Origin of the sequence: Maribacter orientalis (assembly GCF_900109345.1) — a bacterium.
Lineage (GTDB): Bacteria > Bacteroidota > Bacteroidia > Flavobacteriales > Flavobacteriaceae > Maribacter > Maribacter orientalis.
In genome coordinates, this window is the sequence record NZ_FNZN01000002.1 from 634,386 (window position 1) to 737,310 (window position 102,925).

Consider the following 102,925-nt stretch of genomic DNA (forward strand, 5'->3'; position numbering starts at 1 on the left):
CATAGTAAGCAAGAATTCGATTCTCCCCAGTTATCGGAACTATATCCGCCCCTATTGCAGTTGCCACTAAATCAAGATAATAGACTAAATCGTCGATAGTTTCCCCACGGTGAGAGCCTAAGGCCTGAATCAGCTTAAAACCTACGCCACAACCACATAATTCATCGTATGGATATGAACAATCTTCACGTTTAGGGTCTAAAATAGCTACAGCATTGGGTAATATTGTGCCAGGCCTATGGTGGTCACAAATAATAAAATCTATATCCTTCTCTTTTGCATAGGCAACTTTATCAATTGCCTTCACACCACAGTCTAAAGCAATGATTAAGGTAAATCCGTTATCCTCTGCAAAATCGATTCCTTTATACGATACTCCATACCCTTCTTCATACCGATCGGGAATATAGGTTGCCACATTAGGATAGTAACTCAGCAAATAGGAAGAAACCAAAGCAACAGCCGTTGTACCGTCTACATCATAATCACCAAAAACCAAAATATTTTCGCCCTTTCCTATGGCCTCCTCAATTCTGTTTACAGCGATGTCCATATCCTTCATCAAAAAAGGGTCATGAAGATCACTTAGCTGTGGCCTAAAGAATTTTTTCGCATCTTCAAACGTAGTAATTCCTCTTTGCAAAAGCAGCTGGGCTACCAAATCATCTACTTGAAGCGCATTGGCTAAAACGTCAATGTCTTCTTGTTTAGGTTTTGGTTTAATAGTCCAGCGCATGGTTTGTAATATTCAAGTGTCAAGAGGAAGTTCGCAGTTAGGAATTTTATCTCGTCATTGCTTCGTGACCCCCAATGACGTTTATTCATTATGAAATACAGTCTTTATCTCTAATTCAGCAAACTTTCTGAACATCTCCATAACTCCACAATATTTCTCTACAGATAAATCAACTGCTCTCTGAAGCTTTTTCTCATTTAGATTACTACCATGAAAATGATATTCTATGATTACTTTATCATAAAACTTTGGATGCTCATCTGTAAGATTTGCAATGGTTTCAATTTGAAAATCATCTACTTCAAGTTTCATTTTCTTAATCAAAGCGGCAACATCTAAGCCAGAACAACCTGCAAGCGCAGATAGCATTAGTGCCTTTGGTCTATAACCACTACCGTCACCACCATCTTCTTTAGCAATATCTATTTTTAGGGAATGCCCAGATGGATTATTACTTTCAAAGGCCATGTTGCCCAACCATTTTGTGGTAATATGATTTGTTGTGCTCATAATTTTTTGTTTCTTGTAAGGATACAAAAATACAACAATCTCGGCTGTCATTACTGGCAACGAAATGAACATCGCAACAAATAATTCGATTGATTACCGTATCCAAATCTTAAAAAAATAACAATGGCATTAGTAACACCGCTTGACTCAAATCATGATCTAGAAACGAAAGAACTGGCAGCATTCTTTAATGAAACTCTAGGTTTTTGTCCTAATTCAGTATTAACGATGCAGCACAGACCCGCTATTTCAAAAGCCTTTATTAATCTCAACAAAGCAGTCATGGCGAATGAAGGACGCGTAACATCTGCTTTAAAAAGAATGATTGCATGGGTGAGCAGTAATGCTACAGGATGTCGATACTGCCAAGCACATGCCATTCGTGCTGCAGAACGTTATGGTGCAGAACAAGCGCAATTGGATAATATTTGGGAATACAGAACCCACTCTGCATTTTCTGAAGCTGAACGTGCCGCATTAGATTTTTCTTTGCAAGCCTCTCAAGTACCTAACGGAGTTGATGCCGAAATTAAAAAACGTTTATATCAATATTGGAATGAAGGTGAAATTGTAGAAATGCTTGGTGTCATTTCTCTCTTTGGATACCTTAACCGCTGGAACGACTCTATGGGCACCTCTATTGAAACCGGTGCTGTCGAAAGCGCGGACCAATACTTAGGGAAACATGGTTGGAAAAAAGGTAAGCATGATGGGTCGCAGTATTAGTTAATGGCTGTTGACTGTTGACAAAATAATAAATATCGTCTTTTCCATCTCGCTAGCAATCGGGGTCGAAAAGACGTACCCTATTTTAAAGTTTGGGCTATTAGCTCTTGCAACTCCCCAACAACCTCGCCTTCAAACCACGGATTTTTTCTCCTCCAAAAATGATTTACAGGAGAAGGATGTGGTACTGGAAAATACTGTGGTAGAAAGTCTGTATAGTTCATAACATTCTCTGTTAAATTCTTTTTAGACATTTTCCCCAAATATTGGTCTTGTGAATATTTACCTATTAATAGAATCAGCCTTACGTTTTCAAATTGTTTCCATACTTTAGAATGCCATAAAGGTGCACACTCCTTTCTTGGTGGCAAATCACCTGTTTTTCCTTTTCCTGGGTAACAGAAACCCATGGGCAGGACCGCAAAATTATCTGGATTATAAAAAACTTCTTCATCGACTCCTAACCACTCCCTTAATTTTTTACCACTATGGTCGTCCCAAGCTCTATTTTCAACATGAGCCTTTCTACCCGGTGCCTGACTTACTAGGATTATTTTTGATTTTATTGAACCAGAAATTATAGGTCGTGGTTCTAATGGCAAATGAGCCTTGCACACTTTACAACCTCTTATTTCGGTTAATAACTTTTCCATTATGTTAGATTACAAAATTCTTCAGCAACCAAATCGTTAACATTCCCCAAAATGTTCCTGTCGCCATACTTAAAATAGCCAGCACAATAGCATGTGGCATCCATTTTAAATTATAGGCAGCAGTGACTGCTGGCGCCGTAGCTATGCCACCAACGTTTGCCATACTTGCAATTGGCACCCATGCCATATTTATATTTAAGAGTTTTGCAATAAGTATCATAAACAAAAAGTGGCCAACCAACCAAACTACCAAAAATCCAAGAAAAGGCATGTTAAAACCAAGCGTAGCGATTTGCAGTTTTAATCCTAAAATAGCCATAACCACTATAATTAAAATTCCACCTGCTTTTAAGGCGAACTTGTAATTCCATTGCTTTATAAAATTGCTTATTACCAATCCTAAAAAGGATAACAGCACTACTTTAGCAACAAAACTTTCTATTAAAAAATTACATAGAACTACTATTCCTAAAATGATAGCTATACTTACCATCGGATTTAATTTAACACCTGTCTCTACACGAATATCCTCGGGAATGGCAATGTCGGTAACCTTAAACCCTGCATTAAGTTTGTCGCTTTTTTTAATACTCTGAAACATTAGAATAGTCCAAATATTTACCAAAATATTATCCATCACCAAAACAGTAAGGAATATATTTTCTGGACATTCTACCAATTCTTTTAAGACCAATTGACTGGTACTGCCTCCAATCCAACTTCCTACTATAGGTGGTAAACCCAACCAATATCCCTCTTGTATCATGATTTCCGACACCAAGTCAGTCTCAGAAAAAAGTAATAAAAATACTATAGGGAATACTGCGATGAATAATGATCCCGATGCAAAAACCAACAAGGGCTTTAATCCAATAGCCTTAAGCTGAGTAAGCGACAAACTACTCATCACAGCTATTATCGCTAAGGGGATAAAATAATCTTTACTAAAATCATGAATAGTAGCCTGGGAATAATCAACATTTAGCACATAGGAAATAATAGCAGGAATGATGTATGCTAATAAGATTGCCGGTACCCAATCAAAAATAGATTTGATATGTCTATTTTCCCATCGGTCCAAAAAATATACAGCTATGACCGTGATTGTGGCTATGACCCATGGTACTATCATGGTAACAATTTAAGGCATTTTTACACCTATTTTGAAATTATTTTAAAGGCTCTCCATCAAAAGTCAAGCCTTCAAAACCAGATTTCATAAAATTCCTGATATTCTGATGACCATCACCTTCTGGTTCTTGTAACACCTCATCAAAATAATAAGCACCAAAACAAGCCAAGGTTTCTTCCTTTGTAAAGCCTTCCTTTTTTGCAAAGGCAAATACTTTACAAGATCCAGAATTTTGTCCTAACTCATTTGTTATAGTACCATTGGTGAATGCCGTTGGCGTAAAAGTGAAATTAGATTCAATTACCGACATGGTATCGGAAAAAGATATATCTGTTGGTTTTGTTGCTAATTTATTCTTGAACTCTTCTAATTTCATACTTTTTACTTTTTCCCTCCAACAACAATTACAATTTCTCCTTTAGGTGGTTTCTCTGTGAAATGTTTTAAGACTTCCTCAGCTGAACCACGAACGGTTTCTTCATAAAGCTTGGTCAATTCCCTAGAAACGGAAACAGGTCTGTCTGCTCCAAAATATTCAACAAAATTTGCAAGCGTCTTCAATAATTTATGTGGAGATTCATAAAAAATAATCGTCCGTGATTCTTCCGCCAAAAATTTTAGTCGAGTCTGTCTTCCTTTTTTAACCGGTAAAAATCCTTCAAACACAAACTTATCATTTGGCAAACCGCTATTGACCAATGCTGGCACAAATGCTGTAGCTCCTGGCAAACAATCTACTTCAATATCATGTTCTACACAGGCACGAGTCAATAAAAAGCCAGGATCCGATATAGCAGGTGTGCCAGCATCAGAAATTAATGCTATGTTCTCACCATTTTTTAATCGACCTACTAAATAATCGACCATATTATGCTCATTATGCATATGGTGACTTTTCATAGGCGTACCAATTTCAAAATGATGCAATAATTTACCACTAGTACGAGTATCCTCGGCTAGAATTAAATCGACCTCTTTAAGTATACGAATAGCCCTTATGGTCATATCCTCTAAATTGCCTATCGGAGTCGGAACTAAATAAAGTTTTCCCATGTGTTTCTAAAGTAAACAACCTCGGGGCAAGCCCAAGACATTCGTAACGAGACGACTTAAATATAGTGAGGCAAACCTCGGTTCATTTACATCTCGATTATCGAGTAAAAAACCCAACACCAGTGGTAGGGCGTGTAATTCAATTATTGTTTTTATTAAGCAAATCTACGGGCGACCAATTCAATAAATCGTTCTTCATATAGCTCTTTACCTACCCAATTATTATAGTCTGGTTTTACCATATTTTCAATAAAGGAAATAGAACGTTCCTCAGAATCAATTGTATTTAATTGAGACAATACTCGGTTATAATCTTCCATACTATTATTGAACAAATGCTTTACAAATGCCAAGCGATCATTAAGATCGACCTTCACGTTGCTTTTCGCTAAACGGTCATTTAAAGATTTAGGCGATGCTTCACTTTTCTTTAAATCCTCATTCGAAGGCATAAAAAGTTCCTTGTCATTTTTCATATAGTTAGGTTTAGACATAAACTCAGCCAAAACATCTTCTAACTCTTCATTATTCGGCATTTCAGAAACCATATCCTTTATCGTATCCATGCCAGGTATCATAATATCTTCATCGTGCGGATTATTCTCTGGCACTGATTTATTAGAATCTAATACCGCGTTCGCCAATTCTTCGAACTTAGCGGCAATAGCATTTTTAGAAACATCTACTTCCATGTCGTTAAGTTCAAGTTCAATAAACTTTAGTACAGCCAATTTTTCGTAAAGATTTTTAGACAATTCATATAGACCCGCTATATCATCTAGATTATCTGCAGTTAGAATTTCTGTGGACAACTTCCTCAACTCCTTTTTCAACTTATTTTTCATCTCACAATTTTTTATGTCAAGACCTAGAAGGCGTCTTTTTTTAATAACTTTATCATTCTAAAATAATAAACGAAAAACCCCTTATTTTCGTCTAAAATTACAAAATGTTTCTTGAAAACACAGTGAATCCGAAAGAACAATTCGGATGGATAGAAGTCATTGCCGGGTCTATGTTTTCTGGAAAGACAGAAGAATTGATCCGAAGACTAAAACGCGCCCAGTTTGCCAAATTAAAGGTTGAAATCTTTAAGCCTATGGTAGACACTCGTTATAATGATGAAATGGTAGTTTCACATGACGCCAATGAAATACGTTCTACGCCTGTACCTGCTGCTGCGAATATTCGAATACTTGCAGATACGTGTGATGTAATTGGCATAGATGAAGCCCAGTTCTTTGATGATGAAATAGTTACGGTATGTAATGATTTAGCCAATAAAGGTGTTCGGGTTATCGTTGCAGGCCTTGATATGGATTTTAAAGGAAAACCATTTGGCCCTATGCCAGCACTTATGGCAACGGCCGAATATGTAACTAAAGTACATGCCATTTGTACCCGTACAGGTAATTTGGCCAACTACAGCTTTAGAAAATCTAGCAATGATAAATTGGTTATGTTAGGTGAGGTAAATGAATATGAGCCCTTAAGCCGTGGAGCTTATTACAAGGCAATGCTTAAAGAAAAGGTGAAAATTATGGATGTAAAATCTGAAGAGATTGATGCTAACAAAAAGAATGAAAATGGCTAAGGCACAAGAGACCGTTTTAGAAATTGACCTAAAGGCACTTGGTCATAATTACAGTTTTTTACGCTCCAAAATAAAGCCCGAAACGAAATTTATGGCGGTGGTTAAGGCATATGCCTACGGCAGCGATTCTGTGGCAATTGCCCGACACCTTCAAGAATTGGGTGTAGATTATTTTGCCGTTGCCTATGCTAACGAAGGTATTCATTTAAGAGAAGCAGGCGTCACTGCACCTATTTTAGTACTTCACCCACAAAAGGCTCATTTTCAATCATTAATTGAGAATAACCTAGAGCCCAGCATTTACTCAAAATCTATCTTGTCAGATTTTATTTTAACGGCACAAAAACTAGGCGTTAAAGAATATCCTATACACTTAAAGTTTAATACCGGACTGAATAGATTAGGTTTTTCAATTGACGATCTACCAGAAATTTCAAAACTCATTGATAAACAAGATGCCGCTAAGGTAATTGCTGTTTTATCTCATTTAGCCGCTACTGAAGATAGTAACGAAACTGAATTTACAAACTTCCAACTAAAACGTTTTGAGGCTATTTGTAAGCAAGCAGGCGTTACTTTTAAAGACAAATTTTTAAAACACGTTCTCAATACATCTGGAATTATTAATTATCCTGAAGCACAATATGACATGGTACGAAGTGGCATTGGCCTGTATGGTTACGGAAACCACCCAGATGTAGATTCTCATTTAATACCGGTGGCAACTTTAAAAACCATCATTGCACAGAAACATAATATTCCTGTAGGGGAATCAGTAGGGTATAATCGCAAGTATTCATCGAATTCAGAAACCATTACAGCGACTTTGCCTTTGGGACATGCAGACGGAATAGGTCGAGAATATGGCCATGGAAAAACCTTTGTTAGTGTTCATGGCCAACTTGCCCCAATAATTGGAAATGTTTGTATGGACATGATAATGATTGACGTAACTGGTATTGAATGTTCTGAAGGTGATGAAGTAATTATATTCGGAAAAGAATTACCTGCTTCAGAATTTTCACAGACCGCTAATACTATTTCATATGAGTTAATTACAGGACTTTCGCAGCGCATAAAGCGGTTAATCATAAACTGAGTTTATTAACATTTCTTTAAGGTTTGAAAATTTTTATTAAATTGCCTTACTTTATTATTAACCATTAATAAAAATACTAGAACATGTTTAAAGAATTTAAAGATTTCATTATGACGGGTAACGTCATAGATTTAGCCGTAGCAGTATTACTCGCAGGTGCTATGGGATTAGTCGTTAGCGGATTTGTTGGCGATATTATGATGCCAATTGTTGGTCATTTCAGTGGAGGCGTAGATTTCGCTGATATGAAAGTTGTATTATCTGAGGCAATTATTGCGGCTGATGGTTCGATTACAAAACCAGAAAATGCCATTATGTATGGAAAATGGATTAATGCAATTATCAACTTAATCATTGTTGGTTTTGTATTATTCATTATTGTTAAAGCTTACAACAAAACAAAAACACCACCAGCTCCAGTTCAAGAGGCTCCAAAAGGACCAACTACTGAAGAACTTTTGATAGAAATTCGTGATGCTTTAAAAAAGTAATCAGAAAATAATTCCTTGGTTTTTTGAGGAACCGTTGCACTGCAACTTATATTCATTAAAACCGTCAACTTTGTCTCGCTAACATTGTTGGCGGTTCTTTTTTTGAATTCTATCCCGACCCCAAAGTTTATTCAGCGATATATCATTTGTTACAAATTAAACATTTTGTTATATTTTGATTATTCTTTGTTCTTTTGCTTGTGCAGATTGCAGTAATGGTTATTTTTGCCGCTTAATTATAATGAACTAACAAATGAAAGTAGCTGTTGTAGGTGCCACAGGCATGGTAGGCGAAGTACTATTGAAAGTATTGGCAGAACGTAATTTTCCGATAACGGAACTATTGTTGGTTGCCTCTGAACGTTCAGTTGGTAAAAAAATGCCCTTTAAAGGTAAAGAACATACCGTAATTGGCTTGGCAGATGCTGTAGCTGCAAAACCTAACATTGCAATCTTTTCTGCAGGTGGCGACACTTCATTAGAATGGGCTCCAAAATTTGCTGAAGTGGGTACAACCGTAGTAGATAATTCTTCTGCTTGGAGAATGGACCCAACCAAAAAATTAGTAGTTCCTGAAATAAATGCTCATGAGCTTACCGCTCAGGATAAAATTATCGCCAACCCAAATTGTTCTACAATACAGTTGGTAATGGCATTATACCCATTACATAAAAAATATAAAATGAAACGCGTTATCGTTTCAACCTATCAATCTGTTTCAGGTACTGGGGTGAAAGCCGTGAAACAACTCGAAAATGAAATTGCAGGCATACAAGGCGAAATGGCCTATCCTTATCCAATTGGTAGAAATGCATTGCCACACTGTGATGTTTTCTTGGAAAACGGATATACCAAAGAAGAGATGAAGCTAGCACGCGAGCCTCAAAAAATATTAGACGATCGTACCTTCTCAATTAGCGCTACTGCCGTTCGTATACCAACTGCCGGTGGACATTCAGAATCTGTAAACGTAGAATTTGAAAATGATTTTGAGCTTAACGAAGTTCGTAAACTATTAAATGAAATGCCTGGTGTAACAGTGCAAGATAATCCAGATACAAACACCTACCCGATGCCTATTTACGCACATGATAAAGATGAAGTTTTTGTAGGTCGTATACGTAGAGATGAAACTCAGCGTAATACCTTAAACATGTGGATCGTTGCCGATAACTTAAGAAAAGGAGCCGCAACGAATGCTGTTCAAATTTCAGAATACTTAGTCGAAAAAGGACTAGTATAAACCATATTTTAAGAACGTTAAAACCTTCAAAACAAGTCTATTTTGAAGGTTTTTTTATGGTATTTTAGTGGAAAAAACACTGCTAATGAAAAAATTACTTCCTGGCCTATTGGCCATTATCATAATCTCTTCATGTAAAAATGAATCTAAACCCGAACCTATTATCGTAAATTATCCTGTTACTTCAAAAGTTGATACCGTAAACACCTATTTTGAAACGGAAGTTAAAGACCCTTATCGTTGGTTAGAAGATGATAGAAGTCCAGAAACAGAAGCATGGGTAAAAGAACAAAACAAAACCACATTTGGTTATTTAGAGAAGATTCCCTTTAGAAATGACCTAAAAAATCGTCTAGAAAAACTTTGGAATTATGAAAAGCTAGGTTCACCTTTCAAAAAAGGCGAGTATACCTATTTCTATAAAAATGATGGTTTACAAAATCAATATGTAGTTTATAGAACGAAAGGCGATGAAAAGCCAGAGGTGTTTTTAGACCCAAATACTTTTTCTGAAGATGGCACTACCTCTTTGGCTGGCCTTAGTTTTACAAAAGATGGTTCATTAGCAGCTTATCTAATTTCTGAAGGTGGTAGTGATTGGCGAAAGGCAATTATTTTGAATGCCGAGACCAAAGAAATTATGGAAGACACTTTGATAGATATCAAATTCAGTGGAATCTCTTGGAAAGGCAAAGAAGGTTTCTATTACTCTAGTTATGACAAACCAGAAGGCAGTGAGCTATCTGCCAAAACTGACCAACATAAAGTTTTCTACCATAAATTAGGTATGGCACAAAAAAATGATGACCTTATATTTGGTGGTACTCCTATGGAAAAACATAGATATATTGGAGCAAATGTTACCGAGGATAATAAATATTTGGTAATAAGTGCCTCAATATCTACTTCGGGCAATAAGTTGTTTATTAGAGATTTGGAAGATCCTAATGGGTTATTAATTCCTATAGTTGAAGATACCGATTCTGATAATTATGTTATTGACAATGTAGGTTCTAAACTTTATATAGTCACGGACAGAAATGCACCTAACAAAAAGATAGTTACTGTTGATGCCAAAAATCCGGAGCCAGAGCATTGGGTAGATTTTATTCCAGAAACCGAAAACGTGCTTAGTCCAAATACAGGTGGAGGATATATTTTTACAGAATACATGGTAGATGCCATTTCAAAAGTTTTTCAATATGATTATGATGGCAAACTTATTCGCGAAGTAAAATTGCCCGGCATTGGATCTGCAAGTGGTTTTGGAGGAGAGAAAGAAGATATAGATTTTTATTTCTCATTTACGAACTACAATACACCAGGTTCTATATATAAATATGACCCAAAAAATGGTGAATATGAGTTACACTGGAAGCCAGAAATAGATTTTAATCCTGAAGATTACACTTCTGAACAGATATTTTACGACTCAAAAGACGGTACTAAAATACCAATGATTATCACCTATAAAAAAGGTGTTAAATTAAATGGCAAAAACCCTACTCTTTTATATGCTTATGGAGGGTTTAATGTTAGTCTTACCCCTTCTTTCAGTATTGCCAATGCGGTTTGGATGGAGCAAGGTGGTATTTATGCCGTACCAAATTTACGTGGTGGTGGCGAGTATGGTAAAAAATGGCATGATGCCGGTATCAAGACCAAAAAACAAAATGTATTCGATGACTTTATTGCAGCAGCAGAGTTTTTAATTGCAAACAAATACACTTCAAAAGAATATTTAGCTATTCGAGGAGGTTCTAATGGTGGACTATTAGTAGGCGCCACTATGACGCAAAGACCAGATTTAATGCAAGTAGCATTGCCTGCAGTTGGTGTCATGGATATGTTACGTTATCATACATTCACAGCCGGTGCCGGATGGGCATATGATTATGGAACTGCTGAAGATACTATTGAAATGTTCGAGTATCTAAAAGGATATTCACCTGTACATAATGTAAAAATGGGTACGGAATATCCGGCTACCTTAGTAACTACTGGAGACCATGATGATAGAGTAGTACCGGCACATAGCTTTAAGTTTGCGGCCGAACTTCAAGAAAAACAAGAAGGCACTAACCCAACTTTAATACGTATTGAAACAAATGCAGGCCATGGCGCTGGTACTCCAGTTAGTAAAACAATTGAACAATATGCGGATATTTTCGGATTTACCCTCTTCAATATGGGGTTTACCGAATTACCGAACAAAAGTGTCTTAAAAAATTTTAAAGAGTAAACTTCTTTTAAAATCAATAAATTATCGAAAAATCCGTTTCAAATAGGAACGGATTTTTCAATTTTGCATTTCAAAGAATACATACATGTTACGAGTAGAAAATCTTTCCTTTTCCTATGATAAACTTCAGGTTTTAGAATCTATCGATTTGCGGATTCAACGAGGAGAGCATGTTGCTATAATTGGAGAAAGTGGGTGCGGTAAAAGCACTTTACTCAAACTTCTTTATGGCTTGATGGACTTGAAACAAGGCGAAATTTTCTGGGAAGATGAGCAAATTCTAGGCCCTGCGTATAACTTGGTGCCGGGAGCTCCATTTATGAAATACCTTTCTCAAGATTTTGATTTAATGCCCTTTATTTCAGTAGCAGAAAATATCGGTCAATACCTTTCTGTTTTCTATCCTAAAGAACTTAAAGAAAGAACTCAAGAGCTTCTAGAAATGATTGAACTTACGGAGTTTGCTGACAAAAAGGTAAAAACACTAAGTGGTGGCCAACAGCAACGAGTTGCCCTTGCAAGGGTTTTAGCTCAAAAACCAGAAGTTTTACTTTTAGATGAACCTTTTGGGCATATCGACAATTTTCTTAAAAATAGCTTAAGACGTAATATTTTCAATTATTTAAAAGAAAATAGAATTACCACCATTGTTGCTACACATGATGTAAACGATGTGTTGCCATTTGCTGATCGCGCGGTTGTTTTAAGAGATAAAGAAATAATTGCAAGGGCCAGGCCGATGGAACTTTATAATAATCCGAAAAGTTTATATGTTGCATCCCTTTTTGGTGAAGCAAGTATGATTTCGATAGATGTTCTTAAAACCTATGCAAATACTAAACGAAAAATTATCGTGTATACTCATGAGTTTAGAGTTTCCCCATCTTCAGGATTAAAAGTTACTGTTGAAAAAGCATATCCTATGGGCAGTCACTATTTGACAGAAAGTAGAAGTACCGATAATGAAGTTATCTTTTTTAATGCTGACCAACTGCTACCAAAGGGTAAAGAGGTATTTTTAAACGTGGCTATTGAAACTATCAATCAGCGCATACAAGAAGCTTCCGATATCTAATTTAAAAGTGAAATCTACCCAACAACAATAATAGCTTCTTAAAATGATTCTTTTTCCGACTCGATAATTATTTTGAAGAGCTACACTTAATATTTTATTGATCCTGTCACTAGCAAATAAGAAAGACCTGTTTTTAATTACTTTTGTTCAAAACTCAATTTTGAACAAAGATCAAATTCTTACTGAATTACAGTTCAAGGCTATTCGAAGTAGTGGCCCTGGTGGTCAACATGCAAATAAGGTTTCTTCTAAAGTAGAACTCTCTTTTGAACCAAACACTTCTAACGGACTTACCGAACGTGAGAAGAAAAGAATTCAATTAAAACTTGATAACAAATTAACCAATGACGGAGTGTTGATTTTACAATGCGATGAATCACGAAGTCAACATAAAAACAAGCAATTAGTTATCAAACGATTTTTTAAATTGCTTGAAAAATCTTTAATCGTACCAAAGCCAAGAAGAAAAAGTAAACCAACCCGATCTTCAATTGAAAAAAGATTAAAAGGCAAAAAAATTGCTTCCCTTAAAAAGATAAATCGTGGTAAGCCAGAGTTTTAACCTACTCTGTTCACTAAGGTTCCTATACAATCTATTGAAATAATAACCTCATCGCCAATTTCTAACGTAAAATCGCTTGACGGTATAATACCTGTTCCGGTCATTAATAAGCTGCCATGAGGAAACGTACATTCTCTGTAAAGATAATTTACAATATCTTCTAGCTTTCTTTTTATCTGGTCAATACCAATATTTTTATCGAATACGTTTTTCCCACCTCTATTAATGGTTAAGCTTATTTTGGTGTCTGTTGGCAAAGGTTCATTTAATAATAACACACAAGGACCCAAAGCTGCACAACCATCATATGTTTTGGCCTGTGGCAAATACAACGGGTTTTCACCTTCAATACTTCTAGAACTCATATCATTACCTATGGTATATCCTATCACTTTTCCTGTAGAAGTAATAACTAAGGTTAATTCGGGCTCAGGAACATTCCACGTTGAATCTTTTCTTATCCGAACAATTCCTCTATTCCCCACCGTACGGTGTGCCGTAGCTTTGAAAAATAATTCTGGACGATCAGCCTCATAAACTTTTGCATAGAAACTACTGCCGCCTGCCTCTTTAGACTCCTCTTCTCTACCTAATTTACTATTATAATAAGTAACGCCACTAGCCCATAATTCTTGACTTTGAATAGGAGGTTTTAGTTCGTTTTCTAAAATTGAGTTGACATCCTTAATTCTATTACTTTCATTTAGTTTTATCTGTGTATTTGCGATAACATCATCATCGTTAATTAACTTGTCCCAATTCTCTTGATCAAGTAGATGGAATTTAGATTCATGTTCTACTAAGATTCCACTTTTAGTATTATATACTTTCATATTATTGGAGTTTATGCAAAGATTGTATAGAAGATAAAAACGGTAATTGCACCTGTAAGTCCAAGTAAACCACTTCCCAAACTAAATAAACGATACCCTGTTTTCACATTCATACCGCTCATTTGGGTTACGACCCAAAAGAAACTATCGTTGGCATGGGAAACCACAGCAGATCCAGCTCCTATTACAATTACCACTAAGGCTTTTTGTATTTCAGAATCAAAACCAAGTGATGACATCATGGGCATTATGATAGATGCTGCTGTTACTAGAGCCACTGTTGAAGAACCTTGTGCTGTTTTTATTGCCGCTGCCAAAACAAAAGGCAAGAAAATGCCCATATTGTATTCCGTTAGGGTTTGTCCCAATATATCAGCTATACCCGAATTCTGTAAAATTTTACCAAATATTCCACCTGCGCCTGTTATCAAAATTATTGATGCGGCATCCTTAATTGCTTTACCTACCCAACCAGTAGATGATAGCATATCATAATTCAACTTCTTTGGTAATAACAGACATAATAAAATACCGATCAACAAAGATATTACCGGCTCCCCAACAAAATTTATAAAGTCTATAAAACCGTTATCCAAGCCTGTTCTTGTTGGATTTAAAACTGATTTCAATACGATTAGTACAATAGGAACAAGAATTGGAATTGAGGATTTAAGCGCGCTAGGCGAATCTTTAATTTCCTTTTCGGCTACTAACGCATTATCAACTTCTGGCTCAATATATGTTTTAGATGCATACCTTTTAGCGAAAATAATACCAACAATTAATGCAACAATACTGGTTGGAAAACCAAAGGCAATGACCAACCCCAAATCTGCGTCCAAAATTCCTGCAGCTGCAATAGGACCAGGCGTTGGAGGCACCATAGTATGTGATGCCATTAGACCCAAACCTAAGGCTATTGCTGGTCCGGCAATCGAGATTTTTGCTTTCTTGGAAAGGCTTTTGTTTAACGGATGCAACAGCATAAAACCGCTATCTGCAAAAACCGGTATCGAAACGATATAACCAATAATACCCATCGCTGTAGGCACTCTTTTGCTTCCAATAATCTTTAAAACCTTTTCTGCAATAGCGAAAGCGCCACCAGTATTTTCTAAAAATGCACCTATGATTACTCCAAGGACTATTATCAATCCTATTTTACCTAGCGTACCTCCAAACCCTTCATTTATAGATACTATAATATCGGCGTAAGGCATGCCTGCAAAAATTCCATATAAAATAGAAATGATGAAGAGCGCTAAAAACGCATGAACTTTTAATTTGGTCGTTAATATGATGATGGCAATAACTGCTAGTACTAAATAGAATATTTCCATAATTTAATGTAAATCCCGTTCTACTTTAGACCCAGAGCCACCAACGAGAAAATCTAAATCGGCTCCTTTATCCGCTTGCTGTACATGATCGATATACATTTTAACATATCCTCGTTTAGCTAACGGTTCTGGTGAAATCCATTCCTTTTTTCGCTTGATCAACTCGTCTAATTCTACATCAAGATGCAGTGAACGCTTTTCCACATTCAACTCTATCATATCACCGTTTTTCACAAATGCTAACGTTCCACCAACCGTTGATTCTGGAGATACATGAAGAATAACGGTACCTGCAGCTGTACCGCTCATTCGCCCATCTGAAATGCGAATAATATCCGTAATTCCTTTAGCTAATAGTTTTTTAGGAAGGTCAACATTACCTACTTCCGGCATTCCTGGATATCCTTTTGGACCAACACCCTTAAGCACGATCACACTATTCTCATCAATTTCTAAATTTGGATCATCTATTCGTTCGTGGTAGTCTTCCATACTTTCAAAAACTACTGCTTCCCCTCGATGCTGCATCAACCTTGGCGTAGCAGCCGACGGTTTAATAACCGCTCCATTTTCGCAAAGATTCCCTTTCAATACGGCAATGCCTGCTTTTTCCTGAAAAGGATGTTCTAAAGCTGCGATTACATCTCTATCATAACATACCTCACTTTCGTAATTATCTGTGATACTTTTGCCATTTACTGTAATGGTTTCATCATGTAACAATGGTTTCAATTCTTTCATGACCACTGGTAATCCGCCTGCATAAAAAAAATCTTCCATTAAATATTTTCCTGAAGGTTTTAAATTCACAAGTAAGGGTACTTTACTCCCCACTTTATCAAAATCTTCCAAATTTAATTTTACTCCTATTCTACCAGCAATTGCTGTAAGATGAATTATAAGATTTGTAGAGCCGCCAACTGCAGCGTTGGTAATTATAGAATTCTCAAATGCTTTTCTCGTTAGAATTTTAGAAAGTGTTAAATCTTCCTTTACCATTTCTACAATTCGCCTTCCAGATAATTGAGCGAATAATTTTTTTCTTGAATCAACCGCAGGTATTGAAGAAAAGCCTGGCAATGTCAACCCTAAAGCTTCACACATCGTAGCCATAGTCGAAGCGGTACCCATGGTGTTACAATGCCCTATACTTCGAGCAACGCAAACCTCAGCTTCTTTAATATCTTCTGCAGAATATCCACCAATCTCTTGGCGTTCTTTTATCATCCAATTCATAGAACCAGAACCTATTTTCTCACCTCTAAACCGACCTGTTAACATAGGTCCACCAGGGACGACAATAGTAGGTATATCTACACTGCATGCACCCATTATTGTCGAAGGCGTGGTTTTATCACATCCTGTTAACAAAACAATACCGTCTAATGGATTGGCGCGAATGGATTCTTCTGTATCCATACTCGCTAAATTGCGAAATAACATGGTCGTGGGTTTCATAATGGTTTCACCCAAAGACATTACTGGAAACTCTAATGGAAAACCGCCTGCTTCTAAAATTCCTCTTTTTACAACTTCTGCAAAATCACGAAGATGACCATTGCATGGTGTTAGTTCAGACCAGGTATTACAAATCCCTATTACTGGTTTCCCTTCAAAATAATCATCTGGATAACCTTGATTTCTTAACCAGGATCGGTGAACAAAACCCATTTTATCATTGCCGCCAAACCACTCGCTACTCCGTAATTTTCTTTTCTTATCCATATTATTAATTAGGCAAAAAAAGATATGCCGGCTTCAAGATAGCTAAATTTTTTATACGAAATATTACCGAATTGTTAGTATCGTTGAGGTTTTACCATTAAAATGAAAAGTGTCTCCTATAGACTTGCCGTAAATTAATTTTCCGATTGGGGTGGCAGCAGAAATGCAATACACAGAATTGGTTGAATTTTTAAACTCTCCTGCAGATATTGCTATATAGTATATGAAGGAATCAGTTATGACCAAGTTTCCTAATCCCACCAATTGGGAATCCCTATCTTTTGGAACTTTAGAAAGAAGTTGTTGAGTTTTTTCTAATTCTAATAATTGCTGGCCTAGTTTTTCACGCTCTAATTGAATCATTGCCCTACCAGTTTCATGCTTGTCACCAGCACTGCTTTTTGTTTCTGAAGTTAGTGCGGTTTCAAGTTCTTTTATCTGCGCAAGGATTCTTCCTAACCTCTCTTCAACAAATTGTCTACAATACTTGTAAGCCTCATTTTTTAAGGTCTCGAATTCTTTAATTTTCTTCAACGTGGTACAAATCTGCTAATTTATAAATTAAGTAATTTACCATTTGATGGTCTGCATCGCCTGATTGTATCATTCTTAGGATAGCACTTTTATTTTCAATTTTAAAATAATCTAAATCGCCCGAACGGTCCTCGCTAAAAATATTCCAAGACTTTAGCCCACTCAACATCGCTTTATGAGCTTCATATTTTTTAGTGATTTCATGCTCTTGCTTTTTACTGATTGATATAGACGATTCATCGTCTTGCAATAATTTATAATCAGCAGAAATACGGGCATCTGCTTTCTCTGCTTCGGTAATTATTTTAAAATAGGCTTTTGATACCAGAGCTTGGTAATGGTCCTCAAAACCAGCTTCTATTTTTGCCTCATTGGCTAGTAAAACCTCGTTATCATTACTAGCATATAATTCCTCTGTATTCTCCGCATTATTAGCAAGTAAAGACTCTTGCCATGCTTGAGATTTTATCAATTCTTTCCACACTTTAGCATATTCGCGCTGATAGTGAGTTTGTGATGCACCGCATCCAACAAGGCACATGGCCCATAATACAGCTAACATTATAGCTGTACCAATTCTTTGTGTCAATTCTTTCATATAGTATTCAATGCTATTACTAACCATTTATAGGTCTACTGTTCTAGGTAAACCAATACAGAAATTTAAGTAACAGATAAGCTAAAGGGATGTACAATTTAAAAATAAAATAAAGAGAATAAGTGACTTTCGGATAAGATTTAAAAAAACAGGTTAAAAGGAATACAAGCTAATTAAAAATAGTAGCCAATTGCTTGCCTATGGTTGTCCCAATAGCAATTCCCATACCACCTAAACGCACTCCACACGCTGTGTTATTGGTCAGTTGTTTTACAATCGGTTTCTTTTGCTGGCCAACACCCATTATGCCGCTCCAACCATAATCGATTTCAAATTCTTTATTAGGTAAAATAACTGTTTTCAATAATTCTTTGAGTTTGTCTTTGACCAAATTGGTAGTACCAAAATTGTAAGTCTCCTCTGTCTTAAAATCTAAATTTCTACCGCCACCAAAAAGTATGCGATTACTAACATTTCGAAAATAATAATAGCCTTCATCTAAATGAAATGTTCCTTTAATAGATAAATTAGGAATGGGTTTCGTAATAAGAACTTGTGCTCTTGCTGGGTTTACCTTTTCTGGAAGTAACTGTGAAGCAAAACCATTTGTGGCTATTAATAGTTTATTGGTTTGAAACTCGAATTCATTTGTGCAAATAGTAACCTTGTTGCCAAAATCTTCAAAAGAATCAACCTTGGTAGTATTTAATATGGTAATCCCTTTTAGTAAGGCTAACTGTAATAAAGATTTCATCATCTCACCCGTATTAATTTGCCCTTCGTAAACTTGGGAGATATATTCTTTTTTAATACCCTTAAAATGATATTTATTTGGTGCGGTTTCAAAAGCATCCTCCTTAAAAATAGGTCGTAATAAATTATTTATCTCAATTATATTCTTGCGACAATGTTGATAAAGTTCCTCGTCTTTTTCTAAAAAAAGTTCGTGTCCTCCATGTTTTTCAAAACCAATTGATGAATCTCCTAATAGACTACGTAACGCCTGAATACCTTTCCACCTGTCACTAACTAGATTTATGACCTCTTGCTCTGAATGTGTTTTTAGGTCGGCTAAAATTTCTGAAATACTGCCAAAACAAGCAAATCCGGCATTTTTCGTACTCGCACCTTGTGGTAAGGTTCCTTTTTCAAGGACCAATATACGGGCTTGTGGAAAGTTATTTTTTAATTCTATAGCACAGTTTAAACCAACAATACCGCTGCCAATTATTGTAAAATCAATATTGGAAAACCATGACTTGCGCTCCCAGTAGCTAAGGTTCATTGATGAATTAGTTTAATTATTTAAGTTAGGAAAATCTAGATTAAAATGGTCATAAAAAAACTCCAACATTGCTGTTGGAGTTTTGTATTAATCTTCCTTAGGTGGATTCATTTTCCAATCATCCATAAAGGCTGTCGTATAATTTCCAGCCAAATAATCTGGATGGTCCATTAACTGCCTATGGAATGGAATCGTAGTTTTAATACCCTCTATTACAAATTCGTCTAATGCACGCTTCATTTTATTGATTGCCTCTTCCCTAGTTTGGGCAGTAGTAATCAACTTAGCAATCATAGAATCATAATTCGGTGGTATACTATAACCACTATATACATGCGTATCCATACGTACACCATGACCTCCTGGTATATGTAAGGTGGTTATCTTACCTGGCGATGGTCGAAAGTTGTTATAAGGATCTTCTGCATTAATTCTACATTCTATAGAATGTAATTTTGGAAGGTAATTTTTACCTGAAATTGGCACACCAGCAGCCACTAATATTTGCTCACGAATTAAATCGTAATCTATTACTTGCTCAGTAATTGGGTGCTCTACTTGAATACGGGTATTCATCTCCATGAAATAGAACTTACGGTGTTTGTCAACCAAAAATTCTATAGTCCCAGCTCCTTCATACTTAATATACTCTGCAGCCTTAACAGCAGCTTCACCCATTGCTTCCCGTAACTTATCGGTCATAAATGGTGAAGGTGTTTCTTCTGTTAATTTTTGATGGCGTCTTTGTATAGAACAATCTCTTTCAGAAAGATGACATGCTTTCCCATATTGATCACCAACAATTTGAATTTCAATATGCCTTGGCTCTACAATTAATTTTTCCATGTACATACCGCCATTTCCAAAGGCAGCAGTAGCTTCATTAACCGCACTGTCAAAAAGTTCTTCCATTTTGTCTTCAGACAAAACGGCACGCATTCCTTTACCACCACCACCTGCAGTAGCTTTTATCATTACCGGATAGCCCATTTTCTTAGCTATCTTTTTTGCATCAGCAACATCTTTCAAAAGACCTTCTGAGCCAGGTACGCAAGGTACACCAGCCTCCTTCATGGTTTCTTTGGCCGTGGCCTTGTCACCCATTTTGTCAATTTGATCACCAGAAGCTCCAATAAATTTTATCTCGTGCTCTGCACAGATACGTGAGAACTTCGAATTTTCTGATAAAAAACCATAACCTGGGTGAATAGCATCTGCATTTGTAATTTCTGCCGCAGCAATTATATTCGGTATCTTTAAATAGGATTCACTACTTGCAGCTGGACCAATACAAACAGCTTCATCTGCAAAACGCACATGTAAGCTTTCCTCATCGGCCTTACTATAAACAGCAACGGTTTTAATACCCATTTCCTTACAGGTACGAATAACCCGCAAAGCGATTTCTCCCCTATTTGCAATCAGTATTTTTTTAAACATCTTTTAAATTTTAAGTTCTAGGTTCGACATGATTCTTACATACCATTCTAATCATAGTATCTAACAATTATTACTCAAAATTTAGTTAAGAAGGATCTACCAAAAATAATGGTTGATCAAACTCTACTGGTGAAGAATCGTCTACTAATATTTTAACAATAGTTCCTGAAACTTCAGATTCGATATCATTGAACAATTTCATTGCTTCAATAACACAAAGTACATCACCATTACCGATAGTATCACCAACTTCAACAAAAACTGGTTTGTCTGGAGAAGGCTTTCTATAGAAAGTACCTATAATAGGTGACTTGATCGTAATATATTTATCGTCTTCAGACTTCTTCTTTTCAGCTTCAGCAGCGTTATTTATTTCTGCCTGTTGCTGCTCTGTTTGTGCAGGTGCAGCAGCTGGTATCGCTTGCTGTGCCATTGGCATGGTATGTACATAGGTAGGTTCAGAATAACCATTCCCAAGGCTTCCAGTACGGATCGTGATTTTAATATCGTCCGTCTCCAGTTTTACCTCGCTTGCACCAGATTTGGCTACAAACTTTATAAGGCTTTGAATTTCTTTAATATCCATATTTATATAAGTTATGTTGGTAGTTTTGTTCGTTAATTATATGCCCATTTTAAATAAATGGAACCCCAAGTAAATCCGCCACCAAAGGCAGCAAATACTAAGTTATCTCCTTTTTTAAGCTGTTCTTCATAATCAAATAATAAAAGCGGTAATGTTGCAGACGTAGTGTTACCATAACGCTGAATATTCATCATTACTTTTGAATCATCAATACCCATTCTTTTTGCGGTAGCATCAATAATACGTTTGTTTGCTTGATGGGGCACCAACCAATTTACATCTTTTTCCGTTAAATTATTTCTCGTCATGATCTTGGCTGCCACATCTGCCATGTTCGATACTGCAAATTTAAAAACTGTTTTTCCTTCCTGAAAAATAAAATGCTTCCTGTTCTGTACACTTTCTATAGTGGCAGGCATTATAGAGCCTCCACCTTCCATTCCCAAGAATTTTCTTCCTCTACCATCTGCTCGTAAATATTCATCTTGCAAACCTAATCCTTCATTATTCGGTTCAAAAAGAACAGCACCGGCACCATCACCAAAAATGATACAGGTGGTACGATCAGTATAATCTATAATTGACGACATTTTATCTGCACCAATCAATAAAACCTTTTTATAACGACCGGTTTCTATATGACCCGCTACTGCCGACATGCCAAATAAGAAACTTGAACAAGCTGCCAATAAATCATAGGCAAATGCATTAACCGCTCCAATTTCAGAAGCAACGAAAGCTGCCGTTGAAGCTACCATACTATCCGGAGTTGCGGTCGCAACAATTACCAAATCTATTTCCGCTGCATCAAGACCTTTCTTTTTCATTAGATCTTGAGCTGCTTTAATCGCTAAATACGATGTGCCTTCTCCTTCTTCTTTCTTTAATACTCTTCTTTCCTTTATACCGGTTCTTGTGGTTATCCATTCGTCATTGGTTTCAACCAATTCCTCAAGCATTTTATTCGTCATTACAAATTGGGGAACATAGCCTCCTACCGCGGTTATAGCTGCTGTAATTTTGGTCATACTTTATTTGCTTTCTTGTAAAAAACTTAAAAAACGAGTCAAAAGTCATGAAAATTAATGATTTTCAACGACTTTTCTCTTAAAGTTATCTGGTTTTTGAAAATTTCCCTTTGTTGAACAAATAGTACGTACTCCTTATATCATCTGTATGACAAAGAGATAATAAACAAATTGGGCTAAAAAAAACTCCCTACTTCAAATGAAGTGGGAGCTTTGTATAATTTAAAAAAGTCTTAAGCCTCTGCTTCTTCAGTTTTATCAACTAAAACTTGACCTCTGTAGTGTAATTTACCTTCATGCCAGTGAGCTCTATGGTACAAGTGCATTTCTCCTGTTGAGGAATCCTTGGCCAATGTAGGTGCTACTGCCTTATAATGTGTTCTTCTCTTGTCTCTCCTTGTTTTGGAAATTTTTCTTTTAGGATGTGCCATTTAAACCTTATTTATCCGTTAATAGTTTCTTTAATTCATCCCAACGGGGATCGTTTTCTTCTTTGTTTGATCTTTTCTCTTTTGGTTGAAGCTCCTTTAACCTGTCTAACACTTCAGATTCTAAAGTGCCATCTTCAATACCAGGATGAATTCTTTTTTGCGGAACTGCCAATACAAGCATTTCGTACACGTACTGTGCAATATTCAACTCATGTTCACGATGAGGAAGAATAAGAATTTCAATATCCTCATCATTAAACTCTTCCCCAAATTTAACAACCAAATGCAAATCTGCATTTACTGGTTGGTCAAAAGGTTCACTAGTAATATCGCAATTGACATTCACCGTACCCGATGCCTCCATATCAACCTCTAGCATTGTACTGGTTTTATTCAGTATAACATCTAAATTGATGTTGGCAGCATTGAACTCATCGTATCCAAAAGAATCAAAGAACGTATTATCAATCTGGTAATTAAAGTTGTGTTTTCCTTGCTTCAATCCTGAGAAAGGAATATTAAACTCCTTTTGCTTCATCTCGTACACACTTAATTTAACAATATTGGCCCATAAAAGGCGGCTGCAAAGATACTATTTTTTTAATAAAAGACAATAGTTATCAACTATTTATCTTTATAACTTTTTTAGCTTTTAAAAACTAGCGTTCTCTTTTTAAACGCTGCTTTTTTAAAACATCCTTAGTAAGTTCTTGATACTCGGTTCTGTTCTTAAATATTTTTAAAGCCATAAACACGGCCTCTTTAAACGAACTTTCGTCAGCAACACCCTTTCCGGCAATTTCATATGCAGTACCGTGATCCGGTGATGTTCTTACCTTATCTAGACCAGCTGTAAAATTAACACCTTGACCAAAAGAAATTGTTTTAAAAGGAATTAATCCTTGATCATGGTATGCCGCTAAAATAGCATCGAATTTTTTGTATCCGTCAGAGCCAAAGAAACTATCTGCAGAATATGGTCCATAGACCAAATGCCCCATATTGGCCATTTCACGAATAACAGGCTTCATTATTTCATCATCCTCTTTACCGATAACACCATTATCTCCACTATGTGGATTTATGCCCAACAATGCAATTTTAGGCTTACGAATTCCAAAATCCATCATAAGCGATTTTTCAATGATATTGATTTTATCACGAATTAATCTTGGTATAATTGCGGCAGAAACATCCTTTACAGCAACATGATCGGTTAGCAAACCGATTTTTAAGGTATCGGTCACCATGAACATTAAACTTTCGCCCTGAAGTTCTTGTGCTAAATAATCTGTATGGCCAGGGAATTTAAATTCATCTGATTGAATATTGTTCTTATTTATAGGTGCCGTTACCAAAACATCAATATCTCCTTTCTTAAGAGCCTCAACAGCGGCTTTTAAAGATTTAATAGCATATGCACCACCTTCTTCCGTAGATTGCCCAAATTCGATTTTAGGAATCTCTTTCCAGACGTTTACGATATTAATTTTATTGTCAATTGCCTTAGAAGCATCTGGCACTCCATTAAATACGATATTAAGTCCCAATTCCTTCATTTGATAAGAAATGGTTTTATTAGAAGCAAAGATTATAGGTGTGCAAAAATCTAACATTCTACTATCTTCAAATGTTTTCAACGCCACCTCACAGCCTATTCCATTTAAGTCTCCTATAGAGATGCCTAATCTTATTTTACTATTTTCCTCCATGATAATCTGTACCTTTGTACTCAATTTTGAATACCCAAAATTACTTAAATTAAACGACACATGTTCACTGGAATTATTGAAACGTTAGGTAAGGTAACCTCTTTAGAGGCTAAAGGCGGCAACTTAGATATTACAATAGAATCTAACCTTACTTCAGAACTTAAAATAGATCAGAGCGTAGCTCATAATGGCGTTTGTTTAACCGTTGTAAGCTTAACCGATTCTACATATACCGTGACTGCAATTGCAGAAACTTTAAAGAAAACCAATCTTGACAGTTTAAAAACTAACGACTCTGTTAATTTAGAACGGGCTATGATATTGGGCTCTAGATTAGATGGTCATATCGTACAGGGACATGTAGATCAAACCGGAGAATGTACTGGTATACGTGAAGATAATGGTAGTTGGATATTTTCTTTTACCTATGATTCGGCAACTGGCAACCCTACTATAGAAAAAGGCTCTATTACTATTGATGGCACCAGCTTAACGGTCGTCAATTCTGGTAAGAACACCTTTGAAGTAGCCATTATACCTTATACTTATGAACATACTCGTTTCAATACCTATAAAGTTGGAACCGTTGTCAATTTAGAATTTGATGTAATTGGCAAATATGTGGCAAAGTTGATGGGCAATAGGTAGAATTACTTTTCAAAGAAACTTATTGAAGAGCCGATCCAAGTTTCATCAACTTGATGAGAAACATTGATCATTTCTCCTTTACTCATTCGAGTAAGATTTATGACAGGCGTTAACTTATTCTCCTCATCGCTCCAAACATATAGCATTCGTAATTCTACTTTTGAGTTTTTAGGCGTATTTGTCTTTATCAATGGTGCATATTGAACCTTTTGCTGTAAAATATAATTTTGTTTGTCTGATATGGTATTGATAGCCTCTTGATTAGGATGTAAATCAACACCTTGACCTGCAAATGAAAACAAAGGTTTCAAAACAAATTTATTTAAGTCTAGTTCGGCCGGAAAATCAGATAAATAATATGATTTCGGAATATTCTTATGTTCTAACATTGGCATAATACATTTTGATATCATAAAAAACCAATCTGGGTGTGTTACCCATTCCACATCTAAATCATCATTCAGGTTGAAATTAGTTTTTAAATCTTTAAGACGTTCCAATTCATCATAAATAACCCTATTGTAAATTCTGTGGATAGGTGTTTTTGTTCCATCTTTCATGTAGAACAATTTTTTCCCTTCCTTTAAAACTTTAGTCATACAGACAACTTCTATACCTAAGGCTTTTTTGGTCGACCAAAAATCAATTCTTGTTTTTTGCTTTTCAGGAAAAATTTCTAATAAAATTACATTTTCGGGCTTTTCATCACCTAGAATGACCTTCCTCACTTTTTCCGTGTAGCTCTTTTTATCCAAGCCATTCAAATAATAATCGAAACCTTCTTTCGGAATATTAGGATAATGCTGCATAAATGCTTCTCCTAAAAAAGGTTGGTAAAAAAATAATGTAGGGAAAGCCTGTAACTCTATTAATTGAGGAGTGATGCCGCCCTTACCATCTTCACAAAGTCCAAAATCTATTGCTAAAAAATGAGGGTTTCCCATGGGTACTGGAGACTGAAGTTCGGCAGGAATAAACTTTCTGCGAATTTCAGGAAAATCAATTTTCCATAATTGAGAAATAATGGAATCGCAAGCTTCTTCCACTTCTTTTTTGACAGCCTTACTAATAAAAACCGGTGTTTCAGAAATTCTAAATGCACTAGGTTCTTTAAAAGTGTCTACTATATGCTTCAAAAGGTTATTATAATACACTTCTTTATAAGTGGCATTAAATTCTTCTCTAATTTTCGGAATCATACAGTTTGTAGTTTTTGGCTATCGATAGCTTCTGCTGCCAATTTTAAAAAGGTTGGAATTAGAGTTTTATTGGTTTTCCAGATTTTCGCTTTGTCATCAAGCTGGGTTATCATTTCAAGGTATTTTTTCTTACCATGTCTTTTTACTATCTGATTCCTTTTTTCTTCCTTTCCAAAATAACGGAGCATTCCCTCAGCATCTGCTTCTGGATGAAATTGCACCCCAAATATTTCATTGGAAAAACGAATTGCCATTACTGCGCGCTCTAACGGCACATTTGGTCTAATTTTTTCCCTACACAAAACCTTTCCGTCTAGGGTATCCAATTTCCATTCCTTCGGACCCACCACTTGATAGTCCCTCGAATCTACTGCATAAAAAGGATCGTTCAACTCTTTGAATAAAACCTCCTGTTCACCACTTTTGGTTTTGTAAATCGGAAAAATACCGAATGATGTAGACCTTCTTTTGGTAACCCTTGCCACATCCCAGTGCAGGCAAGCCAATTGAAATGAATGACAGATTAAAAAAGCATGTTTTTTCTGAGCATTAGATAGATTATGGGATAAGATCGAATCTAAAAATCTAAAATATTTAATTTCCCACTCTGCGCCTGTTTTCAAAGGTGACCCTGGTCCGCCAGACGACACAAAAATGTCATATTCATTTAAATCTGGAAGTTCCTGTCCGTTTCTTACTTCAAAAATATCATACCTGCCCTTTACACCATCTTTTGTTAAAAATTCACCCATAAGCGTGGTGATGCATCGCATACCTTCGTTGGGCTGGCCAGCATTCATATCCAATACGGCAATATTATAGTTCCCTTTCATAATCTCTCACTAAAACTGGTTCCAAAATAAATGTTATTTTGGTTACGTACATACTGTTCAACTTTTTTAAAGTCCTTTTCTTGTTTGTTCTACGATATACTTTGTAACCTCTACCAAATCATTGGTTTCATTAAAAACTTGTAGTTGCCTATCCGCACCAGTGCCTGCTTCCAGTATTTGGTACACATAGTTAACCTCTGACCGGCAACCTAATTCGTCAACAACATCATCTATAAATTCTAATAATTCACTCATAAGCTTAGCGAAAGGAACCTCTTCTTCCTTGCCAAAATCTATCAACTTAGATTCAATACCCCATCGAGCTGCCCGCCATTTATTTTCATTCAATAACAATCGTCTATAGTTTTTAAAGTTCTGATTCTTGCGGTTCATCTTGTACAACTTGGCTACCAAACATTGCATTAACGCTGCAATACAGGTTACCTCATCTACAGTCATAACCACATCGCATATTCTAAATTCAATGGTCGGATAAAAAGGATGTAATCGTATATCCCACCAAATTTTCTTGCTATTATCCAAACAATTGGTCTTCACTAAAATATCCACGAACTTATCATACTCAGCCACACTAGCAAAAAAAGGAGGGATACCTGTTCTTGGAAATTTGTCGAATACTTTACTTCGATATGATTTGAAGCCTGTATTACGACCTTCCCAAAAAGGCGAGTTTGTAGATAATGCATATAGGTGTGGTAAAAAATACCGAACCGTGTTCAAAATTTCCAAACCTTCTTCCCTACTAGGTATAGCTACGTGTACATGCATGCCAAAAATAAGATTCCCTCTAGCAACATCTGCCATTTCTTGGATGATGGCATCATATCTTGGATTAGGGGTTATCAATTGTTGATCCCATTTAGAAAATGGGTGCGTTCCAGCAGCTGCAACTTTTAGCCCTTCGTCATCTGCTAGTTTAATGACCTGTTGTCTTAGGAATGAAACCTCATCCCTTACCTGATGAATGTTTTCACAGATATTGGTACCCATTTCAACCATAGACTGATGCATTTCTTCCTTTATTCGTTCTTGAAGTAGAACTTTACCATCGTCAACGATTTTCGACATTTGTGAACGTAATCTATACGTATCACTATCTAAAACTTGAAATTCTTCTTCAATACCTAAGGTAAATTTATGCATGTAATTACAGTTGATTCTTAAAGTTATTCGCCACTATTCTACTACTTCTTTGGTTTTGTTGGTGCCTTGGTTTTGGCAGGAGCTTTCTTTACAGCTACCTTTTTAACAGCAACCTTTTTCTTTGCTGGCGCTTCTTTTTTTACCACAACAGCTTTTGCTTTATTGGATAAACTTGTTATAGCCGGCGCTTTCTTTACAGCAGTTTTTTTCACCTCTGCTGCTGTTTTTAAGTTAACCTTACCAACTTTTGGCTGCACTGGGGCAATTGAATTTCTTACAAAACCTCCCCATGAAGAATTATTTTGATTTGGTTTGTGCTCGTTGGCCTTTTCAATAGCATACTTCGCAGAATGTACAACAATCCAATCAAAGTTTTCTTGGCCAACCGAATTTATATCGGCATCTGGTGCTGGGTTACAAAAGTCAATTGCATAGGGCACACCATCACGTACTGCAAACTCAACAGTATTGAAATCATAGCCTAAGGCTTGATTCAATCTCAGCGTATAATCGTGTACCGTTTTCAATAATTTTTTACGCTCTTCGCCAGTTGCTTTTATGTCGCTTACATAACGTTCGTGAAAAGGTTTTCTTGGGTCATATGGCATTATATGCACATACTTTTGCCCTAAACAATACACTCTAAAGTAATCATCGAAAACAATTTCTTCCTGTAGCATCATTACTAACTGTTCAGTCTCTTTATGAGCTTCGAAAAGTTGTTCTGAGTTTTCTACTCTATAAACACTTTTCCATCCACCACCATCGTGAGGTTTCATATAGGCTGGGAAACCAATATAATCGAACATATATTCCCAATCCAATGGAACCTTAAGATTACGGAAAGACGTTTCTGAGGTATTATCAGGTCTAGCATTCGAAGGCAAAAGAACAGTTTTAGGCACTGGTATTCCCATTTCCATTGATAAACAATTATTGAAGAATTTCTCGTCGGCACTCCACCAAAATGGATTATTAATAACCGCCGTACCCATCAATGATGCATTTTTTAAATACGCACGATAAAAGGGAACTTCTTGAGATATTCGGTCGAAGATTACACTATATCCATAATCAATACCTTGCTGAACCTTATCTATTTGAACTGCTTCTGCAACAACTTTTCCTTTACCCAATTCATTTACTTTATCTATAAATGCCCATGGGAAGGTATCTTCCATTCCAAATAATATTCCTACTTTTTTTACCATTCTATGTTTTAATTTTAATTTTTTAACCTCCAATAAGATACATAATATAAATGATTGAAATTGACCCTATACTCAAAATTGATTGTCTATTTCAATTGAAATAAGCACCTAGATATTCAGGGAACATCATTTTCCACAATGGCCAATCATGATCTATCCATTTTTTTTCATCATACCAATGTGTAATTCCTTTTCTTTTTAATATGGCCGACATGTTTCTATTTTTATCCAAACAAATATCCCAATCAGATGTTCCTAACACAATTTGCATATGGTCATATTTCCAACTTTCCTCATGTAGCATATATTCATCAGGACAATTATAATAAATTCGCATATCATCAGATTGTGGAGTCATAGAACGTATGTTAAACGCTGCACTCATTCCTATGTAATGCGAAATTAAATCTGGAAATCTGAACGCTGCATTGGCTGCATGAAAACCTCCAAAACTAACCCCAGACACACCTATACGATGTGTATTACACTCTTTTTGTATATAGGGTATTAGTTCATTCTTAAGAAACTGCATGTACAATTCATAATTATGAATTTTGGTGCCAGAATCCATATGATCATCATAAAAAGACATCATATCAATGGTCTCTACATTATAAATTTTTACTTTACCTTCCTCAATAAAATTCATTACCGAATCTACCAAACCGAAATCTGTGTTTTGTGTAAATTGTCCTCCCGATGAAGGGAACATTAATATCGGGTGACCCCAATGGCCCGTAACCTCAAGATTAATATTTCTATTTAAGGTGTTGGAATAATATTGGATGTGTTCTACTTTCGCCATGTATCAAGATAAATAAAATGTTTAATAATCAACGTTTTACGGGCGGCAAATGTAATTTATTTTGAAATATCACCACATATATTTTTACGGATACTTATACTTGCATTTTTATACTAAGAATACATGCAGTTTCAACTAGAGACCATTACAATTAAAGGGAATTATTTTTCTATAAACCTAAATCGTTTAGTGCTTTTTCGCATTGTAGCTCCACAAGAATATTTGAAAACTACTAGCGACTTTTCGGTATTATTGATGAATGATGGTCAAGACTTTGAAGCAATGAATCTTGAACATAGCTTATCTCGAGCTTTTTCTTCAAAAACAATGAAGCCTTTTATTTATGTTGGTCTTTCCTGTAATGAAAATCGTATTCATGAATATGGGACTGCCTCGACCCCAGATTTTAAAGGAAGAGGCGGACAGGCATTAAAATACTCTAAATTCATTACAGAAGAATTCGTTCCTTTTCTAAAGCAAGAATTCAAAACCTCTAAAGATTTTAATGAATGGGTCTATTGCGGTATGTCTCTCGGTGGTTTATCGGCATTCGATATTGTTTACAATAAAAGTTCACTATTTGGAAAAGTAGGCGTGTTTAGCGGATCATTTTGGTGGCGTAAAAAACCTTATATAAAAAATGACTTAAAAGACCGTAGTAGAATTGCTCTAGAAGTCGTAAAAAATGGTGCATATGCTGACCATTTGAAGTTCTGGTTTCAATGTGGCTCATTAGACGAAACTGCGGATCGTAACCATAATGGAATAATCGACGCAATTGAAGATACCTTAGATGTAATAAAGGAACTTAAAACTAAAGGATACTCCAATCCTGGTGATATAACCTATGTTCAAGTTGAAGGTGGAAAACACGACCTATCTACCTGGGGAAAGGTATTTCCACAGTTTATTACTTGGGCAATGACAAAAACTAAACCTTAATAAATATCTTTCTTTGATAAAGAAAATAGCCAATAAAGCTATAAAACAACACTACGCTTAAACCATACAAAAGAGACGATGTTTCAAGTGCAAGAAAATCATGTACATATACTTTTTGAAATAGCCACCCATGTAAAGAGGTATCTCCTACTTTTATCTGACCCATTATTTTACTGATAAAACTAGATAAGAAGTAGATGACAATGGCATTTGCGCCAGCATATCGAAACACAGAACCGAATTCAATTTTCTTTACATCGGTTAAATAATAAATGAGGGCAAGAATGAGGTTCGCCCAGCCAGCAGTAACTAACACAAAGCTACTAGTCCAAAGCGCTTTATTTATTGGAAATACGATATCCCAAATATGGCCGATAATTAATAAACTTCCGCCAAGACCCATCAATATTGTCGCTTTCTTTGCTTGTTTAGAGGTGAGTATTAAACCGGTAAAAACACCTAATAGAGCGCTTGCAATTGAAGGAATTGTACTCAGTAATCCTTCTGGGTCATAATCCGCTTTGTAGTTATGTGAACCAAATACTTGTACATCAAGCCAATTCGCCAAATTGTTTGGTGCCCTATCTAAGGTTGACGCAATTCCTTCCACAGGAACTAAAGTCATTAAGAGCCAATAGCCTATTAAAAAGATAGCCGTTACCCAAATTAATTTTTTCCAATCAAGATTTATAAATAAAATAGCGGCAAAGAAAAATACGACCCCAATTCGTTGCAGTACACCAGGAAATCGAATGTCTTGAAAATTCTTAAAGAACGGAAAATGTATTATAAAGGCACCAAGAAAAACACCTAGGGCAATTAATTTCAAAGTCCTAACTCCTATTTTCTTATATACTTCAGCATTGACTTTTCTACCCTTATAGGAAAAAGCAATTGAGGTACCTACAATAAACAAAAAGAAAGGAAAAACTAAATCTGTTGGTGTATACCCATGCCAATCGGCATGCAGAAAAGGACCATAAACATTTGACCATGTTCCTGGTGTATTCACTAAAACCATGAGCAAAATAGTTGCTCCCCTAAAAATGTCAACTGATAATATTCTTTCCTTAACCATACTAATTTTATAAGAGATTCCCTTTTAACCTGTTCCAAGCTTTTATTAACAAGAATCCAGAAATGACGGAAACAATTGTCAATACTATAGCTTGTGTAGTTCTACCATAAATCCAATAGCCTGTAGCAAACATGATGGAATAAATTAAAACAATACCAAGTAACATTGCAGTTATACCGGCTGGCACACTCCATTTCTCTCCTGTGTTCACAAGTTCTTCATTCTCAATTTCGGCTTTCTTAACCACCTTTCGCCATCCCGGTCCTCCTGGCTGTGTTTTTCTGTAAAATGAACGTAGTGTCGCGTCGCTTTCAGGTGGTGTTAATACCGTAACCAACATCCAAATTGCCGTTGTTACTACTACTATAAAAGGATAGTTTGCCCATTCTGGAAACACCCCTGTATCAGCGGCAAAAAGAAAGTCGCCTAGGCTAGTTTTAGCCAAAGAAATAACCAGAATTCCAGAAGCGAACATTGCTGTAATTTCACTCCACGCATTTATTCTCCACCAAAACCAGCGAAGTATAAACACCAAACCGGTTCCAGCTCCAAACTGTATCAATAAATCGAATACCTCAAATGCATTTTGTAAGGTAAGCGCAAATAATGCACTCAATACCATAAGAACTACGGTAGAAATTCTACCTACGGCCACCATTTGTTTTTCGGTTGCATTAGGATTAATCTGCCTCTTATAAAAATCAAAAACAATATAAGATGAGCCCCAATTTAATTGCGTAGAGATGGTACTCATATATGCTGCTATCAAAGATGCCAAGACAACTCCTAACAGACCACTTGGCAATTTGGTAAGCATAGCTGAATAGGCTAAATCATGCCCTAATTTACTTTCCTCAACATTAGGAAATGCTGCTGCAATACTAGCAATATCAGGGTAAACAACCAACGACGCTAATGCCACCAAAATCCATGGCCAAGGACGCAAAGCATAATGCATAATATTGAAAAAGAAAGTTGCCCCTATGGCATGATTTTCGTTTTTTGCCGCTAACATACGTTGTGCTATATAACCCCCACCACCTGGTTCTGCACCTGGGTACCAAGAGCTCCACCATTGCACTGCAATTGGAATAATAAACAGCATGATAAGTACTTCCGTATTGTCAAAATCGGGTAGAATATTAAGTTTGCTTACTACATTTTCATTTGCCATTAAAGCTTCAATTCCACCAACCTCTGGAATATTCACCAAATAATAAGCCGCTCCGATAGCGCCAGACATTGCAACAAAAAACAACAAAAAATCTGTATAAACAACACCTTTAAATCCCCCAAGCGCACTAAAAATAACAGTTATTAATCCTGCACTCACTACAGTTTCCCATGGCTCAAGCCCCAACATAATTCCTCCTATCTTAATGGCCGCTAGCGTAACAGAGGCCATCGTGATAATGTTAAATAATGCCCCAAGGTATAAAGCTCTAAATTTTCGCAAAAAACTGGCAGGTTTGCCACCGTATCTCATTTCATAAAACTCAAGATCTGTATTTACGTTAGACTTACGCCATAATTTAGCATATACAAATACCGTTAGCATTCCGGTAATTAAAAAACACCACCATACCCAATTCCCTGAAACTCCTTTGGTACGAACAATATCTGTAACCAAATTAGGGGTGTCTGTTGAAAATGTTGTCGCGACCATTGAAAGTCCCAATAACCACCAAGGCATTGTTCGGCCTGAAAGAAAAAATTCCGTAGAATTTTTACCTGATTTTTTTGATACGTAAACGCCTATGCCTAATACAAGGGAAAAGAATACTATGATAAAAGCATAGTCTAAAGTACTGAGTTCCATAAATTGGTTTTAGGTTGATTGTTAAAGATATGTTATTTTCGGATATTTTTAAATCTAATACGCTAAACGTACTACGTGCTACTATCAATGACTTCTGAAATTACCCCAACTGCATGGATTCTAGCTTACGGGGCGGCATTTATTATCGGATTATCAAAAGCTGGCATAAAAGGTATTGCCGTTATGAATGTAACATTAATGGCCTTAGCTTTTGGCGCAAAAGAATCGACCGGCATGGTTGTACCCTTGCTTATTTTAGCTGATGTTTTTGCTGTAATCTATTACAATAGACATACACAATGGAAGTACGTTTTTAAAGTACTGCCTTGGATGATTCTAGGGGTACTCATTGGTGTCGTAATCGGAAAAGATCTACCAGAAAAATTCTTTAAAATAGGGATGTCAATCATTATCATAACAACTGTTTTTATGATGTATTGGTGGGATCGCAAAAAATCAAGAACAGTGCCTACTCATTGGGCATTTGCGAGTTCTATCGGTACTATTGCAGGTATTACAACAATGGTCGGTAATTTGGCAGGCGCTTTTTCCAATATCTATTTCTTGGCCATTCGATTACCAAAAAACCATTTTATAGGTACTGCAGCATGGTTGTTTCTTATTATAAACATTATTAAACTACCATTTCATTTTTTCGTTTGGGAGACGATTTCCTTTGAATCATTATCATTAAACCTAATGCTTCTTCCAGGAATTTTACTTGGCTTTTTTGTTGGGGTTAGATTTATCAAATTAATTAAAGAAGCTTTTTTTAGAAAAATGATTCTAGTATTAACCGCTGTTGGTGCAATTCTTATTATGTTGGGTTAATACCTAAATTGTCTTTCCTAAAGCCTTTCTGAATACCTTATTTGAATACCGTCTATTTAAATTAGATTCGGGTTAATCTTTTTGGTGAATAAAAAATACTTTTAACTCACTAATCTAGAAATCCATTATCAAATGAATATCATTGGAAATTTCATAAAAGGGGTCATTAACGTTACTGATAAAATTACGGGCGATGACAACCCTATAGAAGAGCAAAAAGAAGTGCTTAAAAAACTTTTGGAATATGCCAAGGATACATCTTTCGGCAAAGTGTATGAATTCGAAAGCATCTTAGAAAACGAGGATATTCAGACTCCCTTCAAGCTTAATGTTCCGTATTTTGACTACAATGAAATCAATGATAATTGGTGGTATAAATTACACGAAGACCAAACGGATGTAACTTGGCCTGGTAGTCCTGATTATTTTGCGTTAAGTTCAGGAACTACTGGTAAAACCAGTAAGCGAATACCTGTTACCGACGAGATGATAGATGCCATCAGACAGGCAGGCATCAAACAAGTATTGGCACTTTCTAATTTTGATTTGCCTGCCGATTTTTTTGAAACCGGAATATTAATGCTTGGTAGTTCTACTGATTTAATAGAAAATGACGACCATCTTGAAGGTGAAATTAGCGGCATTAGCGCTAGTAATATTCCCTCATGGTTTAGTGGTTATTACAAGCCTGGAAAAGAAATCGCTAAAATTGAAGATTGGGATGAAAGAGTAGCTAAAATAGCCGAAAAGGCTCCTAATTGGGATATTGGAGCACTTAGTGGTATTCCTTCTTGGATAGAATTAATGCTTAAAGAAGTCATTAAAAAACACAACCTCAACAACATTCACGATATATGGCCGAACCTTCAGGTGTATACTTCGGGCGGCGTAGCCTTCGGGCCATACGAAAAGAGCTTTAATGCGCTAATGGGTAAACCTGTTACCGTAATTGATACCTATTTAGCTTCTGAAGGCTTCATTGCATTTCAAAGTCGACCAGAAACTGACGCCATGAAATTGGTAACCGGTAACGGAATTTATTTTGAGTTTGTTCCTTTCAATCCTGATTATATTTTAGAAGATGGCTCTCTCTCTCAAGAAGCGCCATCACTTACACTTTCCGAAGTTGAAAAAGGTCAGAATTATGTGTTGATTATTAGTACCGTTAGTGGTGCTTGGCGATATTTAATTGGTGATACCGTTGAATTTACTGACGTAGAACGTGCAGAAATTAAAATAACAGGGCGCACTAAATTTTTCTTAAATACTGTTGGCTCGCAGTTATCGGTCAACAAATTGGATGATGCTTTACAAGATATCATGGAAACTTTCGATATGGAAATACCAGAATACACTCTTTGTGCGAAAAAATATGAAGACGGCTTCTATCACACTTGGTATTTAGGCACAACCTCAAAACAAGATTCTAAGGAGGTAGCAAAAAAGCTAGACGAATCGTTAAAAGCTGCCAACAAAAATTATAAGGTTGCTCGCACTAAAGCATTAAAAGGAGTGAAAGTTTTTATGGTTGATCCAGATGTATTTTATAGTTGGAATGACAGAAACAAAAAGAAAGGTGGACAGGTAAAAATGGAACGGGTTATGAAAGAGGAAAAATTTGCCGAGTGGGAAGATTTTGTTGAGAAAAAATCCTAATACACTCCCTTAATCTTTTGAAACGGTATCACGCTCCTCCACTAAAATCATAATTTCCTCTGGTGATAAGTAAAAGTTTTTGATGCGATCTACATATTTTTGTGTTAGACCTGCTTTCTCAAGTATAAACTCTTTGGTAGCCAAAATATAGGTTTCCATACCGTGATTTACTGCATACGAATCAGCTCTACGCTCAGCCCCACGAATATATTTTTTGGAGGTTAAATAGCTGATCCCAAAACCAATTAAGTTCAGACCACTTCTTTGTTCAAAATCCATCACATGGCCTAATTCATGACCTAACCAACCTATCATAATTTCAGTGGGCATATCTTTTGTATAATAAACTGTGTCTGCAATTTTTATTCTTTCACTTATCAAGATTTTATATGACCTATTCTTCTTTGATTTAAACACACTTGAAAACTTAGGTTGCGCCTGCATTGTAGATTTCTTAATGTGTTTTTTAAATTTAAACTCAATAGGCGTATTAGCAAGTTCAGGATAGTGCGATAAGGCAATTCTTGCCTCTGATTCTATTACATCGGGAATTATATGTTGTGCGAATGCAACCATATTAAAGTTTAAAATTATAAAAAATAAATAGTTCAAATCGATTCGAAATAAAGTTAGTATTAAAGCAACGGACTAAAGAATTTGGCTAGACCTTCTAAAAACTTACTGAATGGAGAACGTTTTCTAAAAGCTTCAAGTTCTAGCTTTACCTCATCGGTACAATGCCGCAAAAACAATTCTTCAATCTGTTTGGCTTTATCTTGGTCATAAAGAATAGCATTGGTTTCAAAGTTGTGTTCAAAACTTCGATAATCGAAATTTCCTGATCCAACAGATGCTATTTCACTATCAATCACTATTACTTTACTATGCGAAAAATCTGGTCGTAAATAAATGTTGGCCCCAACCTCTAAAAGACTATCAAAAGTCGAAAACATACTATACTGAGCAAGAAGAGAGTCCGATTTTTTAGGAGTAAGCAAGGTAACATTTACACCACTTAAGGCTGCAATTCGTATGGCTTCTAAAACAGGTTCGCCAGGTATAAAATATGGGTTTGCTATACATATACTCTTTGTAGCAATATTTATCATCGCTAAGTATTGCTGCATAATTGCAGGATATTTAGAATCTGGACCACTTGAAATTATTTGAGCGACCGTTTCTCCAGAAGGTTCTATTTTAGGAAAATACTTATCTTGAAGCAATAGCTTTTCTTTGCCTGCAAAATGATAATCTTTAACAAAAATACGTTGCAGACTATTTACAAGAGGGCCCTGAATGCGCAGGTGTAAATCTTGCCAAGTACCCAAATCAGAAATTGGCTTCATGTATTTATCGGAAACATTAAACCCTCCGGTAAAACCGATTTTTCCATCAACGATTATAATTTTTCTATGATTTCTGTAATTAAGGGTAAACAAAAGATTGCCAAAACGTATGGGCATAGTAGGAAACGCCTTCACCCCAATATCTTTAAAACGTTTTACCACTTTGCCACGCATAGAATTACTGCCTAGGGAATCATATAACATTCGAATCTCGACACCTTCTTTAACCTTTTTCTGAAACAGCTCATAAAAACGGTCTAATAACATGCCTTCTTCTAAAATATAATATTGAAGATGAATAAATTCTTTGGCCTCTTCAATTGCTTTAAAAATTGCACCAAAAGCTTCTTCACCACTATTCAATAACGTTATATCATTACCCTCATAAGGGGCGAAATAACTATTCTTTCTAATGAGTGATGCTAATTTATCTTCCTTATAATCGTTAAACTTATGTACACTTTGCTCACCTCCTTTTAACTCTTTATAGGTTTCAGAATACAACCTTCTCTTTTCCGTTTGTTTTAATTTGAATAGCTTAAACTTTCTTCTGTTAATGCCAAATAGATAATACAAAAGCGGTCCAATAAATGGTAGAATTATAACAGAAAATGACCAACTTATCATTTTTGTTGCCCTTGAACCATTGAAAATTATATTGACAATACTCCATAAGGTAACCGATAGATAAGCAAGCCAAAAGATAGTATTCATCGGGTTATTTTTTGTTTAATAACAAGATACCATAATTTGAATAAGCACTGCTTTTTTAAACCTTTCAAGATACTTTTCATTTGAAACGAGTTAAATACTACATGAAGAACTAACTACTTTTAAAAAAAAGTAATGGGAGTAATTGCTATGGATAAAAAACTGATAACACTGTATTATAGTTCGAAAAATTCATTGGGTAAACAACTCAATGCCTATGTCGAATCTTCAGATAAAAAGCATTTAACGATTGATATCTCTAAAACTAACGTTACCGGCACACAATGGGCTGAATTAGCTGATGGACTTGGTAAAAGTCTATCTGATTTAGTGAATACCGAGCACCCCGATTTTAAGACTGCCTATGGTGAAGATGATTTCAATTTAGATAATGATGGTTGGCTAAAAGTTTTAAATAAAAACCCTAGCTTACTAAAAAATGCTATTATAATTAAAGGCAAAGAGTTTATTGAATTGAAAAGTGCTTCAGATTTTAAACAATATATGGAACCTGATAGTACAGGTATAGAAAAACCTTACAAAAAGAATTAAATCTAAATCCTCTTGGCCATTGTATATCATGGTTAACGTGTGGCTTAAGTTTTTAATAATTCTTAAAGGTTAAGTTAACCCTCAATTGTCATGACCCGATTTCTCAAATGGTTTTTAGTACTCATCATATTCTTCATCGGAGCTTACATAGCTGCCGAATGGAAAATGAAAAAGGAAGTAGTAGATTTTCTAAATCGGAAGGTTCCAGACCATATTGATTTTTCTTATGACAGACTTAATATTAATCTTTTTAAAGGTGATTTAGAATTTGAAAAGGTAGAGGTTAAAAGTCTTGGTAGGCAAACATCATCATGTGAAATTATAATCAATGCCGATAATTTATCGATAAGCGGATTCAGTTATTGGAAAATATTCTTCGAGAAATCGATTTACTTAAAAAATCTTACCCTTTCTAAACCACGCATAAATTTCAAGACGTGTCCTAAAGAGTCTAAGCAAGAGAATGCAACAAAATCTAACCCAATTAATCTATTAAAAGAGATTTTTATTGAAGAGCTAATTTTGGATTCTGGTATAGTTGAAATTTTGGATTCTAATGAAGAAAAAGAACTTTTATCCGTTAAATCTATCGACTTAAATTTAAAAAATGTGGCGACCGATCCATGGGTAATTAATAAATATGTGCCTTTCACTTTTTCAGAATACGCCATGAGCATTCAACACGTTAAAGCTCCTGTCGGGAAATTTGAAGAATTGGAAATAGAAACTATGAAGTTAGATAACTCCTCTATACACATAACTGATATTTCATTATCTACGATACTTTCCAAATCAGAATTGAGTAAAACGATAAGATACCAAAGAGACCATCTAACATTAGATATTCCAGAAATTAGGATTGAAAATCATAATTACATTGTGTCAAACGACTCACTTCAAGTCAACTTTAAATCATTGCTATTAAATGCACCTGTTTTAGAAATGTACCGTGACAAATCAAGGTTAGAAGATTTAAACCGAAGACCTCTATATGCTGAATTGTTTAGGGAACTCCCTTTTAAAGTAGCCATTGATTCTGTATTAATTAAGGAAGGAATGGTACGTTATGAAGAAAATTTACCTAATGATAAAAGAGCTGGTATTCTAAGTTTTGAAAAGTTAAATGCCTCAATGAGCAACTTTTCCAATTTAACAACGAACAAAGAAAATCTTAAAATAACAGTGGATGCCGATTTAATGGGAGCGGGTAATTTTAATCTTGATTGGGAATTTAATGTTCAAGACACACGAAATTCATTCGTAATTTCTGGAGGGTTATCTAATTTCAATACCGCAAACTTGAATGATTTTTTAATTCCTAATCTTAGAACAAAAACCACAGGCACTATCGACCAACTCTATTTTACTATTTCTGGTGATGAATATGCCGCTACTGGTGATATTAAAATGAATTATGAAGACTTCAAATTCCAAGTATTGAATAAGGAAAGAAACGGTGTTAAAAAAGTACTCTCCTTCATTGGTAACTTATTTATCAATGATGGTTCAAAGGCTGATTCTGATGGTTATAGGCATGGTCATATCTCAACAGAGCGAATTAAAAATAAGTCGTTCTTCAATTATTTATGGATAAATCTACAAGACGGTCTCTTAGATGTATTAACAGGGAATGGAATGAAAGAGTAATTAAATAAAAAAAGCCAGATAGTTAAACTATCTGGCCTTTCTCTTCATAACAATTTTATATACTAGTTATGGTCAGTGGCATCTTCAACAGCATCTTCAACTTCTTCAGCTCCTTCTTCAATACCATCACCAACATCATCAATACCTTCTTCTATTTTCTCGCCTGTAGATTTTTCTTCTCTACAACTCGATGCAAAACTTATTGTCATAAATGCGAATACAAATATAAATAGTGACTTTCTCATACTATAGATTTTTAAATAATTAGGTTAACCTTTTAATTTATCAGAACAGAGATTAACTATTTAATATAACTCTGTTCCTCTAAACAAAAATGCCATAATTTTTAGATTCTCCTTGGTTGTAAAAAATTAAATATTAACTCATCTACAATAACGATTTAAATTAGCTGATATTCAATTATTTATATGCTATATAGAACCCTCTATATAAATAAAAAAGACCCAACTACTTTTATTATTTACCTTATATTGTACCTATCTATTTTAACTAAACAATGAGTGCGAAAAAGGAACTTAATGAGTTAAATGTTATTGATGTAGTCAAAGATATTGCCAACAGGCTAAAGGTTGATTACCAAGAAGAGAACAATGAAATTTGTATGGATATGCCTGAAGAAGTAGGTACAGGCCATATTAAAGCAATTACTTTTTCTCATGGTGTAGGTGTCATGGATGTTGACATACGTCTAAAGAAAGAAGTGAGATTTGTTCTCAACCAGTCTTTAGTAAAGCCTCTTGAGATAATTTTTAATAGAGAGACAACTTTATTACACGAGTTTGAAGGTCAAGAAAAACAAACGGAAATAAAGCATTTAGAGAGCGCCATATTTTCATGTAATAGTAAATATGCCAATGTGCTAACCTTAAAAGCGAATGAGCCCATATGTTTTTTTAATCTTGAAATAAACAGAAAACTCTTTGAAGAAAAAATAGAATCATTTCTTCCTGAAATGAATGAAGACCTAGAAGGCCTTTTTAGAGACGTTAACGGTATCAACCTCTTTTTTCATAAAGATCATTATAGCCTAGACATTGCTAAATGCATCGAAGAAATAAATGAATCTGAAGACTCAGGGTTTACCAAAAGTGTATTCAGTGAAGGTAAATGTTATGAAGTACTCGCGCATCATTTGCGCCAATATGTAGATGATTCTTCACCTGATGAAAAGCGAACAATTTTAAGACAATCTACTGTAGTAAAAATAGAAGAAGCTGCAAATATGATAGATGATACTTTAGAACAAGCTACCAGTATCCTTAATTTATCAAAAAAAGTAGGCCTAAATCAAAACACTTTACAGAATGGTTTTCAAAGTCTATTTGGCCTGTCGGTTAAAGAGTATACTCAAAACAAAAGAATGGAATTGGCTCGCCATTTAATGGAAACAACCACCTTGAACATCACAGAAATTACCTATAGAATCGGAATTAATTCTAGAAGTTATTTTTCTAAATTATTTAAAGAGCGATATGCTATGACCCCTAAACAATATGTTCAAAAATTAGCATCCAATAATGAGGGCAAAACTGAAACCATATAATTTAGTTTCTAAAAACTACCCGTTTAAAATCACAATTTTTTAACATTTTCGATAATCTTAAAAGTACCCATTTGTGTTAATTAACATTTCATAACTGTTAATGCAATTATTTGATTTCCTGTTTTTTTGCATTTACGTTTTAAGCGTAGAGGACAATTAGACAATGAAAGAGTTATTAATAAAGGGTTCTAATCCAAAATCGATATTTTCCCAAATACAGTCATGTATTGATGCTGATATGAGAGAAGATTGGGGTGAAACCGTATTGACTTTTAATAATGCAATTGGAAAAGGCACCCTACGGACAATAAGTTTCAATTGGGGAATTTCTCTTATTGATTTTGACATACTACTTAATGACGACACTACACTCATTTTTGATAATGATGAATTATCACCAATAGAGTTCATTTTTATAACACAAGGTTATTTCAATTATAGCGAAAATAACAGCGGTTCTTATACTACTCTAGAGCAATTTCAAAATACCATAATATCACCTAAACGTAGTTCTAAAAAAACCTTCCTATTTCCAAAAAGTGTGCATTTAAAGGTCAATTTTATTAGAATAAACCGCAAGGAGTATTTAAAAAAGAAAAACAACAACGTCTGTTATTTAAATGACTTATTAGTGAAATTGTTCAACGATAAAATTGGCGATACAGCGTACCAGCATGGTGGCAATTTTAGCCTAAGAATTGCAGATGAAATTAAACTTTTAAACAGCATTCAAGATAGCGGTATGTTACGATCGCTTTCTATAGAAGGTAGACTCTGTCTCATATTATCGCTGCAGTTATTGGAACATAAAAATTTTGAAGAAAAAATGAATTTACCCGAAGCAATTTCTAAAAATGATATCGCTAAAATTCATAAGCTAACAACTTATATTTTAAACCACATCTCTGAAGATATCTCTATAACCATCTTAAGCACAGAATCTGGTTTAAGCCCAAAAAAACTTCAACTAGGATTTAAAATATTATTTTCAAAAACAGTAAATGAATACATACGGCAATTGAAATTAGAGATTTCAAGAGACTATCTTAAAAACACTGATTTATCGGTTTCTGAAATTGTTTATTCCATTGGCATAAAGAGCAGAAGCTATTTTTCTAAAATTTTCTATGAAGCCTATGATATTCTTCCCACTGATTATAGAAAACATTTAAGGAATAAGAAATCCTCATTAATCTAATCTTCAGGGCACTCATTTGTCATCAACATAGTGTCGTAAGAAATATCTTGATTGAAAAGACTTTTTGCAATGGGTTTTATCTGTAATTCTGTGGTGTGAGATGATTTCAATATTGCCTTAACTTGGTAAGATTCTGTACTATCAGATAGCCAGGCGGCCTTATCTTGATGGTTGATAATAATGGGCATGAAATCAACTAAGTTCTGATAATCCACCATTTCATTTTCAAGTGGCCCTGTTAGTATAGCGCAAGTGATAAATCCATCTTCCAACACGGTATAAATACCCGCTAGATAAAACATCTTCTCATTTTTCGGACTTATGAAATAAGGATATATCTCCCCATTTTTTAAAACGGAGGTAAAGAACCCAGTTACAGGTATTATGCAACGACCATTACTGAGAGTATCACGATACCATAACTCAGAATCTAAAGAGGCAGAATTAATATTAAGTGTATTGGTTAATTTTTGAAACAATTCCCAATCATCAATGTAACTATTCGGCAGTAAACCCCATATGGCTAGAGAAATAACCTCTGAATCTACCATTGTAATAATGGGTATTGAAACTTCATCTAATCCACTTATAACAACTTGAGGAGTATAAAAGTTGGGGTACTTGAACAAAGCATTTACATCTAGCTCTATCTCCTTCATCTCTGCTGTATTTGAAATTTTAAAATACATATCAATCTTTAGCTTTTATGAAGCAAGTTCGCTAAATATCATGATAGCTATTATTGCAGAACAACAAAAAGCTAACCCATTAAAAATAAGTAGATTATTATATAATTTGCATGCATGTTTTATAACCCTCCAATCTATTCATTCTGTGTTTTGAATTACCTTATATCCCTATTAAAAAAGAGCTTATTCTACCCATTAATGAATTCTTTAGGCATAAAAAAAGAGGCCTAAAAGACCTCTTTATGTAAAACTAAAAAAGATTTTATCTTAAATCTTCTAACATTCTAATGTTGGCAAGACCATTTTCAATAGCTTCTTTTTGACCTCTTAATATACTTGCAGTTGTTGTCGGCAAAGAAGTATCTTCTAAAACCTCTTTATACTCTTCCACTGCAGCTTTTTCACCTCTAATTGCTTCTGCTAACATTGCTTCTGCACTATCTAATGAGAATAACGCCTTTACATCCATCCAAGCTCTATGTGCCTTGCCGGTAATGCTATCACCTTTGTCTATATTCTGACCTAAATAAGATATTTCTGCTTTTAACTCATGTCCAAAATCATATCGCTGTTTCGCCTTGTTTTCGAAAAAAGATTTTAGTTGCTTATGGTCTGTGTTTTCTGCTGCTTTTTTGAAACCTTTTTCAGCATCATATGTTTTTTCTAAAAGGTCATTTAATTTTTCTCCTATTACTTCTGTATATGTATTCATTTTATATTCTATTACATTCCGTGATTCATTATTTAAAGATGTTAATCACATTTACATCTTATAAAATTTATTCCTATTCTTAAATTCTTCTAATTTTCTCTTTAACTCGCCAATATCTTTAACTTCAGATTTCTTTGAATAGATTAACACCTGCTTCACATCTATTTCACAGAATGCATCCTCCTCATTAATACTAGAATTGTCGACCGAAGTATTCGCTATATAATCCCTAATTAATAAACCGATAAAACTGGAAGCAATTAGTATTGAAATTCCCGTGAATAATTCTATCATAACTACTATTTTAATAACATCGAGTCAAAAATAACATCGAGTCATTAAATTTTTTGCCTTAATACATTTTACCATTAACTCCTTTGATTTGGGTTAATCTTGATGATTTTTGGATTAAAAAAAAGAAGTGACAGCTACAATATTTCTAATTTGATTATAGAAATTGTACCCAACAATTAGTTCTCAAGTTTGTGACCTTATTTACAAGAAAAATTCCATCACTGGTTCTCCAAAATCTAGTAGTGATGGAATTCACAGACATAAAATCCATATGATATGATACGAAAAGGCACATTAGTAAAATGGTCATGGGGCAATGGCTCAGCTGAAGGTAAAGTTGAAGAAACGTATACCTCTAAAATCGCCAAAACCATTAAAGGAAATGAGGTGACTCGAAACGGAGAGAAAGGCAATAAAGCTTTATATATTAAACAAGATGATGGCGATTATGTTCTTAAAAGTGAAAATGAAGTAGAGCGAGTAGATTAAATGATTTTATTTAATCTTAAATCTGTAAAAGAATTAATAACTGAATTCCACCACTTTTTAGGTTTTTTATAAAGCCTATTTGAAATGGATTGCATTACAATTTTATTGGAACGGCGATAATTGAAAATGATATAATTGATATCTTTCACTTCAACTTTTTACGATAGCTTATGAAAGGATCACCAATGTTAATATGTATACCCGACATAAGTGGTTTTACAGAATTTATGAGTGAAACCGACTTCGAGTTAAGCTCAAAAATAATTCCGGCGCTATTGAACCAGATAATTTACACCAATGAAATCGGACTTAAAGTTTCTGAAATTGAAGGGGATGCGGTTCTTTTCTTTAAAACTGGAAAGATGCCAAGCTTAGAAGCATTAATTAATCAATGTAGAATATTCTACACCGAATTTTATAAAGAATTACAAGCACTCCGCGTAAAACATAAAAATGACAAAGATTCTGAAACCATACCTGAAATATTAGGACTAAAAATAATCTTGCATTATGGTAAAGAAATTGCTTTGACCAAAGTTGGAAATAGCATCAAACTATTTGGTGAAGACTTGATCGTTGCCCACAAGCTTTTGAAGAATAAGATAAGAATGAGTGAATACTTGCTTTTAACTGAAGGCTTGACCGATTACTACAAAGAAAATAATTTAGATGATCAGTTCGATTGGGGTTCATTAAAACAGAATTCTATAGAATACGATCATGTTGGGGCAATAAACTACTCTTATATTAATTTAAAGCCACTAGTTAAATAACCTCATTTTACGTAACGTTAAATAGTGTTAATGGATCGACAAAAATCGCTTCTGAGTCAATAAAACTTACCTGAGACAATTACCTTTATAGTAGAATTTAAAACATATTATAATGAGCTATTTAGATATAAAATCGAAAGATATAGAACCAATCGTAAAGGAATTAAATACGTTGTTGGCAGATTACAATTTATATTATCAAAACTTAAGAGGTTACCACTGGAATGTTTCAGGGAAAAACTTTTTCGACTTACACATTAAGTTTGAAGAGCTATATACCGATGCCAGAATTAAAATTGATGAAATTGCAGAACGTATTTTAACGTTAAGACATAACCCAACAAGTGAGTTTTCAAAGTATTTTGAAATGTCATCTATTAAGGAAACTTCTTCGCTTATTTTAGATACTGAAATGGTAAAGCATATTCTTGACCAACATGAGATTTTGCTTAAACAGATGAGCAAAGTGGTAAAAAAAGCTGAAGCTGCTGGAGATGAAGGTACAATCGATATGATCGGTGGTTACATTGGAAGTATCGAAAAAGTTAGTTGGATGCTTGATGCCTGGACTAAAGAATAATTATTTAATAAACCTAATTAAAAAAACCTCTTAGTTAAGAGGTTTTTTTTGTTTTTTCCTGATAGCTAAAAAAGTCCCTTGACATTAATCAATACTACTTGACTATTTTTCGCAATAAATAAAGCATACCGAATTTCTTTGCTGCGGAAAATGCTGTAGACACCCAATTATATGGGCTCAAATCTTCTTGAACATCTTGTTTCAATCCTTTAAGCTCCTCTAAAGCAATTTCACGCTCTAACTTTAAGCGTTTTAAATTATACTCTATTTCATCAAAATTCTTGTACATAAATATTTAGCTAAAAAATTTAACCGATAGTTTTTTCACAAGCATATTATCAATCTTTCTTCTAAAAATATACGCTATAATCAATAACACAATAAACAAGGCTCCGGCAATTAAACATGCAGCAACCATGCTTTCAAGTATATTTCCTAAATAAATAATACCAGCAACAGTTAAGAATATAAGTGCCAAAAAACCAAGACCACCTATAACTGCCATTTTCAGCAGCATACCGGTGGTCATTGTCAATTGTTGAAACACTTTTAGTCTATAATACTCTTGAGTTTTCTTATAGTATACCTCGCCTACGTCAATAGCCTTATTAGAGGTTTCGTTAAGTGAATCAATAATTCCCATCTATACTGTTTTCTGTAATTTCTTATTTTTTGACTTCAATTCAGCCAATTTCTTCTCTAATGTTGAAATTACATCTTCGGTCTTATAACTTAAATCAGAAACTAAAGACTCTACTCTGGTGTCTAATGTTTCTCTTTCGTCCGTAACCCTTGACGCAACTCTGTTTTTTAAATCAATTGCGCTTTCTGTAAAATTATCTCTCGTTGCCGCTGCTTGATCCGCAATTAATTTTCTTGTATTCTCACCTTTATCCGGTGCATAAAGAATTCCTAATGCTGCTCCTATAGCAGAACCTGCAATAATAGCTAGTAATGTATTTCCGCTGTTGTTCATATTTATAAATTTATGATTAAACTTTTTCTTAAATAACGTAGAATCAACTTCTACCATCACAAAGGTGATCTATTTTTCTATCATAGCTTAACTCTATACCATGAAATATTAACGGTAATAAAGGCCTAAAAGGGTTAAGAATAAAATGAAACGAATTAATGGAACACAAGCATATCTCATAAATTTGCTTCATGAAAGATTATCAATCAAAAAATCCATATAACGGCGATATATTAGAAACGTATTCTAAAGATACCGAAAGTGATATTAACGCTAAATTAGATAAAGCATTGGCTGTTGAAACTTCTTGGGCTAACATACCCATAGCGGAAAGATGCGAACTACTGACTAAAGTTGCAGATTTACTCTTAGACCGAAAAGAGGAATATGCCGAGCTAATTACGAAAGAAATGGGTAAACCTATTTCACAAAGTATCGCAGAAATAAAAAAATGCGCATGGGCCTGTGATTTCTATGCGCTAAATGCAGAAGATTTATTAGCTGATGAACTGATTGCCACTGATGCAGATGAAAGCTTTATAAGCAATGACCCTTTAGGATGTATTTTAGCAATTATGCCTTGGAACTATCCTTTTTGGCAGGTAATACGATTTGCAGCACCAACATTGACCGCAGGTAATACCGCCCTTCTAAAACATGCCCAAAATGTTACAGGTTGCTCAATTGCCCTAGAGAAATTATTTCTTGATGCCGGTTATCCAGAAGGTTGTTTTCAAAGTATTAAGGCTGAACATGAAGAAATTGAAAAGTTGATTGCACATAATGGTATTAAAGCCATAACACTAACAGGTAGTGAAAAAGCAGGAAAATCAATTGCAAGAACTGCAGGTGAAAATCTTAAGAAAACTGTTTTGGAACTAGGCGGTAATAATGCATGTATCGTTTGGGAAGATGCAGATTTAAAAAAGCATATGGATACGATGGTGAATGCACGAATGCAAAATACCGGTCAAAGCTGTATCGCAGCAAAACGTTTCATCGTCTGTGAAGGTATTTATGATTCATTCTTAGAGCAATTTACTGAAAAAGTAAAAGCCTTAATAATTGGCGACCCAATGCAAAAAGACACCTTTATAGGGGTAATGGCCAGAGAAGATTTGGCAAAAACTTTACAAGAACAAATAGATGCTTCTATCAAAAAAGGTGCGATAGTTACCTTAGGAAACAAGCGTGATGGAACATTCTTTTCACCAACCATATTAACTAATGTTACGGTAGATATGCCCGTATTTGAAGAAGAAACATTTGGACCTGTAGCTGCAATAATAAAGGCAAAAGACCGAAAAGAGGCTATCGAAATGGCTGCTAACTCTAGACTAGGACTCGGTAGTATGTTGTTTACTGAAGATATCGATGGGGCAATGAACGTTATTTCAGATATTCCAGATGGAGGCTTCTTTGTAAATGATATGGTAAAATCTGACCCTAGATTGCCATTCGGCGGCACAAAAGCTTCAGGATATGGAAGGGAATTATCTCGAGAAGGCATCTTAGAATTTGTCAATAAAAAGACAGTGTACATTAAAAAATAGAACATATGAAAGAAGGAACAGAAGAAACAAAATTTATAAAAGAGGAAGAAGAAAAAACAAAGCAGTTTATTCTTCAAAAAAACACGAAAACTAAATTAGGAGTAACCATAATTATGGTATTTCTAATTATTCTAGTTATTGGTATTATCATTTCAAAAATATTTTTTAATAATTAGAACTCCCTTAACAAAAGCGTTTTAACTAAAATAATCAATAATCAACCAGTCTTTTCAATCTAAATTGACAAATGTGAATTTTATAAAATGTGCAGGTATTCTAACCATATTATTAACCATATCTTCTTGCGCCACATTTAAGGAGCAAGGTACTATTGCAACAAAAAACGATAGTGGAGGCAAAAAAATCACATACTCATTTTATATCGCTGGCGGATTAGGCAATGCCTCGTCCATAGCCAACATTTCACTTTTAGAACGATTTAAGGATGAGCTAAATGAGGCACCCGTAAATAGCACATTGGTCTTTACGGGAGATAACATTACACCAACTACCGAAAATTGGGAAACGGACAGCCTTTTGATTGAAAAGCAATTGAATCTTACTGCTCATTTTAAAGGAGAAACGGTTTTCTTACCAGGCAATAATGAATGGAAAAGCTATGAACTTGATAAGATTGAAAGGGTTGAAAATTACTTGAAAGATGTTGGTAGAGAAACTACCAAAGTAGCACCTAATAATGGTTGCCCTATCGACTACAGAGTTATAAATGATGATTTAGATTTAATATTAATCGACTCTAAATGGTTTGTTTCTAATTGGTCAAGAACCGAAGGCATCAATAGCAAGTGCACCGATATTATTACCCGAAGAAGATTTATGGAAGAGCTAGAAGGCTATATCGGTGATGGCCAAGGAAAAAATATTGTTATCGCCATGCATCATCCTGTTTTTACCAATGGTATCTATGCCGGCAAAACAACCATTAAAGACCATTTAAATCCATTTCCGGTATATGGCACTATTAAAAATACAGTTATGGATCTAGGTGCCTTTAACCCTGAACACGTAAACTCTAGAAGATATAATTATTTAAGAATAGCGGTCAGTGCACTAGCGCAAGCCAATGATAGAATTACCTTAATCTCTGGTCATGATGAGAGTCTTCAGTTACTAGAAGGTGGTGGTATTCATCAAGTTATTAGTGGCTCTCTAGGTTCTAAAAGTGCTACAAAACTGGGTCCTGGAAAAATTACTGCCATTGGTGGCACAATAGATTTTAAGGGGAAATATGCTTTTGGAGATCGAGGATTCGCTCGTTTAGATTATTATGAAGACGGTAGCTCTAATGTGACATTCATATCAGAATATAATTTATCTTCAAGTATGACATTACCGGTTTTACCTAAACTAGAAGCTAAAAAGCAGTTCAATAATTTCACCATTAACAACACTAAAATTGAAAAAGCGAAAATTTTGGATAATCCGAAAGATTATAATAAAAGCGGATTATATAAATTTTTATGGGGAGAACGCTACCGTAGGTATTATGGTGAATATGTAGAAGCGCCTGTCGTTAATTTAGACACTTTGTATGGTGGCCTAAAAGTTTTGAAAGAAGGTGGCGGCCACCAGTCATTTTCTTTGCGTTTAGAAGATGTAAATGGTAAACAATACGCAATGCGCTCTTTGCGTAAAAGCGCTCTGAAATTTCTAAAATTCAAATTACCTGGTATTTCTTACAACACTGCAGATTATCAAGATACTTGGGCAGAAAAAGCGATTTCAGACTTTTTCACTACTGCACATCCTTATATGCAATTAGTAATCGATCCATTAGCTGCATCTGCTGAAATAAATCATTCTGATACTGAACTATTCTATGTGCCAAAACAAGAGGGCCTAAAAGAATATAATGAAGATTTTGGTAATGAACTGTATTACATAGAACGAAGACCATCCGAAGAACAAGCAAATTATAAGGGGTACAGAAGAAGCATGGATACAAATTCTGGTAAAGTGACAGATTATGAAAGTACAACCGATATGCTTGAAAAAATCAAAAGTGATGAATCTTATTCGGTCGATGAAAGAGGTTTAATACGTGCTCGAATTTTTGATATGCTTATAGGCGATTGGGATCGACACCAAGACCAATGGAGATGGGTCGAATATGAAAGTCCCGATGGTGAAAAAGAATTTATGCCAATACCTAGAGACCGTGACAACGCTTTCCCTAGATTCGATGGCAAAATAATACCCTTTATTCAATGGTTTGTGCCGAACTCCAGAAACTGGGAGACCTTTGATGAAGATATAGACAACGTAAAATGGCTTAACCTTTCTGGCAATAGCCTTGACAGAACATTGTTAACTTCTTTCGGCCCAAACGTTTGGGTTGAAGAAGCGAATGTTATTCAGAATGGGATGACGCCCGAAGTAATTGAAAAAGCCTTTAAGCGACTACCAGTAGCAGTACAAGATGAGACTTCAGAATTCATTAAAGAAAGCTTAATACAAAGGCTTAACACGTTACCAAAAGTTGCTAAAGAATATGCAGAATATTTGAATAAAATCGTTGCGATTCGCGGAACTGAAAAAGATGATATTTTCACCATCACCAAAGGCAGCAATGGAGATACTAAGGTTACCGTAAAACGAATTCTATCTGATAAAAAAAATGAATTGATGTATTCTAGAACATTCAACGATTCTTTGACCAAAGAACTATGGATTTATGGTCTTGGCGATGATGACGTTTTTATTGTGGATGGAAACGAGAACTCACATACAAAACTGAAAATCATCGGTGGCTACGGGAAAGACACCTACGATATTGAAAATAAAAAGAAGGTTAGAATTTATGATTGGGAACATGAAAAAATCAAATTTGAGCGGGTAAAACCAATTAGCGTTTTAACCAATAATTATAAAACAAATACTTACCATTTTAGATACTTTTCCCCAAATACGAATATTTTGGTGCCAACATTAGGTTTTAGAACAGATGACGGCATGTTTTTAGGTGCCTCGAATACCTATACCAAAAATGGGATTAATGGTAATCCGTTCCTTCAAAAGCACAGTTTAAGCGCCAACTACTATTTCAACTTTGAAGCCGCTGAAATTGCGTATTCTGGTAAATATGGTAGTATATACCCAGGTTGGAATTTCGAGCTAGATGCCTATTATACGAATGACCGTTATGTCAGTAATTTTTTTGGATATGGAAATGAAACCATAAACAATGAAGATGCTGTTGGAAGAGATTATTATAGGGCAAGAATTCAACGGTTTAATGCTAGTGCTGGCTTAGCATTTTATAGCCTTCGTATAAAAACTATTTTTGAATCATTTAAAGTGGCAGATAACCCAGGAAGACTATTTAATCCGTCAAATTTAGATGAAGCTCTATTTGATAACCAAAATTATGGAGGCTTAGAATTAACTGGTGAATATGACCGTGACGATGCAGGTGATTTCCCTTCCAAGGCAATTTACTTCGGTTTTTCTGCTGGTTATAAAACAAACCTTAGCTTTAATTCGAACAAATTCGGTTATGCTTCTCTAAAAGTTGGTCTTGACCATAAATTGGAATCCTCAGGTACGTTGGTTTATAGCACAATGGCAGAATATAAAGGGCTATTCGATTATAACGATGTTTATTTTTACCACACTCCTGCATTAGGTGGTCGTAATGGTTTACGTGGTTTTAGAGATGAGCGATTTACCGGTAAATCATATTTTTATCAATCGTCAGATTTAAAATTAAAGCTTAAGCGCTATGTAACGGCAGTTTCACCAGTTACCATTGGTATGTATGGTGGTTTTGATTACGGTAGGGTGTGGATGCCCAATGAAAATTCTAATGTGTGGCATACCTCGCAAGGTGGTGGCTTTTGGATTAGTAGTTTAAAAGCATTAACTTTTAATATCGGATATTTCAATTCTAAAGAAAGTAACCTGATTCAAGTTGGTTTCGGACTCTCCATTTAAAAATGGTATTTTAAATTTGTTATTTCTAACGCTATTTTCAAACAAAGAACATGTCAACATTAGTTTCTAAAGCAGAAGATTTCGCCACCAGTAAATTGACTTCCAATGGTGGTGTAAAATATCTGTATCATAATCTTAGGCACACACAACGAGTGGTTGAAAGTATATTAGAATTAATTGAAGGTGAAAAAGTAGAAGATAAAAGTGCTGAACAGCTTTTAGTCGCTGCTTGGTTTCATGACCTTGGGTATATGGTATCTTATAATGACCACGAAGAGCACAGTTGTGAATTTGCTAAAGAATTTTTGACCAAGAATGATTGTTCTTCAACACTCATTAAGAGTGTCTGTTCACTTATTATGGCTACGGTATCCGATTATGAGCCAAAAAATAATCTTGAGAAAATTATGCGTGATGCAGACTCTTCTCATTTTTCGGTTAAAAGTTTTATGGCAATTTCAGAATTACTACGCGAAGAACTTGCCTCTATTGGTAGGCAAAAATATTCAATTGCAGACTGGACAGAAGAAAACATACGCTTACTAAGAACAAAGCATCGTTTTTATACCCAATACGCACTAGATAATTGGCAAGAAGGGAAAGACAAGAATATTAAGAGACTCATTAAGGCGAAAAAAAAGAACAAGGACTTAATTAAAAAAGAAAGTTTAAAGGCACAATTTAAAGGAGAACTGCCAGATAGGGGCATTCAAACGTTGTATAGGGTAACCTTACAAAATCATTTGAAACTAAGTGATATTGCTGATACAAAAGCAAACATTCTTTTATCGGTCAATGCGATTATTATTTCAATGGCCTTGGCCAACCTTATACCAAAGCTGGATAATCCGTCGAACGATTATCTTATATATCCAACATTTATTTTTATTGTTTTTAGCGTGGTCTCTATGGTCATGTCAATTTTGGCAACCAAACCTAATGTAACCTCTGGTCAGTTTACTGAAGAAGAAGTAACATCAAAAAAGGTGAACCTTTTATTCTTTGGTAACTTTCATAAAATGAAGTTGGCAGAATATGAATGGGCAATGGCTGAACTTATTAAGGATAAGGACTATATCTATAGCTCACTTACCAAAGACCTTTATTTTCTGGGAATTGTTTTAGAAAGAAAGTATCGATTACTACGGTGGACGTATACCATTTTCATGACCGGCATGGTGCTATCCGTTATTGTGTTTGCAATTGCATTAAAATTCTATGGCCCTGAACGCGTATTAGAATTACCTGTTATGCAACCATAATAGGCAACTACGTATTCATTTTTATTGCCATACTTCTACTGCTTCATTTGCCAATAATTGTTCTAAATTGGACCCTTTATGTTTAGCACCTTTATCAGAAATATAGAACATATCAGAATAAATAAAACCAAACTCCTTCGCTTGTAAGGCCGAAGCGATAACATATTTTTTGCAATTTGGCCCAATAACTTGCTCCTAAACACATCATACAGGGTGCACAACTAGTAAAAGAACAAAATCTTTAAGTGTGGTAGATTTTAGTTTACTACATGCTGCTTGAATTACCAAAAGTTCAGCGTGCCGTGTACAATCGAATAGGGTTTTTTACCTTGTTGAAACCTTCAGCTATTATTTCGCCATCTTTCACCATTATTGCACCCAATACACCTCTATCATTTTCTTTTCCCAATTTGTACAAATAAATGGCTCTGCGCATATAATGTATGTGACTTGTGTTGATTTACAAAAAGTATAAAACTTTAATTATCGCTCAAGTGCTAAAAAGACAAAGCATAGCAAAATACCAATAGCGGCGATTACGATCGTAAACTTTATTGCTTTTTCTAAAGATGTTACTTTCTTTGAAGTATCTAGGTTTACTCTAGTCATAAGGTGGTTTTTTAATGGTTGCCATTACTACAAAAATAGAATCAACCATTTATACTTTTTGACTTGATAAAGTAAATTATTGCCTGTACTAAATATGCGCTAACTTATTGAAATACTGTAAGATAAATCCTGTTTTTTGAAGTGACCCACTATAGATTACCGATGTTCTTATTAAAAAATAAACAACGAAATGGTAAAAAATATTGCTAGTAGTATTTAGGCAATCGGTTTCTTGAAATATAAAAAAGATACTTCAATTAACTCTTAGAATAATTGAATCACCGCAGTGGAAATAGAACACCGTTAAAAAGGCATACGCTCTCCACATAAATTTAAGGTAGGTGTTTTTGGCTGTATCCGAGAATGTGTTGAAGCTAGAGGAAAAGATTTTGGTTTTATTGCGGTTGATGACGGATGGAAGGAAGCTATAGAAACACCTGAAATACGTGAACGTTATACACATTTCGTGAATTCACAAGAGACCGATAGTAAACTCGAATTTGTAGAGCTAAAGAAATAAAAAATACCAAAAAAATAGGCTTAAGTAATGATAATTAGCATTTTAATATATTAAAAAACAAAAAATTATACCTTTACCTGTTTTAAACACATATGAAAGTGTAACTAAAAGTGATGTAAAAGTCTAGTTTAAAGCCGCACCGATATCTAAATTTCCAAAAAATGGCGGCGCTTGCATTAAATACATGGATAAACAAATAGCCATCTTTAATTTTACACGAGAAAAGGCGTGGTATACGTGTCAAAATCTTTGTCCGAATAAGATGGAAATGGTACTTTCAAGAGGTATGATAGGAGAAGAAAATATGGAAGCAAAAGTTGCCTGCCCATTGCATAAAAATACATTCTCTTTAAAAACAGGTAAAAACTTAAATGGAGCCTTAGATGCAATTGCCACGTATCCTGTAAAAATAGAGGATGCCTTTGTGTATGTTGGCTTTTCTGAATAGCTTTGAGCCAACACAAATTTTATGGCGACTACAGATAAATTAGCAGTAGCATTTCATCATTTTGATGCAGCCAATACCCAAGATCCCAATACCGAAATTTTTGAGGGTACAACATACCCTAAAGAAGTGCTGTATGGAATTCGAATGACAGAGCGTTTAAATAAGTTTGCCCCAAATGCATCAGAAGAATTGATGCTTACTGCTCGCTGTCAGCACATTTGTAGATGGGAAATTTCTAGGGAATCATATGACATGAATCGTGAAGGATACTTGAAATGGCGCCAAGATTTGAAAAAATTTCATGCCAGAAAAGCTTCGTCAATTTTACAAGAAGTCGGATACAATCAAGAAACCATAGACAAGGTCTGTTTTCTCTTGGAGAAGAAACAGCTTAAAAAGAATGAAGAAACACAAACCTTAGAAGATATTATTTGCCTAGTCTTTTTGGAGTATTATTTTGAGCCTTTTGCCCAGAAACATCCTGAAGATAAAACCATTGATATTCTAAAAAAAACGTGGCGAAAAATGTCAGTAAAAGGTCAAGAGGTAGCACTTAAGCTACCCTTATCAAAATTTGCCTCAGAATTAATTTTTAAAGCTTTAAGTCAATAAAGTTATCCAAGATTTAATGTTGATTAAATAAATAATATTGCACATGGAACGGAATGAGCTTTACCCAGTTTTTTTAAAAGTATCTAACCTTCATATTTTAATTGTTGGAGGCGGCAATGTTGCCCTTGAGAAATTAACTTTCTTGTTGAAATCTAGTCCGAATGCGCAGGTTGAAATGGTTTCACCAATGTTTAGGGAAGAGACTATTGCATTGGCCAATAAATTCAATATTAAAATGAATGTGGCATCTTATGATGCATCTTATTTAAAAGGTAAACATATGGCTATCGCTACTACAGATAATGTGCCGGTAAACGAGCAAGTATATCACGATTGTAGAGCGCAACAAATACTGGTAAACGTCGCTGATAATCCTCCATTCTGTGATTTCTATATGGGTGGTATAGTGACGAAAGGCAATGTAAAAGTGGCGATTTCTACCAACGGTAAATCGCCCACAACCGCAAAGCGATTACGTCAATTTTTTGAAGATGTTATTCCTGAAAACATCGATGACCTTGTAAAGAACCTCAACGAATATCGAAAGACCATAAAAGGTGATTTTGAAGAAAAAGTAGAAACACTTAATGAGTTTACCAAAGGGTTAGTGAACAAGAAAAATGATCGATAGCTAGCCTTTTTTAGTTCTACCGAGTATTCGCTTAAGAATTTCTTTAGATAGGGAGTTTAAATTTATATTATGAAAATTCTAATAGTAGAAGACGAAAAAGCCCTGCTACAATCTATCGCCAATTATTTGGAAAAAGATGGAAATGTATGCGAGACCGCATCTACCTATGAAGATGCTCTTTATAAAATTGACCTTTACGAGTATGATTTGTTAGTGCTCGACATTAATTTGATTACCGGCAGTGGTCTGGATATTCTAAAGCTTTTAAAGAAAAATAAAAAAGAAACGGCCACCATCATAATTTCTGCGAACAACTCGTTAGACGATAAGTTAAAAGGACTCGATTTAGGGGCAGATGATTATCTGACCAAGCCATTTCATTTGGCTGAATTGAATTCTCGAATTAAAGCAGTTCTTAGAAGAGGAAAATTTGGGGGCACTGAACAGTTAGAGTTTAATGAAATTTCAATCGATACTAGGTCAAGAACCGCTTATATTAAAGATGACGCAATGGCCCTTACACGTAAAGAATACGACTTACTTTTGTTTTTCATTACCAACAAAGGAAGGGTTCTTTCTAAAGAAATAATTGCAGAGCATCTATGGGGCGACCATAGTGATATGGTCGATAATTACGACTTCATCTATGTACACATCAACAACCTACGTAAAAAACTGACCGATGCTGGTGCAAAATATATTAAAACTGCCTATGGTAGTGGGTATAAATTTATGGAAGACTAAGGAATGGCCGAACGTACTAAAAAAATAAAATTACTGCGAAAGACCTCTAAAACATTTCTTTGGATCAGTCTTGTTTTAATGGTGTTCAGCACTATCGGGCTTTACTTTTATGTTCGGAATCTTTTACAGGATGAGGTAGAAGAAGAACTTCGTTCTACCGAAGCGAGAATTGAAAGTTCGATATCTGAAAACAGTATTATTTACCAACTTCCTCCTATGGTTGAAGTTGAATCGGTCCCAAACTTAGGGTTTGAACATTTAAAGGATACCTTAATTTTTGACCCATCACAAGATGAAATAGAAGAGTTTCGAGAATTAATTACCTATTCTAAAATTAACGACCAAAATTACCGCATAACGGTTCGTGCTCTTATTGTAGAATCGGAAGATATTTTGATAGCCGTCGTTATTTCCTATCTCATTGTCATTTTATTTGTGTTCATTTTCCTTTTCTATTTCAATAAATCAAGAACTCAAAAATTATGGAATCCGTTTTTTAAGAATTTGGAGCAGATGAAGCTTTTTTCGCTGACTTCTGAAACTCCGATTTCATTAATGGATAGTGATATTTTAGAATTTTCTGAACTCAATACAGAAATAACCACGTTGACCGACAAAGTTCGGTCAGACTATAAAAATCTGAAACAATTTACAGAAGATGTTTCCCATGAACTTCAAACCCCTTTAGCGATAATTCAAGCTAAGGTAGATACCATTATAAATGGCGAGGCCCTTAATGATATACAATTTGAACAATTATCTTCGATTCAAAAAGATATTCAACGCCTGAAACAATTAAACAAAAAACTAGGTCTTATTTCCAAAATTGAAAATGACCAATTCACCAATATAAGTCCGTGTAACGTAACCCATATTCTAAAAGATAGAATTGAAAATCTATCTGAACTTTATCCATCAGAAATACTATTAGAAAGCAATGAAGATGTTGTTCTTTTAATGGATGCCCATCTTGCAGAGGTTCTTTGCAACAACTTACTTTCAAACGCCATAAAATACAGCTTGCCCAATACGCCAATAGTAATAGTTCTAGAAAAAGATTCACTCTCTGTTCGGAACAAAGGCATACGCGCCATATTAAAACCAGATCAATTGTTTCAACGATTTTACAAGGAGTCAGATGAAGTAAAGTCTACCGGGCTAGGCTTAGCTATTGTAAAAAAGATATGTGATTTATATGGCTTTCAACCTTCCTATAGGTTTACCAATAACGAACATCATTTTACCATTTCCTTACCAAAACAATAATATTCTTAAAACTATCTTTAGATTCTTACCCTATAATTGTTCTCAAAAGTTGATTTTATGCACAAGTTTTTAATTGTTTTACTATTTTTTTTCTCCCTTACCACTACATTTTCTCAAAGTTCAGTAAATGTTACCGGCCAATTACGTGAAGCAAATACCCTAGAAAATTTAGCTTTCGCTAATGTTACCGTCCAAAACTCTACCGATAATTCTATGGTAACCGGTGCGATAACCGATGACAATGGACGTTTTGAAATTTTAGGCCTGCCCACAGGAAAATACACCTTACTATTTTCATTTATAGGATATGAAACGGTAGAAAAACCGCTTATCGCTGGCGGATTAAACAGTGTCTTCGACCTAGGACAAATAGCATTACAGCCAAGTGCAGAACAATTGAATGAAGTACAGGTAGTTGGGCAAGAAGCTACTACCAATAGCGACCTCAATAAAAAATCATTCAATCTGGATAATACTATTGCCCAAGCAGGTGGTTCTGTACTAGATGCGATGAAAACGATGCCTGGGGTTACGTTTGACCAAGATGGAAAAGTAGTTTTACGTGGTAGTGATAAAGTGGTCGTACTTATTGATGGTAAACAAAGTAGCTTAACCGGTTTTGGCAATCAAAAAGGTTTGGCTAACATCCCAGCTTCCAACATTGAAAAAATAGAGATTATCAATAATCCATCTGCAAAATATGATGCTAACGGTTTTGCCGGAATCGTCAATATTATCTACAAAAAAGAAACTCAGAAAGGTTTAAATGGTGATGTAGGCCTTTCTTTCGGACTTGGTGCATTGGGTAAAAGAAGACCAGACACCCCTACTGATTTAGGTAGTTTTTCAGTTAATCCCAAACTAATTCCTAGTCTTAATCTTAATTATAGAAAAGGGAAACTCAATTACTTTCTACAGTCAGAATTCATAGTTCAAGAGGCGTTGCCGAACAATGAATTTACGACTAGAAATTATGACGATGGTCGTAATATTGTTTCCCAAGTACCAGAAAATAGAAAGCAATTTCGTTCTATCATCAATGGCGGAATAGACTATAATCTAGATGACAACAATAGCTTTACGTTATCTGGCTTATATGACCGCGAACGACATATCGATACTTCTCAAGTAGCGTTTATCGATTTGAATACCAATACTAGAAACCGATTTTATACTTGGGAAGAAGAAGAGGTTACCCGTTACATCAATGCTGCAGTCAGCTATCTACATTCATTTGAACAACCCGGCCATACCTTTAGTGCCAATGCCCAATATACCCAAGGTCTAGAGGACGAAACCTATTCATTAAACGATAGTTCGGTAGTTCGTGTGGGGAGAGACAAAACCAATATTAGAGCAATTGAAAATACCACTAGTATATCTTCAGATTATGTAAAACCTCTGAGTAATGGTAGGCTAGAACTTGGCGCGAAACTTCGTATTCGAAGACTACCTGTAGATTACACGATTACCCCAGGCAATGAATCTATTATTTATCCAGGACTTGGTTCATTTTCCGATTGGGGAGAAAATTTATATGCGGGTTATGTCAATTACCTTCTAGAGAAAGAATTCTATGATATTGAAGCAGGATTAAGAGCTGAACAGACCGATGTTTTTTATGATTTAGACCCTGCGAACACCTACTACCCAAACAATGATAAGTACGACTATTTCGAACTTTTCCCTAGTGCTCGTTTTACCTATAAGCTAAATGAGCATAATAAAATATCAGCATTTTACAATCGACGAATCGATAGACCTGGTGAACCAGAATTACGGGTGTTTCCTAAATACGATGACCCAGAACTCCTAAAAGTAGGCAACCCTTATTTACGCCCTCAATTTACTGATGCTTTTGAAGTGGCCCATAAATATTCTTGGAATTCTGGCTCCTTATTTTCAGCTGTGTATCACCGAATTATACAGGATCAGTACATGCGTATTTTCAGTATCGATGATTCGAACCCAAATTACGATATCGTGAATCGTATTTACCAAAATACGGGCAGGGCCACCAACACAGGGTTGGAGTTGTTAGCTAGTCAAGATATTACTCAAAACTGGAGTTTATCGAGTACGGTAAACTGGTACTCAAATGCTATTGACCAATATGAAGGTGCCGTGCTTTTCCCTTTTGTACGACCTTTTACTATTGAAGCTTCTACCGCAAATGCATGGAATGCCAAATTTACCTCAGAACTAAGTTTACCTAAGGAATTTACTTTTCAATTGACTGGTGTTTATTATTCAGATAAAAACATTCCTCAAGGAAAAGAATTGGCACGTTCTTCTGTAGACCTTGGTATCAAGAAAAATCTATGGAACAAAAAAGCTGAGCTTACGTTCTCGGCTACCGATATATTCAACCGTTTTGGCATACGCCAAGAAGTTCGAAACGAAGGTTTTACCGCAACCTATCAAAATTATTTTGAGACCCAATTATTGCGTTTAGGTTTTAAGTATAAAATTTAACCTCTTCATCATGAAAACACTTAATAAAGTTGCCCAGATTACCTTGCTTTTCTGGTTAATGAAAATTGTTGCAACTACTTTGGGGGAGACCTTAGGTGATTTCATAGCACAGACATTAGATTTAGGCTACACCCTGGGTCTACTCATCACTTTTGCTTTTTTTGGTATTGTTTTAGTAATTCAATTGACCCGCAAAAAATACGTGCCGATTTGGTTTTGGCTTGTTATTATAGCCACAACAACCTTGGGCACCGAGATATCCGACTTTATAGACCGTAGCTTACATCTTGGGTATACCAAGGGCAGTATTGTTTTATTTATCGGTCTTCTCATATTACTTTATCTGTGGTACAAAAAATACAATACTCTAGAAGTTTATCCCATAGCCGAAAGAAGTAAAGAAACTTATTATTGGATTGCTATATTATTCTCAAATAGCTTAGGAACCGCTTTTGGGGATTATCTAAGTGATGTGATTGGCTTGAGTTATTTAAATGGTGCTTTGGTTACTGCCGGTATTATTATACTCATAATAGTACTGCATTATTTCACAACAATCAATCAGGTTTTACTATTCTGGATTGCCTTTATTTTTACAAGACCTTTCGGTGCAACCTTCGGTGATTTTTTGACCAAACCGCTAGAAAAAGGAGGTCTCGATTTAGGAACGCTGCCAGCGTCAATCGTTTCTATAATCATAATGGGTATCTTAATTTTTATCTCGAACAAGAACTTGAAAAAAACTCACCCATTAAAGTAAACTTTAACTTCTCTTTAGAATCGTACTATATATTTAGGGTCAAATTACCCTAATTACATTTTATATGTGGACTCTTCTGTTTCCAAAACGCTTTTCACTTCTTAAGGCTTTTGTGCTTCTATTTATTTGTATTTCCTTTTTAGAACGATTTACCTTTTTCATTTGGAATTTTTCTGAGGTAGATGCCCATATCGGTACTATGACCCGAACGTTCATTACTGGACTATTTTTTGATATAGGAACACTTTCCCTATTCTTAATGCCCTTCTTGGTTTATCTACTAATTTTTCCCAAGAAATGGTATGGCTCTTTGGTCGATAAAATTAGCACCTGGTTTGGTTTTTTCTTCGCCGTACTTATCATCTATTTCTCCTTTTTTGGGGAGTTCACCTTTTGGGACGAATTTCAGCGACGCTTCAATTTTATTGCGGTAGATTATTTAATATATACCTATGAAGTGGTCAAAAATATAAATGAGTCTTATCCGCTTCCATTACTTTTAGGCTCCTTACTTAGTTTAGTTGCGGTTACTCTTTTTGTAGTATATAAAAAAAAGGTTTTTCAGAAGACATTTCAAAATGATACTACGTTTAAAGAACGATTATCAGCTACCCTACCGTGGATAGCTGTATGCCTTGTATTCGGATTTTTCATTAATAATGACCAGGCAGAATGGTCGAAGAACAGATATAACAATGAACTTTCTAAAGCAGGTATCTATTCCTTTTTTGCCGCATTCCGTAACAATGAACTCGCCTATTCTGAATTTTACAACACTATACTTCAAAAAGATGCTTTTACTGCTGTTAAAAAGCAATACGTACCCTATGGAGATACCTTCGTTGATGCAACCAAGAATGAGATCTACAGAACAATTCATTCGACCGATACTACAGGAACGGTACAAAAACCCAACGTAATTTTCATCTGTATAGAAAGTTTGAGCGGTAAATATTTGAACAGTTTAGGAAGTGATCAGAACATAACACCGGTATTAGATACTCTTGCAAACCAAAGCCTTTTTTTTACCAATTTGTACGCCACAGGCACCCGTACCGTTAGAGGTATGGAGGCCATTACATTATCCATACCGCCTACCCCAGGCCGTAGTATTGTTAAAAGAAAAAATAACACTGGCCTTTTTACTATTGGCGAAGTTTTCAAAGAACAAGGCTATGACCGTAATTTCTTTTATGGTGGTGACGGTTATTTTGACAACATGAATACGTTCTTTGGAGGCAACGAATTTAATATCGTAGATCGTGGTCGTGGCTTTTTATTGGATGCGGACAACATGGCAAAACGAACGAATATTGAAGATGATGAGGTTACTTTTGAAAATGCTTGGGGCGTATGCGATGAAGATATTTATAACAAAGTGCTTAAAGAATCAGATTTGGCTTACCAAAGCGGCAAGCCCTTTTTCGATTTTGTCATGACCACTTCTAATCATAAGCCTTATACCTATCCTGAAGGGAAAATAGATATTCCTTCGGGTACAGGAAGAAATGGTGCAGTGAAATATACGGATTATGCAATCGGTGCGTTTTTAGAACAAGCAAAGACCAAACCTTGGTTTAGTAACACCGTATTCGTTATTATGAGTGATCATTGTGCAAGTAGTGCCGGTAAATGGGAGTTAGATGTGGCCAACTACCACATTCCTGCCCTTATTTATAACTTACCAAATATAAAGCCCGCTAAAAACAATACCCTTTGTTCTCAGATAGATGTGTTCCCTACTCTTTTCTCTACCTTGGGTTGGGAGTATAATAGTAACCTTTTTGGCATGGATATCCTTAAAATGGGTCCAAAATATGAACGTGCCCTTATTGGTAATTATAGAAAATTAGGCTATTTGAAAGACGGAAAAGTATTAGTTTTAGGTGATGAGGAAACGGTTAATTTTTACCAATGGAATGTTTTGGACAATAGTCTACAAAAGACACCTATGAATGCATCATTTAAAAATATCGCCATCTCCAATTATCAAGTAGCAGACGAACTTTACCATAATGGGGGGCTCCAATTGAAATCACTTAAGCAATGATTCGCATACATTTTATAGTAAACCCAATTGCAGGCAATGGCCATGCGCCATTGACCACAGATGAGTTACAGCCTTTTTTTATAAGTGGTGTTCATGATTTGACCCTTAAGGTTTCTGAATATAAAGCGCATGCTACGCTATTGACCCAAGAGTCCATATTAGAAAAAGCAGATATCATAGTTGCCTGTGGTGGTGATGGCACCATAAATGAAGTCGCCACCTGTTTGATCGGCACCAATATTGCCTTGGGTATTCTTCCCATGGGTTCTGGCAACGGATTGGCATCTAACCTTAAAATTCCGAAGAAAAGGCGGAAAGCATTAGAGATTATTAGGAATAAACATATAGAGCATATTGATGTTGGACGTATCAACGGCCGCTATTTTTTTAGCAATACAGGCGTAGGTTTCGATGCCCGTTTAATAAAGCATTATGAATCTTCTGAAAAAAGAACGCTCTTAGGCTATATTAGCGCCTGTGCCACCACCTTTAGAGACATTAAAAAGAATGAGCCATTATCTATTGGTATCGATGGGGAAACCCCAATGATCAACCCATTTATCGTCTTGATTTCAAATTCAAATGAAATGGGTTATAAATTAAGTTTAACACCAAAAGCTTCCCTTCAAGATGGTAAGTTAGATGTGTTGGTCATAAAAAAAATTAATCGATTAAAAATGTTATGGTTGGGTATTTTAATCCTGATTAGAAGAGTACATTGGTTAAAAGAGTCGAAAAGCTTTCAAGCCACAAATGTGCACCTTCAACGTAATCATTCCGATTTTTTCGACACTCAAGTAGATGGTGAACATAACCGAATAGATACCAACCAGCTCGACATTTCTATATTAGAAAAATCATTGTGTGTCCTTACCGCAAAATAATTGACGCAATACGACTGTAATAGGCACAACTTTAAATTCTCTTAAGAATCGCATTGTATTTTTTTCAAAATTTAAATACAAGACCCCATGCTTTCTACTTTCGAGCCTAAAATTCTATGTAGTAAAATTGTAATCCTTTTCATAATTGCAACTACTACAATTAGTTACGGTCAAAATAAAACCATACAAACCTCTGGTGATGTTTTACTGTTCGCCATGCCTGTAACTGCACTTACAGGTAGCCTTATTGCGGGCGATTACAACGGTACATGGCAATTTGCCAAAGGTTTTGCCCTTAACCAAGCGGTGACTATCGGCCTTAAATACGCAACGAACAAAAGCAGACCCTATAATAATGGAGATAGGGCTTTCCCCTCTGGGCATACCTCAACTACGTTTCAAAGTGCTGCTTTTATTCAGAAAAGATATGGGTGGAGCTATGGGTTACCCGCTTATATTCTCGCAGGCTATACCGGGTATAGTCGTATAGAAGCACAAAAACATGATGGCTGGGATGTGCTGGCGGGTGCCGTTTTGGGCATTGGTAGTGCCTATATTTTTACTACTCCCTACCAAAGAGAACATATGCAGCTAAGTTTTGCCAATGACGCAGATAGTTATTCACTCGGTTTTGTCTATAAATTTTAAATCTCATTTCTTCATATTAAGATATAGGTTTCGATACTTTTGCATTAGCTTTTTAAGGCTATCAATATGTCAGAATCGCAGTTAAAAAATTCTAAAAAGACTACCAACTTTCTATTGATTGTCGGTATTATTTTTATAGCCCTAAATCTACGTCCCGCATTGGCAAGTGTAGGTCCGTTAATTGAAGAAATTCGAGAAAGTACAGGACTATCGAATACACTTTTGGGCTTATTGACGACACTGCCACTTATTGCCTTCGGAGTGGTTTCTACCCTAACTCCTTTATTCACTAAACGTTTTGGTATTGGAGGTACTTTATTGGGCGCCATGATTTTGTTGACGATCGGTATTGCCCTGCGCTATTTTCAATGGATACCTGCTCTTTATTTAGGTACTTTTTTATTAGGTATTGCAATTGCCTTGGGGAACGTATTGTTGCCAAGTTTAACCAAGCGAAATTTCAGTGAAAATTCTGGGTTTATCACCAGTATGTACTCTAGTCTTATGTCGGTAGGCGCCGCTTTGGCTGCAGGTTTAAGTGTTCCCCTATCGGATAATCTTAATTTGGGTTGGCGTGGTTCATTAGTCGTTTGGGGCCTACTTTCATGTATTGCCATTTTTTTTTGGATGCCGCAAGTGGGCAAATTGAAAAAAAACACCAACAATAGAAGTTTTGCCGTTGCCATGAAAAAAATGGTGAATTCTAAATTGGCTTGGAAAATAGCCTTGTTTATGGGGCTACAGTCAATGGTATTCTATACAATTTTGGCATGGCTACCTGTCATTCTACAAAGTAGAGGTTATGATGCGGCCTTTGCCGGATGGATGCTTTCCTTATCACAAGCAACGGGAATTATCGGATCTTTAGTCATACCCTATTTAGCCGGAAAGCAAAAAAACCAACGTGGTATCGTCGTCGTTTTAGTCTTACTTGAACTCGTTAGTTTAACCGGACTCTTATTTCCTCAATTTGGTTTAGTCGCTTTATGGGTTTCGATTCTAGGAATTGCTTTAGGCGGTACATTTGGCCTTGCGCTATTATTCTTGGTATTACGTTCACATGATACGGAAAGCGCAACAGAATTATCAGGTATGGCGCAATCTATCGGCTATTTAGTAGCTGCCACTGGACCCATGTTGTTTGGTGGTATTTTCGACTTAACAGGCAATTGGGACTATGCGATTATGGTACTTTTTGTTATTGCTTTCATTAAACTATATATGGGTTTAGGCGCAGGAAAAGCAGAAAAGGTTTGATGTAGTAATTCTACAACAAACCTTTCTTAGTATGTATACTTGAAATTTGTGGAGAACCTTATCTATCTAAACTAGCATGGTCCATATCATGGCTACAACTGTAGTGTGCATTATCGGCAGCATAGGCTGAAGCCTCGGCAGAATTCCGTACCGCTCTAAGTATACGTTGTGCCTTTCTCATGTGAAACTGTAAATTACCAAGGTTTTTAGATCTTGATGCGCTCTTTACATTTTCAAAAGCTTCGCTTGCAAAATCACGTGCATCGATGGCGTTTCTTTCTGCATCAATCGTATAGCTCATAGCTTCCTCTAATCCGCAGTTTTCTGAATCGTATTGTGCCTCAGAGGCAAGTATTACAGCTTCATCGGCTGCAGTAACCGCTTGTCCCATAAGAAGCATTACGGTTTTAGTATTTGTACGCGCTGTACTCAATCGTGCATCATAGGAAGCCGTTTCAGCTGCAGTACTTAATGAATCGGTCAATTGACTCACCTGTAACATATACTTCTGCACATCGGTAATCTCACTTTTAAACACCTCACATTGGGCTTGTGTATAATAGGAAGTAAAAAATAATACGGTAACTTTTAAGTAGGCTTTAATCTTAATCATTCTTTGGGGTTTTTTTAATCTCTCTTAAAACTGTTTATACTTTTACTTTCGTTTACATAACGGTTGAACTGCTATTTAATTAGGTAAACGAACACTCCAACCTAATAGCTGCTAAATTATTCATCCAACCATATATTTTATATGTATGAATCCCCTTACAAACGCTTGAACATAGCCTCCTATTGCCTTTAATAAGGAATTAATAAAATTTTTATTTTATAGAACACTGTGGTTTTTTCTAGTTTGCGTTTAAAAGAACGATGTTCTATCGCTATTAACGAAAATAGTAGAATAAAGCACTGCGGCTAATGCGTATCGTTTCAATATCTTTATCCAATGAACCGAATAGTCTATGGCCCACGAACAAAACATGCTTGATATCCTCCAAGAATTCAACCTCAACGGAAACGACTTTCAGTGCGTGCCCTTAATTGTGGGACTCATTAATGATACCTTTTTGGTTACCAATGCCGAAGGTGAGCAATTCATCCTTCAGAAAATCAATCGGAATGTGTTTAAAAACGCAGGTGTTTTGATGAATAATATTGGCCATGCGCTTCCCTTTTTAACTGCAGAGGTTTATGCGCAAATAACTTTTGTGCAAACCAGGACCGGAAAGAACTACCTAGTGAAAAATGATGATTTCTGGAGGTTGATGACTTACATTCCTGATAGCACTACGTATAACACAACCACGAATACCGGTACAGCTTTTGAAGCGGGACGAATTATTGGCGAATTTCACAGACTACTGAAAGATGCTGATGTCGACCTGTTCGAAGATACCCTTGCTAAATTTCACAACCTTGAACATAGGGCTCATGAATTCGAAGAAGCACTAGCAACTTCTGAAGTACAAAAGCGTAAAATTGCCGCAGAGGCCATTACAAAAGCACATCATTTTTTAAAGGAATTACAGCATTTAAATAATGAAAAGCTACCTGTGCGTATCTGTCATAATGATACCAAATTGAATAATATATTGTTCTCCAAATCAACCGAAAAAGCACTTTGTTTAATTGACTTGGACACCATCATGAAAGGCTATTTCTATTATGATTTTGGTGATGCGATTAGAACCGTTGTCAATGTTGCCCCTGAAGATGAGCAAAATCATGACCTCATTACTTTTAACAATGAATTGTTTGAAGCTTTTGTTGACGGACTAGCCACTAATGATTCTTTTTTAACGGAAGAAGAAAAGCAAAGTTTACCCCTTGGCGCCGTATTTATGCCTTTTATTCATGGTTTACGGGCTCTAACGGATTATTTGAATAATAATAGGTACTACAAAGTCTCTTACGAAAATCAAAACCTCGATAGGTGCTTAAGCCTCTTTAATTTTGCTGAAAAGGCATTACAGAAAAAGGTTTTAATGGCTGCCTGTATTCAAGAAAGGCTTAAGTAATCTTCCTATTTTGAGAGCAAGCCATCTAAAAGTGTTCTTACCTTTTTGCTGTTCCAATCTGCGGCACCAGTTTCTTTGATGATAATATTACCTTTAGCATCAATAATGTAGTTGGTAGGAATACTATTTTCTTGTAGTATTTCTGGAGCTTGCATTTGCGGAATATACACTGGTACATCATAGCCTTTTTTGGTGATGAATCGCTGTACTTTAGTGGTTTCTTCTTGGGTTAATAACACAAACTCAACGTTGTCTCCGTAATCGGTATACAATGCTTGAATTCCCGGTAACTCTGCAATACAAGGCGGACACCATGTTGCCCAATAGCTTAAAAACGTAACCTTCCCTTTGCCAATAGCAATATGTTTTATTGTGCCATTCAACTCTTGTACTACATATTCAAAAGGAACTACCTGTTCTTGGTCTTCTTCATCCTCAACACTAGGTGACCATACGGCAACTTTTAGCTTATTGAGCGCTACCTGAATGGGAGTTCTCGTTTGTGGTATCAGTAGCAAGGCGATGAACACTACAAAAATGATATCGCTGATTTTGAACTTTCGTTTTTTCATGAGATGTAAAGGTTAGAGATGTATAAGTACCTTAATTTGGGTAATTCCGTTTTATACATCCTTTATTTGACCCTTTTAGTTTCTTTGAGGTAACCATTTAGAATTACACCGAACAAAGCAAGCCAAATTAAACGATAGGTCCAAATATCCAGTTCAAACCCGAACATATGGCCTGTGTCTCCATTTTTAAAAAAACTAGATACAATGGTTATTATGGCGATTACCATCCCGATAATCGATATTGTTTTTCTCATAATTAATTATTTTCTTGAATCTAGTCCTTTTTTAAGGGTTTTCATGTTCTTTACGTTCAAAGGTATGATAGCCGATAACGCTAAAGGAACCGCAAGTAAAGGAGTTAACCCATCTTGTATCGACATTTAGATAAAAAATAGCAACACGCCTGTCAACCCTATTGCTAGCAGCCATACTATGGTTTTTACTGCCGTATGCCTTTTAAGCAGCTCTTCTGTACTAAGTTTTGATAATGCTTCTTGATTCATTATAGTCTCTGTTTTTTAAATCCTTTTCTTAAAAAGAATGTTACCAATTACGCCTCGTCCTCTTCCTTAGACTTGTTGTATTTGGTAAACTCCACCTTTTTATCTTCTAGAATCTTATAAAACCTTCGGTGCGATATTTTTAAATTTTTGGTTATTTCAGCGACCTTTTTCTTTTTCTTCTTATACAGTTGTATCTCCGCCGTTACAGCCTTATTAAAATAGTGCTTATTAAGCGCTTCAATAACCTCTAGTGCAGGTTTATTGGTACTACTTACGTATTGGTCTATTTCTGCCTTTATATCTTGTAAGCCTTTCATGTTATTGATGAGTTTATATCGATTTTCAATCTGTGTTTAATTAGAATCTGAACCTTAGTTTTTTGATTTGTACTGAACTACAATTTCAGGATTCAATCTAGTCATTTGTGCTATAAAGCCTAATTTATCCTTTGGCGAAATTAAAATACTGCCATGTTCGTCATAAACAATTTCAAGTCTATCTAGTGATACAGCAGGTGCACTCAAAGGGGTATTGGTTTCAGAAATTTTCTTAACCCTTTTAATATCGATTTTCTTATTGATTAAAAAGCTCGATTTAATATATAATGAATCACCATCTATTACATAATACGTAGTTAAGAACAAATGCCCTATAAAAATGAATAGCAGCAGGTTAATGATTAGTCCAACCCAAATAGGTGGTGATATCATCGGTATCGTACTACCGACCAATACGGCTGCTATGAAAATAACAAGTCCGATACCAATTTTTGATGGATATTTTTTCATCCTTTATGTAGTGCTTGTTCTACGAAACTATGCTAATCGCGAATACCGTTCAACCCCCTTAAAATACGAATTTTGTTTTTCTAATGTGGTAAAAGTTGCTGTATGAATTATTGGCAGACTATATAGTACCTTTTCGATATAATTTCTTCGTGCGCGAACAAACTTAGGGTAGCAGGTAAATTCTATATGTTCTTGGCTACCCTAATACTGGTACTAGCTTATACTTGCAGCATACTTACTGATAAGGTGTTCGTACTTATCAATATCGTCTAAGGAGTGATTACCGTAATCTTTGACCACATTAAACTTTATGTTGTTGTTTGCCAAGAAAGTGGCCACTCGTTCAAGTTCTTCGGGGGAACCTTTTATTTCAATCTTTGCCATTATTTACTATTACTTTTTATTTTGGGTTTTGTACTATAATTCTTTCAAACTATTTTTTAAACGTTTAATTGTAGAACCGCGCACAAACTTTATAACAAATACTCCTTTTTTCCACTTTTAAAATATGCAGATTCCTTACGATTCATTGGGGTCTTTATAGACTAGAGTCCCTATCGATTTTGCAGGCATTTCTACAAAAACAGCCGTTTCACCTAGTTGTATTTCTATAGTCTTGGTTGTCGCTTCTTTATTCTGAAGGATGGTAACCAATGCTCCATCGGGAGTTTTAAAAGCGACATTAGGCAGATTCTCCAATGCAGTGGACGCCATACGAACAGACCCAGGGGGCACAAACTTAGACGCTTGTGCAATGATGTAATAGGAAGGATTTCGAATTACGGAATCTCCCGTTATGGTCAATGCCCCCAAGCAACGGTCGCAACCACCACGGTCGGTATGCGGGTTCTGATGTTCATCGGCCGCTACATTCCATTCCAACACGGTTTTGCTCCAGTTTCTGGTAGCCCCAATAATCAAGGTTTCGTTGTGCCAAGCGACATCTCCGGCAAAATCTCCGGGAGCCCCTACCCACTGCTCGGTAAAATAGAGGTTTTTAGTGGGGTGTGCCTCATGAACTTCAGACAAGGCCTCAATTTCACCTCCATACATATGAAAGGCCGAACCATCTATATATTGGGCCGCATCGGCATCATTTAAGATAGAAATCGGATAATCTGGTCGGTCTGCATTGTGATCGTAAATGATGATTTTTGTTTCAATACCTAAGCTTTTGAAGGTAGGCCCCAACTCATTTTTTATAAAATCGGCCTGTTGGTCGGCCAACATCAATAGACTTGGGTTGTTACCTGGGTGCAAGGGTTCGTTTTGTATGGTGAGGGCATCTATCGTAATGCCTTGCTTTGCCATTTCTTGTATGTATTTGGCCAAATAGTTCGCATACACCGCCTGATATTCGGGCAATAAACTACCGCCACGGGTGTCTTTGTTGTCTTTCATCCACGAAGGGGGAGACCACGGCGAACCCATGAGTTTTAGTTTTGGGGATATTTCTAAAATTTCCTTCAATACCGGTATCAGATACAAGGTATCATAGGCCAAGGAAAATTGTGCAAGTTCTACATCAGTAGCGCCATTGGGCAAATCTTTGTACGACCAAGGGTATTCATCTAAATCGGAACCGCCCACACTTAAACGCAAATAACTTACCCCAATACTGTGGGCACCTGTACCAAATAATTCTTGTAACAAAGCCGTTCTAGCGGGTGCGGACATGTTACTGATATGTAGCGCACTACCCCCCGTAAGGGTGTACCCAAAACCATCCATTTCTTGGTAGGTGGTACTTGGGTCTACTTGTATGGTAACTGCAGGCGTAGTCGTACTATTCGTAGCTACCTCATGCTCTTGTAAAAGTTGTGATTTGTCTAAAGCCGTAATGTATATTTTGACGGATGCGGTAGTGGCATCGGCTTCACTTTTCTCTTTCTCAGCACAGCTGGCCACCAAGGCTAAATACACGACTGCCAAAATTCGCTGTAGGGTACTAAAACGCAGACTCGATTTCATAGGGAACATTTAGATTCCTTAAAAATAATGAACTTATAAATAGTTGCCGTTGCATTGTGGTTGAAAATGGTTTTTTCTTACTTATGGCCAACTCTGTCACTTCGAGTGGGTTTTGCAACCTTTTTCTCTGAAAATAGTATCTTCGAAAGCTATACCTAATATACCATGCCCGAAAACAACACTACCCGATCTTGGCTTACTATTGTAATTGAACTGGTTGAAGTTTTCTTTAACAGCGCCCGCCAAGGCAAAAGAGGAAGAACATGGCACCAACATGTAGTACCCTATAAAAACGCTTGGGCAGTACGGCGCGAAGGCAATAAACGCATTACCTCTAAACATAAACTCCAGACTACGGCTATTAACAAAGCCAAACGACTTGCCCGCAAGTACCAAGCCGATGTCATTATTCATAGAGAAGATGGCACCATACGCGACCGCATAGGCTATGATTAAGTTAGGGAAAGGCGTAACAGGATGGTTTCAACTGGATATTTAGAAGGAATACGAGCGAAACCCACTATCAGGCTTCAACTAATACATCGTTTTCTTTATGTTTACGGTAGGGGTATGCTAAAATTTAGGAAGCTAGCGGCATATCTATCACCGCCTCAATTCTGTTGTAAAGGTCTTCGGGGTCAAAGGGTTTAAAAATAAATCCGTTCATACCACTCTGTTCTATCTTGCTCTTTACTTCTAAGAATACCGAGGCAGATAGCGCTAAAATTGGTAAGGTGGTATTGAATTTTCTTATTTCTATGGAAGAGGTATACCCATCCATTACGGGCATTTGAATATCCATAAGAACAGCACAGTAATCATTTTCTTTGACCATGTTTACCGCCATGAGACCATCAAAGGCGACATCTACCACTAGGTTGGCCCTCTCTAATATCTGCTTGCCTACCATGATATTTATTTTGTTATCTTCTACGAGTAGTATTCTTCTACCTTTTAGATTACGCTCTTTTTTCCCACTATCTTGGTTCAACTTCTCGTTAGAAATAGACTTTACTTCTAAATCAAAGTAAAAACGACTACCCTGTGCTACTTCACTTTCTATGTGTACCGCAGACCCCATGGCTTCTACGATACTTTTTACGATAGGAAGGCCCAATCCCGTACCACCATATAAGCGATTTGTACTAATGGAGGCTTGGGCAAATGGCTGCCATATTTTCTCTTGTTGTTCTTTTGAAATACCAATTCCCGTATCTATAATTTCGGTACGCATACGCACAGTACCATTGCGGTCTTCCTGTTTTGTAATTTTTAGGGTTACGCTTCCTTGTTTCGTAAACTTTATGCCATTAGAGACCAGATTATTTATGACCTGGTTAAACCGGACAATATCCAACCACAACGTTGGAAGTTTTTCGTCGACCTGTAATTTAAACGTAATCCCTTTCCCTAAACAACCTGGCTCATGAATCTTTTTTATCTGCTTTACAGCCGTCATAACATCTGTAGGAATGGGATCAAGGGCTATACCGCTTGTTTCCATCTTGCTATAATCCAATACATTGTTCAGTAAATTCAATAGTATTTTACCCGAGTAGTTGAGGGCTTCTATATTTTCCTCTTGATCTGGTCTAGGATTGGTATCCCCCAAAATATGGGAGAGTCCTATAATAGCATTCATGGGCGTTCGTATCTCATGGCTCATCATGCTTAGAAACTGTGACTTGGCATTGGATGCTTCAATGGCATCTTCCCGTTGATCTTTTATATTGGAATAAAAGCGAGCATTGATCATGGAGAAAAATATCAATTGGTAGGTCACAAGCACCGCAGTAGTGAAAATAGATACGGGATAAATATACGTGTCTGCAAGTGTCGTATCCATCTTTGTGATGGTAAATAAATTAAAATCAGTTACATAGAGAAGAAGCCAAAGTACTATGGATAGCATAGGAAAAAGTGCGACGTAGGGTTTTTCCCGTCTAAATGAGAAAAACACAAAGGGTAATGCCATGGCAAATAGTAATATAAATTCAACACTACCTGCCTTTCCTATAAAAGAAGAAGTTATCGAAACGCTAATATTAAAGGCGACTAGATAAACAAAACGTGCCAGAGTGAGGTTGCCTAACTTTGAGATGATAGCGGAACAGATGAAAAAAGGCATCGTTGCTCCAATGTACAAGCTCAATTCGTGCAAATTCAGACTTCTGGCCAGAAAAAACCATAGTGCCGTAATGCCCGTAGTGAATAGGGAAAGTATAAATACAAGTTTTACCCTACGTTGCGAGAATTCATCCATAGTGTGGATTAATTTAGGTTAAACGGAACTTAATTTGAAATCCTAAATAACTACTTTTTATATGTAAATTCCTACAAAATGTTGTCAATGGAGTTTAATCGTTTGCAAACACACGGATAAGTGAAGTGTACGCACTACGAAACGACTAGCTTTCTGTGTTCCGGGGCTTCAAAACGGTATCCAGTTTTGCTATAAACATTCTGAAAGGGAACCTTGTATCGAGAACTCTTTAGAACATGTATGCTTCTCGATACTTTTTCAATCTCACTCTCGTTCGTTTGAAAACACTCGAAGTGACATCCGGGTTATTGTTTGAGTTTACGTATGGTCAGTTCGAGTGGATTGCTGCAAACGAATTGTATCGAGAACCTTTGTTGTACGCTATCTTCTCGATACTAATTTCCTCGTACCTCGAAAATTCACTCGAAGTGACAAGGTGCTTTAGTTTTAACCTTTAAATACCTTAACTGTTCAAAACGGCCAAAACCCGTTCTGGCGTAAAGGGCAGGTGCCGTAACCGTTTGCCCGTTAACCGTAAAAAGGCATTGGTAATGGCCCCCGCCACCATGGGGGTAGCGGTTTCACCCACACCTTCCGGATGCTCCGCAGATGGGAGGATCACCGTTTCAATACTATCGGGTACCTCTTGCATACGTAGGAGTTGGTAGTCATTATAATTGCGTTGTTGTACCTGGCCATCCACCACCGTAATCTGTTCTTTGAGCACCGAGCTTATGCCCATAATAACCCCACCTTCCATTTGGGCTTTTACATTATCCGGTTGTATGACGACCCCGGCATCTAAAGCAATCCAAAAACGGTGCACCTTGATCGTACCCGAGGTGCGGTCTACCGAAATCTCACACACGCCCGTACCCAACGAACCGTGCTCCACAAAGGCAACCCCCTTGGCGCGGCCTTCGGGTAATGGGGCGTTCCAATCCGAGATTTCGGCCACCTTTTCCAGCGTTGCCAAGGCCCTGGTGGCGTTGACCATCAGTTTTCTTCGTAGGGCAATAGGGTCTACGCCTTGATCATGGGCCACCTCGTCTAACATGGCCTCAATCGCAAATTTATTAGGACCATGCCCTACCGAACGCCAGTGTTTTAAGCGCACGCCATGGGAGGCCTCGCGCCATTCTACCCATTGGTTAGGTATCGCATAATGGTCGTTACGTGCGCCACTGGCCACCAAATTACCACCATCGCCTACCACACAATGGGAGAAACCGGTGAGAGTACCCTGGGCATCGGTACTTACTTTTAGCCGTTGCAGGGTCAAGGGTCTGAAGCAGCCATAGGTTACATCATCTTCGCGCGTCCACACCAATTTCACCGGTTGTGGTGACATGGCCTGGGCCAAGCTGCCACATTCCAGCACAAAATCGTTCATGCTCCGCCGTCCAAAGCCGCCGCCCAAATATTGCAGGTGCACGTTGACCGCCTCATGGGGAATGCCCAAAAGACCGGGAATACCTAATTTGGTATCCGGACCTTGCTGGCTGCCCACCCAGACTTCGGCACTCTGCCCATCTTGGGCCACCTGCACTATGGCATTGAGGGGTTCCATTTGGGCATGGTACACATAGTCGTTCTTAAAATCTGCCTCGTAGGTTTTGGCCGCCGTGCGCCATGCACGGTCCACATCACCCAATTCGTTAACGGTCTTACCCTTTTCGGGGGCACTGGCCATCTTAGCATAGGTAGGGTAGATCTCCTGTGAGTTGAATCCCTTGGCCTGGGCATCGCCCCATTGGATAGCAAGGGCCTTTTTGGCGCTCAAGGCGGCCTCCAAGGTGTTGGCCACCACGCCAATGGCATAGTCAAAGGACACCACTTTAAGCACCCCTTCCATGGCTAGAATGTCTTCTTCATTGGTTAAGGTGGGTGTTGCTCCGTGCAGGGCGCCCCGTTCTAAAACACCAAAGACCATATCGGGCAAACGAAGGTCCATGGCAAAGAGGGCACTGCCGTCCACTTTTTCGGGGATTTCCGTTCGGGGAATCTGGCTCCCGATCAGTCGAAAATCTTTGGGATCCTTTAAGCCTGTTTCACTAAAATCGGGCAGGGTTTCAGGCATGGCCAAATAGGCCACCAAGGCGCCATAGCCTATTTTTTTATCGCTTTTTTCATGGATGACCTCACTTGGGCCCGTACTCAATTCAGTAAGGGGCACCTGCCAATGGGCCGCTGCAGAATGCAATAGCACATAACGGGCCTGTGCCCCTGCTTTTCGCATGACGGAGTAGTAGCTATTGGTGGTACGGCTGCCCACGGTGAACATGAGCTTGGTACCGGGTTGCCAGCCTGGGGAGCCATAGATGTCCGCCTCCTGTGGAGAAAATTCCACATGCACTTTAGACCAGTCCGCATCCATTTCTTCGGCAAAGACCAAGGGCAGGGACGTCATAGATCCCTGGCCCATTTCGGCCGCGGGATTGTAGATGGTGATTTGGCCGTCTTCGGTGATGCGCACCCAAGCGGTGACGTCATGTTTTGTGAGTTGGCGCTCAACCCCTTTGGAGTCCGTGCAGGACAGTATGTTGGGCAAAAGGCCGGAAGCCGTAATAAAAAGAGCCACGCCCCCTGAGGATTTTAAGAACTGCCTGCGGCCCATGGGGGATATCGTTTTGGTGCTTGTGTTTTTCATGGCCTTAAGTGGTTTTGGAGGTTTGTTCTTTGGCCATTTCAATGGCTTTTAGGATACGTAAATACGTGCCACAACGGCACAGCACGCCGTTCATATAGCTTTTGATTTCTTCCCGTGTGGGATTTGGATTTGTTTCTAACAACGCAGCCGCTTGCATGATCTGACCAGACTGGCAGTAGCCACATTGGGGGGCCTGTGCGGTAATCCATGCCTGTTGCACCGGATGGTCGCCCTTTTCCGAAAGTCCTTCAATGGTCTTGATCTGTTGCCCCTTGGCCATCGTATCTACCTGAAGGATGCAGGCCCTCACAGGATTGCCATCAACATGGATGGTACACGTGCCGCACTGTGCAATACCACAGCCGTATTTGGTGCCGGTGAGGCCCAGATGTTCCCGTAGCACCCAGAGCAAAGAGGTGCCCGGGGCCACATCAACCTCATGAGAGGTTCCGTTGATGTTCAGTGAATACGTAGCCATAATCATCTAGTTTCCGTGAAGTTAGCAAAAAAGAAGAAACGATGCCATCTGGGAATAAAATGGTTTTTTTTAAAGGGGAGGAAACAAAAGCTGTCAGTTCGAGTGTCGTACTGAATGAGACCTTACCCGCCTGCCGAACTAAACCTATTATAACACCATTTACTCATCGTGGTTACGGGTTTCCGTAAGGTAAATGCCAGCAGTCTGTTCAGATTTATTTTTCATTCGTTAAAAAGCGGGTAAGAATTTTCTTTTCCCCTGCTTTTTAAAGATGGTTTGTTTATTTTGGTAGTTGATTAATAACCTTCCCCCAACAAATAAGAGTTAATACCCTATATGGCAAAAGCAGATATTGATTTTGAAAAAGAGTTATGGGACGCCGCCAACGAACTTCGTGGTGCAGTCTCTGAAAACAACTATAAAAATTACATTTTACCACTTGTCTTTTTAAAGCATTTAAGTGAACGTTTTGAAGTAGTTCAAGAAGAACTTACCAATCAATTCAACGAACCTTCTTCTTCTTATTTCACGACAGATGAAGATGAAAAGAAATACGTGTTATCTGATCCAGATGAATTTCGCTCGCGAAATACATTTATGATTCCGGAAACAGCCTCGTGGCAGTATTTTAAGGACAATGCCGAGCAGGATAATATTAAAGTTATTATTGATGATGCTTTTGATGTCATTCAAGAATTGTTATCAGCATACAACCCGCAGTTAAATAACCTATTACCTCGAATATTCGTTAAGAGCGAATTGTCTTCTAAGCAGACTGGCGGTATAATTAACCTATTATCTCACCCAAAGTTCTCTGAAAAGGAAAATCCTGAAAGTGATATCCTTGGTCGTATTTATGAATACTACATTGGTCGTTTTGCTATGGCAGAGGGTTCTGGTGCCGGTCAATTCTTTACACCTGGTAGTATTGTTCGTTTGTTGGTTGAAATTTTGGAACCCTACAAAGGTAGGGTCTTTGACCCTGCATGTGGTAGTGGCGGTATGTTCGTACAGAGCTTAAAGTTTATAAAAGAACACGGCGGTAATAAAAGTGACATTTCTATCTATGGTCAAGAAATGACCTCACAAACGTTGCGTTTGTGTCTAATGAACCTTTTGCTGCGTGACCTATCTTTTGATATTAAATTAGGTAACTCATTACTAGATGATAAGTTCCCTAGTCTAAAGGCAGATTATGTCATTGCCAACCCACCCTTTAACGTGAGTAACTGGCACCCAGAAGACTTATCTGAAAAAGACCCTAGACTTTTTGGACCACGAGAAGAATTCACGACCGATGGCAGTGCCAATTACATGTGGATGCAAACCTTCTGGAACCATTTAAGCGATACTGGTACCGCTGGTATCGTAATGGCAAACGGAGCCATGACCTCTAATACAAAAGGAGAAAAGAATGTACGCCAGTATATGGTTGATGAAGGTATGATTGATTGTATTGTGCGTATGCCAGACAAGCTATTTCTAACCACCGGTATACCTGCTTGTCTATTTATTCTAAGTAAAAATCGCGATGGTAAAGATGGCGAGCACCGCGAACGAATGAAAGAAGTTTTATTCATTGATGCCGCTAAAATGGGTACGATGGCAAGCCGTAAACTACGGATTTTCGAAGATGCCGATATTGATAAAATAGCGGGCACCTATCATGATTGGAGAACTGTTGGCAAAACCTACGATGACGTTGACGGCTTTTGCAAAGCGGCAACTTTAGAAGAAATACAAAAACAAGATTATAAGCTTACTCCAGGTATTTATGTTGGTACCGAAGCGGAAGAAGATGATGGTATCCCGTTTGAAGAAAAAATGGAGACTTTGAAAACTACTTTATTAGAGCAGTTTGAGAAAGGAGAAACTTTAAAAAAACAAATTCTGGAGAATTTTGATAAGTTTTAAATGATTTTGTTCATCAAAATTAATTGTTCATGTTTCATGAACAGAGTTAAAAAATGAACAAATCTATAAAATTATCAATTTTGTTCACTACATTTGACTGTTCATGTTACGTGAACAAGCTAAAAAAATGAACATGTTATTAGATTTTGCATATTTTATGGAATTTATAGATAGACTCGAGTTAGATATTGAGGCTATCTATGAAAAGGCACCCGACTCGAATGAATTACCTGTTTATAAATTAAACGGTAAAGAAGTAAGTGTCTATTTCAAAAATGAAATAAGACCACACAATGTGCCTATCCTTTTAAATCAGCCAGCAAAGCATCCTTTATTAGTTGCTTCCAAATACATAACACCTAAAGCTAAAAAGCAATTAAAGAAAAATAAAATTAATTATTTAGATAGTTATGGCAATGCTTATATAGAAATACCACAACTTAAAATTTTCACAGAGCATGGTAATAGTAAACCTGTTATGCCGAATACTACCAAAGTATTTACACAAGCTGGTGCCCAATTAATTTTTCAATTATTAAATCGTCCAGAGGAGATAAACGAAACTGTTCGCAGGTTGGCGCATCTAAGTAAAATATCTGTAGGAAGTGTAAGTAAAATAATGAATGGCTTATTTGATGAAGGTTTTTTAGTGGAATGGAATAATGATAAAAAATATCAACTCATTCGTAAAGAAGAATTATTAGATAGATGGATTCCCATTCTTAATGAAAAAGTACTTCCAAATTATAAAATAGGGACTTATTCTTTTACAGGAAATCTTGAAGATCATTGGAAAACTCAATTTTTACAACCTAATGTATGGTGGAGCGGCGAGCCTGGAGCGGCACTTTTAACCGATTATTTATACCCAGAAAAATACGCACTTTTTACTACGCTTACGCTCAAAGAAATTATGACTGATTTAAAACTGGTGCCCGACCCTAATGGCAAAATAACACTATATCAACCTTTTTGGGGAAATACTAGTGTTGCATCCATAATGGAAAATAAGAATACAGTAGACCCATTAATTATATATGCCCAACTAATACATTCTGGTGACACTAGAAATATAGAAACCGCACAAATCATCTATAATGAACATATCGCACAAAAGCTTTAAGATATATTCTTTTTCCCAGCATACTGAGGTGTACCTAATTTTGGAACGCGTTTTTGCTTCTAATGGTATTAATTATTACCTAATTGGTGCAAATGCGAGAGACGTAGCATTATACAAAGCGGGAGCAAAACCTAGTAGAGCAACGGCAGATATTGATTTCGCAGTAATGGTACCAGACCATGCCAGTTTTGAAGCCCTGAAAAAAGAAATAAAGCAACACGGTTTTGTAGATACCAAGGTGCAAATGCCCTACCGCTTATTTCATACCAAGTCAAATACCGTTATAGACTTTTTGCCTTATGGTCAAATTGCGCAAGACCATACCGTATCATTTACAGAGAGGCAAATAGCGCTATCTACTGTTGGCATGACCGAAGTTGCATCAGCTACTGAAGTATTTAAACATCCAGAAGGTTTTAGTATACCGGTTAGTCCATCGCATGGTTTGGTGATTTTAAAATTGATTGCATGGTCCGAAAAACCTTCACGAACAAAAGACCTCGGTGACATTGCTGCATTGCTTGAGTCGGCATGGCCACTTTACGAACCAGAACTATTTGTAGAAGATTCTGCATATGCAGATTTGTTCGATGCCGAAGAATTTGAAACCAGTACTGCGGCTGCCGAAGTTATGGGCAGAAAAATGCAAGAGGTGTTACAATTAAATGATGCATTAAGAATTAATATTTTAAGTATGTTCGAAACAGAATTAGCAAACGAAATCGGTCCTATTTCTATAGCTATTGCTACGGCTATGGACCGAAATATTGAATTTGCTCAGAATATACTAAAGGCAATACACAAAGGAATCACCCAAAACCATAGACTCTAGATGCCCAATAACTGGAATACATACAAGCTTGGAGATATAGCAGAGATTATCATGGGACAATCTCCAAAGGGCTCGACTACTAATAATAATGGTGATGGGCTTCCTTTACTTAATGGTCCAACAGAATTCGGATATTCAAGTCCAACACCGACTCAATTTACAATTGACCCGAAAAAATTATCTCAGAAAGGAGACGTTCTCTTTTGCGTTAGAGGATCAACCACGGGACGGATGAATTATGCAAATCAGATTTATGCAATAGGCAGAGGAATTGGGGCATTTAGAGGCAAAAATGGGTATTCCACAAAGTATATAAAATGTATCCTTGATTACTATTTAGAAAGAATGTTGACATTGTGTACCGGGTCAACTTTTCCGAACCTTAGCCGAACAGATTTAGAAAACTTTCCGGTTCTAGTATGTAAACCAAAAGAAGCAGAAGCCATCTCAAGCATCCTCTCTACCATAGACGATAAAATAGAGAACAACCTTGCCATGAACAAAACATTAGAAGACATGGCAATGGCATTGTACAAATATTGGTTTGTAGATTTTGGTCCATTTCAAGAAGGTAAGTTTAAAGATTCTGAATTGGGCTTGATTCCAGAGGGATGGGATGTCAAAGGGCTATTAGAAATAGTAGATTTACTTACAGGAGGTACACCAAAAACTAAAATTGAAGAATATTGGAATGGCGATATAAAATGGGTTTCTGCTAAAGATTTAGGGAATAATGGAAATATATATGCAACTCGAACAGAACGTACAATTACACCTTTAGGTATTTCAAAAAGCGCCGCTAAATTACTTCCTGAAGATTCTACTATTATTGTAGCTAGGGGCTCTGTTGGTAAAATGGGCATGCTTTCTGAACCAATGGCGATAAACCAATCTTGCTTTGGACTATATCCAAAGCAAGATTATTCCCCTAGTATTATATATTTATTGATTCAAAGTCTTGTTGAAAGATTTCAACAAATTTCATATGGTTCTGTCTTCGATACAATCACAACATCATCATTTAGTTCAACTAATATAGTTTGCCCTCCTAAAACGATTGTAAATAAAATGAATCTGTCAATAGAACCAATGTTCAAGAAGATTAAAGCAAATTCTATTGAAAACCAAACTCTAACCAAACTCCGCGACACCCTACTTCCCAAACTCATTTCAGGAGAAGTCCGTCTAAAAGAATTTGAGGAAGAAATAACTGCAGTCCTATGAGCTTAAACGAACATACTGCCCAAAATGCTGCCATAGCTTGGCTACAATATTTGGGCTATACACATATTACAGGCAATACCCTTGACCGTGATCTTAAAAAAGTTGTATTGGAAACGGAGTTCAAGAACTTTCTAAAAACCACCTACCCCAACGTACCAGAAACGGCACATAATGAAGCTTTTGCCCAATTTACACAACATGAGGGTATGGAGGTAGCGTATCGCAATCAAGATTTTCATAGGAAACTTACCCAAGGAATAGATATTGCTTGGAAAGATGCACAGGGAAATGAAAAGGCAAGGCACTTATACCCTATAGATTATACACATCCAGAAAATAATAGTTTTATAGTTTCAGACGAAGTCAGTATCGTAGGCAAAAACAGCCGCCGTACGGATCTGTTGATTTTTATCAATGGGCTGCCGCTCATTGTGTTTGAGTTTAAGAATCCCTTTGATTCCACCGTAGGTGTTGAAAATGCGCATAGGCAACTACATAACTACGTTCTAGATATTCCACAGTTATTTGATTACAATGCCATTTGTATAGCATCAGACGGTCTGGAGGCTTTACACGGTATGTACTCTTCCGCCTTAGAATGGTTCGCCCCTTGGAAAAGTTTGGATGGAGATGATACCGAGCAAAAAGCAGAGTTGCAATTAGAAACGTTATTGCATGGGCTATTCCCAAAAAAGACGCTATTAGATTATTTACAACATTTCATCTTTCATGAAGACCACAATGGCAAGATTATAAAGAAAGGCGCAAAGTACCACCAATATTGGGGTATCAGCCGTGCCGTGGAAAGCAGTCTAGAGAATATAAAGCCAAATGGAGATGGACGATTAGGTGTTATATGGCACACCCAAGGTTCTGGTAAGAGTATTAGTATGGCTATACTAACAGGTATTCTACGCCAGCGACCAGAATTGAAGAATCCAACTATTGTAATTCAAGTGGATCGATCAGATCTTGATCAACAGCTCTATGAAAATTTTGTGCTCGCCAAAGATTTGGTAGGTGATGTTCAGCATGCCGAAAGTACCGATGACCTAAGAAGGTTATTAAGCTCTGATGGTGGTGGCGTTATTTTTACGACCATTGAGAAATTCAGGTTGAAAGATTTAGAAAACGGTAAAGAGGTTCAACACCCCATTTTAAGTGAACGCTATAATCTAATTGTTATGGCAGATGAGGCACACCGTACCCAATACGGTTTTGAAAGTGGTGGTTTTGCACAGAACATTCGCCGTGCATTACCTAATGCTTCCTTTATTGGTTTTACGGGTACACCCGTTGATGGCAAAGATGCAGATACTGAGCAGGTTTTTGGTCCCACCATTCACACGTACGATATTAAGCAAGCCGTAGAAGATGGTGCCACGGTACCCATCTACTTCGAGCCAAAAATGGTACCGCTTAATATAAAAGCAAAATACACCCAAGAACTAGAAGAAGTTGAAGAACAAGCAGAAGATACTACCGTTGGCGTTTGGGCAGCTGTTGAAGATGCTGCAGGCTCGGAAGATCGCGTAAAGACCGTAGCTAAAGATATTTTAGAACACTTTACAGCACGTACTAAAACTCTAGACGGCAAGGCTATGGTTGTTTGTATGAGCCGCCGAAATTGCGTTAAAATGTACGATGCTTTGACGGCTTTAGAAGATTGCCCTGAAATTGCAGTGATCATGACCAGTAGTCCTGGAAAAGACCCCGTGAGTTGGAATACCCACATGCGGACCAAAGATGCTATGGAAGCGGTGAAATCTAGATTTAAAAATCCTGAAGACCCTCTTAAAATGGTAATCGTACGCGATATGTGGTTAACCGGTTTTGATGCTCCATGTGCTCATACCATGTATGTAGACAAGATTATGAAAGGTCATAATTTAATGCAAGCCATTGCACGTGTCAATCGAGTTTTTGAAGGTAAACCCAATGGACTGGTAGTTGATTTCATTGGTATATCAGGATTTTTAGCAGAAGCCACAAAAAAATATACGGGCAGCGGTGGTGCTGGAAAACCTACCTTAGATCTAGATGCTGCCGTAGAGCTATGTTTAGAACAATTAAGTATCGTTAAATCTTTAGTCGGCGGTTTTGAATTGGATACCATTAATGAAATGCCTGCTACTGAGAAAATGAAGTGGACCACCAATGTTCTAAATGCTTTACTAAAAGATGATGCAACAACAGAAGGCTACCTAAAAGAAGAACGGAAGTTAAGCGAATTAATGGCTATGACCAACTCAGATGAACGGATTTGGGAGATTCAAGAAGATGTGGCTATTATTCAAAAATTCAGGGAGCAGATACGGAAAATAAAATATCCCCCAGGAGCACAACGAACAAAAAATGACCGCATAAAGGACCTTATTAGCAAGTCCCTAGAATCTCAGGCTATTGTAGATTTAGCTGCCATGTACAATCTCGATAAGATTGATATTTCTATCGTAGATGATTCTTTCCAAGCCATTGTAAAAGACAAGGGTGGAGAAAATATTAAAATAGAGTTGCTACGCCGTATCATTAATGATGAGTTAAAAGTACGGATGAGCAAAAACATTAAAAAAGGAAGAAAGCTCAAAGACGAACTTGAAAAAGTATTGGGCAAATACCATAAGAACAGTTTAGATTCCATTGCCGCAATAAAGCACTTGCTAGATATTGCGAATGAGATGAAAGAAGACGATAAGCGAACAAAAGAACTTGGACTTACCGAAGATGAACTCGCTTTTTACGATTTACTTTCTGCGAATAGTGCTCTTCTCAATCAATCTGGGCCAATTCAAGATTTGGTGCATACCGTGGTAGCATCGGTCAAGAAAAACCTGCAATTAGATTGGACAAAAAAGGAAAATGCCAAAGCAGCTATTCGCTTGGCGGTTAAAAAAGAATTACGAGGCAAAGTCCCATTTTCAGAACTCGACAAACTATTAAAAGAAGTAATCGAACAAGCAGAAGGACAATATGGCGAATGGCCTTTGTTAGGTTAACTCACAAGAAAATTAAATACGCATGAACCTAACAGAAGAATTAAGACACTCTATAATTGAGCGTCTACAATTGACAGAGAAATTAGCTAAAAAGACCAATTTAGAATTATCTGATAAGGAGTTTCTAATTGAGAGAAAAGAACTTCAACAAGAAAATTCAAAGAAATTAGAATCTAGAATTAAATCGAGCTTCAATAATTCTGAAGATGGTATTGTATACACAATTGAACTTCTCGATTGTAACCAATACCAAGAGGTGAAAAAGCATTTTGAAAATGCTAAGAAGGAAAAAAAAGATGGTCGCAAATACTCTAAAGTTAATACCGAAAACATAGCTTGTAAATATCTTTATGTAGGTTCTAGTAAGGGCAAAAACTTAGCAACCCGTATGAGAAGTCATTTTGGTTTAGGTGGCAAATCAGTCTATTCAATGCATCTATTCTACTCATTTCCAAAAGATGTTGATTGTAAATTCAAAATAAGCTTATACAAAGTTGATATGCCCAATCAAGAAAAAAATCCTATCAACTTATTAGAACTTTACGAGCAAGAGCTTTGGAATCAATGTAAACCTATGTTCGGAAAGCAGAGTGGTTTGTTATAACCCAAACCCATTAATTGCCTGATTTTTCATTTCAAAATTATCCATTCTATCATACAAAAAGCCCCATCAGTTTCTGATGGGGCTTTTTAAAATTACTTATTTGAAATGTTTAGAGCCGTATTTAATCCGAAGCCCCCTCATATATCGTATTAAAAATAAGCTTGTACGTACCACGAGGTTGTGCTCTAAACTGCGGTCTGAAAGCAAATAATACCACAGCGCCTTTACCATACTTTGCTTTTACCATAGCTGGTTTTTTAGCAATGTATTTTTTCTCGCCCATAGCCCAACCGCTCATCAATAAATCTTTTTCAGCGTAATTGGCAATCACCTCAATTTCTGGTGCAGGAGCATCTTTAATATCTTCTGTACCTCCTTCTCCTTTTTTCTCTTGTTTTTCAATCTCAAAGGCTCGGCTTTTATTGAACGATACCGCTACCGTATCTTGCATACCAAAGGCCAAGGGGTGCGTCGTATCGAAGCCTGTTTTAATTAAAGATCCTGGGATAAAGAACTGTTTGTTATCAGTACCCGCGGTAGCATCTTTAATCGGTAAGCCAAATTGTTCAATTACATAATTACTGGCCTCATCAAAAGCCATTAGCGTACCGCCATTCTTTACATAGTTGCTTAGCGCTACAGAGCCTTCTAGGCCTAAACCTCCTGTAAATTTTTCTGGCATCTCTAAGGTAGAATTTCCGTGTAAAAGTGATTTCACGCGTTGCGAAGGCAGTATCAACACATCGTATTTAGACAAGTCTGCGGTTTGAATATCTTTATCGTGTAAGGTATCGGTTTCAAAGGCATATTCATCCATTATAAAGCGTGTCCACCCTTCATCCATATTCGATACCCAAGACTTGTACAGCCCCACTTTAGGAGCGTGAATTTTAGTCATCTCAATTTTAGGTTCAGCAGATAACCCTGTAACCTCAAGACCATACTCGCTAGCCAATACATCGATAGATTCACTACCGCCAGAAACGATATACGACCCTGCCGGAATGGTTGTTTTACCCGATTTAAAAGCTGCTTTGGTTTTGTATGCCGTACCACCTGCCTTTAATATTTTGTTGGTGGCAATAACCGAGGCATTCGTATTGGCACTCAATGCATAGCCAAAAGAAGCTTTGCCCTTTACTTCGCCCTCATAATACTTCGCTATATCAGCTACTTTCTCGGTAGCAATTTCCATAGGTGCTGCAATTTTATCTACGGCAATGCCCATTTGAAAAGGTAAGGTCCATCCCGCTAAATCATACGGGGTATCTGGTGGTCCACCAGGGTATTGAAAACGGGTTGGGTAATTTTGTTTTTCCAACAAATCCATCAAATACGGCCGAAATGCTTGTCCCGCATAAATCACATACGAACCTGCTTCATATTTCTTATCATTCGCTTCAAAGCTCTTCGTAGCCTTTTCAATTTCTATTCCGCCTTTAAGCAACACATTTACAAGATTTACAGACTCAAAAGCATCCCATTGGTCTTTACCAATTACATAGGCATACGGACCTTCTGTTTTCGACTTTTCAATGGCCGAAGCGCCCATTTTATAAATGTTATGTAGGTAATTGCTCTTACGGTCTGCAGCCAAGTCTAAGGTTGCCCAAGTTGCGGTCAACATATAATCTACCGCATCGCGAAAATGTGATTCGCCACCCTTCCAAGGGTCTGGGTACATGATATCGGTACCGTCTGTCGGTGTATCACCAGCTACTGTTTTTGGTAGTTTCTCTGGGTCGTAAAATCGAGGTGTTGGAGTCGTATGGCCCGTTTCGGTCAAAATACCGATCATATTGTGGTAATACGGTACGGTACGGCCTCCGCCATTCCAGAACATCGTATAGAAATTATCAGCGATTGCCCCTGGCATATTCTCTAATGAAAATCGTTTTGTCATGGCTGAACCTACTTCACTTACCGCAGCCGTAATAGCAGGGTGAATTTTTGGGTTCACAGGATCTGCATACGGCGGTAATGAAATTTTTGTCCATGAGGGTGACGATTGGTGGTGGTTATACACAATCTGTGGATACCATTCGTTGTACAAAATCTTGGTCACATTATACGTCTCTGGCATGGTATTCATAAACCAGTCTCTATTGTTATCATGGCCCATGTAATAGTGATACAAAATTGGCGGTCGCGAAGTTTCATAGGCCGTACCCATATTCTTTCGATACCAATCAACAACAATATCTAACCCATCAGGGTTCATTACCGGCATCAATATGGTGATGACATTTTCCCTAATTTTTTTCATTTCGGTCGTCTCAGAAGTGGCCAAGGTATAGGCCAGTTCAGAGGTCATTTGCCCGTGGGCCAATTCGGTAGAGTGCATACCGCCATCTACCCAAACAATGGCTTTGCCTTCTTCTGAAAGTTGTAAAGCTTCGTCTTCAGTAACCTGTACACGTGCCAATTTGGTGCTGATGTCTTTCCACTTATCGAGTTGTGTTAGGTTTTGCTCACTAGAAATGAATAAGATGTACATTTTTCTACCTAAGACCGTAGTGCCTATTTCAACTTTTTTAACCCGGTTAGAAGCATCATCTAGTTTACTTAAATAGTCTTCTATTTGAGTGTAATCGGCCAGTTTGTAGTCGGCGCCGACCTTGAAACCATACACATCTTCTGGGGAAGGAACATTTTGAGCCATAATCATTGGTATACATGACATGGCTAGTGCAATAGTCAGTACTACGACTTTGCGCCTAGAATTTTTTAAAATCATTTTTGAATTGGTTTGTTTGAATCAGAAATTTAAGAATTTGTACTGTAGAAACTGACTCCTAAGGAAAAGAAAATGTTAAAGGAAATGTTAATTTCTGAATTCGTAATCTAAGAGGGTAGAAATTGTTGCTATAACGGGTTGCGCTTCATGAAAAACCTATTTTTTTTGAAAGGTGATGCGCTGTGGAAGTTGTTACGTTTTTTGCTCCTCAACACGAACATGTTTCAACTTTGCCAATTAGGTTTTCGGTACTAAATAAATCCTTACTTTTATAAGAGGTACCATAAAATGGTATCACCAAACCACCATCATAAAACAAATCAAGACCATGAAAAAATTAGTACTTGCCCTTATTACCGTTATAATCACGAATCCCCTATTTGCCAACACACCCTGTGCATCATCTACCGAACTAGAAAATAGTTTTATCGGTACCTGGGGCATTGATATTGTAGGTGGTGGCGTTGGTTGGCTTAAAGTGCAGGAGCAACAAGGCGTTTTAGATGGAGAGCTGTTATGGATCGGGGGTAGTGTACTACCTGTTTCCGATATGTATTTGGTAGACGAAAATACCTTGGTAGTCACCCGAACTTCTGAACAAGAGCTGAAAGGTACAGACCGTAAACATATTAAAACCTGGACCCTACGCATTACCAAAATGAACGATGACATTGCTGGGACCATGACGGGACCATCTTGGGGAGGAAATGGAGAACAACTCAATTATTTCACAGGAAAACGGATGCCTGCACCAGGTGCTGCACCAGACTTAAGTGCCCTTAAATTTGGCAAGCCCATAAAACTTTTTAACGGAAAGGATATGGCCGGTTGGAGATCTATTGATCCTAACATGGCTAATGGCTTTAAGGTAGTAAACGGTACCATGCAGAATGATCCCGTACAACCCGAAAATGGCGAGCATATCTCATATGGCAACCTACGTACCGAGCAAGAATTTGGTGATTTTAACCTAAAACTAGAGGTGAATGTACCTAAGGGAAATAACAGTGGCGTATACCCTAGAGGATTATATGAAATACAAGTGGTTGACTCTTATGGTTTAGAACTTGATAGCCACAATATGGGTGCCGTCTATAGCCGCGTTACCCCAAGTGAAAATGCAGAAAAGCCCGGTGGTGAATGGCAAACGATGGATATTACTTTGGTAAACCGCCATATCACTGTCATCTTAAACGGAAAAAAGATTGTAGATAATGCCCCTGCAGAAGGACCAACTGGTGGAGCGATCAGTTCTGATGTTTTTGCACCAGGTCCAATTTATTTACAGGGCGATCACGGTACTGTTGCCTATAGAAATATAGTGTTGACTCCCGTATTGTAAACTCAATTTCTGAAAACTATATATAGGTCCATACGTTAACATCAAATGCCTGTTTTCGGTTATTGATAGCGAAGGGCCTTTATAATTGCACTTTTAAAACAACCCAATTTTCTAAAACCAACCAATGAAACTAATACGCAGTATCAAAAACCTATGTTTAGTAGGAGCCGCCATTACTTTTACCTCTTTTTTCGTGGGATGTAAAAGCGAAACGAAACCAGCTGTAAAAACAGTGAACAATGAAACCATCTTAAAAGCCCAAGACGGATTTTCAGTAGAAGAAATTGCTAAAGATTTAGGGGCTGTTCGGCATCTAACGATTTCAAAAAATGGTGATATCTATGCCAATAGATCCGTACTGAAAGATGGTAAAGCTATTGTCTTGCTTAAAGACACTGATAAAGACGGCTCCATAGATGAACAACAGTACTTTGCCGATGTGCCTGGTACCGGAATTCTTGCAAAAGACAATTACCTGTATGCTTCTTCAAATACCGGAGTGTTTCGCTATAAACTGAATGATGCCCATGAAGTTATAGATACCAATACCCCAGAAAAAATAGTAGACGGATTAATAGATATGGGTGCAGACAATGCCAAACCCTTTGCCATTGATAATAATGATAACCTATACGTAACTATTGGCTCTTGGAACGATGCCTGTAGAGATAACGACGCGGGTGCCGGAATGATGCCGTGCGCCATTTTAGATTCTGCTGGCGGAATCTGGAAGTTTAAGGCTGATGAACTGAATCAGTCCTTTGCAGATGGATCACGATATGTAACCGGAATTAAAAATGCGGTTGGCATCACCTGGAATTTTAAAACGAACTCCTTGTTTGCGACCGATCATGGCCGTGGCGGACTTCATAATTTTTACCCAGAGCTCTATACCGAAAAACAAGATGGTGAATTGCCTGCGGAAACTTTATACGAACTAAAGGAGGGTGATAATGCGGGATGGCCTAAAACATATTACGACCCCATTAAAAATAAGCGCATGCTAGCTCCTGAGTATGGTGGAGATGGTGAGCAAACCAGTGAAGAAGGTTTTATTAATCCGCTTGTGGCATTTCCAGCGCATTTAGGTCCAAATGACTTACTTTTCTATACGGGCGATATGTTCCCAGAAAAATATAAAGATGGTGCTTTCATCGCTTTTCACAATCAATCTTCTGAGCTTAAAAAGGGCTTTTTTGTAGCCTTTGTTCCATTTAAAAATGGAAAGCCTAGTGGAGATTGGGAAATATTCTTAGACAACTTCGCAGGTTTTGATTTGGCAAACCCGGAAGATGGTACTTTGCTGCACCGCCCATGCGGATTGGCACAGGGGCCAGATGGTGCCTTATATGTCTGTGATGATTTTGGCGGAAGTATTTTTAAAATAACGTATTAACTCGAACCTTATAAAAAAGCTGAACCATGGTCTTACATCTGAAAAAGAATATCCTTTTATTCGTTGTTGCAATTTTACCGGTATTGGGAATCTCCCAAGATGTAACCATCGTCAACCAATTTATACGTTCTATGACAGATGCTCAGAAAGAGCAAATTGTCTATGAATTCAACGCAGATGACCGAGACGACTGGCACTTTCTACCTTGGAGTTCTTATGAACGACAAGGCCTATCGCTAAAAGAGTTACGTACAGAGCAAAAAGAATTGGTTCATAAACTGCTACGGTCATCATTGAGTGATACCGGCTATAAGCAGACCACAGAAATCATTGGCTTAGAAAACGTACTGGCAGCCAGTTCAGGAGATCCCGTGTATCGTGACCCAGAACGGTATTACGTTTCCATTTACGGTGATCCTACACAAGAAGATGTTTGGATGTGGAGTTTTGAAGGGCATCATGTTTCGCTACATTTTACGACCGTTGCAGATGCCGTTTCATACACCCCTAGATTCTTCGGTTCAAACCCTGGAAGAATTATGGAAGGTGAGCGGAAAGGATTTAGCCCTTTGGTACATGAAGAGGATATGGGCTTGCAACTCATACATATGCTAAGCAGTGAACAACGAAAAACGGCTATTATTAGTAACAAAACCTACAATGATATTATTAGCTTTAATAAACCCGTAGCAGAGAAACCAGCCCCTGAAGGCATATTGGTCAACAATCTGACTGATGGTCAGAAAAAACTTGTAATGGACATTATTTACGAATATGCTTCCACTATCCCTGCCGACCAGGCCATGGCGAGAATAAGTAAAATTCGTAAAGAAGAACTCGATGAAATGCGGTTTGCATGGGCGGGAGCCACAGAACTTGGAAAAGCACACTACTACCGCATACAGGGCAAAACCTTTATGATCGAATTTGACAACAGCCAAAATAATGCAAACCACATACACACGGTATGGCGTGATTTTGATGGCGATTTTGGAAGGGACTTACTAAAAGAACACTACACCAACCACGAGCATCAGCATTAAGAATTTCTTAGGGTAAGGCTACAAATCAGGTATCTCGCGCCGTCACTTTGCTTTTAAAATTCCCTAGGTATTGGTTATATTTAAGAAATAGAATCCTTAGTAAATGAATACAACGTACGATGCCATCGTTATTGGGTCCGGCATTTCTGGTGGATGGGCCGCTAAAGTATTGTGTGAAAACGGTCTTAAAACCTGTGTCGTAGAACGGGGAAGAAATGTAGAACACAAAAAAGATTACCCTACTGCTCACCTGCAACCGTGGGATTTTCCCCATGGCGGTATGATGACCAATACCTTCAAAGAAGAGAATCCTTTGATTTCTAAAGCAGCAGGTTTTGGCGAAGACACCGCTCACTTTTTTATTAAAGATAAGGATCAGCCTTATGTACAAGAAAAGCCTTTCGATTGGATCCGTGGCTATCAAGTAGGTGGAAAATCGTTAACATGGGGTAGGGCGTGCCAACGGTGGAGCCAATCGGAATTCGAATCTCCTTCCAAATATAAGTATGGTATTGAATGGCCCGTAGATTATACCGAAATGGCCCCTTGGTATCATATGGTTGAAGACTTTATCGGGGTCTGTGGCAACAAAGATGGATTAGCATCTATGCCCGATGGGGAGTTCTTACCCCCATTTGAAATGAATTGTGTGGAACAGCACATGAGTAAGACCATAGCAGATAACTATCCAGACAGGCACTTGGTACATGGCCGATGGGCGCACTTAACCGAGCCTAAAGAACACCATTTAGCATTAGGTAGGGGAAAATGCCAATCTAGAAATCTTTGTATGCGAGGGTGCCCTTTTGGCGCCTATTTCAGCAGCAATTCTAGCACATTACCAGCAGCAAAAAAAACAGAAAACCTAACCATTCTTTCCGATGCAGTGGTGGTTAAAATCATGTATGACGACGATAAAAAAAAGGCAACAGGCATTGAGTATATAGATACGACTACAGGGGAGCGCCAAGAACTAAAAGCCAGTATCGTTTTTGTGAATGCCTCGGCGCTGAATTCAAATCTTATCCTATTAAACTCTACCTCAGGTCGGTTTCCAAATGGACTAGGAAATGATCATGATATTCTTGGGCGCTATATTGGTTTTCATAATTACCGCGGATGGACCTCGGGCAAGTTTGAGGGTTTTAAAGACACGTATGTTTATGGTAGAAATCCCTCGGAGCTAATTTTAGCCAATTATAGAAACGTATACAAGCATGATATGCCCTTTGTTGGGGGATATACTATTTTCAGTGGCGCATCACGACCAAGAAATCAAGAGGCTCCAGAAAATGGCCCTGGTATTGGAGCGGCCTACAAAGAAGGTCTTCGCCTACCGGGAGACTGGCAAGCGTATATGTATATGCAGGGCGAAACGATTCCGAAAGCATCAAACAGGGTGTATTTATCAAAGACAGATAAAGATCCCTGGGGAATTCCACAGCTCGTAACAGATGTGAATTATGACGATAACGACGAATTGATGGTGCAAGACTTTTTAACCGAAAGTAAAGCGATGTTTGAAACCATGGGCTGTACAGATATTGAACAAAACGATTCTAAACAGGCCCCTGGCCTCGATATACACGAAATGGGTGGATGCAGAATGGGAACCGACCCAAAAACATCTATGCTCAATGAGCATAACCAACTGCATCTGTGCAAGAATGTATTTGTCACTGATGGTGCATGTATGACGAGCACGGGAAACCAAAGTCCATCTTTACTTTATATGGCATTAACCGCAAGAGCTGCTACCTACGCCGCCGAACAATTAAAAGCAAAACAACTATGAAAATTACACAACATAAACAGGTAGGCGTTGGTATCATAGGATCTCAATTTATCGCGAATATTCATGCCGAAGCACTGAAAACAGTTGCCGATGCAGTGATCGTTGCCGTAATGTCTCCCAACGAAGCGCATGTAAAAACCTTTGCAGAACAACACCAGATCCCGAATTGGTTTACTGATATAGATGCCTTTTTAGCCCTAGACGATATTGATATGGTTATTCTTGGGGCACCCAACTATTTACATTGTGAAATAGCCGTAAAAATTGCCAAAGCAAAAAAGCATGTCGTCGTAGAAAAACCCCTTTGCCTAAACCTAGAGGAGGCTGATCTTATGATCGAAACCTGTAAAGAAAATAAGGTGAAATTGATGTATGCAGAAGAATTGTGTTTTACACCAAAATATGTGCGATTAAAAGCGCTATTAGATGAAGGCGCTTTGGGGTATCCGGTACTTTTTAAACAGTCTGAAAAGCACGATGGTCCTCACGCAGACCATTTTTATGATGTTGAAAAATCAGGGGGTGGTGTTATGATGGATATGGGATGCCATGCCATTCAATTCTTCAGATGGTTAAACCCAAAAGCTTCTATTGTTTCGGTCTATGCACAAATGCAAACTTCTGTGCATAAAGACAAAACCATAGGAGATGATAATAGTGTACTCATCTTAGAATTTAGCAATGGGGTAACCGCCATTGCAGAAGAAAGCTGGATTAAAAAGGGTGGTATGGATGATAAAGCAGAAATTCATGGAAGTGAAGGAGTCGCCTATGCCGATGTACTACAAGGAAATTCCATATTAACCTATAGTGAAAAAGGAATTGGCTATGCCGTTGAAAAAGCAGGGAACACAAAAGGCTGGAGTTTTACCATGTATGAAGAACTTTGGAACTATGGATTTCCACAAGAGATGGCCCACTTTGTAGACTGTGTTAAGAATGACCGTACTCCCTTGGTTACCGGTGAGGATGGTAAGGCTGTTTTAGAGGTTCTTTTCGCAGCATATGCTTCGGCAGGAGAAGGAAAAAAAATCAAGTTGCCTTTTAAAACCGATGCCAAAAAACCGTACGTATTATGGAAAAAATAAATCGCAGAAATGCTTTAGGTTTAGTAGCCCGATGGTCTGCCGCAAGTTTCATCCCCTTTTCTTGGCTTCTTGAGGGGTGTGCAGAGGATAGTAATCCCTCTTTGTTAAACCACGAATATCAATCGCTTCTGGCAGTTGTCGTTGAAATTATTTTACCCGAAACCCCTACGTCTCCTGGAGCAAAAGAGGCCAACGTGCAGCATTTTATAGGGCTCATAGTAGAAGATTGTTATGCAATTGAAAGAAAAGACCGCATCATCATTGGACTAAACCAATTATTGCGCAGCGGGTTTTTAGACCTAACCGCAGAAAAACAATACGATATCATTGCCCAATTAGACGAAGAGGCGAATTCGTCAACCACTACAACCCCTTCTTATTTTAAGGATATTAAGTCGCTTACGCAATGGGGGTATTTTTCCTCTAAAATTGGCATCATGGAAGGGTTGCGATACAACCCTATACCCGGATCTTATAAAGGCTGCGTTCCTTATACTAATGAAATAGCCTGGTATTAATGAACAAACATCAATGTAAAGATTATGAGGAAGTAAGCAAAACAGCTACCGATTGGTTGATTCAAAAGATTAAAAAAAACCCTGTAAGTAAAATTGGAATTGCCACCGGAAATTCTCCTTTGGAAATGTATCGCAACATCGCAAAGACAGGAAGCCAGTATACCACAGCTCTTTCTTTAATTCAATTGGATGAATGGGTGGGATTGTCTGAACAGCAACATAGTTGCAAGAGTTTCATCGAAAAAGAGGTGAGAATCCCTTGGGGAATATCCGCAGAAAATACACATTACTTTTCTCCTTCTTTAACTCTTACTAGTAAAATTCAAGCGGAGAACGCCGTGGCTTCGATGCAAAAAAAGCTTGATGAGAAAGGTCCGCTAGATATCCTCATTTTAGGAATGGGAAAAAACGGACATTTGGGTTTCATAGAGCCCAGTGAAAAATGGCCTCCCAATGCGTGTTATGTTTCTGAATTGGCAGCATCTACCCAAAATCATACGATGATTCTCTCTGAGCAAACTCCCCCAACGATTGGCGTAACTTTAGGACTAAAGTCAATTTTAGAAGCAAAAGAAATTCTATTTATTGTCACCGGAACGGGGAAAACAGCTGCGTATACTCAATGGCTCACAAAAGAAATTACCCCAGCCCTACCTGCAAGTATTTTATGGAAACACCCAAAAGTTACGTTGGTAACAGACTTGTGATTCTATTAATTGATGACTGATTAAAATGACCAAAAAAAATAGTCAGGAAGAGAATTCGGATCTTGTAAAATCGTCATACTTAGTGCCCTTATATTGCAACCCTAAGCTACAGGGCTCTTACTTTCTTGGTGAAAAATAAACCTACCTATGAGCACAATTGATCACTACATTATATTTATCCTATCTTAAAGCATATATGAAGAAAATTTTAAGAATTGTATTGATCCTTGTGGGCCTCTATTTGTTACTTCTTATCCCACTGCCACAATCTGAACATGAACTACAAAAGCCATCACAGACTCCTTTTGTTTGGGGTCAAGATACCCTTTGGGAATCGTTGGAAACGAATTTTATGAGCGCGAAAGCAATGCCTTCTGTAACGTTGGATTCCATTGTACAACATTTAACTTTTGAAGCCGATAGTATTCTAGCGATCTATGAAGATAAAAAGTTACTACCCGAAGATGATTATTATGGATTGGTTGAGCATAAATTTTTCCAACTTGCTCCACTTATTGCTGCTCAGGAAAACAAAACGAACTGGTACATCAATTTTTATAACCGGGTACGGAAAAAGTTGAAATTGGATTCCCGCTTTTGGGATATGACCAATGCCCATTCCCGTAATACCTCTTACCGTATTTTATATGGTATGAGAGCTACAGTGGAGGAAATATTATTACAATCTAATGAGGATCAGTTTGTCTCAACAATGATCGTTTCAGACGAACCTTCAATTACCCCGCACGCAGATATTCTTGGCATCAAAGTACATAGTGGTGATTTGCTCGTAAGCCGAGGTGGAGCTGAGGTTTCCGCTTTTATTTCAAGAGGTAATGATTATCCTGGAAATTTTTCACATGTAGCATTGGTACATATTGACTCCAAGACCAATAAGCCCTATTTTATTGAGGCCCATATTGAAAAAGGAGTGGCCATAGCCACATTAGATGAGTATTTAAGTGATAAAAAGCTGCGGTTTATGGTAATGAGACCTCGGGCAGATTTGGCTCAAATGATGGCTAATCCTATGCTTCCGCATGAAGCGTCCTTGTTTATTTCTGAGGAATCTAAAACTAGGCATATACCTTATGATTTTAAAATGGACTACTACGATGCCTCGGCAATGTTCTGTTCGGAAGTTGGATCATATGCCTATAAAAAATTTGGGATTGATTTATGGGAGTTTGAATCTACCATCTCTTCAAACGGAATTATTGATTGGCTAAACAATTTTGGTGTTGAAAATTTCGTGACCCAAATGCCGTCTGATCTTGAATATGACCCCATGCTTAGTGTTGTAGGTGAATGGAGGAATAAGGATGTGCTTTTTCAGGATCATTTGGACAATGCCGTAATGGATGCTTTGATCAGCCGTTCAAATAAAGGTGAAAAACTAGATTATACTATTTGGATGTTACCTGTAGCAAGAGTTGTTAAGGGATATTCATTTTTTCTCAATACCATAGGAAAAGAAGGAATTATTCCAGAAGGAATGGGGGCCGTTACCGCATTGAAAAATACTGATTTCGTAGCCCGATTTAATAAATGCAAATTAATTACAGTAACAAAAACTAAAGCTTTCGAAAAAGAAAATAACTATTTACCTCCTTACTGGCAAATGGTTAGAATGGCAGAAAGTAGTATGTTGAAGTAAAACTCTTTGAACCGTACGTTCCAGAGTTATGGTTCTCAATTCTATTTTCTAAATCTTCATGACATGCCCCAAAATAGAATGTATTGAGCGAACTACTGTGTAGAATCAAAAATTAAATGATGCTTTTGCCAAAAACCCATAAGGGGAATATGCTGCTTCCCTATTTTTGAAGGTGTCATTTTAGTTATCAGTAATAAATATCATTAAAAAATCTTTAAAGAAAGCAAATAGTAGCTAAGGCAATCATCCAAAGCAATAATGGCCAAAAAGCAACTTTTGAAATAAGGTTATCTCTATAAAGAATAAGGTTTGAACCATTTTCGTTGCCCATTGAAAGAGCATAAAAATTAAAGGCGCATAATACTATGAAGATGTACATGATTAAGTAAAAGTATTCTATGTAAACTATAGGGGAATCAAGAAATTGCTGTCTTACTTGAATATGAGCCAATAAAACGATAAAGAATAGAGCCGAACATGTGGCTATAGCGCCACTGGTATTAAATACAAATTTATTACTTAAATCTTTGTTATTGGTTACCGTCATCATTAGCACAAATAGTAATAATGCCACTACAAATAGTGGAATTAAATTTAGGATAATAGCATCAATTATGTCCCTTTTCAATCCCAAATTGATATAAAATTCATGATACCTATCCTCGGTCGATTCTCCAGTATAACCAAAATTAGTATTATACTTGTTTTCGTGATAACTAAAAAAGGTCTCTTCAATATTCCACTCACCGTAAACAATATCCTCATCTAAACCAAAAATCTGGTCTGTTGGATCGTAGGCATCAAAATCTGGCACGAATAGTATATCATCATCGTAATTGAAATTTTTGGGCCATAATCGTAGCCAAGCCGTAACATAATCAAAAGGATATTTGGTGTAGTCGAATACTTGCCTTACTGTGGTGTCAAAATACCAGCCTTTTAACTTTGACCCGGCTTGTTCATAGCTGTAGAGTTCTTTAATGACTGTACTACCTGAATTTACCTGCTCAGGAAAATCAAAGCCGCCGACAATGGAATCATTTACATCCAACGGAATTTTTTGCCAGATGATTCCTGTAAAATTTATTTCGTTAGGAGATTGAAACGCAATGGACTGTATAAAAAAACCCTGTTGGTATCTTAATGGCCGTGTTAGGTTTGTTTTGGTCCCTTCCGCCCCACGTCTTAAAATAGGCTTCCATTTCATTTGGGTCATGAATAACAGTTATCGACTTATCATTATTACGATGAATATCATTTGCTTTAAAAGTAATAGCCCATTTATTGGCTATGACCAAAATCGCAATTTATCTCAATTATATAAAAGCCAAGAAGCTCCATTACTCACAGACTATTACTAGTGAAACCAAAGAGTTGGTCAATTTTGCCACAAAGAAAAAAATGACTTACACGATGGTCACCTTTGTATTAGTACCTAACTACGATTTAATTAAAACGATAGTTTCTCAGTTGGGGGATATTATTTTATCGGAACCACCAGCTCTTAGAAAATATATTGAAGAAAAATTCAGTGGACTGGTTTCAGAAGTTACTATGGATATTTCGTAATTATTTTTAAATTCTATTTATATCTATACAACCTGTATACCTATCCAGCGTCTCACCTATTTTAAAGTATCCCTTGCCAATGATCCTATCCGTTCTGGTGTCTAATTCCACCTTGATGAAAAAGGCGTACAGGGCGTAAAGGCTGAGCTTTTTGTCGGACCCTATGTGATGGTTCAGGAAAGAAATCTTTTACCAATGGTAGTTCCATTGCTCCTCTTCTGTTAACACCATATATTGCTATGGCCCCATTTATTAAATATACTATTTCAACAAACGTATTACAGTGTTTAAAAACAGGCAACTTGATAATATTCCAACTATTTATCTACTCGCCAACTTAATAGGTGTCCGAATTGTATGCCTAAATTTATTTGAAACTTAAAAGTATACTTTTATAACGTGCGATAACAGTATTTTATATATTACTGAAATTCATATAGTTGAATAAAATAGAATATCGCCATATAAAATGCATATTTTACAGTATTTTAGCAATGCCATAGCATAAGTAGGTTAAGTTTATGGTAAGATTTGGGACGAAAAGGGTGGAATTACTTCCACCCTTTTCTATGTCTAAAATTTTTACTTTTTAAAAATTATAATTCAATGACTTAATTATTATTTAAAATTATTTAGAGTAGTAAAGTCTTTTAAGTAAACGTTTAAACTGACATCATTTTCTTTTACAGCTATTATTAACCTATTGTCTTGTGTTATAATTGATTTTCCATTAAAATCTTTAAAGCGATTTCTTATGTAATTTGAAAACTCTGATGTCTGTAATCTGCATTGATAAAATGTAAAGGGTACGATATACAAACATCCTTTACAAAGTTATAGAAACATCGTTTACACTTTTTAAGTTGCATTTGGAACCAACATTCAGATGCTATGCCTTGGAAAGAACATACGATTATGGAACAAAAAATTGAATTTATCTGTGAATGGCGAACTGGAAAACACACCATCACGGAGCTTTGTAGAGTCTTTGAAATCTCAAGACCGACGGCTTACAAAATCATTGCCCGGTTTGAAAATGAAGGCTACGAAGGTCTTAGGGAGCTGTCCAGAAAACCACGTAGCCCGCACCCGAACGCGACCAACGAAAAAGTGTTG

Annotated in this window: 101 protein-coding genes and 2 pseudogenes (1 of these 103 running past the window's edge); 53 read left to right on the top strand and 50 right to left on the bottom strand. The window is 36.8% G+C overall.

The genetic code is table 11. The features are described from left to right. Together recJ and BMY56_RS06475 are read right to left on the bottom strand one after the other, a co-directional pair. A protein-coding gene (gene recJ / locus BMY56_RS06470; RefSeq protein WP_091621532.1) for a single-stranded-DNA-specific exonuclease RecJ crosses the window boundary here: on the bottom strand, nt 1-736 show its start. Its footprint begins 953 nt before the window's first position; only the first 736 of its 1,689 coding nucleotides appear in the window; it begins with the start codon at nt 734-736; its stop codon lies off the left edge, out of view. A gap of 81 nt (nt 737-817) precedes the next feature. Then, nucleotides 818-1,246 (bottom strand): OsmC family protein, encoded by a 429-nt coding sequence (locus BMY56_RS06475; protein ID WP_091621875.1) that lies wholly within the window; start codon nt 1,244-1,246, stop codon nt 818-820. A 123-nt stretch (nt 1,247-1,369) separates the two neighbouring features. Here BMY56_RS06475 and BMY56_RS06480 point away from each other — a divergent pair, with 123 nt between their 5' ends. After that, nucleotides 1,370-1,972 carry a carboxymuconolactone decarboxylase family protein gene (locus BMY56_RS06480; RefSeq protein WP_091621534.1) on the top strand — a complete coding sequence of 201 codons (603 nt, stop codon included), beginning with the start codon at nt 1,370-1,372 and terminating at the stop codon, nt 1,970-1,972. Nucleotides 1,973-2,052: 80 nt separating this feature from the next. Here the strand turns inward: BMY56_RS06480 and BMY56_RS06485 are convergent, their stop codons facing one another. The 5 genes from BMY56_RS06485 to BMY56_RS06505 all read right to left on the bottom strand — a co-directional run bounded on the left by BMY56_RS06485 (nt 2,053) and on the right by BMY56_RS06505 (nt 5,655). Beyond that, complete coding sequence (locus tag BMY56_RS06485) at nt 2,053-2,625, bottom strand: uracil-DNA glycosylase family protein (protein WP_091621537.1); 573 nt, start codon at nt 2,623-2,625, stop codon at nt 2,053-2,055. 4 nt (nt 2,626-2,629) lie between these two features. Next, nucleotides 2,630-3,757 (bottom strand): DUF819 family protein, encoded by a 1,128-nt coding sequence (locus BMY56_RS06490; protein ID WP_177170928.1) that lies wholly within the window; start codon nt 3,755-3,757, stop codon nt 2,630-2,632. 37 nt (nt 3,758-3,794) lie between these two features. After that, nucleotides 3,795-4,133: a HopJ type III effector protein gene (locus tag BMY56_RS06495; protein ID WP_091621540.1), complete on the bottom strand. Its 339-nt coding sequence runs from the start codon at nt 4,131-4,133 to the stop codon at nt 3,795-3,797. Nucleotides 4,134-4,138: 5 nt separating this feature from the next. After that, a complete protein-coding gene (gene rsmI, locus BMY56_RS06500; protein ID WP_091621543.1) occupies nt 4,139-4,810 on the bottom strand; it encodes a 16S rRNA (cytidine(1402)-2'-O)-methyltransferase in 672 nt (223 codons plus the stop codon). A 155-nt stretch (nt 4,811-4,965) separates the two neighbouring features. After that, on the bottom strand, nt 4,966-5,655 hold the full coding sequence (locus BMY56_RS06505; protein ID WP_091621546.1) for a hypothetical protein: 690 nt from the start codon (nt 5,653-5,655) through the stop codon (nt 4,966-4,968). A gap of 104 nt (nt 5,656-5,759) precedes the next feature. On the opposite strand from BMY56_RS06505, the gene BMY56_RS06510 reads away from it, so the two are divergent. The 7 genes from BMY56_RS06510 to arfB all read left to right on the top strand — a co-directional run bounded on the left by BMY56_RS06510 (nt 5,760) and on the right by arfB (nt 13,116). Further along, nucleotides 5,760-6,404, top strand: a complete 645-nt coding sequence (locus tag BMY56_RS06510; RefSeq protein ID WP_091621549.1) for a thymidine kinase — start codon at nt 5,760-5,762, stop codon at nt 6,402-6,404. Then, nucleotides 6,397-7,503 (top strand): alanine racemase, encoded by a 1,107-nt coding sequence (alr, locus tag BMY56_RS06515; RefSeq protein ID WP_091621880.1) that lies wholly within the window; start codon nt 6,397-6,399, stop codon nt 7,501-7,503. Before BMY56_RS06510 ends, alr begins: the two co-directional genes overlap by 8 nt. A gap of 83 nt (nt 7,504-7,586) precedes the next feature. After that, nucleotides 7,587-7,994, top strand: a complete 408-nt coding sequence (mscL, locus tag BMY56_RS06520) for a large conductance mechanosensitive channel protein MscL (protein ID WP_091621551.1) — start codon at nt 7,587-7,589, stop codon at nt 7,992-7,994. 253 nt (nt 7,995-8,247) lie between these two features. Further along, nucleotides 8,248-9,237 carry an aspartate-semialdehyde dehydrogenase gene (locus tag BMY56_RS06525; protein WP_091621553.1) on the top strand — a complete coding sequence of 330 codons (990 nt, stop codon included), beginning with the start codon at nt 8,248-8,250 and terminating at the stop codon, nt 9,235-9,237. A gap of 85 nt (nt 9,238-9,322) precedes the next feature. After that, nucleotides 9,323-11,479, top strand: coding sequence for a prolyl oligopeptidase family serine peptidase (locus tag BMY56_RS06530; RefSeq protein WP_091621556.1), 2,157 nt, complete (start codon nt 9,323-9,325; stop codon nt 11,477-11,479). A gap of 85 nt (nt 11,480-11,564) precedes the next feature. Further along, nucleotides 11,565-12,554 (top strand): ABC transporter ATP-binding protein, encoded by a 990-nt coding sequence (locus BMY56_RS06535; protein WP_091621559.1) that lies wholly within the window; start codon nt 11,565-11,567, stop codon nt 12,552-12,554. 160 nt (nt 12,555-12,714) lie between these two features. Then, nucleotides 12,715-13,116, top strand: a complete 402-nt coding sequence (gene arfB / locus BMY56_RS06540; RefSeq protein WP_091621883.1) for an alternative ribosome rescue aminoacyl-tRNA hydrolase ArfB — start codon at nt 12,715-12,717, stop codon at nt 13,114-13,116. Here the strand turns inward: arfB and BMY56_RS06545 are convergent. From BMY56_RS06545 to pdxA, 12 genes are all read right to left on the bottom strand, one after another. Then, nucleotides 13,113-13,949, bottom strand: coding sequence for a fumarylacetoacetate hydrolase family protein (locus BMY56_RS06545; protein WP_091621561.1), 837 nt, complete (start codon nt 13,947-13,949; stop codon nt 13,113-13,115). The genes arfB and BMY56_RS06545 overlap by 4 nt on opposite strands. 11 nt (nt 13,950-13,960) lie before the next feature. Then, nucleotides 13,961-15,289, bottom strand: a complete 1,329-nt coding sequence (locus BMY56_RS06550) for a GntP family permease (protein ID WP_091621564.1) — start codon at nt 15,287-15,289, stop codon at nt 13,961-13,963. Between the two features lie 3 nt (nt 15,290-15,292). Continuing rightward, nucleotides 15,293-17,014 (bottom strand): IlvD/Edd family dehydratase, encoded by a 1,722-nt coding sequence (locus BMY56_RS06555; protein WP_091621567.1) that lies wholly within the window; start codon nt 17,012-17,014, stop codon nt 15,293-15,295. 63 nt (nt 17,015-17,077) lie between these two features. Beyond that, entirely contained in the window at nt 17,078-17,548 is a 471-nt protein-coding gene (locus tag BMY56_RS06560) for a 3-oxoacyl-ACP synthase (RefSeq protein ID WP_245737157.1), read from the bottom strand. Beyond that, nucleotides 17,535-18,146, bottom strand: coding sequence for a hypothetical protein (locus BMY56_RS06565; protein ID WP_143057784.1), 612 nt, complete (start codon nt 18,144-18,146; stop codon nt 17,535-17,537). The genes BMY56_RS06560 and BMY56_RS06565 overlap by 14 nt, the downstream gene beginning before the upstream one ends. Nucleotides 18,147-18,315: 169 nt before the next feature. After that, on the bottom strand, nt 18,316-19,431 hold the full coding sequence (locus BMY56_RS06570; RefSeq protein ID WP_091621572.1) for an NAD(P)/FAD-dependent oxidoreductase: 1,116 nt from the start codon (nt 19,429-19,431) through the stop codon (nt 18,316-18,318). Between the two features lie 87 nt (nt 19,432-19,518). Beyond that, nucleotides 19,519-20,871: an acetyl-CoA carboxylase biotin carboxylase subunit gene (accC, locus tag BMY56_RS06575; RefSeq protein ID WP_091621575.1), complete on the bottom strand. Its 1,353-nt coding sequence runs from the start codon at nt 20,869-20,871 to the stop codon at nt 19,519-19,521. Nucleotides 20,872-20,956: 85 nt separating this feature from the next. Then, nucleotides 20,957-21,457: an acetyl-CoA carboxylase biotin carboxyl carrier protein gene (accB, locus tag BMY56_RS06580; RefSeq protein ID WP_091621578.1), complete on the bottom strand. Its 501-nt coding sequence runs from the start codon at nt 21,455-21,457 to the stop codon at nt 20,957-20,959. A gap of 32 nt (nt 21,458-21,489) precedes the next feature. Beyond that, nucleotides 21,490-22,485: a beta-ketoacyl-ACP synthase III gene (locus BMY56_RS06585; protein WP_091621580.1), complete on the bottom strand. Its 996-nt coding sequence runs from the start codon at nt 22,483-22,485 to the stop codon at nt 21,490-21,492. 233 nt (nt 22,486-22,718) lie between these two features. Beyond that, entirely contained in the window at nt 22,719-22,916 is a 198-nt protein-coding gene (rpmF, locus tag BMY56_RS06590; protein ID WP_079511443.1) for a 50S ribosomal protein L32, read from the bottom strand. A 7-nt stretch (nt 22,917-22,923) separates the two neighbouring features. Further along, the gene (locus tag BMY56_RS06595) at nt 22,924-23,454 is read right to left on the bottom strand and encodes a YceD family protein (protein WP_091621583.1); all 531 of its coding nucleotides are present in this window, start codon (nt 23,452-23,454) and stop codon (nt 22,924-22,926) included. A 121-nt stretch (nt 23,455-23,575) separates the two neighbouring features. Further along, a complete protein-coding gene (gene pdxA, locus BMY56_RS06600) occupies nt 23,576-24,628 on the bottom strand; it encodes a 4-hydroxythreonine-4-phosphate dehydrogenase PdxA (RefSeq protein ID WP_091621586.1) in 1,053 nt (350 codons plus the stop codon). Nucleotides 24,629-24,688: 60 nt separating this feature from the next. On the opposite strand from pdxA, the gene BMY56_RS06605 reads away from it, so the two are divergent. Then, nucleotides 24,689-25,276, top strand: coding sequence for a riboflavin synthase (locus BMY56_RS06605; RefSeq protein WP_091621589.1), 588 nt, complete (start codon nt 24,689-24,691; stop codon nt 25,274-25,276). Between the two features lie 2 nt (nt 25,277-25,278). Here the strand turns inward: BMY56_RS06605 and BMY56_RS06610 are convergent, their stop codons facing one another. The 5 genes from BMY56_RS06610 to BMY56_RS06630 form a co-directional block, all read right to left on the bottom strand. Then, nucleotides 25,279-26,475 carry a hypothetical protein gene (locus BMY56_RS06610; protein WP_091621591.1) on the bottom strand — a complete coding sequence of 399 codons (1,197 nt, stop codon included), beginning with the start codon at nt 26,473-26,475 and terminating at the stop codon, nt 25,279-25,281. Beyond that, complete coding sequence (locus BMY56_RS06615; RefSeq protein WP_091621594.1) at nt 26,472-27,308, bottom strand: type 1 glutamine amidotransferase; 837 nt, start codon at nt 27,306-27,308, stop codon at nt 26,472-26,474. The genes BMY56_RS06610 and BMY56_RS06615 overlap by 4 nt, the downstream gene beginning before the upstream one ends. A 66-nt stretch (nt 27,309-27,374) precedes the next feature. Beyond that, nucleotides 27,375-28,472, bottom strand: a complete 1,098-nt coding sequence (locus BMY56_RS06620; protein WP_091621597.1) for a carboxylate-amine ligase — start codon at nt 28,470-28,472, stop codon at nt 27,375-27,377. 41 nt (nt 28,473-28,513) lie between these two features. Beyond that, a complete protein-coding gene (locus tag BMY56_RS06625) occupies nt 28,514-29,683 on the bottom strand; it encodes an ATP-grasp domain-containing protein (RefSeq protein WP_091621888.1) in 1,170 nt (389 codons plus the stop codon). Nucleotides 29,684-29,774: 91 nt separating this feature from the next. Beyond that, nucleotides 29,775-30,488, bottom strand: a complete 714-nt coding sequence (locus tag BMY56_RS06630; protein ID WP_091621599.1) for an alpha/beta hydrolase-fold protein — start codon at nt 30,486-30,488, stop codon at nt 29,775-29,777. Nucleotides 30,489-30,611: 123 nt separating this feature from the next. On the opposite strand from BMY56_RS06630, the gene BMY56_RS06635 reads away from it, so the two are divergent. Then, nucleotides 30,612-31,430 carry an alpha/beta hydrolase gene (locus tag BMY56_RS06635; protein ID WP_091621602.1) on the top strand — a complete coding sequence of 273 codons (819 nt, stop codon included), beginning with the start codon at nt 30,612-30,614 and terminating at the stop codon, nt 31,428-31,430. Here BMY56_RS06635 and BMY56_RS06640 read toward each other — a convergent pair. Beyond that, entirely contained in the window at nt 31,420-32,508 is a 1,089-nt protein-coding gene (locus BMY56_RS06640) for an acyltransferase family protein (protein ID WP_091621605.1), read from the bottom strand. The genes BMY56_RS06635 and BMY56_RS06640 overlap by 11 nt on opposite strands. A 7-nt stretch (nt 32,509-32,515) precedes the next feature. Further along, on the bottom strand, nt 32,516-34,327 hold the full coding sequence (locus BMY56_RS06645) for a sodium:solute symporter family protein (RefSeq protein ID WP_091621607.1): 1,812 nt from the start codon (nt 34,325-34,327) through the stop codon (nt 32,516-32,518). Between the two features lie 87 nt (nt 34,328-34,414). On the opposite strand from BMY56_RS06645, the gene BMY56_RS06650 reads away from it, so the two are divergent. Together BMY56_RS06650 and BMY56_RS06655 are read left to right on the top strand one after the other, a co-directional pair. Next, nucleotides 34,415-35,158: a sulfite exporter TauE/SafE family protein gene (locus BMY56_RS06650; protein WP_091621610.1), complete on the top strand. Its 744-nt coding sequence runs from the start codon at nt 34,415-34,417 to the stop codon at nt 35,156-35,158. Nucleotides 35,159-35,290: 132 nt separating this feature from the next. Continuing rightward, the gene (locus BMY56_RS06655) at nt 35,291-36,814 is read left to right on the top strand and encodes a GH3 family acyl-acid amido synthetase (protein WP_091621613.1); all 1,524 of its coding nucleotides are present in this window, start codon (nt 35,291-35,293) and stop codon (nt 36,812-36,814) included. A gap of 9 nt (nt 36,815-36,823) precedes the next feature. On the opposite strand, the gene BMY56_RS06660 is transcribed toward BMY56_RS06655, so the two are convergent. Both BMY56_RS06660 and cls read right to left on the bottom strand, forming a co-directional pair. Then, complete coding sequence (locus tag BMY56_RS06660) at nt 36,824-37,390, bottom strand: hypothetical protein (protein WP_091621615.1); 567 nt, start codon at nt 37,388-37,390, stop codon at nt 36,824-36,826. A 59-nt stretch (nt 37,391-37,449) separates the two neighbouring features. Next, nucleotides 37,450-38,874, bottom strand: coding sequence for a cardiolipin synthase (cls, locus tag BMY56_RS06665; protein ID WP_091621618.1), 1,425 nt, complete (start codon nt 38,872-38,874; stop codon nt 37,450-37,452). A 132-nt stretch (nt 38,875-39,006) separates the two neighbouring features. Between cls and BMY56_RS06670 the strand changes: the two genes are divergently transcribed. Both BMY56_RS06670 and BMY56_RS06675 read left to right on the top strand, forming a co-directional pair. Then, nucleotides 39,007-39,423, top strand: coding sequence for an arsenate reductase family protein (locus tag BMY56_RS06670; RefSeq protein ID WP_091621619.1), 417 nt, complete (start codon nt 39,007-39,009; stop codon nt 39,421-39,423). Nucleotides 39,424-39,513: 90 nt separating this feature from the next. Further along, the gene (locus tag BMY56_RS06675; protein WP_091621621.1) at nt 39,514-41,070 is read left to right on the top strand and encodes an AsmA family protein; all 1,557 of its coding nucleotides are present in this window, start codon (nt 39,514-39,516) and stop codon (nt 41,068-41,070) included. 62 nt (nt 41,071-41,132) lie between these two features. On the opposite strand, the gene BMY56_RS06680 is transcribed toward BMY56_RS06675, so the two are convergent. Then, nucleotides 41,133-41,315 carry a hypothetical protein gene (locus BMY56_RS06680; RefSeq protein WP_091621623.1) on the bottom strand — a complete coding sequence of 61 codons (183 nt, stop codon included), beginning with the start codon at nt 41,313-41,315 and terminating at the stop codon, nt 41,133-41,135. A gap of 272 nt (nt 41,316-41,587) precedes the next feature. Between BMY56_RS06680 and BMY56_RS06685 the strand changes: the two genes are divergently transcribed. Together BMY56_RS06685 and BMY56_RS06690 are read left to right on the top strand one after the other, a co-directional pair. Next, the gene (locus tag BMY56_RS06685; protein ID WP_091621626.1) at nt 41,588-42,634 is read left to right on the top strand and encodes a helix-turn-helix domain-containing protein; all 1,047 of its coding nucleotides are present in this window, start codon (nt 41,588-41,590) and stop codon (nt 42,632-42,634) included. Between the two features lie 163 nt (nt 42,635-42,797). Further along, entirely contained in the window at nt 42,798-43,832 is a 1,035-nt protein-coding gene (locus tag BMY56_RS06690) for a helix-turn-helix domain-containing protein (protein ID WP_091621629.1), read from the top strand. Here the strand turns inward: BMY56_RS06690 and BMY56_RS06695 are convergent. The 3 genes from BMY56_RS06695 to BMY56_RS06705 form a co-directional block, all read right to left on the bottom strand. Further along, nucleotides 43,829-44,521, bottom strand: a complete 693-nt coding sequence (locus BMY56_RS06695; RefSeq protein ID WP_091621632.1) for an SOS response-associated peptidase family protein — start codon at nt 44,519-44,521, stop codon at nt 43,829-43,831. The genes BMY56_RS06690 and BMY56_RS06695 overlap by 4 nt on opposite strands. Before the next feature lie 262 nt (nt 44,522-44,783). Next, on the bottom strand, nt 44,784-45,233 hold the full coding sequence (locus BMY56_RS06700) for a ferritin-like domain-containing protein (protein ID WP_091621634.1): 450 nt from the start codon (nt 45,231-45,233) through the stop codon (nt 44,784-44,786). Nucleotides 45,234-45,284: 51 nt separating this feature from the next. Further along, the gene (locus BMY56_RS06705) at nt 45,285-45,527 is read right to left on the bottom strand and encodes a hypothetical protein (protein ID WP_091621637.1); all 243 of its coding nucleotides are present in this window, start codon (nt 45,525-45,527) and stop codon (nt 45,285-45,287) included. Nucleotides 45,528-45,803: 276 nt separating this feature from the next. On the opposite strand from BMY56_RS06705, the gene BMY56_RS06710 reads away from it, so the two are divergent. From BMY56_RS06710 to BMY56_RS06720, 3 genes are all read left to right on the top strand, one after another. Continuing rightward, nucleotides 45,804-46,016, top strand: coding sequence for a hypervirulence associated TUDOR domain-containing protein (locus BMY56_RS06710; RefSeq protein WP_091621638.1), 213 nt, complete (start codon nt 45,804-45,806; stop codon nt 46,014-46,016). 170 nt (nt 46,017-46,186) lie between these two features. Continuing rightward, a complete protein-coding gene (locus tag BMY56_RS06715) occupies nt 46,187-46,789 on the top strand; it encodes a DUF2652 domain-containing protein (RefSeq protein WP_091621641.1) in 603 nt (200 codons plus the stop codon). A 112-nt stretch (nt 46,790-46,901) separates the two neighbouring features. Beyond that, nucleotides 46,902-47,369: a Dps family protein gene (locus tag BMY56_RS06720; protein ID WP_091621643.1), complete on the top strand. Its 468-nt coding sequence runs from the start codon at nt 46,902-46,904 to the stop codon at nt 47,367-47,369. Nucleotides 47,370-47,463: 94 nt separating this feature from the next. Here BMY56_RS06720 and BMY56_RS06725 read toward each other — a convergent pair whose 3' ends face one another. From BMY56_RS06725 to BMY56_RS06735, 3 genes are read right to left on the bottom strand one after another with little or no spacing between them, the layout of a single operon-like run. After that, nucleotides 47,464-47,658 (bottom strand): hypothetical protein, encoded by a 195-nt coding sequence (locus BMY56_RS06725; RefSeq protein WP_091621646.1) that lies wholly within the window; start codon nt 47,656-47,658, stop codon nt 47,464-47,466. Nucleotides 47,659-47,664: 6 nt separating this feature from the next. Continuing rightward, on the bottom strand, nt 47,665-48,012 hold the full coding sequence (locus BMY56_RS06730; protein ID WP_091621649.1) for a phage holin family protein: 348 nt from the start codon (nt 48,010-48,012) through the stop codon (nt 47,665-47,667). Next, nucleotides 48,013-48,345 carry a YtxH domain-containing protein gene (locus BMY56_RS06735; protein ID WP_091621891.1) on the bottom strand — a complete coding sequence of 111 codons (333 nt, stop codon included), beginning with the start codon at nt 48,343-48,345 and terminating at the stop codon, nt 48,013-48,015. A 191-nt stretch (nt 48,346-48,536) separates the two neighbouring features. On the opposite strand from BMY56_RS06735, the gene BMY56_RS06740 reads away from it, so the two are divergent. The 4 genes from BMY56_RS06740 to BMY56_RS06750 all read left to right on the top strand — a co-directional run bounded on the left by BMY56_RS06740 (nt 48,537) and on the right by BMY56_RS06750 (nt 55,114). After that, on the top strand, nt 48,537-49,898 hold the full coding sequence (locus BMY56_RS06740; protein WP_091621652.1) for an NAD-dependent succinate-semialdehyde dehydrogenase: 1,362 nt from the start codon (nt 48,537-48,539) through the stop codon (nt 49,896-49,898). Between the two features lie 5 nt (nt 49,899-49,903). After that, the gene (locus BMY56_RS18600) at nt 49,904-50,074 is read left to right on the top strand and encodes a hypothetical protein (RefSeq protein WP_177170930.1); all 171 of its coding nucleotides are present in this window, start codon (nt 49,904-49,906) and stop codon (nt 50,072-50,074) included. Nucleotides 50,075-50,147: 73 nt separating this feature from the next. Beyond that, nucleotides 50,148-53,852: a ShlB/FhaC/HecB family hemolysin secretion/activation protein gene (locus BMY56_RS06745; protein WP_245737159.1), complete on the top strand. Its 3,705-nt coding sequence runs from the start codon at nt 50,148-50,150 to the stop codon at nt 53,850-53,852. A gap of 50 nt (nt 53,853-53,902) precedes the next feature. Then, on the top strand, nt 53,903-55,114 hold the full coding sequence (locus BMY56_RS06750; protein ID WP_091621657.1) for a Pycsar system effector family protein: 1,212 nt from the start codon (nt 53,903-53,905) through the stop codon (nt 55,112-55,114). 292 nt (nt 55,115-55,406) lie between these two features. Here BMY56_RS06750 and BMY56_RS18825 read toward each other — a convergent pair whose 3' ends face one another. Both BMY56_RS18825 and BMY56_RS18980 read right to left on the bottom strand, forming a co-directional pair. Beyond that, a complete protein-coding gene (locus BMY56_RS18825; RefSeq protein WP_245737160.1) occupies nt 55,407-55,550 on the bottom strand; it encodes a tRNA-specific adenosine deaminase in 144 nt (47 codons plus the stop codon). Nucleotides 55,551-55,597: 47 nt separating this feature from the next. Next, complete coding sequence (locus tag BMY56_RS18980) at nt 55,598-55,723, bottom strand: hypothetical protein (protein WP_262493776.1); 126 nt, start codon at nt 55,721-55,723, stop codon at nt 55,598-55,600. Between the two features lie 283 nt (nt 55,724-56,006). On the opposite strand from BMY56_RS18980, the pseudogene BMY56_RS06760 reads away from it, so the two are divergent. From BMY56_RS06760 to BMY56_RS06815, 12 genes and pseudogenes are all read left to right on the top strand, one after another. Further along, nucleotides 56,007-56,243: pseudogene (locus tag BMY56_RS06760) on the top strand (hypothetical protein); the annotation flags it as partial. Between the two features lie 67 nt (nt 56,244-56,310). Continuing rightward, nucleotides 56,311-56,691, top strand: a pseudogene (nirD, locus tag BMY56_RS06765) (nitrite reductase small subunit NirD). Nucleotides 56,692-56,712: 21 nt separating this feature from the next. Further along, nucleotides 56,713-57,303 carry a DUF4202 domain-containing protein gene (locus BMY56_RS06770; RefSeq protein ID WP_091621666.1) on the top strand — a complete coding sequence of 197 codons (591 nt, stop codon included), beginning with the start codon at nt 56,713-56,715 and terminating at the stop codon, nt 57,301-57,303. Between the two features lie 43 nt (nt 57,304-57,346). Further along, nucleotides 57,347-57,934 (top strand): precorrin-2 dehydrogenase/sirohydrochlorin ferrochelatase family protein, encoded by a 588-nt coding sequence (locus BMY56_RS06775; protein ID WP_091621669.1) that lies wholly within the window; start codon nt 57,347-57,349, stop codon nt 57,932-57,934. Nucleotides 57,935-58,003: 69 nt separating this feature from the next. Continuing rightward, nucleotides 58,004-58,678, top strand: a complete 675-nt coding sequence (locus BMY56_RS06780; protein ID WP_091621671.1) for a response regulator transcription factor — start codon at nt 58,004-58,006, stop codon at nt 58,676-58,678. Between the two features lie 3 nt (nt 58,679-58,681). Further along, on the top strand, nt 58,682-59,944 hold the full coding sequence (locus BMY56_RS06785) for a sensor histidine kinase (RefSeq protein ID WP_091621674.1): 1,263 nt from the start codon (nt 58,682-58,684) through the stop codon (nt 59,942-59,944). 57 nt (nt 59,945-60,001) lie between these two features. Further along, nucleotides 60,002-62,419 carry a TonB-dependent receptor gene (locus BMY56_RS06790; protein WP_091621677.1) on the top strand — a complete coding sequence of 806 codons (2,418 nt, stop codon included), beginning with the start codon at nt 60,002-60,004 and terminating at the stop codon, nt 62,417-62,419. A gap of 10 nt (nt 62,420-62,429) precedes the next feature. Beyond that, nucleotides 62,430-63,179, top strand: a complete 750-nt coding sequence (locus BMY56_RS06795; protein WP_091621679.1) for a COG4705 family protein — start codon at nt 62,430-62,432, stop codon at nt 63,177-63,179. A gap of 64 nt (nt 63,180-63,243) precedes the next feature. Beyond that, nucleotides 63,244-65,229 carry an LTA synthase family protein gene (locus tag BMY56_RS06800; protein WP_091621681.1) on the top strand — a complete coding sequence of 662 codons (1,986 nt, stop codon included), beginning with the start codon at nt 63,244-63,246 and terminating at the stop codon, nt 65,227-65,229. Continuing rightward, nucleotides 65,226-66,113 carry a diacylglycerol/lipid kinase family protein gene (locus BMY56_RS06805; RefSeq protein WP_091621686.1) on the top strand — a complete coding sequence of 296 codons (888 nt, stop codon included), beginning with the start codon at nt 65,226-65,228 and terminating at the stop codon, nt 66,111-66,113. Before BMY56_RS06800 ends, BMY56_RS06805 begins: the two co-directional genes overlap by 4 nt. Nucleotides 66,114-66,200: 87 nt before the next feature. After that, nucleotides 66,201-66,761, top strand: coding sequence for a phosphatase PAP2 family protein (locus BMY56_RS06810; RefSeq protein ID WP_091621689.1), 561 nt, complete (start codon nt 66,201-66,203; stop codon nt 66,759-66,761). A gap of 66 nt (nt 66,762-66,827) precedes the next feature. Further along, nucleotides 66,828-68,018, top strand: a complete 1,191-nt coding sequence (locus BMY56_RS06815) for a CynX/NimT family MFS transporter (RefSeq protein ID WP_091621692.1) — start codon at nt 66,828-66,830, stop codon at nt 68,016-68,018. A gap of 58 nt (nt 68,019-68,076) precedes the next feature. Here the strand turns inward: BMY56_RS06815 and BMY56_RS06820 are convergent, their stop codons facing one another. Continuing rightward, a complete protein-coding gene (locus BMY56_RS06820) occupies nt 68,077-68,631 on the bottom strand; it encodes a hypothetical protein (protein ID WP_091621695.1) in 555 nt (184 codons plus the stop codon). A gap of 352 nt (nt 68,632-68,983) precedes the next feature. On the opposite strand from BMY56_RS06820, the gene BMY56_RS06825 reads away from it, so the two are divergent. Beyond that, nucleotides 68,984-70,039 carry a phosphotransferase enzyme family protein gene (locus BMY56_RS06825; RefSeq protein ID WP_091621697.1) on the top strand — a complete coding sequence of 352 codons (1,056 nt, stop codon included), beginning with the start codon at nt 68,984-68,986 and terminating at the stop codon, nt 70,037-70,039. A gap of 5 nt (nt 70,040-70,044) precedes the next feature. Here BMY56_RS06825 and BMY56_RS06830 read toward each other — a convergent pair whose 3' ends face one another. From BMY56_RS06830 to BMY56_RS06850, 6 genes are all read right to left on the bottom strand, one after another. Next, nucleotides 70,045-70,611 carry a TlpA family protein disulfide reductase gene (locus tag BMY56_RS06830; RefSeq protein ID WP_091621700.1) on the bottom strand — a complete coding sequence of 189 codons (567 nt, stop codon included), beginning with the start codon at nt 70,609-70,611 and terminating at the stop codon, nt 70,045-70,047. A gap of 62 nt (nt 70,612-70,673) precedes the next feature. Then, nucleotides 70,674-70,865, bottom strand: a complete 192-nt coding sequence (locus BMY56_RS06835) for a hypothetical protein (protein WP_091621702.1) — start codon at nt 70,863-70,865, stop codon at nt 70,674-70,676. Nucleotides 70,866-71,161: 296 nt separating this feature from the next. Beyond that, nucleotides 71,162-71,431, bottom strand: coding sequence for a hypothetical protein (locus tag BMY56_RS06840; RefSeq protein WP_091621705.1), 270 nt, complete (start codon nt 71,429-71,431; stop codon nt 71,162-71,164). A gap of 54 nt (nt 71,432-71,485) precedes the next feature. After that, nucleotides 71,486-71,902, bottom strand: coding sequence for a PH domain-containing protein (locus tag BMY56_RS06845; protein WP_091621707.1), 417 nt, complete (start codon nt 71,900-71,902; stop codon nt 71,486-71,488). 213 nt (nt 71,903-72,115) lie between these two features. Beyond that, entirely contained in the window at nt 72,116-72,286 is a 171-nt protein-coding gene (locus BMY56_RS18605) for a hypothetical protein (protein ID WP_177170931.1), read from the bottom strand. Nucleotides 72,287-72,421: 135 nt separating this feature from the next. Then, entirely contained in the window at nt 72,422-73,873 is a 1,452-nt protein-coding gene (locus BMY56_RS06850) for a glycoside hydrolase family 30 protein (protein ID WP_091621709.1), read from the bottom strand. Nucleotides 73,874-74,038: 165 nt separating this feature from the next. Between BMY56_RS06850 and BMY56_RS06855 the strand changes: the two genes are divergently transcribed. Beyond that, nucleotides 74,039-74,329: a DUF2188 domain-containing protein gene (locus BMY56_RS06855; RefSeq protein ID WP_091621712.1), complete on the top strand. Its 291-nt coding sequence runs from the start codon at nt 74,039-74,041 to the stop codon at nt 74,327-74,329. A 124-nt stretch (nt 74,330-74,453) separates the two neighbouring features. Here BMY56_RS06855 and BMY56_RS06860 read toward each other — a convergent pair whose 3' ends face one another. The 3 genes from BMY56_RS06860 to BMY56_RS06870 form a co-directional block, all read right to left on the bottom strand. After that, nucleotides 74,454-76,136: an ATP-binding protein gene (locus tag BMY56_RS06860; RefSeq protein WP_245737161.1), complete on the bottom strand. Its 1,683-nt coding sequence runs from the start codon at nt 76,134-76,136 to the stop codon at nt 74,454-74,456. 463 nt (nt 76,137-76,599) lie between these two features. Continuing rightward, entirely contained in the window at nt 76,600-78,786 is a 2,187-nt protein-coding gene (locus tag BMY56_RS06865; RefSeq protein ID WP_091621898.1) for a xanthine dehydrogenase family protein molybdopterin-binding subunit, read from the bottom strand. Nucleotides 78,787-78,790: 4 nt separating this feature from the next. Beyond that, the gene (locus BMY56_RS06870; protein ID WP_091621900.1) at nt 78,791-79,264 is read right to left on the bottom strand and encodes a (2Fe-2S)-binding protein; all 474 of its coding nucleotides are present in this window, start codon (nt 79,262-79,264) and stop codon (nt 78,791-78,793) included. Nucleotides 79,265-79,600: 336 nt separating this feature from the next. Between BMY56_RS06870 and BMY56_RS06875 the strand changes: the two genes are divergently transcribed. The 6 genes from BMY56_RS06875 to BMY56_RS06900 all read left to right on the top strand — a co-directional run bounded on the left by BMY56_RS06875 (nt 79,601) and on the right by BMY56_RS06900 (nt 87,957). Further along, nucleotides 79,601-81,178 (top strand): type I restriction-modification system subunit M, encoded by a 1,578-nt coding sequence (locus BMY56_RS06875; RefSeq protein WP_091621716.1) that lies wholly within the window; start codon nt 79,601-79,603, stop codon nt 81,176-81,178. 127 nt (nt 81,179-81,305) lie between these two features. Next, a complete protein-coding gene (locus BMY56_RS06880; RefSeq protein ID WP_177170932.1) occupies nt 81,306-82,301 on the top strand; it encodes a type IV toxin-antitoxin system AbiEi family antitoxin in 996 nt (331 codons plus the stop codon). Beyond that, nucleotides 82,276-83,133: a nucleotidyl transferase AbiEii/AbiGii toxin family protein gene (locus tag BMY56_RS06885; protein ID WP_091621722.1), complete on the top strand. Its 858-nt coding sequence runs from the start codon at nt 82,276-82,278 to the stop codon at nt 83,131-83,133. Before BMY56_RS06880 ends, BMY56_RS06885 begins: the two co-directional genes overlap by 26 nt. Next, entirely contained in the window at nt 83,134-84,357 is a 1,224-nt protein-coding gene (locus BMY56_RS06890; protein WP_091621725.1) for a restriction endonuclease subunit S, read from the top strand. Beyond that, nucleotides 84,354-87,353 (top strand): type I restriction endonuclease subunit R, encoded by a 3,000-nt coding sequence (locus BMY56_RS06895; RefSeq protein ID WP_091621727.1) that lies wholly within the window; start codon nt 84,354-84,356, stop codon nt 87,351-87,353. The genes BMY56_RS06890 and BMY56_RS06895 overlap by 4 nt, the downstream gene beginning before the upstream one ends. Nucleotides 87,354-87,375: 22 nt before the next feature. Continuing rightward, nucleotides 87,376-87,957, top strand: a complete 582-nt coding sequence (locus BMY56_RS06900) for a hypothetical protein (protein WP_091621730.1) — start codon at nt 87,376-87,378, stop codon at nt 87,955-87,957. A gap of 121 nt (nt 87,958-88,078) precedes the next feature. On the opposite strand, the gene BMY56_RS06905 is transcribed toward BMY56_RS06900, so the two are convergent. After that, nucleotides 88,079-90,694, bottom strand: a complete 2,616-nt coding sequence (locus BMY56_RS06905; protein ID WP_091621733.1) for a M14 family metallopeptidase — start codon at nt 90,692-90,694, stop codon at nt 88,079-88,081. A gap of 328 nt (nt 90,695-91,022) precedes the next feature. On the opposite strand from BMY56_RS06905, the gene BMY56_RS06910 reads away from it, so the two are divergent. From BMY56_RS06910 to BMY56_RS06945, 8 genes are all read left to right on the top strand, one after another. Further along, nucleotides 91,023-92,036: a 3-keto-disaccharide hydrolase gene (locus BMY56_RS06910; RefSeq protein ID WP_091621736.1), complete on the top strand. Its 1,014-nt coding sequence runs from the start codon at nt 91,023-91,025 to the stop codon at nt 92,034-92,036. Nucleotides 92,037-92,160: 124 nt separating this feature from the next. Then, entirely contained in the window at nt 92,161-93,432 is a 1,272-nt protein-coding gene (locus tag BMY56_RS06915; RefSeq protein WP_091621739.1) for a PQQ-dependent sugar dehydrogenase, read from the top strand. A 26-nt stretch (nt 93,433-93,458) separates the two neighbouring features. Then, nucleotides 93,459-94,475, top strand: a complete 1,017-nt coding sequence (locus BMY56_RS06920) for a DUF3500 domain-containing protein (RefSeq protein ID WP_091621742.1) — start codon at nt 93,459-93,461, stop codon at nt 94,473-94,475. Between the two features lie 103 nt (nt 94,476-94,578). Next, nucleotides 94,579-96,270, top strand: a complete 1,692-nt coding sequence (locus BMY56_RS06925) for a GMC oxidoreductase (protein WP_091621744.1) — start codon at nt 94,579-94,581, stop codon at nt 96,268-96,270. Further along, nucleotides 96,267-97,358: a Gfo/Idh/MocA family protein gene (locus BMY56_RS06930; RefSeq protein ID WP_091621745.1), complete on the top strand. Its 1,092-nt coding sequence runs from the start codon at nt 96,267-96,269 to the stop codon at nt 97,356-97,358. The genes BMY56_RS06925 and BMY56_RS06930 overlap by 4 nt, the downstream gene beginning before the upstream one ends. Beyond that, nucleotides 97,346-97,876 (top strand): gluconate 2-dehydrogenase subunit 3 family protein, encoded by a 531-nt coding sequence (locus tag BMY56_RS06935; RefSeq protein WP_091621748.1) that lies wholly within the window; start codon nt 97,346-97,348, stop codon nt 97,874-97,876. Before BMY56_RS06930 ends, BMY56_RS06935 begins: the two co-directional genes overlap by 13 nt. Continuing rightward, nucleotides 97,876-98,583 (top strand): 6-phosphogluconolactonase, encoded by a 708-nt coding sequence (locus BMY56_RS06940; protein WP_091621750.1) that lies wholly within the window; start codon nt 97,876-97,878, stop codon nt 98,581-98,583. Before BMY56_RS06935 ends, BMY56_RS06940 begins: the two co-directional genes overlap by 1 nt. Before the next feature lie 196 nt (nt 98,584-98,779). Further along, on the top strand, nt 98,780-100,240 hold the full coding sequence (locus BMY56_RS06945; protein ID WP_091621752.1) for a YiiX/YebB-like N1pC/P60 family cysteine hydrolase: 1,461 nt from the start codon (nt 98,780-98,782) through the stop codon (nt 100,238-100,240). A gap of 214 nt (nt 100,241-100,454) precedes the next feature. On the opposite strand, the gene BMY56_RS06950 is transcribed toward BMY56_RS06945, so the two are convergent. Next, complete coding sequence (locus BMY56_RS06950) at nt 100,455-101,456, bottom strand: hypothetical protein (RefSeq protein ID WP_091621754.1); 1,002 nt, start codon at nt 101,454-101,456, stop codon at nt 100,455-100,457. Nucleotides 101,457-101,530: 74 nt separating this feature from the next. Between BMY56_RS06950 and BMY56_RS06955 the strand changes: the two genes are divergently transcribed. After that, a complete protein-coding gene (locus tag BMY56_RS06955) occupies nt 101,531-101,809 on the top strand; it encodes a hypothetical protein (RefSeq protein ID WP_091621758.1) in 279 nt (92 codons plus the stop codon). A gap of 85 nt (nt 101,810-101,894) precedes the next feature. Here BMY56_RS06955 and BMY56_RS18490 read toward each other — a convergent pair whose 3' ends face one another. Then, entirely contained in the window at nt 101,895-102,110 is a 216-nt protein-coding gene (locus BMY56_RS18490) for a hypothetical protein (protein ID WP_143057785.1), read from the bottom strand. A gap of 590 nt (nt 102,111-102,700) precedes the next feature. Here BMY56_RS18490 and BMY56_RS18830 point away from each other — a divergent pair. Further along, on the top strand, nt 102,701-102,925 hold a 225-nt coding region (locus BMY56_RS18830; protein WP_143057786.1), incomplete at its 3' end, for a helix-turn-helix domain-containing protein.

Excerpts from the sequence above, each read along its gene's own strand:
- BMY56_RS06535 (WP_091621559.1), top strand. The coding sequence starts at position 11,565 with ATGTTACGAGTAGAAAATCTTTCCTTTTCCTATGATAAACTTCAGGTT.
- BMY56_RS06890 (WP_091621725.1), top strand. The coding sequence starts at position 83,134 with ATGCCCAATAACTGGAATACATACAAGCTTGGAGATATAGCAGAGATT.
- alr (WP_091621880.1), top strand. The coding sequence starts at position 6,397 with ATGGCTAAGGCACAAGAGACCGTTTTAGAAATTGACCTAAAGGCACTT.
- BMY56_RS06555 (WP_091621567.1), bottom strand. The coding sequence starts at position 17,014 with ATGGATAAGAAAAGAAAATTACGGAGTAGCGAGTGGTTTGGCGGCAAT.
- BMY56_RS06810 (WP_091621689.1), top strand. The coding sequence starts at position 66,201 with ATGCTTTCTACTTTCGAGCCTAAAATTCTATGTAGTAAAATTGTAATC.
- BMY56_RS06735 (WP_091621891.1), bottom strand. The coding sequence starts at position 48,345 with ATGAACAACAGCGGAAATACATTACTAGCTATTATTGCAGGTTCTGCT.
- BMY56_RS06880 (WP_177170932.1), top strand. The coding sequence starts at position 81,306 with ATGAACATGTTATTAGATTTTGCATATTTTATGGAATTTATAGATAGA.
- BMY56_RS06510 (WP_091621549.1), top strand. The coding sequence starts at position 5,760 with ATGTTTCTTGAAAACACAGTGAATCCGAAAGAACAATTCGGATGGATA.
- BMY56_RS06775 (WP_091621669.1), top strand. The coding sequence starts at position 57,347 with ATGGAACGGAATGAGCTTTACCCAGTTTTTTTAAAAGTATCTAACCTT.
- BMY56_RS06705 (WP_091621637.1), bottom strand. The coding sequence starts at position 45,527 with ATGATAGAATTATTCACGGGAATTTCAATACTAATTGCTTCCAGTTTT.
- BMY56_RS06660 (WP_091621615.1), bottom strand. The coding sequence starts at position 37,390 with ATGGTTGCATTCGCACAACATATAATTCCCGATGTAATAGAATCAGAG.
- BMY56_RS06820 (WP_091621695.1), bottom strand. The coding sequence starts at position 68,631 with ATGATTAAGATTAAAGCCTACTTAAAAGTTACCGTATTATTTTTTACT.
- BMY56_RS06640 (WP_091621605.1), bottom strand. The coding sequence starts at position 32,508 with ATGGTTAAGGAAAGAATATTATCAGTTGACATTTTTAGGGGAGCAACT.
- BMY56_RS06865 (WP_091621898.1), bottom strand. The coding sequence starts at position 78,786 with ATGAAAAACACAAGCACCAAAACGATATCCCCCATGGGCCGCAGGCAG.
- BMY56_RS06925 (WP_091621744.1), top strand. The coding sequence starts at position 94,579 with ATGAATACAACGTACGATGCCATCGTTATTGGGTCCGGCATTTCTGGT.
- BMY56_RS06940 (WP_091621750.1), top strand. The coding sequence starts at position 97,876 with ATGAACAAACATCAATGTAAAGATTATGAGGAAGTAAGCAAAACAGCT.
- BMY56_RS06825 (WP_091621697.1), top strand. The coding sequence starts at position 68,984 with ATGGCCCACGAACAAAACATGCTTGATATCCTCCAAGAATTCAACCTC.
- BMY56_RS18600 (WP_177170930.1), top strand. The coding sequence starts at position 49,904 with ATGAAAGAAGGAACAGAAGAAACAAAATTTATAAAAGAGGAAGAAGAA.
- BMY56_RS06815 (WP_091621692.1), top strand. The coding sequence starts at position 66,828 with ATGTCAGAATCGCAGTTAAAAAATTCTAAAAAGACTACCAACTTTCTA.
- cls (WP_091621618.1), bottom strand. The coding sequence starts at position 38,874 with ATGAATACTATCTTTTGGCTTGCTTATCTATCGGTTACCTTATGGAGT.
- BMY56_RS06930 (WP_091621745.1), top strand. The coding sequence starts at position 96,267 with ATGAAAATTACACAACATAAACAGGTAGGCGTTGGTATCATAGGATCT.
- BMY56_RS06505 (WP_091621546.1), bottom strand. The coding sequence starts at position 5,655 with ATGAAAAATAAGTTGAAAAAGGAGTTGAGGAAGTTGTCCACAGAAATT.
- BMY56_RS06655 (WP_091621613.1), top strand. The coding sequence starts at position 35,291 with ATGAATATCATTGGAAATTTCATAAAAGGGGTCATTAACGTTACTGAT.
- pdxA (WP_091621586.1), bottom strand. The coding sequence starts at position 24,628 with ATGGAGGAAAATAGTAAAATAAGATTAGGCATCTCTATAGGAGACTTA.
- BMY56_RS06490 (WP_177170928.1), bottom strand. The coding sequence starts at position 3,757 with ATGATAGTACCATGGGTCATAGCCACAATCACGGTCATAGCTGTATAT.
- BMY56_RS06620 (WP_091621597.1), bottom strand. The coding sequence starts at position 28,472 with ATGCATAAATTTACCTTAGGTATTGAAGAAGAATTTCAAGTTTTAGAT.
- BMY56_RS06475 (WP_091621875.1), bottom strand. The coding sequence starts at position 1,246 with ATGAGCACAACAAATCATATTACCACAAAATGGTTGGGCAACATGGCC.
- BMY56_RS06800 (WP_091621681.1), top strand. The coding sequence starts at position 63,244 with ATGTGGACTCTTCTGTTTCCAAAACGCTTTTCACTTCTTAAGGCTTTT.
- BMY56_RS06685 (WP_091621626.1), top strand. The coding sequence starts at position 41,588 with ATGAGTGCGAAAAAGGAACTTAATGAGTTAAATGTTATTGATGTAGTC.
- BMY56_RS06545 (WP_091621561.1), bottom strand. The coding sequence starts at position 13,949 with ATGAAAGTATATAATACTAAAAGTGGAATCTTAGTAGAACATGAATCT.
- BMY56_RS06885 (WP_091621722.1), top strand. The coding sequence starts at position 82,276 with ATGAACATATCGCACAAAAGCTTTAAGATATATTCTTTTTCCCAGCAT.
- BMY56_RS06710 (WP_091621638.1), top strand. The coding sequence starts at position 45,804 with ATGATACGAAAAGGCACATTAGTAAAATGGTCATGGGGCAATGGCTCA.
- BMY56_RS06690 (WP_091621629.1), top strand. The coding sequence starts at position 42,798 with ATGAAAGAGTTATTAATAAAGGGTTCTAATCCAAAATCGATATTTTCC.
- BMY56_RS06850 (WP_091621709.1), bottom strand. The coding sequence starts at position 73,873 with ATGAAATCGAGTCTGCGTTTTAGTACCCTACAGCGAATTTTGGCAGTC.
- BMY56_RS18825 (WP_245737160.1), bottom strand. The coding sequence starts at position 55,550 with ATGCGCAGAGCCATTTATTTGTACAAATTGGGAAAAGAAAATGATAGA.
- BMY56_RS06530 (WP_091621556.1), top strand. The coding sequence starts at position 9,323 with ATGAAAAAATTACTTCCTGGCCTATTGGCCATTATCATAATCTCTTCA.
- BMY56_RS06790 (WP_091621677.1), top strand. The coding sequence starts at position 60,002 with ATGCACAAGTTTTTAATTGTTTTACTATTTTTTTTCTCCCTTACCACT.
- BMY56_RS06830 (WP_091621700.1), bottom strand. The coding sequence starts at position 70,611 with ATGAAAAAACGAAAGTTCAAAATCAGCGATATCATTTTTGTAGTGTTC.
- BMY56_RS06875 (WP_091621716.1), top strand. The coding sequence starts at position 79,601 with ATGGCAAAAGCAGATATTGATTTTGAAAAAGAGTTATGGGACGCCGCC.
- BMY56_RS06550 (WP_091621564.1), bottom strand. The coding sequence starts at position 15,289 with ATGGAAATATTCTATTTAGTACTAGCAGTTATTGCCATCATCATATTA.
- BMY56_RS06785 (WP_091621674.1), top strand. The coding sequence starts at position 58,682 with ATGGCCGAACGTACTAAAAAAATAAAATTACTGCGAAAGACCTCTAAA.
- BMY56_RS06895 (WP_091621727.1), top strand. The coding sequence starts at position 84,354 with ATGAGCTTAAACGAACATACTGCCCAAAATGCTGCCATAGCTTGGCTA.
- BMY56_RS06495 (WP_091621540.1), bottom strand. The coding sequence starts at position 4,133 with ATGAAATTAGAAGAGTTCAAGAATAAATTAGCAACAAAACCAACAGAT.
- BMY56_RS06615 (WP_091621594.1), bottom strand. The coding sequence starts at position 27,308 with ATGAAAGGGAACTATAATATTGCCGTATTGGATATGAATGCTGGCCAG.
- rsmI (WP_091621543.1), bottom strand. The coding sequence starts at position 4,810 with ATGGGAAAACTTTATTTAGTTCCGACTCCGATAGGCAATTTAGAGGAT.
- BMY56_RS06715 (WP_091621641.1), top strand. The coding sequence starts at position 46,187 with ATGAAAGGATCACCAATGTTAATATGTATACCCGACATAAGTGGTTTT.
- accB (WP_091621578.1), bottom strand. The coding sequence starts at position 21,457 with ATGGATATTAAAGAAATTCAAAGCCTTATAAAGTTTGTAGCCAAATCT.
- BMY56_RS06860 (WP_245737161.1), bottom strand. The coding sequence starts at position 76,136 with ATGGATGAATTCTCGCAACGTAGGGTAAAACTTGTATTTATACTTTCC.
- BMY56_RS06935 (WP_091621748.1), top strand. The coding sequence starts at position 97,346 with ATGGAAAAAATAAATCGCAGAAATGCTTTAGGTTTAGTAGCCCGATGG.
- BMY56_RS06950 (WP_091621754.1), bottom strand. The coding sequence starts at position 101,456 with ATGACCCAAATGAAATGGAAGCCTATTTTAAGACGTGGGGCGGAAGGG.
- BMY56_RS06480 (WP_091621534.1), top strand. The coding sequence starts at position 1,370 with ATGGCATTAGTAACACCGCTTGACTCAAATCATGATCTAGAAACGAAA.
- BMY56_RS06795 (WP_091621679.1), top strand. The coding sequence starts at position 62,430 with ATGAAAACACTTAATAAAGTTGCCCAGATTACCTTGCTTTTCTGGTTA.
- rpmF (WP_079511443.1), bottom strand. The coding sequence starts at position 22,916 with ATGGCACATCCTAAAAGAAAAATTTCCAAAACAAGGAGAGACAAGAGA.
- BMY56_RS06945 (WP_091621752.1), top strand. The coding sequence starts at position 98,780 with ATGAAGAAAATTTTAAGAATTGTATTGATCCTTGTGGGCCTCTATTTG.
- BMY56_RS06845 (WP_091621707.1), bottom strand. The coding sequence starts at position 71,902 with ATGAAAAAATATCCATCAAAAATTGGTATCGGACTTGTTATTTTCATA.
- BMY56_RS06680 (WP_091621623.1), bottom strand. The coding sequence starts at position 41,315 with ATGAGAAAGTCACTATTTATATTTGTATTCGCATTTATGACAATAAGT.
- BMY56_RS06635 (WP_091621602.1), top strand. The coding sequence starts at position 30,612 with ATGCAGTTTCAACTAGAGACCATTACAATTAAAGGGAATTATTTTTCT.
- BMY56_RS06645 (WP_091621607.1), bottom strand. The coding sequence starts at position 34,327 with ATGGAACTCAGTACTTTAGACTATGCTTTTATCATAGTATTCTTTTCC.
- BMY56_RS06695 (WP_091621632.1), bottom strand. The coding sequence starts at position 44,521 with ATGTATTTTAAAATTTCAAATACAGCAGAGATGAAGGAGATAGAGCTA.
- BMY56_RS06595 (WP_091621583.1), bottom strand. The coding sequence starts at position 23,454 with ATGAAGCAAAAGGAGTTTAATATTCCTTTCTCAGGATTGAAGCAAGGA.
- BMY56_RS06485 (WP_091621537.1), bottom strand. The coding sequence starts at position 2,625 with ATGGAAAAGTTATTAACCGAAATAAGAGGTTGTAAAGTGTGCAAGGCT.
- BMY56_RS18605 (WP_177170931.1), bottom strand. The coding sequence starts at position 72,286 with ATGGCAAAGATTGAAATAAAAGGTTCCCCCGAAGAACTTGAACGAGTG.
- BMY56_RS06805 (WP_091621686.1), top strand. The coding sequence starts at position 65,226 with ATGATTCGCATACATTTTATAGTAAACCCAATTGCAGGCAATGGCCAT.
- BMY56_RS06565 (WP_143057784.1), bottom strand. The coding sequence starts at position 18,146 with ATGAAAGAATTGACACAAAGAATTGGTACAGCTATAATGTTAGCTGTA.
- BMY56_RS06610 (WP_091621591.1), bottom strand. The coding sequence starts at position 26,475 with ATGATTCCGAAAATTAGAGAAGAATTTAATGCCACTTATAAAGAAGTG.
- mscL (WP_091621551.1), top strand. The coding sequence starts at position 7,587 with ATGTTTAAAGAATTTAAAGATTTCATTATGACGGGTAACGTCATAGAT.
- BMY56_RS06770 (WP_091621666.1), top strand. The coding sequence starts at position 56,713 with ATGGCGACTACAGATAAATTAGCAGTAGCATTTCATCATTTTGATGCA.
- BMY56_RS06840 (WP_091621705.1), bottom strand. The coding sequence starts at position 71,431 with ATGAAAGGCTTACAAGATATAAAGGCAGAAATAGACCAATACGTAAGT.
- BMY56_RS06570 (WP_091621572.1), bottom strand. The coding sequence starts at position 19,431 with ATGAACCTTAGCTACTGGGAGCGCAAGTCATGGTTTTCCAATATTGAT.
- BMY56_RS06525 (WP_091621553.1), top strand. The coding sequence starts at position 8,248 with ATGAAAGTAGCTGTTGTAGGTGCCACAGGCATGGTAGGCGAAGTACTA.
- BMY56_RS06915 (WP_091621739.1), top strand. The coding sequence starts at position 92,161 with ATGAAACTAATACGCAGTATCAAAAACCTATGTTTAGTAGGAGCCGCC.
- accC (WP_091621575.1), bottom strand. The coding sequence starts at position 20,871 with ATGTTTAAAAAAATACTGATTGCAAATAGGGGAGAAATCGCTTTGCGG.
- BMY56_RS06870 (WP_091621900.1), bottom strand. The coding sequence starts at position 79,264 with ATGGCTACGTATTCACTGAACATCAACGGAACCTCTCATGAGGTTGAT.
- BMY56_RS06730 (WP_091621649.1), bottom strand. The coding sequence starts at position 48,012 with ATGGGAATTATTGATTCACTTAACGAAACCTCTAATAAGGCTATTGAC.
- BMY56_RS06780 (WP_091621671.1), top strand. The coding sequence starts at position 58,004 with ATGAAAATTCTAATAGTAGAAGACGAAAAAGCCCTGCTACAATCTATC.
- BMY56_RS06675 (WP_091621621.1), top strand. The coding sequence starts at position 39,514 with ATGACCCGATTTCTCAAATGGTTTTTAGTACTCATCATATTCTTCATC.
- BMY56_RS06835 (WP_091621702.1), bottom strand. The coding sequence starts at position 70,865 with ATGAGAAAAACAATATCGATTATCGGGATGGTAATCGCCATAATAACC.
- BMY56_RS06720 (WP_091621643.1), top strand. The coding sequence starts at position 46,902 with ATGAGCTATTTAGATATAAAATCGAAAGATATAGAACCAATCGTAAAG.
- BMY56_RS06905 (WP_091621733.1), bottom strand. The coding sequence starts at position 90,694 with ATGATTTTAAAAAATTCTAGGCGCAAAGTCGTAGTACTGACTATTGCA.
- BMY56_RS06725 (WP_091621646.1), bottom strand. The coding sequence starts at position 47,658 with ATGTACAAGAATTTTGATGAAATAGAGTATAATTTAAAACGCTTAAAG.
- BMY56_RS06900 (WP_091621730.1), top strand. The coding sequence starts at position 87,376 with ATGAACCTAACAGAAGAATTAAGACACTCTATAATTGAGCGTCTACAA.
- BMY56_RS06650 (WP_091621610.1), top strand. The coding sequence starts at position 34,415 with ATGACTTCTGAAATTACCCCAACTGCATGGATTCTAGCTTACGGGGCG.
- BMY56_RS06625 (WP_091621888.1), bottom strand. The coding sequence starts at position 29,683 with ATGGTAAAAAAAGTAGGAATATTATTTGGAATGGAAGATACCTTCCCA.
- BMY56_RS06910 (WP_091621736.1), top strand. The coding sequence starts at position 91,023 with ATGAAAAAATTAGTACTTGCCCTTATTACCGTTATAATCACGAATCCC.
- BMY56_RS06700 (WP_091621634.1), bottom strand. The coding sequence starts at position 45,233 with ATGAATACATATACAGAAGTAATAGGAGAAAAATTAAATGACCTTTTA.
- BMY56_RS06955 (WP_091621758.1), top strand. The coding sequence starts at position 101,531 with ATGACCAAAATCGCAATTTATCTCAATTATATAAAAGCCAAGAAGCTC.
- BMY56_RS06670 (WP_091621619.1), top strand. The coding sequence starts at position 39,007 with ATGGGAGTAATTGCTATGGATAAAAAACTGATAACACTGTATTATAGT.
- BMY56_RS06630 (WP_091621599.1), bottom strand. The coding sequence starts at position 30,488 with ATGGCGAAAGTAGAACACATCCAATATTATTCCAACACCTTAAATAGA.
- BMY56_RS06605 (WP_091621589.1), top strand. The coding sequence starts at position 24,689 with ATGTTCACTGGAATTATTGAAACGTTAGGTAAGGTAACCTCTTTAGAG.
- BMY56_RS18980 (WP_262493776.1), bottom strand. The coding sequence starts at position 55,723 with ATGACTAGAGTAAACCTAGATACTTCAAAGAAAGTAACATCTTTAGAA.
- BMY56_RS06750 (WP_091621657.1), top strand. The coding sequence starts at position 53,903 with ATGTCAACATTAGTTTCTAAAGCAGAAGATTTCGCCACCAGTAAATTG.
- BMY56_RS06740 (WP_091621652.1), top strand. The coding sequence starts at position 48,537 with ATGAAAGATTATCAATCAAAAAATCCATATAACGGCGATATATTAGAA.
- BMY56_RS06855 (WP_091621712.1), top strand. The coding sequence starts at position 74,039 with ATGCCCGAAAACAACACTACCCGATCTTGGCTTACTATTGTAATTGAA.
- BMY56_RS06920 (WP_091621742.1), top strand. The coding sequence starts at position 93,459 with ATGGTCTTACATCTGAAAAAGAATATCCTTTTATTCGTTGTTGCAATT.
- BMY56_RS06585 (WP_091621580.1), bottom strand. The coding sequence starts at position 22,485 with ATGACCAAAATTACAGCAGCTATAACCGCGGTAGGAGGCTATGTTCCC.